The 113,097-nt window shown below is 68.1% G+C and carries 96 protein-coding genes and 4 pseudogenes (1 of these 100 only partly in view); 50 read left to right on the top strand and 50 right to left on the bottom strand.

Features of this window, described 5'->3' with window-relative positions; translation table 11 throughout:
• The 8 genes from ACWPN3_RS11065 to ACWPN3_RS11100 all read left to right on the top strand — a co-directional run.
• Positions 1–439: the end of an AbrB family transcriptional regulator gene (locus tag ACWPN3_RS11065; protein ID WP_492242814.1), read on the top strand. It extends 647 nt beyond the left edge of the window; the window shows 439 of its 1,086 coding nt (coding positions 648–1,086); the start codon falls outside the window, past its left edge; the stop codon is at positions 437–439.
• Positions 440–527: 88 nt separating this feature from the next.
• Positions 528–1,673 carry a trans-sulfuration enzyme family protein gene (locus tag ACWPN3_RS11070; protein WP_492242815.1) on the top strand — a complete coding sequence of 382 codons (1,146 nt, stop codon included), beginning with the start codon at positions 528–530 and terminating at the stop codon, positions 1,671–1,673.
• Between the two features lie 191 nt (positions 1,674–1,864).
• Positions 1,865–3,139 carry an imelysin family protein gene (locus tag ACWPN3_RS11075; protein WP_492242816.1) on the top strand — a complete coding sequence of 425 codons (1,275 nt, stop codon included), beginning with the start codon at positions 1,865–1,867 and terminating at the stop codon, positions 3,137–3,139.
• Positions 3,140–3,281: 142 nt separating this feature from the next.
• A complete protein-coding gene (locus tag ACWPN3_RS11080; protein WP_492242817.1) occupies positions 3,282–4,766 on the top strand; it encodes a multicopper oxidase family protein in 1,485 nt (494 codons plus the stop codon).
• Positions 4,759–6,045, top strand: coding sequence for a di-heme oxidoredictase family protein (locus ACWPN3_RS11085; protein ID WP_492242818.1), 1,287 nt, complete (start codon positions 4,759–4,761; stop codon positions 6,043–6,045). Before ACWPN3_RS11080 ends, ACWPN3_RS11085 begins: the two co-directional genes overlap by 8 nt.
• A 50-nt stretch (positions 6,046–6,095) precedes the next feature.
• Positions 6,096–7,211, top strand: coding sequence for an imelysin family protein (locus ACWPN3_RS11090; RefSeq protein WP_492242819.1), 1,116 nt, complete (start codon positions 6,096–6,098; stop codon positions 7,209–7,211).
• Positions 7,212–7,213: 2 nt separating this feature from the next.
• A complete protein-coding gene (locus ACWPN3_RS11095; RefSeq protein ID WP_492261374.1) occupies positions 7,214–7,687 on the top strand; it encodes a hypothetical protein in 474 nt (157 codons plus the stop codon).
• Positions 7,569–8,363 (top strand): DUF1513 domain-containing protein, encoded by a 795-nt coding sequence (locus ACWPN3_RS11100; protein ID WP_492261428.1) that lies wholly within the window; start codon positions 7,569–7,571, stop codon positions 8,361–8,363. Before ACWPN3_RS11095 ends, ACWPN3_RS11100 begins: the two co-directional genes overlap by 119 nt.
• Positions 8,364–8,414: 51 nt before the next feature.
• Here ACWPN3_RS11100 and fghA read toward each other — a convergent pair whose 3' ends face one another.
• Both fghA and ACWPN3_RS11110 read right to left on the bottom strand, forming a co-directional pair.
• Positions 8,415–9,266 (bottom strand): S-formylglutathione hydrolase, encoded by an 852-nt coding sequence (gene fghA / locus ACWPN3_RS11105; protein ID WP_492242821.1) that lies wholly within the window; start codon positions 9,264–9,266, stop codon positions 8,415–8,417.
• An 84-nt stretch (positions 9,267–9,350) separates the two neighbouring features.
• On the bottom strand, positions 9,351–10,469 hold the full coding sequence (locus tag ACWPN3_RS11110; protein WP_098738560.1) for an S-(hydroxymethyl)glutathione dehydrogenase/class III alcohol dehydrogenase: 1,119 nt from the start codon (positions 10,467–10,469) through the stop codon (positions 9,351–9,353).
• 186 nt (positions 10,470–10,655) lie between these two features.
• On the opposite strand from ACWPN3_RS11110, the gene ACWPN3_RS11115 reads away from it, so the two are divergent.
• On the top strand, positions 10,656–11,555 hold the full coding sequence (locus tag ACWPN3_RS11115) for a LysR substrate-binding domain-containing protein (protein WP_492242823.1): 900 nt from the start codon (positions 10,656–10,658) through the stop codon (positions 11,553–11,555).
• A gap of 15 nt (positions 11,556–11,570) precedes the next feature.
• On the opposite strand, the gene ACWPN3_RS11120 is transcribed toward ACWPN3_RS11115, so the two are convergent.
• From ACWPN3_RS11120 to ptsP, 5 genes are all read right to left on the bottom strand, one after another.
• A complete protein-coding gene (locus tag ACWPN3_RS11120) occupies positions 11,571–11,888 on the bottom strand; it encodes a hypothetical protein (protein ID WP_492242824.1) in 318 nt (105 codons plus the stop codon).
• Between the two features lie 156 nt (positions 11,889–12,044).
• Positions 12,045–13,637, bottom strand: coding sequence for a PTS fructose transporter subunit IIC (locus ACWPN3_RS11125; RefSeq protein ID WP_492261375.1), 1,593 nt, complete (start codon positions 13,635–13,637; stop codon positions 12,045–12,047).
• Between the two features lie 7 nt (positions 13,638–13,644).
• Positions 13,645–13,818: a hypothetical protein gene (locus ACWPN3_RS11130; RefSeq protein WP_492261376.1), complete on the bottom strand. Its 174-nt coding sequence runs from the start codon at positions 13,816–13,818 to the stop codon at positions 13,645–13,647.
• A gap of 70 nt (positions 13,819–13,888) precedes the next feature.
• Positions 13,889–14,863, bottom strand: coding sequence for a 1-phosphofructokinase (gene pfkB, locus ACWPN3_RS11135; RefSeq protein WP_492242826.1), 975 nt, complete (start codon positions 14,861–14,863; stop codon positions 13,889–13,891).
• Entirely contained in the window at positions 14,860–17,403 is a 2,544-nt protein-coding gene (gene ptsP, locus ACWPN3_RS11140; protein ID WP_492242827.1) for a phosphoenolpyruvate--protein phosphotransferase, read from the bottom strand. Before ptsP ends, pfkB begins: the two co-directional genes overlap by 4 nt.
• Before the next feature lie 258 nt (positions 17,404–17,661).
• On the opposite strand from ptsP, the gene ACWPN3_RS11145 reads away from it, so the two are divergent.
• The 12 genes and pseudogenes from ACWPN3_RS11145 to ACWPN3_RS11200 all read left to right on the top strand — a co-directional run bounded on the left by ACWPN3_RS11145 (position 17,662) and on the right by ACWPN3_RS11200 (position 34,875).
• Positions 17,662–18,675 (top strand): LacI family DNA-binding transcriptional regulator, encoded by a 1,014-nt coding sequence (locus tag ACWPN3_RS11145; protein WP_492242828.1) that lies wholly within the window; start codon positions 17,662–17,664, stop codon positions 18,673–18,675.
• A gap of 518 nt (positions 18,676–19,193) precedes the next feature.
• A complete protein-coding gene (locus ACWPN3_RS11150) occupies positions 19,194–20,579 on the top strand; it encodes an oligosaccharide flippase family protein (protein WP_492261377.1) in 1,386 nt (461 codons plus the stop codon).
• Positions 20,580–20,620: 41 nt separating this feature from the next.
• On the top strand, positions 20,621–22,468 hold the full coding sequence (locus ACWPN3_RS11155) for a glycosyltransferase (protein WP_492242830.1): 1,848 nt from the start codon (positions 20,621–20,623) through the stop codon (positions 22,466–22,468).
• Positions 22,465–24,669, top strand: coding sequence for a hypothetical protein (locus ACWPN3_RS11160; protein WP_492261378.1), 2,205 nt, complete (start codon positions 22,465–22,467; stop codon positions 24,667–24,669). Before ACWPN3_RS11155 ends, ACWPN3_RS11160 begins: the two co-directional genes overlap by 4 nt.
• 127 nt (positions 24,670–24,796) lie before the next feature.
• Positions 24,797–24,982 (top strand): annotated as a pseudogene (locus ACWPN3_RS11165) (Wzz/FepE/Etk N-terminal domain-containing protein); the annotation flags it as partial.
• A 298-nt stretch (positions 24,983–25,280) separates the two neighbouring features.
• Positions 25,281–27,014: a GumC family protein gene (locus ACWPN3_RS11170; protein ID WP_492242832.1), complete on the top strand. Its 1,734-nt coding sequence runs from the start codon at positions 25,281–25,283 to the stop codon at positions 27,012–27,014.
• A gap of 52 nt (positions 27,015–27,066) precedes the next feature.
• Positions 27,067–28,239: a glycosyltransferase gene (locus ACWPN3_RS11175; protein WP_492242833.1), complete on the top strand. Its 1,173-nt coding sequence runs from the start codon at positions 27,067–27,069 to the stop codon at positions 28,237–28,239.
• Entirely contained in the window at positions 28,236–29,246 is a 1,011-nt protein-coding gene (locus ACWPN3_RS11180) for a glycosyltransferase family 2 protein (RefSeq protein WP_492242834.1), read from the top strand. Before ACWPN3_RS11175 ends, ACWPN3_RS11180 begins: the two co-directional genes overlap by 4 nt.
• A complete protein-coding gene (locus ACWPN3_RS11185) occupies positions 29,243–30,745 on the top strand; it encodes an O-antigen ligase family protein (RefSeq protein ID WP_492242835.1) in 1,503 nt (500 codons plus the stop codon). The genes ACWPN3_RS11180 and ACWPN3_RS11185 overlap by 4 nt, the downstream gene beginning before the upstream one ends.
• On the top strand, positions 30,730–31,917 hold the full coding sequence (locus tag ACWPN3_RS11190; RefSeq protein WP_492242836.1) for a glycosyltransferase family 4 protein: 1,188 nt from the start codon (positions 30,730–30,732) through the stop codon (positions 31,915–31,917). Before ACWPN3_RS11185 ends, ACWPN3_RS11190 begins: the two co-directional genes overlap by 16 nt.
• 10 nt (positions 31,918–31,927) lie before the next feature.
• The gene (locus tag ACWPN3_RS11195) at positions 31,928–33,175 is read left to right on the top strand and encodes a glycosyltransferase family 4 protein (protein WP_492242837.1); all 1,248 of its coding nucleotides are present in this window, start codon (positions 31,928–31,930) and stop codon (positions 33,173–33,175) included.
• Positions 33,172–34,875 (top strand): DUF2190 family protein, encoded by a 1,704-nt coding sequence (locus ACWPN3_RS11200; protein ID WP_492242838.1) that lies wholly within the window; start codon positions 33,172–33,174, stop codon positions 34,873–34,875. Before ACWPN3_RS11195 ends, ACWPN3_RS11200 begins: the two co-directional genes overlap by 4 nt.
• A gap of 10 nt (positions 34,876–34,885) precedes the next feature.
• Here ACWPN3_RS11200 and ACWPN3_RS11205 read toward each other — a convergent pair whose 3' ends face one another.
• Positions 34,886–36,088: a glycosyltransferase family 4 protein gene (locus ACWPN3_RS11205; protein ID WP_492242839.1), complete on the bottom strand. Its 1,203-nt coding sequence runs from the start codon at positions 36,086–36,088 to the stop codon at positions 34,886–34,888.
• A gap of 342 nt (positions 36,089–36,430) precedes the next feature.
• Between ACWPN3_RS11205 and ACWPN3_RS11210 the strand changes: the two genes are divergently transcribed.
• On the top strand, positions 36,431–39,199 hold the full coding sequence (locus tag ACWPN3_RS11210) for a carbohydrate-binding domain-containing protein (protein WP_492242840.1): 2,769 nt from the start codon (positions 36,431–36,433) through the stop codon (positions 39,197–39,199).
• A gap of 721 nt (positions 39,200–39,920) precedes the next feature.
• The gene (locus tag ACWPN3_RS11215) at positions 39,921–40,730 is read left to right on the top strand and encodes a LuxR C-terminal-related transcriptional regulator (RefSeq protein ID WP_492242841.1); all 810 of its coding nucleotides are present in this window, start codon (positions 39,921–39,923) and stop codon (positions 40,728–40,730) included.
• A gap of 41 nt (positions 40,731–40,771) precedes the next feature.
• Here the strand turns inward: ACWPN3_RS11215 and ACWPN3_RS11220 are convergent, their stop codons facing one another.
• Entirely contained in the window at positions 40,772–42,829 is a 2,058-nt protein-coding gene (locus ACWPN3_RS11220; protein WP_492261379.1) for a sensor domain-containing protein, read from the bottom strand.
• A gap of 662 nt (positions 42,830–43,491) precedes the next feature.
• On the opposite strand from ACWPN3_RS11220, the gene ACWPN3_RS11225 reads away from it, so the two are divergent.
• Positions 43,492–44,328 carry a formate/nitrite transporter family protein gene (locus ACWPN3_RS11225; RefSeq protein WP_492242842.1) on the top strand — a complete coding sequence of 279 codons (837 nt, stop codon included), beginning with the start codon at positions 43,492–43,494 and terminating at the stop codon, positions 44,326–44,328.
• A 65-nt stretch (positions 44,329–44,393) separates the two neighbouring features.
• Entirely contained in the window at positions 44,394–46,235 is a 1,842-nt protein-coding gene (locus ACWPN3_RS11230) for a bifunctional protein-serine/threonine kinase/phosphatase (RefSeq protein WP_492261380.1), read from the top strand.
• On the opposite strand, the gene ACWPN3_RS11235 is transcribed toward ACWPN3_RS11230, so the two are convergent.
• A complete protein-coding gene (locus ACWPN3_RS11235) occupies positions 46,178–46,357 on the bottom strand; it encodes a zinc-finger domain-containing protein (protein WP_412504566.1) in 180 nt (59 codons plus the stop codon). The genes ACWPN3_RS11230 and ACWPN3_RS11235 overlap by 58 nt on opposite strands.
• A 188-nt stretch (positions 46,358–46,545) precedes the next feature.
• On the opposite strand from ACWPN3_RS11235, the gene ACWPN3_RS11240 reads away from it, so the two are divergent.
• The 4 genes from ACWPN3_RS11240 (at position 46,546) to ACWPN3_RS11255 (ending at position 49,182) form a co-directional block, all read left to right on the top strand.
• The gene (locus ACWPN3_RS11240) at positions 46,546–47,544 is read left to right on the top strand and encodes an ABC transporter ATP-binding protein (RefSeq protein WP_492242844.1); all 999 of its coding nucleotides are present in this window, start codon (positions 46,546–46,548) and stop codon (positions 47,542–47,544) included.
• A 64-nt stretch (positions 47,545–47,608) separates the two neighbouring features.
• Complete coding sequence (locus ACWPN3_RS11245) at positions 47,609–48,526, top strand: alpha/beta hydrolase (RefSeq protein ID WP_492261381.1); 918 nt, start codon at positions 47,609–47,611, stop codon at positions 48,524–48,526.
• Between the two features lie 98 nt (positions 48,527–48,624).
• Positions 48,625–48,804 (top strand): hypothetical protein, encoded by a 180-nt coding sequence (locus ACWPN3_RS11250; RefSeq protein ID WP_492242846.1) that lies wholly within the window; start codon positions 48,625–48,627, stop codon positions 48,802–48,804.
• A gap of 138 nt (positions 48,805–48,942) precedes the next feature.
• Entirely contained in the window at positions 48,943–49,182 is a 240-nt protein-coding gene (locus tag ACWPN3_RS11255) for a hypothetical protein (protein ID WP_492242847.1), read from the top strand.
• Between the two features lie 116 nt (positions 49,183–49,298).
• Here ACWPN3_RS11255 and ACWPN3_RS11260 read toward each other — a convergent pair.
• Positions 49,299–52,620, bottom strand: a pseudogene (locus ACWPN3_RS11260) (maltotransferase domain-containing protein).
• 217 nt (positions 52,621–52,837) lie between these two features.
• On the opposite strand from ACWPN3_RS11260, the gene ACWPN3_RS11265 reads away from it, so the two are divergent.
• Positions 52,838–53,653, top strand: coding sequence for a polyphosphate kinase 2 family protein (locus tag ACWPN3_RS11265; protein WP_109096669.1), 816 nt, complete (start codon positions 52,838–52,840; stop codon positions 53,651–53,653).
• A 1-nt stretch (position 53,654) separates the two neighbouring features.
• On the opposite strand, the gene leuD is transcribed toward ACWPN3_RS11265, so the two are convergent.
• The 13 genes from leuD to ACWPN3_RS11330 all read right to left on the bottom strand — a co-directional run bounded on the left by leuD (position 53,655) and on the right by ACWPN3_RS11330 (position 68,025).
• Complete coding sequence (leuD, locus tag ACWPN3_RS11270) at positions 53,655–54,254, bottom strand: 3-isopropylmalate dehydratase small subunit (protein WP_492242849.1); 600 nt, start codon at positions 54,252–54,254, stop codon at positions 53,655–53,657.
• 2 nt (positions 54,255–54,256) lie between these two features.
• Positions 54,257–55,663, bottom strand: a complete 1,407-nt coding sequence (gene leuC / locus ACWPN3_RS11275; protein WP_492242850.1) for a 3-isopropylmalate dehydratase large subunit — start codon at positions 55,661–55,663, stop codon at positions 54,257–54,259.
• Positions 55,660–57,069, bottom strand: a complete 1,410-nt coding sequence (locus ACWPN3_RS11280) for an FAD-dependent oxidoreductase (protein ID WP_492261382.1) — start codon at positions 57,067–57,069, stop codon at positions 55,660–55,662. Before ACWPN3_RS11280 ends, leuC begins: the two co-directional genes overlap by 4 nt.
• A complete protein-coding gene (locus ACWPN3_RS11285) occupies positions 57,066–57,680 on the bottom strand; it encodes a cysteine hydrolase family protein (RefSeq protein WP_492242852.1) in 615 nt (204 codons plus the stop codon). The genes ACWPN3_RS11280 and ACWPN3_RS11285 overlap by 4 nt, the downstream gene beginning before the upstream one ends.
• Positions 57,677–59,749, bottom strand: coding sequence for a hydantoinase/oxoprolinase family protein (locus tag ACWPN3_RS11290; protein WP_492242853.1), 2,073 nt, complete (start codon positions 59,747–59,749; stop codon positions 57,677–57,679). The genes ACWPN3_RS11285 and ACWPN3_RS11290 overlap by 4 nt, the downstream gene beginning before the upstream one ends.
• A 20-nt stretch (positions 59,750–59,769) precedes the next feature.
• The gene (locus ACWPN3_RS11295) at positions 59,770–61,515 is read right to left on the bottom strand and encodes a hydantoinase B/oxoprolinase family protein (RefSeq protein WP_492242854.1); all 1,746 of its coding nucleotides are present in this window, start codon (positions 61,513–61,515) and stop codon (positions 59,770–59,772) included.
• Complete coding sequence (locus tag ACWPN3_RS11300) at positions 61,512–62,414, bottom strand: isocitrate lyase/PEP mutase family protein (protein ID WP_492242855.1); 903 nt, start codon at positions 62,412–62,414, stop codon at positions 61,512–61,514. The genes ACWPN3_RS11295 and ACWPN3_RS11300 overlap by 4 nt, the downstream gene beginning before the upstream one ends.
• Before the next feature lie 94 nt (positions 62,415–62,508).
• Positions 62,509–63,222, bottom strand: a complete 714-nt coding sequence (locus ACWPN3_RS11305; protein WP_492242856.1) for an ABC transporter ATP-binding protein — start codon at positions 63,220–63,222, stop codon at positions 62,509–62,511.
• Complete coding sequence (locus ACWPN3_RS11310; protein WP_109096677.1) at positions 63,215–63,961, bottom strand: ABC transporter ATP-binding protein; 747 nt, start codon at positions 63,959–63,961, stop codon at positions 63,215–63,217. The genes ACWPN3_RS11305 and ACWPN3_RS11310 overlap by 8 nt, the downstream gene beginning before the upstream one ends.
• Positions 63,948–64,946: a branched-chain amino acid ABC transporter permease gene (locus ACWPN3_RS11315; protein ID WP_492242857.1), complete on the bottom strand. Its 999-nt coding sequence runs from the start codon at positions 64,944–64,946 to the stop codon at positions 63,948–63,950. Before ACWPN3_RS11315 ends, ACWPN3_RS11310 begins: the two co-directional genes overlap by 14 nt.
• Positions 64,943–65,815 (bottom strand): branched-chain amino acid ABC transporter permease, encoded by an 873-nt coding sequence (locus ACWPN3_RS11320; protein ID WP_109096679.1) that lies wholly within the window; start codon positions 65,813–65,815, stop codon positions 64,943–64,945. The genes ACWPN3_RS11315 and ACWPN3_RS11320 overlap by 4 nt, the downstream gene beginning before the upstream one ends.
• A 105-nt stretch (positions 65,816–65,920) precedes the next feature.
• Entirely contained in the window at positions 65,921–67,165 is a 1,245-nt protein-coding gene (locus tag ACWPN3_RS11325; protein ID WP_492242858.1) for an ABC transporter substrate-binding protein, read from the bottom strand.
• 5 nt (positions 67,166–67,170) lie between these two features.
• A complete protein-coding gene (locus ACWPN3_RS11330) occupies positions 67,171–68,025 on the bottom strand; it encodes a GntR family transcriptional regulator (protein ID WP_492242859.1) in 855 nt (284 codons plus the stop codon).
• 545 nt (positions 68,026–68,570) lie between these two features.
• Here ACWPN3_RS11330 and ACWPN3_RS11335 point away from each other — a divergent pair.
• Positions 68,571–68,879: a putative quinol monooxygenase gene (locus tag ACWPN3_RS11335; RefSeq protein ID WP_492242860.1), complete on the top strand. Its 309-nt coding sequence runs from the start codon at positions 68,571–68,573 to the stop codon at positions 68,877–68,879.
• A 29-nt stretch (positions 68,880–68,908) separates the two neighbouring features.
• Here ACWPN3_RS11335 and ACWPN3_RS11340 read toward each other — a convergent pair whose 3' ends face one another.
• Positions 68,909–69,505, bottom strand: coding sequence for a TetR/AcrR family transcriptional regulator (locus ACWPN3_RS11340; RefSeq protein WP_109096683.1), 597 nt, complete (start codon positions 69,503–69,505; stop codon positions 68,909–68,911).
• 154 nt (positions 69,506–69,659) lie between these two features.
• Between ACWPN3_RS11340 and ACWPN3_RS11345 the strand changes: the two genes are divergently transcribed.
• Complete coding sequence (locus ACWPN3_RS11345) at positions 69,660–70,859, top strand: acetyl-CoA C-acyltransferase (protein ID WP_492242861.1); 1,200 nt, start codon at positions 69,660–69,662, stop codon at positions 70,857–70,859.
• Positions 70,860–70,881: 22 nt separating this feature from the next.
• Here ACWPN3_RS11345 and ACWPN3_RS11350 read toward each other — a convergent pair whose 3' ends face one another.
• Positions 70,882–71,778 (bottom strand): LysR family transcriptional regulator, encoded by an 897-nt coding sequence (locus ACWPN3_RS11350; protein WP_492261383.1) that lies wholly within the window; start codon positions 71,776–71,778, stop codon positions 70,882–70,884.
• 113 nt (positions 71,779–71,891) lie between these two features.
• On the opposite strand from ACWPN3_RS11350, the gene ACWPN3_RS11355 reads away from it, so the two are divergent.
• The 5 genes from ACWPN3_RS11355 to ACWPN3_RS11375 all read left to right on the top strand — a co-directional run bounded on the left by ACWPN3_RS11355 (position 71,892) and on the right by ACWPN3_RS11375 (position 75,335).
• Positions 71,892–72,608 (top strand): SDR family oxidoreductase, encoded by a 717-nt coding sequence (locus ACWPN3_RS11355; RefSeq protein WP_492242863.1) that lies wholly within the window; start codon positions 71,892–71,894, stop codon positions 72,606–72,608.
• A 167-nt stretch (positions 72,609–72,775) separates the two neighbouring features.
• Positions 72,776–73,171 (top strand): (R)-mandelonitrile lyase, encoded by a 396-nt coding sequence (locus ACWPN3_RS11360; protein ID WP_109049118.1) that lies wholly within the window; start codon positions 72,776–72,778, stop codon positions 73,169–73,171.
• A 48-nt stretch (positions 73,172–73,219) separates the two neighbouring features.
• Positions 73,220–74,269: an NAD(P)-dependent alcohol dehydrogenase gene (locus ACWPN3_RS11365; protein ID WP_492242864.1), complete on the top strand. Its 1,050-nt coding sequence runs from the start codon at positions 73,220–73,222 to the stop codon at positions 74,267–74,269.
• Between the two features lie 173 nt (positions 74,270–74,442).
• Entirely contained in the window at positions 74,443–74,946 is a 504-nt protein-coding gene (locus tag ACWPN3_RS11370) for a LysR family transcriptional regulator (protein ID WP_492261384.1), read from the top strand.
• Positions 74,943–75,335: a LysR substrate-binding domain-containing protein gene (locus tag ACWPN3_RS11375; RefSeq protein ID WP_492261385.1), complete on the top strand. Its 393-nt coding sequence runs from the start codon at positions 74,943–74,945 to the stop codon at positions 75,333–75,335. Before ACWPN3_RS11370 ends, ACWPN3_RS11375 begins: the two co-directional genes overlap by 4 nt.
• A gap of 30 nt (positions 75,336–75,365) precedes the next feature.
• Here the strand turns inward: ACWPN3_RS11375 and ACWPN3_RS11380 are convergent, their stop codons facing one another.
• Entirely contained in the window at positions 75,366–76,787 is a 1,422-nt protein-coding gene (locus tag ACWPN3_RS11380) for an amidase (RefSeq protein ID WP_492242865.1), read from the bottom strand.
• A gap of 204 nt (positions 76,788–76,991) precedes the next feature.
• On the opposite strand from ACWPN3_RS11380, the gene ACWPN3_RS11385 reads away from it, so the two are divergent.
• Genes ACWPN3_RS11385 through ACWPN3_RS11400 form a run of 4 tightly spaced genes read left to right on the top strand, consistent with a single transcriptional unit; the run spans position 76,992 to position 80,947 of the window.
• Positions 76,992–78,110, top strand: coding sequence for an ABC transporter ATP-binding protein (locus tag ACWPN3_RS11385; RefSeq protein WP_492242866.1), 1,119 nt, complete (start codon positions 76,992–76,994; stop codon positions 78,108–78,110).
• 45 nt (positions 78,111–78,155) lie between these two features.
• Positions 78,156–79,202 carry an ABC transporter substrate-binding protein gene (locus ACWPN3_RS11390; protein WP_109096691.1) on the top strand — a complete coding sequence of 349 codons (1,047 nt, stop codon included), beginning with the start codon at positions 78,156–78,158 and terminating at the stop codon, positions 79,200–79,202.
• A gap of 35 nt (positions 79,203–79,237) precedes the next feature.
• Positions 79,238–80,095, top strand: a complete 858-nt coding sequence (locus ACWPN3_RS11395) for an ABC transporter permease (protein ID WP_492242867.1) — start codon at positions 79,238–79,240, stop codon at positions 80,093–80,095.
• A 15-nt stretch (positions 80,096–80,110) separates the two neighbouring features.
• Positions 80,111–80,947 (top strand): ABC transporter permease, encoded by an 837-nt coding sequence (locus tag ACWPN3_RS11400; protein ID WP_492242868.1) that lies wholly within the window; start codon positions 80,111–80,113, stop codon positions 80,945–80,947.
• A 6-nt stretch (positions 80,948–80,953) separates the two neighbouring features.
• Here the strand turns inward: ACWPN3_RS11400 and ACWPN3_RS11405 are convergent, their stop codons facing one another.
• Positions 80,954–81,307 carry a hydroxyisourate hydrolase gene (locus tag ACWPN3_RS11405; RefSeq protein WP_492242869.1) on the bottom strand — a complete coding sequence of 118 codons (354 nt, stop codon included), beginning with the start codon at positions 81,305–81,307 and terminating at the stop codon, positions 80,954–80,956.
• 26 nt (positions 81,308–81,333) lie between these two features.
• Here ACWPN3_RS11405 and ACWPN3_RS11410 point away from each other — a divergent pair, with 26 nt between their 5' ends.
• Genes ACWPN3_RS11410 through ACWPN3_RS11420 form a run of 3 tightly spaced genes read left to right on the top strand, consistent with a single transcriptional unit; the run spans position 81,334 to position 84,688 of the window.
• On the top strand, positions 81,334–82,530 hold the full coding sequence (locus ACWPN3_RS11410; RefSeq protein WP_492242870.1) for an MFS transporter: 1,197 nt from the start codon (positions 81,334–81,336) through the stop codon (positions 82,528–82,530).
• Positions 82,527–83,933, top strand: a complete 1,407-nt coding sequence (locus ACWPN3_RS11415) for an amidase (protein WP_492242871.1) — start codon at positions 82,527–82,529, stop codon at positions 83,931–83,933. Before ACWPN3_RS11410 ends, ACWPN3_RS11415 begins: the two co-directional genes overlap by 4 nt.
• Positions 83,930–84,688 carry a GntR family transcriptional regulator gene (locus tag ACWPN3_RS11420; RefSeq protein WP_492242872.1) on the top strand — a complete coding sequence of 253 codons (759 nt, stop codon included), beginning with the start codon at positions 83,930–83,932 and terminating at the stop codon, positions 84,686–84,688. The genes ACWPN3_RS11415 and ACWPN3_RS11420 overlap by 4 nt, the downstream gene beginning before the upstream one ends.
• On the opposite strand, the gene ACWPN3_RS11425 is transcribed toward ACWPN3_RS11420, so the two are convergent.
• The 7 genes and pseudogenes from ACWPN3_RS11425 to ACWPN3_RS11455 form a co-directional block, all read right to left on the bottom strand.
• Positions 84,663–85,543, bottom strand: a protein-coding gene (locus ACWPN3_RS11425) for an IS5 family transposase (RefSeq protein WP_492241211.1) whose coding sequence is annotated in 2 segments (ribosomal slippage) — positions 84,663–85,166 and positions 85,169–85,543 — 879 coding nt in all. Because the reading frame shifts where the segments join, the coding sequence is not laid out codon by codon here. The two genes, ACWPN3_RS11420 and ACWPN3_RS11425, sit on opposite strands and share 26 nt — an antisense overlap.
• Positions 85,544–85,692: 149 nt before the next feature.
• The gene (gene hydA / locus ACWPN3_RS11430; RefSeq protein ID WP_492242873.1) at positions 85,693–87,129 is read right to left on the bottom strand and encodes a dihydropyrimidinase; all 1,437 of its coding nucleotides are present in this window, start codon (positions 87,127–87,129) and stop codon (positions 85,693–85,695) included.
• Between the two features lie 23 nt (positions 87,130–87,152).
• Entirely contained in the window at positions 87,153–87,899 is a 747-nt protein-coding gene (locus ACWPN3_RS11435) for a maleate cis-trans isomerase family protein (protein WP_492242874.1), read from the bottom strand.
• 50 nt (positions 87,900–87,949) lie between these two features.
• Positions 87,950–89,289, bottom strand: a pseudogene (locus tag ACWPN3_RS11440) (amidohydrolase family protein).
• Positions 89,286–90,104 carry an ABC transporter ATP-binding protein gene (locus tag ACWPN3_RS11445; RefSeq protein ID WP_492261386.1) on the bottom strand — a complete coding sequence of 273 codons (819 nt, stop codon included), beginning with the start codon at positions 90,102–90,104 and terminating at the stop codon, positions 89,286–89,288. The pseudogene ACWPN3_RS11440 and the gene ACWPN3_RS11445 overlap by 4 nt, the downstream one beginning before the upstream one ends.
• A gap of 4 nt (positions 90,105–90,108) precedes the next feature.
• Positions 90,109–90,930, bottom strand: coding sequence for an ABC transporter permease (locus ACWPN3_RS11450; protein ID WP_492242877.1), 822 nt, complete (start codon positions 90,928–90,930; stop codon positions 90,109–90,111).
• Between the two features lie 52 nt (positions 90,931–90,982).
• The gene (locus tag ACWPN3_RS11455) at positions 90,983–91,684 is read right to left on the bottom strand and encodes an ABC transporter substrate-binding protein (RefSeq protein ID WP_492261387.1); all 702 of its coding nucleotides are present in this window, start codon (positions 91,682–91,684) and stop codon (positions 90,983–90,985) included.
• Positions 91,685–91,749: 65 nt separating this feature from the next.
• On the opposite strand from ACWPN3_RS11455, the gene ACWPN3_RS11460 reads away from it, so the two are divergent.
• Positions 91,750–92,016 (top strand): hypothetical protein, encoded by a 267-nt coding sequence (locus tag ACWPN3_RS11460; RefSeq protein ID WP_492261388.1) that lies wholly within the window; start codon positions 91,750–91,752, stop codon positions 92,014–92,016.
• A 207-nt stretch (positions 92,017–92,223) separates the two neighbouring features.
• Entirely contained in the window at positions 92,224–92,925 is a 702-nt protein-coding gene (locus ACWPN3_RS11465) for a GntR family transcriptional regulator (protein ID WP_492261389.1), read from the top strand.
• 29 nt (positions 92,926–92,954) lie between these two features.
• Here the strand turns inward: ACWPN3_RS11465 and mnhG are convergent, their stop codons facing one another.
• From mnhG to ACWPN3_RS11505, 8 genes and pseudogenes are all read right to left on the bottom strand, one after another.
• Positions 92,955–93,371, bottom strand: coding sequence for a monovalent cation/H(+) antiporter subunit G (mnhG, locus tag ACWPN3_RS11470; protein ID WP_492242880.1), 417 nt, complete (start codon positions 93,369–93,371; stop codon positions 92,955–92,957).
• Positions 93,368–93,649 carry a K+/H+ antiporter subunit F gene (locus tag ACWPN3_RS11475; RefSeq protein WP_174469222.1) on the bottom strand — a complete coding sequence of 94 codons (282 nt, stop codon included), beginning with the start codon at positions 93,647–93,649 and terminating at the stop codon, positions 93,368–93,370. The genes mnhG and ACWPN3_RS11475 overlap by 4 nt, the downstream gene beginning before the upstream one ends.
• A complete protein-coding gene (locus ACWPN3_RS11480) occupies positions 93,646–94,146 on the bottom strand; it encodes a Na+/H+ antiporter subunit E (protein ID WP_492261390.1) in 501 nt (166 codons plus the stop codon). The genes ACWPN3_RS11475 and ACWPN3_RS11480 overlap by 4 nt, the downstream gene beginning before the upstream one ends.
• Positions 94,143–95,759 carry a monovalent cation/H+ antiporter subunit D gene (locus ACWPN3_RS11485; protein ID WP_492261429.1) on the bottom strand — a complete coding sequence of 539 codons (1,617 nt, stop codon included), beginning with the start codon at positions 95,757–95,759 and terminating at the stop codon, positions 94,143–94,145. Before ACWPN3_RS11485 ends, ACWPN3_RS11480 begins: the two co-directional genes overlap by 4 nt.
• Positions 95,760–95,767: 8 nt before the next feature.
• Complete coding sequence (locus tag ACWPN3_RS11490) at positions 95,768–96,112, bottom strand: Na+/H+ antiporter subunit C (RefSeq protein WP_098738499.1); 345 nt, start codon at positions 96,110–96,112, stop codon at positions 95,768–95,770.
• 136 nt (positions 96,113–96,248) lie between these two features.
• Positions 96,249–99,077 (bottom strand): annotated as a pseudogene (locus tag ACWPN3_RS11495) (monovalent cation/H+ antiporter subunit A); the annotation flags it as partial.
• Between the two features lie 62 nt (positions 99,078–99,139).
• Positions 99,140–99,595: a PTS sugar transporter subunit IIA gene (locus ACWPN3_RS11500; protein WP_492261391.1), complete on the bottom strand. Its 456-nt coding sequence runs from the start codon at positions 99,593–99,595 to the stop codon at positions 99,140–99,142.
• A 64-nt stretch (positions 99,596–99,659) separates the two neighbouring features.
• Positions 99,660–100,541 (bottom strand): universal stress protein, encoded by an 882-nt coding sequence (locus ACWPN3_RS11505; RefSeq protein WP_492242884.1) that lies wholly within the window; start codon positions 100,539–100,541, stop codon positions 99,660–99,662.
• A 235-nt stretch (positions 100,542–100,776) separates the two neighbouring features.
• On the opposite strand from ACWPN3_RS11505, the gene ACWPN3_RS11510 reads away from it, so the two are divergent.
• The 3 genes from ACWPN3_RS11510 to ACWPN3_RS11520 are packed head-to-tail and all read left to right on the top strand — an operon-like array spanning position 100,777 to position 103,074.
• Positions 100,777–101,736 (top strand): MASE1 domain-containing protein, encoded by a 960-nt coding sequence (locus ACWPN3_RS11510; protein WP_492261392.1) that lies wholly within the window; start codon positions 100,777–100,779, stop codon positions 101,734–101,736.
• The gene (locus ACWPN3_RS11515; RefSeq protein WP_492261393.1) at positions 101,663–102,439 is read left to right on the top strand and encodes a sensor histidine kinase; all 777 of its coding nucleotides are present in this window, start codon (positions 101,663–101,665) and stop codon (positions 102,437–102,439) included. The genes ACWPN3_RS11510 and ACWPN3_RS11515 overlap by 74 nt, the downstream gene beginning before the upstream one ends.
• On the top strand, positions 102,436–103,074 hold the full coding sequence (locus ACWPN3_RS11520; protein WP_492242886.1) for a response regulator transcription factor: 639 nt from the start codon (positions 102,436–102,438) through the stop codon (positions 103,072–103,074). Before ACWPN3_RS11515 ends, ACWPN3_RS11520 begins: the two co-directional genes overlap by 4 nt.
• Positions 103,075–103,084: 10 nt before the next feature.
• Here the strand turns inward: ACWPN3_RS11520 and ACWPN3_RS11525 are convergent, their stop codons facing one another.
• The 7 genes from ACWPN3_RS11525 to ACWPN3_RS11555 all read right to left on the bottom strand — a co-directional run bounded on the left by ACWPN3_RS11525 (position 103,085) and on the right by ACWPN3_RS11555 (position 111,796).
• Entirely contained in the window at positions 103,085–103,834 is a 750-nt protein-coding gene (locus ACWPN3_RS11525) for a hypothetical protein (protein WP_492242887.1), read from the bottom strand.
• 55 nt (positions 103,835–103,889) lie between these two features.
• The gene (locus ACWPN3_RS11530; protein WP_492242888.1) at positions 103,890–105,272 is read right to left on the bottom strand and encodes an L-serine ammonia-lyase; all 1,383 of its coding nucleotides are present in this window, start codon (positions 105,270–105,272) and stop codon (positions 103,890–103,892) included.
• A gap of 63 nt (positions 105,273–105,335) precedes the next feature.
• The gene (glyA, locus tag ACWPN3_RS11535; RefSeq protein ID WP_492242889.1) at positions 105,336–106,610 is read right to left on the bottom strand and encodes a serine hydroxymethyltransferase; all 1,275 of its coding nucleotides are present in this window, start codon (positions 106,608–106,610) and stop codon (positions 105,336–105,338) included.
• Between the two features lie 15 nt (positions 106,611–106,625).
• Positions 106,626–107,180 carry a sarcosine oxidase subunit gamma gene (locus ACWPN3_RS11540; RefSeq protein ID WP_492242890.1) on the bottom strand — a complete coding sequence of 185 codons (555 nt, stop codon included), beginning with the start codon at positions 107,178–107,180 and terminating at the stop codon, positions 106,626–106,628.
• An 11-nt stretch (positions 107,181–107,191) separates the two neighbouring features.
• The gene (locus ACWPN3_RS11545) at positions 107,192–110,191 is read right to left on the bottom strand and encodes a sarcosine oxidase subunit alpha (RefSeq protein WP_492242891.1); all 3,000 of its coding nucleotides are present in this window, start codon (positions 110,189–110,191) and stop codon (positions 107,192–107,194) included.
• Positions 110,188–110,532 (bottom strand): sarcosine oxidase subunit delta, encoded by a 345-nt coding sequence (locus tag ACWPN3_RS11550; RefSeq protein WP_492242892.1) that lies wholly within the window; start codon positions 110,530–110,532, stop codon positions 110,188–110,190. Before ACWPN3_RS11550 ends, ACWPN3_RS11545 begins: the two co-directional genes overlap by 4 nt.
• Positions 110,533–110,542: 10 nt before the next feature.
• A complete protein-coding gene (locus ACWPN3_RS11555; RefSeq protein ID WP_492261394.1) occupies positions 110,543–111,796 on the bottom strand; it encodes a sarcosine oxidase subunit beta family protein in 1,254 nt (417 codons plus the stop codon).
• A 114-nt stretch (positions 111,797–111,910) separates the two neighbouring features.
• On the opposite strand from ACWPN3_RS11555, the gene ACWPN3_RS11560 reads away from it, so the two are divergent.
• Complete coding sequence (locus ACWPN3_RS11560) at positions 111,911–112,924, top strand: GlxA family transcriptional regulator (protein ID WP_492261395.1); 1,014 nt, start codon at positions 111,911–111,913, stop codon at positions 112,922–112,924.
• Positions 112,925–113,097: the final 173 nt, after the last annotated feature.

Raw genomic sequence — 113,097 nt, forward strand, 5'->3', positions numbered from 1 at the left:
CCGCTTCCGCATTCCCTCCGGTGCCCTTCTGGTGCCGATGGTGCTGGGCGCACTGGTCCAGACCGGTGCGGGCGTGACCCTGCAACTGCCGCACGCGCTGCTGACCATCACCTACACCGTCATCGGCTGGAGCATCGGCCTGCGCTTCACCCGCGAGGTGCTGAGCCACGCCCTGCGTGCCGTGCCGCAGATGCTGCTGTCGACCGGGCTCATGATCGCCCTGTGCAGCCTGTCGGCCTGGGTGCTGGTCACGCTGCTGCCGACCGACCCGCTGACCGCCTTCCTCGCCACCAGCCCTGGAGGACTCGATTCGGTGGTGGTGATCGCGCTGGGCAGCGGGGTTGATTTGCCACTCGTGCTGGCCCTGCAAACCCTGCGGCTTTTCGTGGTGGTGCTGTCCGGGCCGCCGCTCGCCCGCCTGATCGCACGCTACGCCTGACGGTTGCGCGGCGCCATTGCGTCCCGGTGTCGGGCAGACGTATCCTTGATACCCCCCCTTTCATGACCGATCCCGGAGTGCCCCGGCAATGACCGACCGTCCCCACCGTCCCGAAACCATCGCCGCCGGCGCCCTGGGCTTTGAGGATGCGGCCAGTGGCGCGGTCATCCCGCCGATCCACCCGTCCACCACCTATGTCCGGGATGCCGACAACGGCTATGGCCGCGGCCGGGTCTATGCCCGTGCCGACAACCCCACCTTCGATATTCCGGCAAGGACCATCACCGAGCTGGAAAAGGGCGTCGACACGCTGCTGTTCGCCTCCGGCATGGCGGCTGCGACCGCCGTGTTCCAGGCGCTGGACCCCGGCGACCATGTGATTGTGCCCGACGTGATGTACTGGGCCTTCCGCAACTGGGTGCACGGTCCGGCCACCCGCTGGGGGCTGAAGGTCGAGGGCGTCGACACCAGCGACACCGACGCAGTGCGCGCCGCACTCCGCCCCGGCCAGACGCGGCTGGTGTGGGTGGAAACCCCGGCCAACCCGCTGTGGACCGTCACCGACATCGCCGCCGTCGCCGAACTGGCGCACGAGGCGGGGGCCTGGCTGGCGGTGGACAGCACGGTCGCCACCCCGGTGCTGACCCGTCCGCTGGAACTGGGCGCCGACATCGTCATGCATTCGGCGACCAAGTATCTCAACGGCCATTCCGACGTCGTCGCCGGCACCCTGACCGCCGCCCGCAAGGACGAGTTCTGGGCCCGGATCAAGGCGGTGCAGACCCAGCAGGGCGGCATCCTCGGCAGCTTCGAGGCTTGGCTGCTGCAGCGCGGCCTGCGCACCCTGTTCGCCCGCGTCCGCTGGCAGAGCGACGCCGCCATGGCCCTGGCCGAGCGGCTGTCCGCCCATCCGCGGGTGGCCGAGGTGCTCTATCCCGGCCTGCCGGGCTTCCCCGGCCACGGCATCGCATCGCGCCAGATGAGCGGCGGCTATGGCGGCATGCTGTCCGTCCGCGTGAAGGGCGGCACCCAGGCGGCCATCGACACCGCCGCCCGTGTCGAGATCTGGCGCCGCGCCACCTCGCTCGGCGGGGTGGAAAGCCTGATCGAACATCGGGCCAGCATCGAAGGGCCAAGCTCTCCGGTGCCGGGCGACCTGCTGCGCCTGTCGGTCGGGCTGGAGTCGCCGGACGACCTTTATGAGGATTTGTCGCAGGCGCTCGGACAGGGCTGAGGACCGTCCACCTCCCGCCGCCCGTGGGACGGGTCGGCGGGACATATCGACGCGGCATGGCGGAGCCTGCGCATTTCCGAGTACCCCCAACGCGGATAGGGCTTGACAGTGAGAATGATTCGCGACGTTATTCGCTGAGAATAAGTCGCACTTGCTGTCATTACCGACCACCGACGTTCGAGGAGACCTCCATGTCGAAGCGCGCTGCCGGCTTCGCCGCCGTAGCCGTCGTTGCCCTGCTGCCGTACGGTGCCCAGGCTGCCGGTCCGGCCTACAAGGACGTGGCGAAGAACTACGCCGACATCGCCCATGCCGCCTATGAGGACGCCACCAACGGCGCCAAGGCGCTGAAGAAGGCGGTGGACGCCCTGGTCGCCAACCCGACCGAGGACAATCTGGCGAAGGCGCGCGACGCCTGGAAGGCCGCCCGCGTTCCGTACATGCAGACGGAAGCCTTCCGCTTCGGCAATCCGATCGTCGACGAATGGGAAGGCAAGGTGAATGCCTGGCCGCTGGACGAGGGCCTGATCGACTATGTCGACGACGGCTATGCCGGCGGCGAGAGCAACCCCTACGCCAAGGCGAACGTCATCGCCAACCCGAAGATCACGGCCGGCGGCAAGACCATCAACGCCTCCAAGATCACCAAGGACCTGCTGACCGACAAGCTGCACGGCGCCGGCAAGGTCGAGGCGAACGTCGCCACCGGCTACCACGCCATCGAATTCCTGCTGTGGGGCCAGGATCTGCACGGCACCGGTCCGGGGGCCGGTGAGCGCAAGGCCACCGACTATGGCAAGGGCAAGGACTGCACCAACGGCCATTGCGACCGCCGGGTCCAGTATCTGAAGGTCGCCACCCAGATGCTGGTCGACGACCTGTCGGAAATGACTGCCGATTGGGCCGCCAAGGGCAAGGCGCGCGCCTCCATTGCCAAGGCTCCGGAGAGCGAAGGCGTCGGCCGCATGCTGACCGGCCTGGGTTCGCTGAGCTATGGCGAACTGGCGGGCGAGCGCATGAAGCTCGGCCTCATGCTGCACGATCCGGAAGAGGAGCATGACTGCTTCTCCGACAACACCCACAACTCGCACTATTACGACGAAGTCGGCATGGTGAACGTCTACAACGGCAGCTACAAGCGCACCGACGGCAAGACCGTCTCGGGCGCCTCGCTGTCGCAGCTGGTCGCCGCCAAGTCCGCCGACGCCGACGCTGCGGTCAAGACCGCCCTGGCCAACACCATGAAGGCGATGCAGGCGATCAAGGACACCGCCGACAGCGGCAAGATGGCCTACGACCAGATGATCGCCGCCGACAACGACGAGGGCAACAAGCTGGTGTCCGCCGGCATCGACGGCCTCGTCGCCCAGAAGAAGGCGCTGGAAGGCGCCGTCGCCGCGTTGGGCGTCTCGGTCGATGTCAAGGGCTCCGACAGCCTCGACGACCCGTCGAAGGTCGGTAAGTAAGCACGGCCTGCCCGGCTCCGGTCCCGCGCCCTCCCGCGCAGGACAGTTTCCCCCGAGCTTCCCTTCCGGGCCGACCCGGCGGGGGATGGCAAAGGGACCGGAGCCGGTCTTTATCCTGCCTGAAGTTTTTTGGACCGCCGTCATGCCGCATCGCCCCGCCCCCACCCTGTCCCGTCGCACCCTCCTGCGCGCCGGGGGCGCCGCCGTCGCGGCGACGGCGCTGGGCGGAACCGGCCTTGCCGCCCCCGATGCCGGCGCGCTGAAGGCCAGTCTCGCCGGCCCGACACCTGTCACCGCCGCCGGCGAGCTGGTCGAGGTCGAGTTGGTCGCCCGGCAGCGGATGCTGCGCATCCTGCCGGAACCGGCCGGGCTGTCGCCGCTGATCACCTATGCCGACAGCTTTCCCGGCCCGATCATCCGCATGCGCAAGGGCCAGCGGTTGCGCGCCACCCTGGTGAACGGGCTGGACGAGCACACCTCGGTCCACTGGCACGGCATCCGCCTGCCGAACCTGGAAGACGGCGTGCCCTATCTGACCCAGCCGCCGACCAAACCGGGCGAGCGCCACGTCTATGAATTCACCCCGCCCGATTCCGGGTCCTTCTTCTTCCATCCCCATTGCAACACGGTGGAACTGCTGGGCCGCGGCCTTGCCGGCGTCCTGATCGTCGAGGAGCCGGACGCGCCGAAGGTCGATGCCGACGTCGTCTGCCTGGTCAAGGACTGGCAGTTGGACAAGACCGGCACGTTCGGCACGTTCATGACCGACCGCGGCGCCTCGCGCGCCGGCACCTTCGGCAGCGTCTCGACCGTCAACGGCGCCATCGAGCCGGTGATCGAGGTTCCCGCCAATGGCGACATCCGCGCCCGTCTCTACAACATCGACAGCACCCGCGTGGTCGATCTGCGGGTTGAGGGGGCCGAGGCCTGGATCATCGCGGTCGACGGCAATCCGCTGCCGCCCCGCCCGCTGGATGGCTGGCCGATGGGGCCGGCAATGCGCATCGACGTGCTGTTCCGTGCACCCGCCAAGGCCGGCCAAACCCTGCGGCTGACCAATGTCTATTCGGCCGAACCCCGGCCGCTCGCCACCTTCCGCGCCGTCGGACCCGCCCGGCCCAACAAGCGGTTCAAGCCGCGCGCCCTGCCCGCCTCAGCCATTCCGGAGCCGGATTTGAAGGACGCGCCGATCATCCCGATGGCCTTCTCCGCCACTGCGGTGGCGCAGAGCTTCGACGCGGCGGCTCTGCCCGGCCTGCCCTATGCCGACGCGCTGTGCCTGTCGGCGAAGACCTTCTGGGCGATCAACCAGCAGAGCTGGCCGGAGGGCGGGCATGAACGCCTGCCGCCGCCGCTGATCACGCTGGAGAAGGGCCGGAGCTACATCTTCGAGCTGGCCAACCTGACGCCGCACCTTCACCCGATCCACATCCACGGCTACACCTTCAAGGTGCTGTCCTCCGATGCCCGCAAGGTGGTGCCCCACCATGCCGACACGGTGCTGCTGGAGCCGAAGGAGCGGCTGCGCGTCGCCATCAAGGCCGACAATCCCGGCGACTGGATGTTCCACTGCCACATCATCGAACATCAGGACACCGGCATGATGGGATACATCCGCGTTGCCTGATTTTATCAATTTCCGCAGCGTTTTCACCGCTGCGCTGCTTCTCGCAGCTCAGGCCACCCCTGTCACCGCCCAGGCCGCCGACAGCCTCGACAACCGCATCGGCGAGGCGCTGTTCCGCCGCATGTGGGTGGCGGCGCCCACCGCGACGCAGGCGGCGGACGGGCTCGGTCCGCTCTACAACGCCCGCTCCTGCGCCACCTGCCATCCGCGTGGCGCCGGCGGCCGGCCGCCCGATCCGGCGGTGAAGGACGACCAGGGCGTCGGCTATGCGATCAAGCTGAACGCCGATCCGGTCTATGGCCGGCAGATCCAGTCCAACGCCATTCCGGGCCAACTGGTCGAAGGCCGTCCCCGCGTCACCTACCGCGAGGAGACGGTCCGCTTCCCCGACGGCGAAACCGTCCGGCTGCGCCACCCGACGCCGGTGGTCGAGGATCTCGGCTATGGCCCGCTGGCCGAAACGACGGTGATGTCCGCCCGCGTGCCGCCGCGCGTTCACGGCATGGGCCTGCTCGACCGCATTCCGGCCGAGGCCATCGAAGCCGAAGCCGCCAAGCAGGCCGCCTCCGGCGGTCCGGTCGCCGGGCGGGTGAATTATGTGACGGTGGACGGCAAGCGGCAGGTCGGCCGCTTCGGCTGGAAGGCGATGCACCCCACCCTGGACCATCAGGATGCGGAGGCCTTCAGCCTGGATATTGGCATGTCGACCCCGGCCTTCCCGGAGCCCTGGGGCGACTGTACCCCGGCACAGACCGCCTGCCGCAACGCTCCCCACGGCGATTCCAAGCAGTTCGAGGGGCTCGAGATCCCCAGCACCGTCATCGGCCTGATCGACGGCTACCTGCGTGACCTGCCGCCCGACGGCAGCCTGGAGATGCCGAAGGACAAGGCCGGCACCGCGCTGTTCGCCGACACCGGCTGTGCCGCCTGCCACCGCCCGACCTGGCGCACGGGAGAGGATGCCGAGCATCCGTCGCTGTCCAACCGCGACATCTTCCCGCACAGCGACATGCTTCTCCACGACCTGGGCCCCGGGCTGGGCGACCGGCTGCCGATGGGCGAGGCTAACGGGTCGGACTGGCGCACCACGCCGCTGTGGGGCTTGAACCGGCTCGCGGCCAAGGATGGGCAGCTGTCGCTTCTGCATGACGGGCGCGCCCGCAGCGTCACCGAAGCGATCCTGTGGCATGGCGGCGAGGCGGAAACGGCGAAGGACCGCTTCAAGTCTCTGCCGGGCGAGGACCGGAAACGTCTGGTGCGTTACGTGCTGGGTTTGTAAAGGAAGGGCGGGGGGTTCGCTCCACGTTAAAGGCAGAAGGGATTGATCGTATGCGACGCCGCATAGTGCTGGGACTGATGTCGGCCGCCGCTGCCGTGGCGGCCCTGCTGCCGCGGACGCCGGCCTTCGCCGCCCGCCAGTCGGACAAGGATGCCGCCTTCCTGGGCGGCATGGTCCGCACCCATGCCCTGCCCCGCTTCGATGCGCTGGTGACGGCAGCCACCGCCTATGCCGATACGCTCGACCGTTTTGCCGCCGGCCCCACCGCCGCCGGGCTCGATGAGGCGCGCGCCGCCCATTTCAAGGTCACCGACGGTTGGGCCGCCGTGCAGCATCTGCGCCCCGGCCCGCTGACCATGAATCTGCGGGCCGACCGCATGTCGTTCTGGCCGGAGCGGCCGGGCGTGGTCCAGCGCCAGATCGGCCAGATCCTGCGCGACCATGATCCCAAGCTGCTGGAGCCCGGCGCGCTCGCCCGCCAGAGTGCCGCCGTCCAGGGGCTGACCGTGCTGGAGCGGCTGCTGTTCGACGAGGGCGTCACCGCCGACGGCTTCACCGGCAGCGATGCCAAGCAGTACCGCGCCAGGCTCGCCGCGGCCGCCGCCCGCAACATCGCCGCCATCGCCACCGATGCGCGCGACGGGTGGAAGGAGCTGGAGGCGCCCCTCGCCGCCGGACAGTCGACCGTTCTCGGCCCCAATGCTTCGGAAGCGGTGAACACGCTCTACGCCTCAGCCATCACCGCGATGCAGGTGGTGATCGACCAGAAACTGATCGCCCCGCTCGGCACGAGCATCGAGGATGCCAAGCCGACGGTGGTGGAGGCGCTGCGCAGCGGCCGGTCGCTGCGCAATGTCGTGCTGAACCTGGAGGGGCTGCGCGCCCTGCTGATGGGCGAGCATGGTGGTCCGGGTTTCGTCTCGCTGCTGCCCGCCAACGACGACGGCGCCACCGCCAAGCAAGCCATCGATGAAAGTTTCGCCTCCGCCATCAGCGCTGTCGAGGCGGTCCCCGGCCCGCTTAACAAGGCGGTCACCGATCCCGCCGCCCGCAAGAAGACCGAGAGCGCGCTGCGGTTGGTCAAGGCGGCGCGGGTGGAGATGCTGGGCACGCTGGCGCCGCTGCTGGACATCACTCTCGGCTTCAACGAATTGGACGGAGACTGACGATGGCGGTCGACCGCAGGAACATCCTGAGTCTGCTGGCCGGGAGGGTTTTCGGTGGGCGCGTGCTGTCAGGCGCCGGCCTGTCGGGTGGGCTGCTGGCGGTGCTGACGGGCAAGGCCCATGCCGCCGACGCCGACACGCTCTACCTCAACGCCTATGCCACCGCCGGGGCGGAGCCGAGCTTCGGCGTCGCCGCACTCGACCGCACCGGCAAGGTGCTGTTCACCACCGCCACCCCCGGCCGCGCCCATGGCATCATGCCCCGGCCCGGCATGGCGGAGGCCGCCGTCTTCGCCCGCCGGCCCGGCCGCTGGTTCCAGAACGCTGTCGCTGGCGGACGGCACCCCCGGCCCGGTGGTGCGGGCGCCGGACGACCGCCGCTTCACCGGCCATGGCGACTATTCGGCCGACGGTCGCACCCTCTTCGTTGCCGAGGACGATGTGCCGCGCGAAGAGGGCGCCATCGGCATCTATGACGCCACCGACAATTACCGCCGCATCGGCGCCATCCCCACCCATGGGCTGGGGCCGCACGAGTTGATCCTGATGCGCGACGGCACGACGCTGGCGGTCGCCAACGGCGGCGTCATCACCCACCCCGATACCGGCCGGGCCAAGCTGAACCTCGACAGCATGGACAGCTCGCTGACCTATGTCGACGCAACCACCGGCAAGCTGCTCGACAAGGTCCGGCTGCCGGAAGAGCACGCCAACCTCGGTATGCGCCACATCGCCCTGCTCGAGGATGGCGGGATCGCCTTCGGCGTGCAGGACGAGCGGCCCATCGGCATGCTCCAGCCGCTGACCGGCGCCCACCGTCCCGGTGGCGGCGCCATCCGCCTGTTCGACACCCCGGAGGATGTGCTGTCGCGCATGCAGGGCTATATCGGCAGCGTGGCGTCGGACGGCAGAACCGTGGCGGCCAGCTCGCCGATGGGCGGGATCATCGGGCTGTGGGATGCGGCGAGCGGGGCTTGGCTGGGCTCCACCGCGCTGGCCGACGGTTGCGGTCTGGCGCCGAACGGCGACGGTTATCTGGCAACCAGCGGGCTCGGCGTGATCGAGCCGGTCTCGGTGAGCGCCGAGGCGGGACCGGAGCGCAAGGCGCCGGCCTTCCGCTGGGACAACCACCTGACGCGGCGCGTGGCCTGACGGAAGGCCTCGAGGCAGGGGGCGAGTTTTGCCCCCTGCCCGTTCGGCATCTCATGCCAGCAGCGCCGCCGCATGGTGGCGCAGATGGTCCTCGATGAAGGTGCTGATGAAGAAGTAGCTGTGGTCGTAGCCCGGCTGCATCCGCAGCGTCACCAAGTGACCGACCGCCTCCGCCGCGGCGACCAGCGTCTCCGGCTTCAGCTGCGCCTCTAGAAAGCCGTCGCGGTCACCCTGGTCGATCAGGATCGGCAGCCGCTCGGCGGCAGTCTCGATCAGCGCACAGGCGTCCCACTCCAGCCAGCGGTCGCGGTCGGGGCCGAGATAACGGCCAAAGGCCTTCTCGCCCCAGGGCACCGCGGCCGGGTTGACGATGGGGGCGAAGGCCGACACCGCCTTGTAGAAGCCCGGATGTTTCAGCGCGCAGACCAGCGCGCCATGCCCGCCCATCGAATGGCCTGCGACCGACCGCTTGTCGGTGACCGGATAATTTGCCTCGACCAGCGCCGGCAATTCCCGCGTCACATAGTCGTGCATCCGGTAATGGCGCGCCCAGGGCTGTTCGGTCGCATCGACATAGAACCCGGCGCCGAGCCCGAAATCCCAGGAATTGTCGGGGTCGCCGGGCACCCCCTCGCCGCGCGGGCTGGTGTCGGGAGCGACGATGGCGAGACCAAGCTCCGCCGCGACGCGGAAGGCACCGGCCTTCTGGGTGAAGTTCTCGTCGGTGCAGGTCAGTCCCGACAGCCAGTAGAAGACCGGCACCGTGGCGCCGGATTCCACTTGCGGCGGCAGAAAGATCGCGAAGGTCATCTCGCAATCCACCGCCGCGGACTGGTGCCGCACCCGCTTCAACCGGCCGCCGAAGACGCGGGTTTCCGACAGGGTGGTCAGGGGATCGGTCATGGAAGCGCCTTTTGAAAAACGATGGCCGGAAGGCTCCCTCCCCCGGTCCAGATAGAGGGAGCGAGGGAAAGAGCCAGCGTCACCTCACTGGTTGTACAGGATGACCGAGCGGATGCTCTTGCCCTCATGCATCAGGTCGAAGGCATGGTTGATGTCCTCCAGGCCCATGGTGTGGGTGATGAAGGTGTCCAGCTCGAATTCGCCGCGCAGATAACGCTCCACATACTCCGGTAGCTCCGACCGGCCCTTGACGCCACCGAAGGCGGAGCCGCGCCAGACGCGGCCGGTGACCAGCTGGAACGGACGGGTGGCGATCTCCTCGCCAGCGCCGGCGACGCCGATGATGACCGACTCGCCCCATCCCTTGTGGCAGCATTCCAGGGCGGCCCGCATCACCTTGACGTTGCCGATGCACTCGAAGCTGTAATCGACGCCGCCGTCGGTCATCTCGACCAGGACTTCCTGGATCGGGCGGTCGAAGTCCATCGGGTTGACGACGTCGGTGGCGCCGAGCTGCTTGGCGATCTCGAACTTCGACGGGTTGACGTCGATGCCGATGATGCGGCTGGCCTTCGCCATGGTGGCGCCGATGATGGCCGACAGGCCGATGCCGCCCAGCCCAAAGATGGCGACGGTCGAGCCCGGCTCCACCTTCGCGGTGTTCATCACCGCACCCATGCCGGTGGTGACGCCGCAGCCCAGCAGGCAGACCTTCTCAAGCGGCGCCGCCTTGTTGATCTTGGCGAGCGCGATCTCCGGCAGGACCGTGTATTCGGAGAAGGTCGAGGTGCCCATATAGTGGGCGATCTCCTTGCCCTTCAGTGAGAAACGGCTGGTGCCATCGGGCATCAGGCCCTTGCCTTGGGTGGCGCGGATCGCCTGGCACAGGTTGGTCTTGCCGGACAGGCAGAATTTGCACTTGCCGCATTCCGGCGTGTAGAGCGGGATGACGTGGTCGCCCACCGCCACCGACGTGACGCCCGGGCCGACCTCCACCACCACGCCGCCGCCCTCATGGCCGAGGATGCAGGGGAAGACGCCTTCGGAATCCTTGCCGGACAGGGTGTAGGCATCGGTGTGGCAGACACCGGTGGCGACGATGCGAACCATCACCTCGCCGGCCTTGGGGGCCGCGACCTCGACCTCTTCGATCTCCAGCGGACGGTTGGCTTCCCAGGCGACGGCGGCGCGCGACAGAACCATGTGGGTTTCCTTCCCCAAGTCGGATTGGTCCCGAGAACGGGTTTGCCCCGAAAGCGGGTTTGCCAATGAGGATTGGCATTTGATTTCCGCAGTGTAGACCGCGACCGGTCATTGCCAGAACGGCGATTTCGGGAATAGATTTTTGCCGTATGGGGATAATGGCCCGATGGCCCTGGGAGAATGTCCATGAGCGGCTGGGACGGCATCGACGAATTCATGGCGGTGGCCGAAACCGGCAGCTTCTCCCGGGCAGCGGAGCGGCTGCGCGTCTCCTCCTCCCATGTCAGCCGCAGCGTGGCGCGGCTGGAGGACCGGCTCCAGGCCCGGCTGTTCTACCGCACCACCCGCAAGGTCAGCCTGACCGAGAGCGGGCGCGCCTTCCTCGCCCGCTGCCGGCGGCTGGCGGAGCAGCGCGACGACGCCTTCCTGGCGGTGGGCGCCTTGCAGGGCGGCAGCGACAGCGATGTGAAGGGGGTGCTGCGCATGACCTGCGCCACCGCCTATGGCGAGCAGTTCGTCATGCCGCTGATCAACGACCTCATGGAGCGCCACCCGCAGCTGAGCATCGAGGTGGAACTGACCAACCGGCAGCTCGATCTGGTGCAGGAAGGCTACGATCTGGCGATCCGGCTTGGCCGCCTCAGCGAATCGAGCCTCGTGGCGACGCGCATCGCCCCGCGCGTGATGCATCTGTGCGCCGCCCCGTCCTATCTGGAACGCCACGGCAGCCCGGACAACCTGACCAGCCTCGGCTCCCACCAGTGTTTGGTCGGCACCTCCGACCACTGGCTGTTCGACGACAACGGCCAGGACTGGCTGTTCCGGCCGCGGGGCCGCTGGCGCTGCAACAGCGGCTTCTCGGTGCTGGACGCGGCTTTGCGCGGGTTTGGGCTCTGTCAGCTGCCGGATTATTATGTGCGCGGCCCGGTGGCCGAGGGACGGCTGGTTTCCCTGCTGGACCGCCACCGGCCGCCCAATACGGCGGTGTGGGCGGTCTATCCGCAGAAGCGGCATGTTCCGGCGAAAGTGCATGCGGCGATCCGGCACCTGAAGGACGGGCTGGCGCGGCGGCAGGAGTACCGGTGACGATAACGGGTCCGCTCAGCCGTGATGGCGCAGATAAGCGCGCGGGTTGCACTCCTCCCCCAGCGCCATGGCGCGGGCGCGGTGGATGTGCTGCATCAGCACGTCGCGGAATTCCTGCGCCGTCAGGTCGCTCCATTCCGGCGTCTCGTTGGCGAAGGTCATCTGCGCGGCGGTCGCCTCGAACAGGCGCAGCCATTCATCCGCCTTGCCGGCCGGATTCTCGTCCTTGCGGAACATCTCCGCCATCATCTTGGTCATCAGCGTGCCAAGGGCCAACAGGTTTACATGCAGAAGCATGTTGCCCAGCATCACATCAGGCTTTTCGTCGAGCATGGATCGGTCACTCCGGGCGATGTCATGACCGATCCCACGGGCGGAGCCGCAAAAGCTGGCGCGGATTCTTCGGGTGGAGAGAAAAAGAAAGCCCCTCCCCACGGAAGCGGAGAGGGGCCAGTTTCGGGAGGACGCCCGAGAGGAAAGGAATAGGGATCAGGCGTGCGCGCCGGCCTGCTGGACCACCGGCTTCGGCGCTGCGGCGGCGGCGACCGGCTTCTTCAGGATGCGCAGGGCGACGGCAGTCACCACCGTGCCGACCACCAGAGCCACCACATAGCCGAGCAGATGCGTCACTGCATTGGGGATCGGCAGGACGAAGACGCCGCCATGCGGCACCTTCAGCTCGGCACCAACGGCCATCGACATCGCACCGGTCAGCGCGCCGCCGATCATCAGCGCCGGGATGACGCGCAGCGGATCGCGGGCGGCGAAGGGAATGGCGCCCTCTGTGATGAAGGCGATGCCCAGGACCGCGGCGGCGTTGCCGGCCTCGCGCTCCTCTGCGGTGAAGCGGTCGGCGAACAGCTTGGTGGCGAGCGCCAGACCCAGCGGCGGCACCATGCCGGCGGCCATGGCGGCGGCCATCGGGGTGTAGACCTGGGAGGCGATCAGGCCGGTGGAGAAGGCGTAGGCCGCCTTGTTGACTGGACCGCCCATGTCGAAGGCCATCATCGCCCCGATCAGCAGGCCGAGCAGGATGGCGCTGCTGCCCTGCATGCCTTTCAGCCAGGCGCTCATCCAGGCCAGTGCCTCGGCGACCGGGGTGCCGACGACATAGATCATCAGCAGGCCGGTCAGCAGCGAGCCCAGCAGCGGCAGGATCAGGACCGGCTTCAGCCCTTCCAAATTGCGGTGCAGCTTGATGTGACGGTTGAGGAAGGCGGTGCCGTAGCCGGCGATGAATCCGGCGACGATGCCGCCCAGAAAGCCGGCACCGATGCTGCCGGCCAGCATGCCGCCGACCATGCCGGGGGCGATGCCGGGACGGTCGGCGATGGAGTAGGCGATGTAGCCGGCCAGCGCCGGCACCATCAGGGCGAAGGCACCCTTGGCGCCGATCTGGAACAGGGCATAGCCCAGCGTGCCGGCGTTGGATTCCTCGTAGACGTAGATGCCGCCCAGCGCGAAGGCCAGCGCGATCAGCAAGCCGCCCGTCACCACGAAGGGCAGCATGAAGGACACGCCGGTCATCAGGTGCTTGTAGGGGCCGGTGCGCTGGGCCGAGCGCTCGGCCTTGCCGGCGGCGACGGCATCGGCCAGCGGGACCGCGCCGCCAGCGGCGCCATGGGTCTTGGCCTCGGCAAGGGCACGGTTGACCAGGGCCTTGCCGTCGTTGATGGCGGGCTTGGTGCCGCTGAGGAACACGCGCTTGCCGGCAAAGCGAGACAGGTCGATCTGGGTGTCGGCGGCGATCAGAACGACGTCCGCCTCGCGGATCTCGTCGTCGGTCAGGGTGTCGCGCGCACCGACGGAGCCCTGGGTTTCCACCCGGACCTTGTGGCCGAGCGCGGTCGCCGCCTGCTGGATGCCCTCGGCCGCCATGAAGGTGTGGGCGATGCCCGTCGGGCAGGAGGTGATGGCGACGATCCGGCGTGGACCGGCTGCCGCATTTGCAGACGCGGAGGATGTGGACAACGCCTTTTCCAGCACGGCGGCGGGATTGCCCAGCACCTCGTCGAGCGAGGCGGTGCTGCGCTTCAGCGCGGCGAAGCGTCCGTCGTCGAAGTCGCCGCTGCCGACCAGCATCAGCCCGTCAGCCGCGGACAGTGCGGCGGCGTCGAGCGGAGACTGGATGCCGAGGCTGGTGCGAAGTCTCCACCTGGATGCGGTGGCCGGCCTTTGCCGCCGCCTTGCGCAGGGCCTCGGCCGCCAGAACGGCCTGGGTGGTAAGATCGCCCGCTGCGATCACGGCCAACAGGGTCGCCATTGTTTCCTCCTGGCGGGTTCGAGCCCGCGCCTGTCACTGCGTTGATTTCAGTCCGATGGTGCCGGAAATCTCAATCGATCGGGGTCAGGGACACCTGGGCGGCCAGCGACCGCACCGTCGACGGATCGGGCAGGTTGGGGCCGAAACAGCCGAGCTTGGCGGCGGCGAAGGCCACCGAGAGCCGGGCGACATCCTCCAGTCCACCATCCTGCTGGAAGGCCGCGATCAGTCCGGCGACCATCGCGTCGCCTGCGCCGACGGTGCTGAGCGCCTGGACCGGCGGCAGCCGGCCGTGCAGGGCGCGGGCGCCATCCCCATCGCTACCGACGAACAGCGCACCGTCCGCCCCCAGCGACACCACCACCACCGACACGCCGCGGCGATGCAGATCGCGGGCCGCATCGAGCAGGTCGGCGTTCGTCGGCAGCGGCCGGCCGGCCCAATCCTCCAGCTCGTGCCGGTTTGGTTTGATGCAGTGGGGCAGCGCACCGGTGGAAGCCAGCGCCGCCGCCAACGGCGCCCCGCTGCTGTCCAGCACGACGCGGGCGCCGGCTGCCGCCAGATCGGCGGTTAGGGCGGCGTAGGTTTTGGCGGGCAAGCCTTCCGGCAGGCTGCCGGCAAGAAGCACCGGCGTGCCCGGCTCCACCAGCCCCAGCACGGTCTCGCGGACGCGGTCGACGGCGGCCGCATCGGCACTCAGGCCCGGCAGGTTGATGTCGGTCGTATCGTTGGCCGCGAGGTCGGCGATCTTGATGTTGACGCGCGTCTCTCCCGGCAACCGCAGGAAAGCGTCGGCGATGCCCTTGGCCTGGAACAGCGCCTCGAAAGGCGCGGCATTGCCGGTGCCGAGCAGGCCCGTCGCGGCCACCGGCGTACCCCAATCGGCGAGGCAGCTGGCGACGTTCACGCCCTTGCCGCCGGCATTGTGGCGAACCGCCTTGGCGCGATGGACACTGCCGGGCTTCAGCGCCTCGACCATGATGGTCTGGTCGATGGCCGGATTCAGCGTGACGGTGACGACTGACTTCAAGCCGGATTTCGTCATGACGCTTCCCCTTCCAGCGCCCGCACCTCATCTGACGATTCGCAATCCAGCGCCCGCTGGGCCAGCGCCCGCAGGCCGGCGAGGTCGCTGTCGCGCAGCTTGTCCTTGACGCCGGGGATGTCGCGCGGGGTCATCGACAGCTCGCGCACACCCAGCCCGGCCAACAAGGCGGCACCGAACGGATCGCCGGCGATGCCGCCGCAGACGCCGACCCAACGGCCGTGCTTCTCCGCCCCTTCCACCGTCAGGCGGATCAGGCGCAGCACCGACGGGTGCAAGCTGTCGGCCTCCGCCGCCAGTTCGGGGTGCTGGCGGTCGATGGCCAGCGCGTATTGCGTCAGGTCGTTGGTGCCGATGGAGAAGAAATCGACATGGCGGGCCAGCACGTCGGCCTGGATGGCGGCGGCCGGCACCTCGACCATGATGCCCAGCGGCACCGCCGGGGCGTCCAGTTCGGCCCGTATGCGGTCGCAGACGGCGCGCAGCGTCTCGATCTCGCGCAGCGTGGTGATCATCGGGAACATGATCAGCAGGGCGCCCGGCTTCGCTCCCTTGGCGGCGCGGTAGAGCGCGCGCAGCTGCGGCTCCAGCAGTTCGGGATGGCGCAGCAGCAGGCGGGCGCCGCGCACGCCGAGGAAGGGATTCTCCTCATGCGGCAATTGCAGATGCGGCACCTGCTTGTCGCCGCCGATGTCGAGCGCGCGCACGATCAGCGGGCGGCCGTCCAGCGCCTCCAGCATGGCGCGGTAGGTCTCATACTGCTCCTCTTCGCTGGGCGCATCGCCGCGCTCGAGGAACAGGAACTCGGTGCGCATCAGGCCGACGCCCTCGCCGCCCTGCGACAGGGCCATCGCCACCTGATCGGGACGGTTGACGTTGGCGCCGATCTCCACCGTGTGGCCGTCGCGGGTGCGGGCAGGCAGGCTGCGCCGCTCCTCCTGCTGGGCCTTTTTGACACGCTGCTCGTCGATCCAGCCATGGGCGGCGGCGATGTCGGTGTCGGAGGGGTCCAGATAGAGGCGGCCGGACTGGCCGTCGAGGATGGCGGTGGTGCCGTTGGCGAGCCCGGTCAGTGCCGCACCGCCTGCGACCATCGCCGGCAGGCCCAGCGTGCGCGCCAGGATGGCGGTGTGGGAGGTCGGGCCGCCCTGCGCCGTCGCCAGACCGATGACGCGGCCCATGTCGAGGGCTGCGGTGTCGGATGGCGACAGGTCGTCGGCGACCAGGATGCAGGGGGTGTCCGGCAGGTCGCGGATGGAGCCGCCCCGGAGGTCCGGATCGATGCGGGTCAGCACCCGGCGGCCAACATCGCGCAGGTCGGCAGCGCGGCCGGCCAGCACCGGGTTCGGGTTGGCGGCGAGCTTGGCGGCACTGCGCTCCACCGCCTCGTTCCACGACCAGCCGGGACCGTGCCCTTCGACCATCAACTGGCAGGCCAGCGTGATGACGTCGGTGTCGTTCAGAAGCTCCGCCTGGGCAGCGAAGATGCCGGCCTCGGCCGGTCCAAGCCGGCGGGCGGTGTCGTCGGCCAGCGCCTTCAGCTGCTGGCGCGTCAGGTTCAGCGCCTCATGCAGGCGGTTGCCGCCCTCCAGCAGCGGGGCCGGACGGTCGGGAACGGTCAGGTCGGCCTTCGGCATCACGTGGACCGGGCCGATGGTCAGGCCCGGGCTGGCGCCGATGCCGACAACCACGGGCATCTCGCGGCCGCCATTCGTGCCGCCGGCGGCCGGCGGGGTCCAGCCTTGCACCACGGCCTTCGCCTTGCGCGCCGCGGCGGCGGCGTCCGCCTTTTCCCGTGCGCTGAGGCCGGTGATGGTGGCGCGCAGCCGGTTCAGCACCGCGCGGGCGTCGGGCCCGTCAGTGGACACGGTGATGCGGTCGCCCGGACGCAGGCCCAGCTGCAGCAGCGCCACCAGCGTCTTGCCGTCGGCGCTCTCCCCGCCATGGCGGACGCGGACCCGGCCGGACGCGGCCCGGGCGCTCTCGACCCAGGCGGCAGCGGGGCGGGCATGCAGGCCGGTCGGATAATCGACCACCCACTCGAAGCTCTCGGCAAGGTCGCCGGCATCGGCGGTGGAGGGGGCCGGCGATGCGGTCTCGTCGGACAGCGCGGCGACGAGATCGGCGGGGTTGCCGGTGGTGAACAGGGCGGTCAGCCGCGCCTCGTCCTGCATCAGGCGGGTCAGGCGGCGCAGGATGGCGATGTGGGCGTCCGACTGGGCGGCGATGGCGACGACGAGACGGGCGGTCTGCCCGTCGTTCCACACCACGCCGTCCGGCACCTGCAGAATCGCGATGCCGTTGCGGCGGACCAGATTGCGGTCGTCCACCATGCCGTGTGGGATGGCGACGCCATGTCCGAGGAAGGTGTTCGCCACCGTTTCGCGCCGGATCATGCTGTCGGCATAGGCGGGGTCGATGCAGCCCGCGGCGATCAGCAGCTGCGCCGCCTCGCGGATCGCCGCCTCCTTGCCCGCCGGAGCGGCGCCGAGGCGGATCAGATCGGGGGGAAGGCTCAAGGGGTGCGTGTCGGTGAGCATGGCGACCGTCTCCTCCGCGGGCTTTTGTTTGTGCTGTTGAACCAAGTGAAAACGATTACAGTTCGGTTGTCAACGCTTGTTGCGTTGCAACATATGGGTTTTCCTGGATGAATGGCTTGTCAGTCGGACAAAAATGAAGGATGGTTTGCCGAGGCTACTGGAAACGTTTTCAGAAAATACCCCGCCCTGGTCATCTTCGGCCCATGCGGCTAAGGTCGCCTCCCCAATCGGGCACCCTTCCACACGATCGGTCTGGACATGAGCGTCTCGGGAAAAACCGTCGGCATCAAGGACGTGGCCCTGGCCGCCGGCGTGTCGGTCGCCACCGTGTCACGCGTGCTGAGCAACGGTCCGGTCAGCGACGCCCTGCGCAGGCGGGTGGAAGATGCGGTGCGCGCCACCGGCTACCGCCCCAACCTGTCGGCGCGGCGGCTGCGCTCGCAGCATTCGCAGACCATCGGGCTGGTGGTGTCCGACATCCGCAACCCCTTCTTCACCGCCGTCAGCCGCGCGGTGGAGGATGCGGCCTACCGCGCCGGGATGCGCGTTATCCTGTGCAACAGCGATGAGAATCCCGAACGGGAGGAGTTGTACCTGCGCCTGATGCAGGAGGAGCGGATCACCGGCCTGATCTTCGCCCCCACCCGGGCGACGCTCGACCGGCTGGACGGGCTGGATCTCGATTTCCCCGTCGTGCTGATCGACCGCAATGCGCCGACCGGCCGTCACGATGCCGTGGTCCTCGACAACCCGCGTGCCGCGGCGATGCTGGTGGAGCATCTGCATGGCCAGGGCTATCGCCGCATCGCCGGGCTGTTCGGCAACACCAGCACCACCGGCCAGGAGCGCCATGAGGGCTACCGCGCCGCCATGACCGCCCGCGGCCTCGCCCCGGCGGCCCGCTTTCTCGCCCCCCATGCCGATGCGGCGGAAGAGGCGGTGGTGGCGTGGATGTCGGAGCGCGAGCGGCCGGAGGCCTTCATTGTCAGCAACAGCCTGTTCCTGATGGGCGTGGTCAAGGCAGCCCGCCGGCTCCATCTGCCGATTCCCGACGGTCTGGCGGTCGCCGGCTTCGACAATGAACCCTGGACGGAGCTGGTCGGTCCCGGCCTGACCGTCATCGAACAGCCGGTGCAGGACATTGGCCAGTCCGCAATGGCCCTTCTGTTCGAACGGCTGGAGGCGCCGGACCGTCCCAGCCGCCGCCTCATTCTCGGCGGCACCTGCATCGTGCGCGGCTCCACCGCCGCACGGATGGCCGCGGCCGACTGAAGACGCCCATCAATGGCGTCAGGCGGCGATCCGACGACGCCATGCGGCGGGGCGCAACGGCGCCTCCCCCTCCCCTCCCGTGTGCGACCGGCCCAGCAACGGGCTAATCCCGATGCCGGAAAATGGGCGTCGCCGATAACCGCTGCCCGAAAGATACGCTAGGTCAGACAGTCCTCGCCAACGGATGTTCAAAGAAAAATACTCCCCTGGTGTGTGGGAAGAACAGTTCCGAAAGCGGCGTTGACCCTGGACCAACACCCCACTACCGTCCTGTTTGCAACGCACAACAAAAATGCGCGTCGGATCAAATAACGGCCGCATTTTACGATTGTTCCTCTTCCCGATAACTTTTGAATTTGTCGAACAATGTTGGTGATGCGAACTATTTTTCGCCGGCAAAAGTAGGCAAGTGAAAGCCGCTTCAAATCGGGAGTGGGGCTGCAATCAAAACAGGAGTTCCAGAACGACAGGTTACGCAGTGCGCGGGATTCAGGGCCATCAACGGGGGTGACGGCGCGATGCTGAAGGATTTGACCGGACGGAAGGCGGCGGCAAAGCAGAACAGCTTCGCCCGGCATGGCGTGGCGACGGTGCTCGTCACCGCCACGACGATGGCGCTGGGGCTGCTGACCGGGATCCTGGTCGCCCGCACCATCGGTCCGGACGGCCGGGGAGCGCTGACCGCGGTGCTGACCACCGTGCAACTGCTGGGCTGGCTGTTCGGCATGGGCTGCGGCAAGGCGGTCACCTATGCGCTGTCGCGTGACCATGCCGCCGGCGGCCGCCTGCTTAGCACCTGGACCCTGATCCTGCTGCCGGTTGCGGCGGTGGCGATCGGCGTCGGCTATCTGCTGCTGCCGACGCTGCTGGCGGCACAGCCGGCGGAAACGCTGGCGCTGGCGCGGCTCTACCTGCCGATGATCGCCATGGCCCTGCTGTCCGAACTGATGCTGGGCCTGATCCTCGGCGATCAGGATTTCCGCAGCTTCAACGCACTGAATTTCCTTCAACCGGCCGGCGTTGCCATCGTCTATGCCGCGCTGTGGGCCACCGGCCAATTCACGGTGGAGGCCGCCGTCATCGTCCAGGCGGCGATGAGCACGCTGGTGCTGGTGGTGGCGACCGGGCTGCTGGTCCGCCGCCACGGCATCGGCCGCCCCGACCCGGCGCTCGGCCGGCAGACCGTCTGGTATGCCCTGCGCACCCACGGCGACGTGGTGGGCGGCGTCATCACGCAACGGCTGGACCTGCTGATCATCCCGGCCTTCCTGTCGGCGACGCAGGTCGGGCTCTATGCGCTGGCGACCAGCCTGTCCTGGCTGATCGTCAGCCTGTCCGGCGCGCTCGCCACCGTCGTCATGCCTGCCGCCACCCGGCGGGGACAGTCGGGGCGCGAGTTGGTGCTGAACAGCCTTCAGGCGACCTTCGCCATCGGCGGTCTCCTGGGCGGCGGGCTCTTCGTCTTCGCCGACATCGCCATCGGGCTGGTCTATGGCCCGTCCTTCGCCGACAGCGCGCTGCCGCTGCGGCTGCTGCTGCCGGGCGCCATCCTCTATGCCGCCGCGTCGATCCTGCTGAACGGGCTCTATGCGGAGAACCGGCCCTTCACCGCCACCCTGGCCAATCTGCTGGGAATGGTGGTCACGCTGGCCGGGCTGCTGCTGTTCCTGCGCGGCGGCGGAATCCTGGCGGCGGCCATCGTTTCCACCGTCGCCTACACGCTGGTGTTCGCTACCGCGGCGACGCTCTACCGCCGTGCGACCGGACTGCCCTGGCGCGTCTTCCTTCCCGACCCGGCGATGCTTGCAGCCTTGCCGCGGCGCCTGTTCGACAAGCCGGCCCCGGTGACAGCCGCTCCGGCCCTTACTCCGGATGCCACCCCGGCCGGCCGCGTGGCCAAGTGACCGAACCCACCGGACATTCTTTAGGAATCGAGGAAACCGCAATGCGACTGTCGCTCTTGACGCCCGAATACCCACCCGGCGAAAAGCTCGGCGGTATCGCCACGCACACCCATACGATGGCCCGCGCACTGGCGCGGCTGGGCCATACCGTCCAGGTGGTGACTCCATGGAAGGCCGGCGGCCTGCCGGCCGGCACCTCCATCGAGGACGGCGTGACGGTGCAGCGCGTCGATCCGGGTCCGCACAGGCATGCGGTGGTCGACCGCTTCCGGACCAACCGCCGGCTGGCCGATGCCGTCCGCGCCTTCCGTCCCGACGTGGTCCATGCGGCGGAGTTCGACGCCGACGCCTGGTGGCTGACCCGCTTCAGCACCATCCCGGTGGTGACGCGGCTGGCGACCCCGACCGGGCTGGTGATGGACACCAACAGCCAACCCTGGGTTCCGCACACCCATCTGCTGAACGCACTGGAGCGCGACCAGACCCGGCGCAGCACCGCGATCTACGCCTCCACCCGCGCCATTGCCCGGCGGGTGGCCGATTACTGGCGCATCGCGCCGGAGCTGATCCAGGTCATCCCCAACAGCATCGACATCGCCGCGGTGGCGGCGAACCGGACGGCCGAACCGCCGATCCCGCTGCCGAAACGCTTCATCGCCTTCTTCGGCCGGCTGGAGGGACGCAAGGGCATCGCCACGCTGGGCCGCGCTATCCCGGGCGTCCTGGCCGCCAACCCCGACCTGCACCTGATGATGATCGGCGGCGAAGATTCGGCGAGCGCCGCCGTCATCGACCAGTTCCGCCGCGACGTCGCCCCAGTCGCCGACCGAGTCCATTTCACCGGCGCCCTGCCGCGCAACGACGCGCTGGCCGTGGTAGCGCGGGCCGAGATGGCGGTCGTCCCTTCCCTGTGGGAAAGCTTCGGCTTCGTGGTGGTGGAGGCGATGGCGCTGGGCGTGCCGGTGGTCGCCAGCGACTGCGGCGGCTTCCCCGAAATCATCGAGCACGGCCGCACCGGCTGGCTGGTACCACCGGGGGAAGCCGAACCGCTGCGCGACATGCTGATCGCCCGGCTGGCCGACCGCGAGGGGCTGAAGGCGGTCGCCGCGGCCGGTCTGGAGCATGCGAAGACGTTCGACGTCGACACGGTCGCCGCCCAGGTCGCCGTCCTGCTGGAGAATGCCAAGGCGGAACGCACCCAGGCCGCCGGCTCCGGCATCTACAACAACGGTTACCGCCGCCATTTCCGCCCCGACCACCCCACCACCCCCTTCTACCGCATCTATGACGAGAAGCGGCGCGCGGTGGCGGCGGAGCTGGAACGACTGCCGCGGATGCGCATCCTCGACGTCGGCGGCGGCTATGGCCGCATCACCGGCCCCTTCGCCGGCCGTCACGACGTGACGCTGGTCGACATCTCGCACGAGATGCTGGCGGAGGCAAAGGAGCGCTTCCCCGCCCTGACCGTCCAGCAGGCCGACGCCCGCAAGCTTCCCTTCCCCGACGACAGCTTCGACCTCGTCATCGCCATGGACCTGCTCTGCCACCTGCCGGATCTGGAAGCCGGCGTGCGCGAGTTGCAGCGGGTGGTCAAGCCCGGCGGCCGGATCGTCTGCGACACCACCAACGCCAACCCTCTGTGGGTGATCGCCTATCCCCGCTACTACCGCTGGCGGCCCGACCGGCTGCTGGCGACCATGCGCTGCCATGGCGTGCTGCCGGAATGGAAGGCGCTGGTCCGCCACCATTGGGCACCAGAGATGCGCAAGGCCATCGCCGCCACCGGCCTGACCCTGCAGAAGACCGATCACTTCGGCCCGCCGGGGGTGGCGAAATGGCACCTGTGGTGGTGCCGGCGCGGCGGCGGGACGGAGGGCCGCGCATCGTGACCAAACCGCCCCTTCTCCTCTTCCTCGCCCATGGCGGCGATCCGCACCGCGTCGCCATGGCGCCGGTGCTGGCCGCCGCGGCGGAACGCGCCGGATGGACCTTCGACCTCTATTATGACGGACGCCGCAGCGGCCGGCATTTCGGCGGTTGGGAGGACGGCAACCGCACCGAGGCGACCGGCACCGGCAGCCTGATGGCCGGCGGCCGGCATCTGGACCATGCGCTGTGGCTGACGACCTGCTTCCGCGTCGTGGCGCTGGGCGACCCGGCCTCTCCGCTTTGGCCGGTGGTGGAGGCGGGCGGCGAATGCGCCCTGCGCAGCACCGATCCGGCCGCCCTGTATGACGCCGCCTTCCGCCTGCTGGGGCAGCCGCTCCCGCAGGAGGTCGCGGTGCTGGACATGGCGCCGCAGACCCTGCTCGGCATCGTCGCGGCACCGTTCCTCTATCCGCAGCTGATGGCGGAGCCCTGCCTGGGCATCGACGCCAGTGCCGATGCCGGGCTGCGGGAACGGCTGGAGACGCTGGGCGCCCGGCGCTTCACCGGCCACTGCGTCGACCCGGTGCGCGCCCGCACCTTTCCCGGCGGTCTGGACACCGTCGAGGGCAAGGTGGCGGGGGAGAGCTATGCCAGCTTCAGCGTGGCATTGGCCCGCCGTCACGCCGCATGGGGACGCGGCACCTTGCTGGGCGACCCTGACCTGATCGCGGCGCAACTGCCGCTGGCTGCGAGCAAAAGGCTTCTGCCGCTCTATGGGCGGCCGCAGACCGACGTGATCGAGCGAGCCGCCGACCTGATCCAGGCCGGGGCGGACCCGGTCTATGGCCGGCAGTTCGACGATCACGACTTCTTCGCGCTCGGCCGTCTGGGCCGCGGCTTGCAGATCGTCGATCCCGATCCGCCCTTCGCCAGCACCGCCGCGGTGCCGCTGCGCATCGCCGCGCCGCCGCGCCCCTTCACCGACTTCGAGCCCGACGACGCCACCCTGCGCCGCTGGGCGGCGGAGGGACGGGTGCTGACCACGCTGGTCCTGTGGTCCGGCATGATCCGCGAGCTGCACTGCATCCCGCGCATTCTCGATCTGGTGGCGGCGACCGGCCTGCGCTGCGGGCTGGTGGTCACCGTCGACAGCCTGACCCAGTCCAGCCCCGCCGACCTCGCCCTGCTGGCGGTGCCGGAGGAGCGCGGCGGCGTGCTGGGCCGGGTGGAGCTTCTGCTGGGCAGCACCGGCCGCGGCGTCTGCGCCGAGGGAGAGATGCCGGGCCTCGAAAATCAGGGCGGTGAGCTGACCCGCCTGCTGGCCGATGCCCGTGCGGAGATCGCCACCATGCTGCCGCCAGGGCTGATGCCGCGCGGCTGGTGGCCGCTGGTCAACTCCCCTCTGGTGCCCGGACACACCCCGCGCCTGCATTGGGAGGAGGGCCGCCCCGTCCTGCGCATCTCCCCGCGCGCGCGCCCATCGGAAATTCCGGCAGCCAGCGTCGAGGCGGCCCCGAAAGACACGCCGCGCACGGCAAAGCGGAGCGGCGCGCCGGCGATGGACGCCCGGCGCCTGATCGGGAACGCGCTGCGCCGCTACCGGCTCGACCGCTTCTACGAGGCGTGGCGGCCCTACGACAGCGCCCGCCCCGGTCCGCTGCGGCCGGAGGTCGCCGCCGCCGTCCGCTCCGCAGGCTTCGATTACATGTGGACCAAGTCTGGTTTCGGTGCCGCCGAGGCGGTGGTGACGGACGGCGGATTTGTCGCGCTCCCCTTCACCGCCGGCGATTGGGACGGCTGGTCGCCCTTCTACACCATCCGCAACACCGCGCAGGTCCGGTCGGCGGAACGCCGCCTGACGCGCAGCGGGAAGCCGGGATGGCTGGCCTCCAACATCGATTCCATCCTGTGGATGCTGCCCGGAGAGGTTTTGGAAAAGGGACGCGCGCTGTTCCAGGTCGCCCAACTCGTCGCCAATGGCGGCGGGAACTGGGACGCTGGTCAACGTCACCCCCAACACCGTTGCCCGCTATGCCCGCATCCTGGCCGAGGCCAAGGCCGGACACGGCGCCACCGCGCCTCCCGCGCGCCCGCCGGAGGTCGGCGGCAAACGGGCACCGGAGGCAGCGCCGGAAACCCGCCAGCCCACCCGCGACCCGGCAGAGGTCGCCTGAGCCGCCCAGCCGCATCAGCAAAACCCTGCACCGTTCGCCCGCTATGAAGGAGTTGAGCCCATGGACGCACCGGAACACCGATTGCCGTCAGGCACGGCCGGTCTCGCCGCCGGCTTTGTCGCGCCGCCGGTCGGAACGGGCGCCGACAAGGTCGACGTCAGCCGGCTGGTGCAGATGCTGTGGCGCCAGAAATGGCTGATCCTCGGGTTGACCGCGGTGCTGTGGCTGCCGGCGGTGTTGCTGATCAACGCCATGACCCCGCTCTACAGCTCCTCCACCGTCGTGGTGATCGACCCGCATCCGAACCGCGTCATCAACATCCCCTCCGTTTCCGAGCCGATGGGGATCTATCTCGACACCGTCAACACCGAGGTCGAAATCCTGCGCTCCCGCGATCTCGCCGCCCGCGTGGTCGAGGCGCTGAACCTGGGGCAGGAACCCGAATACGCCGCCCCCACCAACAAGCCGGGCCTGTTCAGCCCGCTGATGGAGGAAGGCCGCACCCTGGTGACCGAGGTGGCGGCGATGCTGCCTGAAGTCTCTGGCCGCCCTGCTGACGCCGCCGCCGCGCCCGGCCGCCCCGACCGGCAACGCACAGGACAGGGAAGCCGACCGCCTGACCGAGGCGTTCCAGAAGAATCTGCGCATCAGCCCGGGCGTGCAGTCCCGCGCGATCCGCATCACGGTGGAGGCGAAGGACCCGCAGCTTGCGGCCCGCGCCGCCACCGCCGTCGCCGACGCCTATCTCGCCATCCAGGTGGAAGCGAAGCGCAAGGCCACCCAGAACGCCAGCGAATGGCTGCAAAGCCGCCTGGACGAGCTGCGCCAGGACATGACGACCACCGGCCGCGCCGCGGTCGAGGCGATGCGGTCCGAGACCGGCATGGTGAAGGGCCGCGACGCCCCGCTGGTGAACGAGGAGATGTCGGCCCTGAACGGGCAGCTGGCGGAGGCGCGCACCGCCCATGCCAATGCCCAGGCCCGGCTGCGCCAGTTGCAGTCGGTCAGGCCCGGCAACCCGGAATCGCTGACCGGCACCGACATCGGCGGCGATCCGCTGATCACCACCCTGCGCCAGCGCCAGGCGGCGCTGAACGCCCAGCTGGCGGAATTGCGGGCCCAGTACGGCGACCGCCACCCGGCGCTGAACCGGCCGACCGCGGAACTGCGCGAGCTGAACGCCACCCTCGCCACCGAAATCGACCGCGTGGTCCGCAGCCTGCGGGGCGAGGTGGAACAGCAGGTCGCCAAGATCCAGGATCTGTCCCGCAGGCTGGAGGGCCTGAGGGCGGAATCCTTCGACACGCTTCAGGCCGACGTGCGGCTGCGCGATCTTCAGCGGCAGGCAGATGCGTCGGACGACAACTACCGCCGCGCCGTCACCCGCCTGAAGGAGACGCAGGTGCTCCAGGCGTTGGAGATGACGCCGGACGTGCGCATCGTCTCGGCAGCCGCCGTTCCGGGCGGCCCGGTCGGGCCGGGCAAGGCGGTGCTCGCCGGGCTGGCCGCGGTCGTCTGCGGTGCCATCGCCACCGGCGTCGCCCTGGTGCGGACCATGCGGCAGCGCGGCGTCTACAGCTCCCATCAGGTCGAAGCGCTGCTGGGCCTGCCTGCCGTCGGCATCGTGCCGCTGCTGGGCCGGGCCAAGCGGTCCACCCAGCGGAGGGGCGGTGCCGACGACGATCCTTATTCCAACACCGGCGGCGGCGATTTCGCCGAGGCGGTCTGGCGGCTCTGCGCCCGGCTGCATCTCGTGCGCACCGGGGCCGAGCCCGCCAGCGTCAAGGGCGGCGAGGTGGTGATGCTGACCTCGTCGGTGGCGGGAGAGGGCAAGACGACGCTGGCCGTGGCACTCTCTGCCTTCCTTTCCGACACCGGCCGGCGCGTCGTCATCGTCGATTGCGACACCCGCCGTCCGGCCGTTCACCGGCTTCTCGGCGGCGTCCGCCCGCCCAAGGGGCTGACCGACCTGCTGGAAGGCGACGCGACGCTCGATCAGGTTCTGCACATCGACGACCGCCGCCGGGTGTCGGTGATCGCTGCCGGCCGGCCGGTCGACCGCCCGCAGATCCTGCTCGGCTCCAAGGCCATGCTGTCGCTGCTGGTCGAGCTGGCCGAACGCTACGACGTCGTCGTCCTCGACACGCCGCCGGTGCTGTCGGTGTCGGACGCGCTGATCCTGGCGCCGCTGGCCGACCGTGTCCTCTACGTCGTGCGCTGGGCGCGCACCGCCTCCAGCCTCGCCAGTGCCGGCATCAAGCAGGTGCGGCAGGTCGGCGGGCGGATCGGCGGGGCGGTGCTGTCGATGGTCAACGCCCGCGAACACGCGAATCTCGAATATGGCGCCCGCCCGCCCAGCGGCCGCTCCTATCGCCTGCGCCGCATCGCCTGAGACCGAACCCTTGGCCTCAGGCAAGCGCCGGTCCCTTTCTGGAGAACCCACCATGAAAGTCGCGATCGTCCATTACTGGCTCGTTGGGATGCGCGGGGGCGAGAAGGTCGTCGAAGCCCTGTGCGAGCTGTATCCGGAGGCGGACATCTTCACCCATGTCTACCGGCCGGAACGCATGTCGCCGATCATCCGCAGCCATCGGGTAACCACGACCTTCATCGACCGGCTGCCGATGGCCCACCGGATGTACCAGAAATACCTGCCGCTGATGCCGCTGGCGCTGGAGCAACTGGACCTCAGCGCCTACGATCTGGTCATCAGCAGCGAATCCGGACCGGCCAAGGGTGTGCTGACGCGGCCCGACGCGCTGCATGTCTGCTACTGCCACACGCCGATGCGCTATGTGTGGAGCGGCTATCACGATTACCTGCACTCGGCCGGCCCGATCGTCCGGCCGCTGATGCCCTATGCCATCCACCGCCTGCGGCAATGGGATCTGGCGACGGCGGCACGGGTCGACCGCTTCATCGCCAATTCGCACACGGTGGCGCAGCGCATCTGGCGGGTCTATCGCCGCGACGCCACCGTCATCCATCCGCCGGTGGAAACACAGCGCTTCGCCACCGTCACCTGCCCCGGCGGCGGCGGCGGGAGCGACCATTACCTGTTCGTCAGCCAGCTCGTCTCCTACAAGCGCGCCGACATCGCCATCGAAGCGTTCAACCGCATGGGCCGCAAGCTGGTGGTCGTCGGCGAGGGAGAGGAGTTCCGGCGCCTGAAGCAGATGGCCGGACCGACAGTGGAGCTGGTCGGCCATTGTTCCCCGGCCGACCTCGACCGCCACTATGCGTCCTGCCGGGCGCTGATCTTCACCGCCAACGAGGATTTCGGCATCGTTCCGGTGGAGGCGATGGCCGCCGGGCGGCCGGTGATCGCTCTGAACCGCGGCGGCGCCACCGAGACGGTGCGCGACGGCCTGTCCGGCCTGTTCTTCGACCAGCAGACGCCAGAGGGGCTGATCGAGGCGGTGGAGCGGTTCGAAGCGCAGGAGTCACGCTTCAACCCTGCCGCCATCCGCGCCCATGCCGCCCGCTTCGACCGCGACGTGTTCAAGGCGCGCCTGCGCGAGACCATCGACAGCTGGATGAACGGCGAGGAGGCTTCCCTGGCGCCCGAACGCTCCACGGCGATCAGCCACCGCGGACGGGAGCTGGCACCGGCATGAGCGGCGGCACCACTCCTTCCATGGCGGCCCGTCCGATCTCGCTGGTGCCGGTGGATCCCGCCGCCACGGAGCGGCTGGGCGTCACCGTGATCGTCCCCACCTACCGCCGGCCGGACCAGCTGGCCGGTTGCCTGGACGGGCTGGTTCGCCAGACCCTGGCGCCGGTCCAGGTGGTCGTCACCGTGCGCGACAGCGATCCGGAGTCCGCCGAGGTCGCCCGCCGCTACCGCCCCGCCCTTCCCGTCGAGGTCGTCGGCATCGACGTGCCGGGACAGGTCGCCGCCATCAACCGTGGCATGGACCATGCCGTCGGGGACATCGTCGCCATCACCGACGACGACGCCGTTCCGCATCCCGACTGGGTGGAGCGGATCGAAGCCTGGTATCGCACCGACACCCGCATCGGCGGGGTCGGCGGACGCGACCATGTCTTTCACGGCACCGTGCCGGAAACCGGGGAGGCGGAGATCGTCGGCCGGCTGCAATGGTTCGGCCGCGTCATCGGCAACCACCATCTGGGCGTCGGTCCGGCGCAGGACGTCGACGTTCTGAAAGGGGCCAACTGGAGCTTCCGCCGAACGGCCATCGCCGGCCAGCGGCTGAACACGAGGTTGCGCGGCAGCGGCGCCCAGGTCCGCAACGAGGTGGATTTCTGCCTGCGCCTGTCCCGTCAGGGCTGGCGGCTGGTCTACGATCCGCTGGTCGCGGTCGACCATTTTCCGGCCGTCCGTTTCGACATCGACCAGCGTGGCAGCGACCATTTCCATCCGTTGGCGCAGGAGAACGCGACCTTCAACGACACGCTGGCGCTGATGGCCCATTTCGGCCCGGCCAACCGCGCCGCCTTCGCCGCCTGGGCGATGCTGGTGGGAACCTGCGAGTTTCCCGGGCTGGCGCAATGGGCGAGGCTGCGGCTGCGCGGTGACCGGCATGCCGGGGCGAAGCTGCGCGCCACGCTGCGCGGCCGGCTGGCGGGAATGCGGGACTGGCGGGAGACGGTGGCATGACCTTCGCCACAGCCGGCCAGGACCAGAGTCAACTGTCCCATACCCATCACGGCGCTGGCGGCCTGCCGTCCCTGGGCAAGCTGGCAGCCCCGGTCTTCTGGTTCCTGGTCCTGATGCCGGTGCTGGTCGGCAAGGCTGGCCTGCTGGAGATCATCTTCCCGGTGGGGGCGCTGGCCGTCGGCGCGCTGCTGGTGACGCGCGACCCGGCCCGTTTCGCCGCCTTCACCTGGTGGCTGTGGTTCCTGACACCGGAGGTGCGCCGGCTGGTCGACTACCAGGCTGGCTGGAGCGTCATCAGCCCGGTCATGGTGACGCCCTTCGCCGTCGGCGCCATGACTTGGGCCGTGATCGCGCAATATCTGCCGATGCTGCGCTACCGCGCCTATTTCGGCTTCGTGCCGGTGATGCTGGGCATCTTCTACGCCTACCTCAACGGCATCACCCAGGCCGGTGTGGCGGCGGCGACCTTCGCGCTTCTCAACTGGCTGGTGCCGGTGACGCTGGGGCTCTATGTCGCCCTGCATTGGCCGCTCTACCCGCAGATCCGCGACGCGGTGCTGCGCGCCTTCGTTCTGGGGCTGGCGCTGGTCGGCGGTTATGGACTGATCCAGTATTTCTTCATGCCGGCCTGGGATGCCCGCTGGCTGATCAATGTCGGCATGACCAACCAGGGCATGCCGCTGCCGATGCAGGTGCGGGTGTTCAGCACGTTGAACTCCTCCGGCCCGCTGGCTTTCCTGCTGGTGACCGGGCTGGCGGTGCTGCCGGCGGCACGCGGCATCCTCGTGCCGATCGCCGGCGCGCTGGCGCTGGGGTCGCTGCTGCTCAGTCTGGTGCGGGCGGCGTGGCTGGCCGGGCTGTTCACCTTCGCCTGGCTGCTGCTGACCATGCCCGGCCGGCACCGGCTGAGGCTGGTCGCGGTCGGCGTCGGTCTGGTGCTCTGCTCCCTGCCGCTCCTCAGCGTGCCGTTGGTCAACCAGGCCATCGTCTGCCGCTTCGACACGCTGAATTCGATGGAGAACGACCGCAGCTATCAGGAGCGGCAGGAATTCTACGGCCGCTTCCTCATCCAGGCGCTGACCGAAGTGCGCGGCGCCGGTCTCGGCACCATCGACACCGCGACCAAGCTGACCAACGAGGACGGCCAGCTGGGTGCCATGGCCTTCTTCGACAGCGGCATCCTGCGCGTGCCTTACGAGCTGGGCTGGCCTGGCACGTTGGGCTATGTCGCCGGGATCATCGCGCTGACGGTGGGCATGCTGCGCCGCGGCGGGGCGCCGCCCGACCCCTTTGCCCGCTGTGCCGAAACGGCGGCGCTGACGATCCTCATCTGCATGGTGTTCGAGCACACGCTGGTGAAGGTCACGGGCGTCGGATTCTGGTTCTTCCTGGGCATGGCGATGGCCGCCAAGAACCATGGGCTCGCCACCCAGCAAGCCGCCGTCCAGCAACCCGCGGCAAGCCAATTCCAAGAGGACAAGCAATGGACGGAAGCCTGATCCTGCCCGGCACCCTGCCGGAAGAGATGCGGGAGGCCAGTGTGCTCCAGCTTGGGCTGGGCTGGTTTCCGGAAACCCATGGCGGGGCGGAGAATATGTTCTACCACCTCGCCCGCCATCTGCCGCAGCAGGGCATCGCCGTCTCCGGGCTGGTGCTGGGCACCGTCTCCGAAACGCTGGACAATGGCGCCCGCATCGCCAGCTTTGCGCCTCCCTCGGCCTCGCTGCCGCGCCGGATGGTGGCGGCCCGGGCCGCCATCGCGGAGGCGCTGCGCCGGCAGGCGCCGGACCTCGTCGCCTCGCATTTCGCGCTGAACACGGTGGGGGCCCTGCCGGCTCTGCGCAATCGCCCGATGGTCGTCCATTTCCATGGCCCCTGGGCGCTGGAAAGTGCGGCGGAGGGGGCCAGCCCGCTGGCGGTCCGACTGAAATTCATGGTGGAGCGGCTGGTCTATCACCGCGCCACCCGCTTCGTCGTGCTGTCCCGGTCCTTCGCCACCATCCTGGCCGAGCGTTATGGCGTGCCGCCGGAGCGCATCCACCGGGTGCCGGGCGGCGTCGATGCCGACCGCCACGACCTTCCCGACAGCCGGCAGCGGGCGCGCGCCCGGCTCGGCTGGCCTCTGGGGCGCCCCACGGTGCTGACGGTGCGGCGGCTGGTGAAGCGCATGGGGCTGACGGCGCTGGTCGATTCCATGGTGGAGCTGCGCCGCCGGGTGCCGGACGTGCTGCTGGTCGTCGCCGGACGCGGGCCGGAGGCAGCAGCCCTTCAGGATCGCATCGGCGCGCTGGGGCTGGAGGAGCATGTGCGGCTGCTGGGCTTCGTACCCGATGCGCATCTTCCGCTGGCCTACCGCGCCGCCGATTTGTGCGTGATGCCGTCCCAGGCGCTGGAGGGGTTCGGCCTGACCGCGCTGGAATCGCTGGCGGCCGGCACCCCGGTGATGGTCACTCCGGTCGGTGGCCTGCCGGAGGTGGTGGAGGGGCTGGACGGCGACCTCGTGCTCGCCGGGACCGACGCACGCTCCATCGGCATCGGCCTTGCGGAGGCGCTGACCGGCGTCCGCCGCCTGCCGGATGCGGACGCTTGCCGAGCCCTGGTCCGCAGCCGCTTCGACTGGCCGGTGATCGCCGCCCGCACAGCCGCGGTCTACCGCGGCGCCCTGCAATGAGCAGCCCGCGATGAGCACGGTTGTCATCCTCTGCGATCATGCCCACCCCAGCGGCGGGCTGGCGAAGGTCGCCATAGCGAGTGCGGTCGGGTTGGCCGGGCGCGGCCATCGGGTCCATTTCTTCACCGCCGTGCCGCCGATCGATCCGGCCCTGCTGACCGACGGCATCTCCGTCCATTGCCTGGAACAGGCCGACCTGAAGGGCAATGCCGACCGTGTGCAGGCAGCTCTGCGGGGTCTCTGGAACCGCGAAGCGGCGCGTGCCCTGGAAAGCCTGCTTGCCCGCTGCCCGGCCAACGACACGGTGATCCACGTCCATGGCTGGGCCAAGGCACTGTCGCCCAGCGTCTTCCCGGTCTGCCGCAAATCTGGCCTACCGGTGCTTCTGACCCTTCACGATTATTTCCCGCTCTGCCCCAACGGCGCCTTCTTCGTCTTTCCGGAAGGCATCAACTGTCCGCACCGGGCGCTGTCCGCCGGCTGCCTCGCCACCGACTGCGACGCCCGCGCCCTGCATCACAAATGGTGGCGGGCGGCCCGCCATGCGGCGGGGGCGCTGGCAGGCGGCTTCACCGGGGGCATGGCGTTGGTGACGCTCAGCGACCGGCAACGCGCGGTGATCGCCCCCCACCTTCCGCCCGGCACCATGACCTTGCCAATCCCGAACCCGGTGGAAGTGGAAGACCTCGGTCCGGCTCCGGTCGCCGACAACCGCCACATGCTGTTCGTCGGTCGCCTGTCGCGCGAGAAGGGCGCTGCCCTGCTGGCGGAAGCGGCGGCCGAGGCCGATTGCCCGGTGCGCTTCGTCGGCGACGGCGACGAGAGGGAGACCATCCGCCGGCTGAACCCGGAGGCGGAGCTTGCCGGCTGGCTCCCATCCGACGGAGTGCTGGAGGAGGTGCGGCGGGCGCGTGCCCTGGTGGTCCCGTCGCTGTGGTATGAGACCTTCGGCCTCGCCGCCTATGAAGCGCTGGCAAATGGCGTCCCTGTCATCGTCAGCGACAATTGCGCGGCGGCGGAGGCGGTCCTGTCCGGCGAGAACGGCTTCCTGTTCCGCAGCGGCGACGCCGCCGACCTCGCCCGCTGCCTGAAGCTGTTCTCCCACGATGCGGAGGTGAAGCGGACGGGCCGCAACGCCTATGACCGCTATTGGCAAGCCCCCTTTACCCTGGACCGCCATCTCGACCGGGTGGAGGAGGTCTATCGCACCGCCCTCAGCGGCGGGCTCCAGCGACCGGCACGGGTTCGCGCACCATGAATGGCCGAACCGGCAACCGCATCGGCAGGCGTAAGCTGCTGGCCGCGGCCCTGGCACTGCCGGTAGCCGGATCCGCCACCGTCACCGCCGAGGCGGCCCCAGACAAGCCATCGCGCCCGTCCCCCAGCCCATCGCCAAGCCCCCAGCCCACCCCGTCGCCGCGGAACGGCCCGGCCCTGTCGATCCGCGACCGCGGCGCCGTCGGTGACGGGCGCAGCCACCCCCTGTCGGAACGCTACAAGACCCTGGAGGCGGCGCGGCGCGTCCATCCGCATGCCCGCTCCCTGGACCAGGAATGCGATTGGGCAGCCCTGCAAGGCGCTGTCCTGGAGCTGTCGCGCAGCGGCCAGGGCGGGACGGTGCTGGTGCCGCCGGGCCAGTACCGGCTGGACGGCGAGATCGTCCTGCCCAACCTCGACCGCTACGACGATGCCTTCAACGAGGTCGAGATCGTCGGCGCCGGCATGCGGGCCTCGCTGCTGTCCTGGCCGGAGGATCTTGGGCCGGGCCGCTTCGCCATCCGGGCCGCCAGCCGGCAGGCCGCCCGCGACGACAACAAGGGCTATCAGCGCAGCCGCATCGCCCATCTCAGCCTGCGCGGACCGAAGCCCGGCAACCGGCCGGGCGATGCGCCGCCGGGCATGGGCGGGGTGGCCCTGACCTCCCGCTTTCTGCTGGAGCGGGTCGGGGTCTACGGTTTCCGCGCCGGGGTGGATGTCTGGCGCGATCACTCCTCGCTGATCTCATGCCAATTGACCAAGAACCACATCGGTGCCTACTGGTCGGCGGGAACCGACAGCTTCGGCGATCATCTGTTCCTCGACACCGACCTCGCCGGCAACACGCTGGCCTCCATCGCCGTGGCGCCGGAGAACGGCATCGACCATGCCAGCTTCATCTCCTGCCATCTCGGTTTCTCGCCCTACGCCATCCTCGCGGAAGACGGGGCACCGAAGCGGACCTTCCTGTCCAACAACAAGTTCCTCGACTGCGCCTTCGAGGCTTGCGGCAACGGCTGGATCCAGGGGCCGATGGCGGAGATGTACGGCAATGTCCTGATCGGCTGCAGCGGCTCGCTGCTGCCCGACTATCGTCTGGCCGGGCGTCCGGTCACCGGCTTGATCGTGGTGCGGTCTCTGGAGCGCAACAGCTTCACCGGCGGCAGCGCCAGCTTCGGCGACGGCACCAACGACCGCGCCGCCGACATCGAGACCGCGGCCGTGGTCGCATCCTCGGCCGTCGGCAACCGTTTCGAGGATGCGGAACGGCTGATCCGCCTCGGCCGTGACGGGTTCGTGGCGGCGCTTAGCATCTCCGGCGCCTGCCGCGCCAACCGGTTCGAGGCGGTGGACTGCGCCGGCGAATTCCGCAAGGTGGGCTCCGGCGGCGTCGATGCCGGCAATCTGGTGCAGCGCGATTATGACCGGGTGCGGCGGTTGGAGCAGGACCGCCCGGCCGACGGCGTCGCCCTGACCTCCGCCCCTGCCGGCGGCGTCGTGCCGGTCGCCACCAGCGGCACCGCGCCGGTCGGCAAAACCCGTGCGGCCATCCGCATGGGCAGCCTCCTGCGCCCCGCCGTCGGCGTTCCCCAGAGGGTCGATTCCACTGCCGGCGCCGCAGCTGCGGTGGGCGTGGCGGTGGCGGACGCCCCGGCGGGAAGCGACAGCGTGACGATGGATTTGCGGCTGGGAGTGCGCTGACGGCACCCGGTCAGGAAGCCGATCCGGCCAACAGCCCCCGCCTCTCGACTGCCCGACCCGAGGATTCCGGTTCCTCCAGCAGGTCGGCATACCGCCCGGCCGTCACCGACCAGTCCTGGCTCTCGGCGATGCGTCGGCCGGCTTCGCCCATGCGGCGGCGGAGCGCCGGGTCGGCCGCCAGACTGCGCATCGCCTGCATCAGTTCGGCATGGGCGTCCGGGCGATCCAGCACGATGGCCGCGCCGTCTTCCAGCAGCCGGCCGGCACCGGCCAAGCGCGTGGTGACGACCGGCAGGCCGCTCGCCGCCGCTTCGAGCAGGACAAGGCCGAAGGGCTCGTAACGGGTCGGGAACACGAACAGGTCGGCCGCCCGCATCAGAGCCGCCACGTCGCGGCGGTGGCCGAGGAAGCGGACCCGTTCCTCCACCCCCAACGCCCGCGCCATCGCCGGGAATGGGCCGCCCCGCTCGTCGCCGGCCACCGCCAACGACAGATCCGGCACTTCGGCCAGCGCGCGCAGCACGCCGTCCAGATTCTTGCGGTCGCTGCGGGCATCGCCGACGAACAGCGCCACCGGCCGACCGGGCGGCAGGCCGAACAGCGCCGGGTCCGGCGTTCCCGGGCGGAACTCTTCGACGTCGACGCCATTGTCGATCACGCTCAGCCGCCCAGGCGCGATGCCGTCCCGGTGCAACTCGTCCGCCACGGTGCGCGAGACCGCCACCAGCCGGCCGGCACGGCGGAAGCTCCAGCGCTCGAACCCGACATTCAGCAACGTGTAGAGCGCCCGGTAGAGCGACAGGGGCGAGACGCCCTTGCGGATCGGGTGGGTGGGGGAGCGCATCCAGGCGGAATGGACGAAATGCACCGCATTCACGTCCGACCGCGCCCAGCTGACGAAGCCGTTCACCACCACCCTGTCCAGTCCCGGTCGGTCTCTCCCCCGGCGCTTTTCCCGTGCCAGCGCCTGGCTGGCCCGCCATGCGAATAGCTGGTCCTTCGCCAATTGCGTCGGCACCCCTCCCCCGTCGATGCGGACCCAGCGCAGGCGCGGATGACACGCCAGCTCGTCCGCCAGGTCCGAGGCGATGGCGACGACCTCGTGCCCGCGGCGGAGCAGTTCGTCGACCACGACCGCGTTCACGCGGCCCTGGCCGTCATGGCGGACGATCTTCTGCGTAACGACGGCGATGCGCAGGGATTCGGTGCGCATGTGGAGGCCTCCTGCCCTGCCTGATCTGCGGTACCGGCGGCGGTTCGTGCCGCAGTGGACCATGGAGGTGGAGCGAACGCCAAACAAACGAAAGATACGATCTCCACACAACAGGCTTAAGACTGCCGATGTCGGATTCAGTCTTTCAGCGTCTAAAGCATTCACGGACTCGAAATCGATTTTTTTGGAAGAGTCAAAGATGAGTCAGAGTCATGTCCCAAGATTGACTCTCTCAATTACATAAACTTTCGTGCGACTACTCCCAACGAGAAGGGTAATCCGACCGATACGGGTAATCCCGTTTTGGAAGATCTTAATATCCGATTAATAGGAGTCGTGCCGATGTCGTCCACCGGGTCCAATCTCATCGATGTCACCTTTGCGATAGATGCTTGGGGACAGGCTGCCGGCGGCATCTGGCCGCATCTGGCGCTCAAGCTCGATGGTGCGACCATCGGTCAGGCGACGGTGAACAGCAGCACCGCCGGCCGTTACACGATCACCGCCAAGGTCGCCGCCGGCAGTGCGCACAACCTTCAGCTTGTCTATGACAATGACGGAGTGGTCGGCGGCGCCGACCGCAACCTGTTCGTCCGCGCCGTGGCGGTGAACGGCACCTCGATTGCCGTCACCGACCCGTCGGTCACCTATGACAAGGGCGCGGTCGACGGAAAGGACGTGGTGAAGGGGCAGGAGGGGCTCTATTGGGGCGGCGCCCTGAACATGCCACTGCCCGCCTCGCTGTTCCCCGTCCCCACCTCGACCGATGCCGCCGAGGCGGTGGTCGCGACCCCGGCGGCGACCAAGTCCTTCAGCGTGGTCGTCAATGCCTGGGGCACCAGTGCCGGCGGCGTGCCGCCGCATTTCAAGCTTCTGGTCGACGGCAAGATGGTGGGCGATGCCAAGGTGGCCGCCACCAGCCAGACCGCCTACAAGTTCACGGTCGATCTCGATCCGGCCCTGGCGCACAAGGTCCAGGTCCAGTACGACAACGACGCCGTCGTCAACGGCCAGGACCGCAGCCTCTATGTCGGCTCCGTCGTGGTGAACGGCCACAGCGTCGCCTCGACCGCCGCCGGCGTCACCTATGACCGCGGCGCGCTGGACGGCAAGGATGTGGTTGCCGGCCAGCAGGGCCTGTGGTGGAACGGCACGCTCAGCATTCCCGTCAGCAAGGACATGCTGGCCAGCGGCACGACGACCACCCCCACGGCGCCGACCACGCCCACCACACCGACGGCGCCCGTCGCCACCCTGCCGAAGAACGACCACAGCGCGAGCGCCGGGGTCAGCAGCGAGCGTCCGCCGCTGATGTCGGACGTGTCGACCATCTCGTGGGGTGCCGACCGCGGGCTGGCGCCGCAGCACCTGTTCTGGGAATCGGTGCCCGATTACGCCAACGCCGCCCATCTGAAGGAAACCCGCGACGTTGCAGCCGGCCATCTGGCCGACGGGGTGATGCCGCTGATCGGCTTGCAGCTGTGGGAGGACACATTCGAGTTCTCGCAGAACGGCGGCGAGTTCGCCACTCTGGGCGGCCACAAGGCGTGGGTGTCGTGGGTCAAGGCCCATCCGCAGTATCTGGGACGTGACGGCGACGGCAATGTCCTGAACTCCGACAGCAGCAATCCCTATGGCTGGGGCTATGTCAGCCCGCTGATGCCGCTGGACGCCAAGGATGCACCGGCCGGCTGGACCGGCGGCACCGCCCATTATGCCGACTGGATGGCCGACAAGCTCGGGCGCCTGTCCGCCCTGACCGGCACACGCGGGTACGAGCTGGCCGATTTCTTCGACGGCAGCCCGCATTCCGGCGTGATGGACTTCTTCAACTCCCGCATGATCGCGGAGTTCAGCAGCAAGACCGGCATCAAGGTGGCCGGCAGCACGCTGGCGCAGCAGGCGCAGGACATCGTCGACAACCACCCGACCCAGTGGCTGGACTATTTCGTCGACGGCTGGGCCTATGGCTGGAAGGCGCTGGACGACGCCATCGTGAAGAACACCGGCAAGGCCGCCTGGCTGACCACCCAGGTGTCCTTCACCCCGGCGGCGATGCGCGAATTCGCCGGCGTCGATGCCCGCGTGATCGCCGACAAAATGAACGAGAAGGACATCCTGTTCAACGTGCAGACACTCGAACGCTTCGAGATGCAGCACAAGCAGGCCCCGGCCTCCTACGAGCAGGCGATGCTGGGCATCCATGCCGCCCGCGCGCCGGATGCCCATTTCGGCCACATGATGTCCTCGTCGGAGGACGATTACTGGGGCGCGGTGAACAGCCTCTACTCCGGCGTCACCGGCACGGTCCGCGACGAGCTGGGCTGGGGCCGGCTGGAACAGACCTGGCTGCAGAGCGGCTGGACCATGATCGCCGACGACCAGGGCGGCGTCCGCCGCGCGGCGGAACAGTGGTCGCGCAGCTATCACGACTGGGGCGAGGTGAAGCAGCCCTGGCTGGACATGCTGCGCGACATCGTGCCGACCCGTCCCTTCGGCCCGGCGCTCTATTACAGCGCCAACGCCGAAAAGGCGATGAATGCGCTGGAGCCGGCCGGCAACTCCATCGGCAATGCCTATCTCGGCGAATTGCTGGAGCCGATCACCAAGCTGCACGACGCCGGTGTGCCCTTCGGCTATTACGTCAGCGACGCCGCCCTGCAATCGATGACCAAGGCCAGCGCGCCCAGCGCCTTCATCATCCCGCAGGCCACATACGAGGGACACAACCTGTTCAGCGATGCCGAGATCGCCGCCCTGAAGGCCAAGGCCCCGGTCCTGATCGGCGACGAGGCGCTGAACTACCACCACCCCTTGACCTTCACCGACAAGGATCCGGATGCCCAGATCACCGGATACGGCTTCTACGATCAGAAGGACCGGCTGATCGTCGTCGCCTCCGACCGCGTCGATTTCAACGACACCGCGGCGCGCAAGGCGGTGGCCACCCACGTGGAATTGCAGCTCGCCAACGGCCACTACACGGTCCAGGACCTGATGCACAACACCACCCAGGGTTTCGACGTGGTGAACGGCGTCGGCGGCTTCGACACCACCATCGCCCGCTGGGACACCGGCGTCTATGCCATCACCCACGACGTGGCGGCATAAGGCGGCGGCCAAGACGCAGCTAGCCGGAACGAAAATGGAGCCCCGTCCAGGCGGGGCTCCATTTTCGTTTCCATGGTCAACGAAGATTCTCCTGGCAACCGCTGTTTAAGAGTCTATATTATCGATGGTGAACTGGCGCAGATCGGACAGATCACAAGTCATTCCATCTAACATAAGTTGCTTTATCCCGACGTTTCTCTTCTTAGTATGGAAAAATCGTTTGGATCCCTTCCCTTCGGACCCGCCACGATTGGCGATATACCTTGGAGCCCCTACTGTCTTTGTCGGGTAATCATCTCTATCCCGGTACACGAGGATGGTTTATTATTGCTGTCCGTCTGACAAGGGACTCCGCCCTGACAGGGTGAGTCTCTCCCCCACTGAGCCTGGAACAATTCCAAAAGTGCAGCAGACAATGCCGTGAGTGCCGGATCATAGTTTGATCTAAATTCGAACGGGCGAGCACGACACCAGCGATACAACGTGCATCGTCCATCGGAATTGCGGCATTGCGCGGCCAAGCGCGGCGGCATCGGAGACTGCGGAGGCAACGGTCCGAACGGGGGGCCGAAGGTCGGACGCCGGGCATAAGAATCCGGCTAACCTGAATTGCCACGCACCGGTAACGCCGACGTCCAAGCACAGCGTCCAGGGGGGAAAAGCCTGCCTTCCGGCCGCGCAATGCCGTCCACCAATTCGTCTATTCCTGGGGGAGACGGACATGTCCGATCGCATTCGTGTGATTGTTCACAACCAAAGCCGATTGCTGCGCGAATCCATCCTGAACATTCTGGATGACTGCTTCGAGGTCATCGACCCACAAAGCCGGCTTGCAACTGGACTTTCACCCAAGACGATGTGGAACGGCAGAACCAACGGCGCCGCCGACCGCTATTCCGACGGGTTCTCCGCCAGGGGGGCTGTGGCCACGCTGGAGGCGCCGCCTGGAAACGGCTCTGGAAACGGCAATCCCGACCGATCCGCCGACATCGTGCTGTTCGACCTCGCCTCGCTGAAGACCGACGCCTGGAACTTCCGCAGCTGGTACGGCGAGCAGGCCAAGCTTGCGATGATCGCCGACGAATTTTCCGCCCACCACATGCGGATGGCCCTGCGGTTCGGCGTGCGCGGCTATCTCCTGAACCGGATGGCGCCGGCCGCCTTCGTGCTGTCCCTGCGTCTGATCCATGCCGGCGAGCCGGTGGTGCCGGAGGAATGCTTCGATTACTTCTCTCCCACCGCACTGCGCCGCGGTGGCGAGGATGGGGCGATGGCCCAGCATGAAACCGAATTGCTGGGTTATCCCGGGCTCTATCCGCGTCATGCCCGCATCCTGAAACTGATCATGGACGGATGCAGCAACAAGGAAATCGCGCGCGAGATGCTGATGACCGAAGATCTCGTGAAGCTTCATGTCCGCCACATCATGCAGACCATCAACGTCCGCAACCGCACCCAGGCCGCCCTCTGGGCCGCCCAGAGCGGCATCATCCAGGAGATGGAATATTTCCTGGAACGGACGGCGCCGTAAGCTGGGGTGTCCCCTCTCCCGGCGGGAGAGGGGGACAGCGGTCAGGCCGGAACCACGCTGTTGCCGAGGAAGGCTTCAAACTGGTCGATCGGCAGCGGCCGGCTGATCAGATAGCCCTGGATGCGGGTGCAGCGCTGCTGGCGCAGCATGTCGGCCTGCTCCTGCGTCTCCACCCCCTCGGCGATGGTGTCGAAGCCCAGGCTCTCGGCAAGATTGACGATGGTGCCGACGATGGCCGGGTCGGTGGTCGACTTCACGATGTCGCGGACGAAGCTGCGGTCGATCTTCAGCGTGTCGATGGGGAAGCGCTTCAGATAGGCCAGCGAGGAATAGCCGGTGCCGAAATCGTCGATGGACAGGCGGACGCCGATGTCCTTCAGTCCGTTGAGGATCGTCACCGCCTTCTCGATGTCGCCGATCATCGCACCTTCGGTCAGTTCCAGTTCCAGCCGGTCGGCCGGTATGCCGGCCAATTCCACAACGCTGCGCACAAAACCGACGAGGCGGGCATCCTGGAACTGGCGCGGCGACAGGTTCACCGACACCGAGGGGATCGGCAGGTCGCGCCGGATCCAGTCGGCCAGCCGTCGGCAGGATTCGATCAGGGTCCAGGCGCCGATTTCCCAGATCAGGCCGGTTTCCTCGGCAAGCGGGATGAACTCCGCCGGGCTGACCACGCCGCGGACCGGGTGACGCCAGCGGATCAACGCTTCCGCCCCGATGGTGCGGTTGCCGACCAGATCGATCTTGGGCTGGAAGTGCAGTTCGAACTCATCGCCGCCGCTGGCGCGGCGCAGGTCGCTCTCCAGCCCCAGCGTGAAGCCCGACCGCTCGCGCATCCCGCTGTCATAGAAGACATATTTGTGCTCGGGATTGCGCTTGGCATGGTACATCGCCAGATCGGCGTTGCGCAGAAGCTGGTCCGCCGTCTCGCCGTCGTCGGGATAGAAGGCGATGCCGATGGATGCGCCGCAGAAAAGCTCCTGATTGTGGACGCTGAAAGGCTCCGACATCGAATAGAGCACCTTCTCGACCAGCCGGGCTCCGGCGGAGCGGTCGGCGGCGTCGGGTGCAACGATCAGGAACTCGTCCCCGCCCAGCCGGCCGACGGTGTCGGTCATGCGGGTGCAGTTGCGCAGACGCCGGGCAACCAGCTTCAGCAGCTCGTCGCCGGCATGGTGGCCCAGCGTGTCGTTCACCTGCTTGAAGCGGTTGAGGTCGAGGAAGGCGACGGCCACCTTGCTCTTGGTCCGCTGGGCGCGGACGATGGCCTCCTCCAGCCTTTCGCAGACCAGCCAGCGGTTGGGCAGGTCGGTCAGCCGGTCAAAGCTGGCCTGATAGCGGATCTGGTGTTCCTGCGACTTGCGCTGGCTGATGTCGGCGATCGTCAGGACGTAATGTTCAAGCACGCCGTTCGGCGCACGGACCGACGTCACCGACAGGGCGGCGGCGAAGGCGTCGCCGGAATGGCGGAAGCTGGTGACCTCCCCCTGCCAGCGGCCGGCCTGCCGCGCCGTGGTCCAGATGGCGTCGACGAATTCCCGCTCGTGAGAGCCGGGGGCGAAGAGCACCAAAGGCTTGCGGAGCAGTTCCTCCCGCTGGAAGCCGGTCATGATTTCGTAGGCCGGGTTGATCGCCTGGACGGTCAGTTCGGGATCGACGATCAGGATGCCGTCGGCCACGCTGTCGAACACGGTGGCGAGCAGCCGGATCTTCTCCTCATGCTGCTTGCGCTCGGTGATGTCCTGGACGGTGCCTTCGTAATAGCGGATGCGGCCGGCGGCGTCGCGCACGCAACGTGCACTTTCCGAAATCCAGATGATGGTGCCGTCGCGGCGGAAGACGCGCGCCTCGAAGCTGAGGACGCGGTCCTGGCGGGCCATCAGGTCGGCGAAGGCCTCGCGCTTGCCGGGATCGACATAGAGCTGGCAGGCGATGTCGGTGAGGTTGGCGATCAGGTCTTCGGGCGAAGCATAGCCGTAGATGTCGGCAAGCGCCGGATTGACCCGCAGGTAACGGCCGTCGACGGTGGTCTGATAGATGCCTTCGACAGCATTCTCGAAGATGCTGCGATACTGTTCTTCAGTGTCGTAACTCATAGTACGCGCCTCATCCGACGCCGATCCCGAACCGCCTGGAAACAACATAGGCCTGCAACTCAAACAACGATTGTGGAACTGCCATCTTTCCGCAATGCGGCAAAGTAGACGCCGGTTCGATGAGGCCCGTCAAGCACCATCGCCTGTACTGTCTCATAGTACGAAGGGAAAATATAACAAAAAGGTAACCGTTCCTGACCATTACCGGCACATACGATCCGAAACATTGATCAGAGCATTGATTCACAACGATAGTCTGATGAGTTACGGTTAAAATTCTGAAAGATTTCTCCGTCATGGCCCGCTCTGTAACGGCTGCTCCCTTATCCGGTCCCACAAACGCTCTTGTACAAATGACTGATTTTTATCCAGCACTGCCCGCTCTTTGAGCAACGGCGGTTCCTCTTTGCGTTGCAAACTCGTCGCGACAGTCGAAATGTCGCTGCTTTGCTGTATTCCGGCGTTTGGCACATCCTGTGCAAAGTGCCTCCTGTTCAAGCCAACGGCGGTTTGACCAGCGCGGACCCAAAGACTGCGGCCCGCACCCAAATCACACGCAACGCGTCCTCCCCCCGCCCCGCCCCGCACCGGACCGGTGCCGCGCGGATCTCACCGGACGCTGCCGTGCCGTTTCTTCAGCGCTTGTTCCAAGGGGACTTGTCATGTCGTATCTCGTGCCCTCCGAGTTCGTCACCAAAATGGTGGACGCCGGCGAATCCAAGATTTTCATGTCCACCCGCGACACGGTCATCCGCGCCTTCATGGCCGGGGCGATCCTGGCGCTGGCGGCGGTCTTCGCCGTCACGGTCACGGTTCAGACAGGGTTCCCGATCATCGGTGCCATCCTGTTCCCCGTCGGCTTCTGCATGCTGTATCTGCTGGGCTTCGACCTGCTGACAGGCGTGTTCGTGCTCACCCCGCTGGCGCTGATCGACAAGCGGCCGGGCGTCACCATCAGTGGCGTGCTGCGCAACTGGGGGCTGGTGTTCATCGGCAATTTCCTAGGCGCGCTGACTGTGGCGGTGATGATGGCCGTGGTCTTCACCTATGGCTTCTCCACCCCACCGGACAAGGTCGGCACCGTCATATCCCACATCGGCGAGAACCGGACGCTGGGCTACGCCCAGTATGGCGCGGCAGGAATGCTGACCATCTTCCTGCGCGGCATGCTGTGCAACTGGATGGTCTCCACCGGGGTCGTCGGCGCCATGATCTCCACCTCGGTCAGCGGCAAGGTGATCGCGATGTGGATGCCGATTATGCTGTTCTTCGGCATGACCTTCGAGCATTCGGTGGTGAACATGTTCCTGTTCCCGTCGGCGATGCTGATGGGCGGCAACTTCTCGGTCATGGACTACATGATCTGGAACGAGCTGCCGACGGTGCTGGGCAACCTGATCGGCGGCCTCGCCTTCACCGGCCTGACGCTCTATGCCACCCATGTCCGCACGGCACCCAAGCGCCGCTTGCCGCAGCCCCACCTGCAGCCGGCCGAATAAAGCCACCCTGCCCGTCCGTCCGCTCTCCCCGGTCCGCCCTGGACCCGGGGAGAGCGGAGTTTTCCTTGAGCGGGGCCGGCATCGTGAAAGAGCTGCGGATTTCCATCGGCCAGTGGTCCGACAAGGGGCGTAAGGAGACCAATCAGGATTTCCATGGAGCGCTGATCCCGATCGCACCGTTGCTGGCCATGAAAGGCATCGCGGTGGCGCTGGCCGACGGCATCAGCACCAGCCGGGTCAGCCACATCGCCAGCGAATCCGTGGTGAAGAGCTTCCTGACCGACTATTATTGCACACCGGAAAGCTGGTCGGTCAGGATGTCGGCGCAGCGGGTTCTGGCGGCGACCAATTCCTGGCTACACGCCCAGAACCGGCGCAGCGAATACCGCTACGACCAGGACCGCGGCTATGCCTGCACGCTGAGCGCGCTGGTGTTGAAATCGGCCACCGCGCATTTGTTCCATGTCGGCAATTCCCGAATCTACCGCCTCGCCGGCCGGTCGCTGGAGCAGCTGACCGACGACCACCGCGTGGTGGTATCGTCCGAGGTCAGCTATCTCGGCCGCGCGATGGGCGTGGTGCCGCATGTCGAGATCGACTGCCGTGAGCTGCCGGTGGAACCCGGAGACGTCTTTCTGCTGGCGACCGACGGCGTCTATGAGCATGTCGATGCCGAATTTTTAATCAACACAATCGACAGGCATCCGGACGACCTCGACCGCGCAGCCCGATGCGCGGTCGAAGAGGCGCTGCGACGCGGCAGCGCCGACAACCTGACTCTCCAGATCGTCCGAATCGATGCGGTTCCTGACGCCGATGCCGGGGACCTGTTCCACCGGCTGTCCGATCTGCCCGTGCCGCCCCTGCTGGAGCCGAGGATGGAGTTCGAGGGCTACCGCATCCTCCGGGAATTGCACGCCAGCAGCCGCAGCCATGTCTATCTGGCCCAGGACGGTGCAGGCGGTTCAGCGGTAGCCCCGGCGGTGGCGCTGAAGGTGCCGGCCATCGACCGCCGTGACGACCGCGCCCACCTCCGCCGCTTCCTGATGGAGGAGTGGATCGCCCGCCGGCTCAACAGCCCCCATGTGCTGAAGCCGCCGCCGCAATGCCGGCCGCGCCGCCACCTCTATGTCGTCACCGAGTATATCGAGGGGCAGACGCTGACCCAGTGGATGCGCGACCACCCCGACCCCGACCTGCCGACGGTGCGCACCATCGTCGAGCAGATCGGCAAGGGATTGCAGGCCTTCCACCGGCTGGAGATGCTGCACCAGGATCTGCGGCCCGACAATGTGATGATCGACGGCACCGGAACGGTGAAGATCGTCGATTTCGGATCGGTTCTGGTCCCCGGCATCCTGGAAACCATGCCTGACGCCGACCGCGGCGAGATTCTGGGCACCCTTCAATACACCGCGCCCGAATATCTGTTGGGGGAGGGCGGAACGCCGGCGTCGGATCTTCTATGCGCTGGGGGTCATCGCCTATCAGATGCTCACCGGCCGCCTGCCCTACGGCGCCGATGCGGCGACGGCCACCACGCGGGCGCGCCAGCGCAAGCTGGCCTACCGCACCGCCCTGGACGACCGGCGGGCGGTTCCCGCCTGGATCGACGGGGTGCTGCGCAAGGCGGTCCACCCGGACCCGGCCAAGCGCTATCGGGAAATGTCGGAGTTCCTGTACGACCTGCGCCATCCGCGCAAGCAGGCGACCGGCATGCGGCGCCGGCCGCTGATCGACCGCAACCCGCTGGCCTTCTGGCAGGGGCTGTCGGCACTGCTGGCATTGGCCGTGCTGATCCTGCTGGCCGGCCGGGTCTGACCGGCCCGCCAGCAGGAGGACCGGGCGGTCAGTGCCCGTGGGCGACCTTCGCACCTTCCTTCAGCTTGAACAGGCGCGAGCAGTAGGGGCATTCGACTTGGCCCTCGCGATCCAGCGTCAGGTAGACCAGCGGATGGCCCAGCGCGCCGCCGCCGCCGTCGCACCCGACGGTCGAGGTTTCAACAAGGATCGTCTCGGTCGGCTGCATAGCAGTCATCCTCTGTTTTGACAGGCGCGCCGGTTCACGCCATCGTGGACACGCCCGCTGTCCGGGCCCCCGATCAGGGTTCCGCGCGCGCGGGCCGGATGATACCCATCGCGCGCCGCGGATCAACGGGGGAAACCACCGGACACCGGGGCTTTTTCGCAAACCGCAAACATCATGGTTCAGGATCAATGGCCGCGCCAACCGATACCCCCACGCCCGTCTCGCTCCCGGCCAACGCGGTGGAGCTGCGCGGCCTGACCAAGATCTACCAGCCGACCGGAAAAGCCGGGCCGAAGCACGCGCTGAAGGGCATCGACCTCGCCATTCCGCGCGGATCGCTGTTCGGGCTGCTCGGACCCAACGGCGCCGGCAAATCGACGATGATCAACATCCTCGCCGGGCTGGTGAACAAGACCGGCGGCACTGCCACCATCTGGGGGCATGAGGTGGCCGACCATCCGCGCCGCGCCCGCGCCTCCATCGGCGTGGTGCCGCAGGAACTCAACATGGACCCCTTCTTCACCCCGCGCGAGATGCTGGAGCTTCAGGCCGGCCTCTACGGCGTGCCGAAGAAGGAGCGCCGGACGGACGAACTGCTCGACGCCGTCGGGCTGGCCGACAAGGCCGATGCCCACGCCCGCTCGCTGTCGGGCGGCATGAAGCGCCGGCTGATGGTGGCAAAGGCGATGGTCCATACGCCGCCGGTGCTGATCCTGGACGAGCCGACCGCCGGCGTCGATGTCGAGCTGCGCCGCCAGCTGTGGGACTATGTGCGCACGCTGAACAAGTCCGGCACCACCGTCCTGCTGACCACCCATTACCTGCAGGAGGCGGAGGAGCTGTGCGACACCATCGCCATCATCAACCACGGGCAGGTGGTGGCGTGCGAGCCGAAGACGACGCTGCTGCGCCGGGTCGACAACAAGGCGCTGTGCCTGACCCTGGAGCGTGACCTGACCGCCGCCCCGCCCGCGCTGGATGGCTACACGGTGGAGATGCCGGAACCGCGGCGGATGGTCGTCCGCTACCACCCGAGCCGCCAGCGTGCCGGCGCCATCCTGTCCGCTCTGGCGGCTTCCGGAATTGGGATCGTCGATGTCACGACCGAAGAGTCGGATCTTGAAGATATATTCCTCCAACTGACGGGTGGTGCTCACAGCGACACAGGGGTAATCCATGCGGCATAGCGGAATGGCGGCTGTTCTCGGGTTAGGGCTTCTGCTTGGCGGCTGTGCCGCGGATTTCCAACCGATGGGGATGGCCGTCGTCCAGCCGCAGCTGAACGACAAGGTGCTGATCGCCGCCGACGGTTTCGAGCTGCCCATGCGCTCCTGGCTGCCGGCCGACGGCAAGGTGCGGGCCGCGGTGGTGGCCCTGCACGGCTACAACGACTATTCCAACGCCTTCGACGGCGCTGGCCGCGACTTCGCCACGGCCGGCATCGCCACCTACGCCTATGACCAGCGCGGTTTCGGCGCCACTCGCGAACGTGGCGTGTGGGCCGGTACCCCCACGCTGGTCAGCGACGCCCGCACCGCGGTGGAGATGGTGCACAAGCGCCATCCCGGCGTGCCGGTCTATCTGATGGGCGAAAGCATGGGCGGCGCCGTCGTGCTGAGCGCGATGACCGGCCCCAACCCGCCCAAGGTCGACGGCACCATCCTGGTCGCCCCCGCCGTCTGGGGGCGGCAGGCGATGGGGTTCTTCCCGCGTGCCGCGCTGTGGATCACCTACAATCTGGTTCCCGGGATGGTGGTGCATCCGCCGAAGGATCTGGACATCCGCCCGTCCGACAACATCGAGATGCTGCGGGCTCTCGGCCGCGATCCCCTGGTCATCAAGGGCTCCCGCGTCGATGCGCTGGAAGGGCTGACCGACCTGATGGGGTCGGCACTCGACGCCTGCCAGCATCTCCAAACGCCATCGCTGGTGCTTTACGGCGCCCATGAGGAGGTTCTGCCGCCGCTGCCGGTCGAGCGTGCCCTGAAGGATTTTAAATCCGGCGGGCGGCATGTCGTCGCCGTCTATCCCGACGGCTATCACATGCTGCTGCGCGACCTGAAGGGCAAGCTGGTGGTCAACGACGTCATCGCCTGGATCGGGAATCCCAAGGTGCCGCTGGCCAGCGGGGCCGACCGGGCACCACGGGCATTGCTGGCCGCCAAGTAAAGACCGGCCATTTTTTGTCACAAACGCCTGCGCGATTGCCGGTCCGACGGATTGTTCTTCATCCATCGTAACCTTTGGCAATGGTGGAGGACTGCCCGGTGAGCAACAATCCCGCTTCCGATTTGCGTCTGTCGCCGGAGGAAGTCCGGGAGATGGCCGCCGAATACAAGCTTTCACCCCTGTGGGTGCGGCTGGCCCTGATGCTGCGCCCGGCCAACCGCGCGGCGCTGGTTGCTTTCCTGGGATGGGCCAGCGGATTGCCGCAGCCACCTGCCTGAAAGGAGCGGCCTAGGGCATGGGACCTTTGCAGCCAAAGGTATAGTACCCGTTAGCACCAAAGCCACTCTGCCCCTTCCAGCGGTTGAGAGCTAAGGTACCGCATAAGCGGACACCTTATGTCCCCGTTGGGAGGAACCATGCACAGCGTCGAATCTCAGGTTACCCCGTCCAGCGCCACCCGCGCCGCGGCGACCGCCCAGACGACCATGTCCTCTACCATGGATGTTCAGACCATTGCCGACCGCTACGGTTGGACCACCCCGATGGCCCGCTGGTGGATGTCGTTCGCCGCCTCGTCGGTCGGGCCGAAGCCTGACACCATGATCGATTTTCTGGATAAGACCGTCGGCGGCGTGACGATGATCCGCCGGCGCTGATCGGCGCATAGACGGAATTTAAAAAGCGGCCCTCAAGGGCCGCTTTTTTATTGGGGAGTTTCTTCGGCGGCAGGGTTCTTCGGCGGCAGAGTGTATCTGCCGCCGACGTCACGTACTCACACCCCGGGCGGCACGATCCGCCAGATTGCGGCCGGGTTGCGGTGCGGAATCCAGCCAGACATGCTGGAACTTGCCGATCCAGGTGAAGCGGTGGCCGCTGAACAGGTCCTCCACCTGGACATGGGCACCGTCGGGCAGGCCCAGCTCCCACAGCGGCACCTCGATGGTCCCGCCATGACCGTTGTGCGGATCCAGGTTCACCGCGATCAGGATCACGTTGTCCTTCGCCGCCGTCATCTTTCCATACAGCAGGATGTTGTCGTCGAAGGCGTTGTAGAATTTCAGGTTGGTGAACTGCTGCAGTGCCGGATTCTCGGCACGGATGCGGTTGATGGCGGTCACATAGTCGCGGATGTTGCCAGGCCTGTTCCAGTCCCAGTGCCGGACCTCGTACTTCTCCGAGTGGTTGAATTCCTGCTTGCCGGGATAGGCCTCCGCCTCGCACAGCAGATACGGACCATAAAGCCCATAGACGCCGGCCAGCGTCGCCGACAGAACCGCCCGCATCATGTGCGCCGGCCGGCCGCCATTTGTCAGGATCGGCGGCAGGATGTCAGGCGTGCTGGCGAAGAAGTTCGGCCGCATATACTCCCGCGATTCACTCTCAGTCAGTTCCGTCAGATATTCGGTCAGTTCCGCCTTGGTGTTGCGCCAAGTGAAATAGCTGTAGGACTGGGTGAAGCCGACCTTGGCCAGACGCTTCATCAGCTTCGGACGGGTGAAGGCCTCGGCCAGGAACAGGGCGTCGGGGTAGCGGTCCTGCACCTCGCGGATCATCCATTCCCAGAAGGGGAAAGGCTTGGTGTGCGGGTTGTCGACGCGGAAGATGCGCACCCCCTCTTTGCACCACATCAGCACCACGTCGCGCAGCGCGTACCACAGGTCCGGATAGGACTGGCGGTAGAAGCTGACATTGACGATGTCCTGGTATTTCTTCGGCGGATTCTCGGCATAGCGGATGGTGCCGTCGGGCCGCCAGTAGAACCAGTGCGGATGTTCCTTCACCCAGGGATGATCGGGCGAGCACTGAACGGCGAAGTCCAGCGCGATCTCGATTCCATGACGCTTGGCCTCGCGCACCAGCCGGCGGAAGCTGTCGAAATCGCCGATCATCGGGTCGATGGCGTCGTGCCCGCCCTCCTCCGCACCGATGGCATAGGGCACGCCGGGGTCGTCCGGCCCAGGATTGAGCGTGTTGTTCTTACCCTTGCGGAAGGCGCGGCCGATAGGATGGATCGGCGGGAAATACAGCACGTCGAAGCCCATGTCGCGCACCATGGGCAGCAGATTGACCACGTCGTCGAAAGTACCGGGACGCGATGGATCGGGCGAGGCGGAACGCGGGAAGATCTCGAACCATGCCGAATAGGCGCCGGCGGTGCGGTCGACATAGACCTCCAACTCACGCACGTAACGTGACTTGTACTGCCGCTCGCCATACTGCGTCATGACGCGGCGCGGCTCGTCCGACAGGGCATAGTCGATGGCTTCGCGACCCGACAGCGCCTGCATCCGCTCGATCACCGCCTGGAGCGCCCCGCGCCCGTCCCCATGGTTCAGTTCCAGCGCCTGCTCGACGAAGCGGCGCCCTTCCACCAGTTCCAGATCGACGACCATGCCGGCATCGACCTTCTTCTTGAAGTCGGCGCGCCAGCTTTCCCAAACGTCGCGCCAGGCTTCGATGCTGTAGGTGTAACGGGCGTTGCGGGTCAGTGGCACGCGGCCGACCCAACGGTCATTCTCGTGGAAGCGCATCGGCGCTTCGCTCCACGCCTCGTCGCCGTCCGCCCTGTACATGACGGATGCCGCGAGCACGAAGGTGCCGTCGGTGTAGATGTCGGCCCACACCTCCATCACATCGCCGACCGCCCGCTTGATCGCGAACCGTCCGCCGTCCAGTTCCGGATAGACATTCTCGATGGTCATGCGGCCAGCGGCGATGGAGTCCATCCATTCCCGCTCTTCCACATCGTGCAGTTCGATGGCGTGGCTGCGGGCGGCGCGGGCGCGGAAGACGCGCAGTTCCATCGGGCGCAACGTCATCGGCGCGCCAGGCTCCATCGGCAGCGGCTCGGCCTCCGGCGTCACATCCTCGAACGCCTCGTAGGTGCCGCCGGTGGCCGCCAGGATCGGGCCGACATCCAGCGTGTGCGTCCGGTTCTCGTCCGGGTTCAGCACCAGGATGGCGCAGCCGTCGGGCTGGTCGAGCGCGGCGCCGTCCACCTGCCGGATCAGTCCCAGCACCGGGCTATGCGGAGAGGTCACGCGGCGCTGCGGCCCTTCGACATTCAGGGCCGGGGTGGCCGCCTTCATGGCGTTGACGGCGCCGATGAAGCCGGTCAGGTCCAGCTTCGGCTCTTCCCAGTCGGCAGGGCCGGTGCGCACGACGTCCAGCTTGCGGGTGAAGCCATACTCGTAGCCGACCGGCATCATCACGCCGGTGGAGAAGCTGGCCGCGAACAGGTAGTGCATCTTCAGCTGCGCGGCGAGCCGCACGGCGTCCTGGCTGCCGACCTCCGCGGCCAGCCGGTCGGTGTCGTGGCTTTCCGGGAAGGCGATGGACGGCGCGATCCAGCGGAATTCCTCATATTGGTCGAGCAGCCAGTCGGCCTTGAAGTCCCACCATTTGGCGCTGTTGAACAGGAAGTCGAAGCCGGCGCCGCACAGCTCGCGCACCTGCTCAACGGAGCAGCCCAGCGTCTCGGCAAAGAACTTCACCTCCGGATTTACGGCGTGGGCGGCGTCGATCAGGCTCTTCCACACCTCCGCCGGCACCTGATAGGCGGCGTCGCAGCGGAAGCCCTTTACGCCAAGACCGATGTAATGGCGCAGATAGTCGGACCAGTAGCCGACCAGCCCGGCGCGCGAGTCCGCCCGGTCATAGTCGAGGGAGGCGAGGTCGCCCCAAACCGTGACATGGGTGGTGTTGTTGGGATCGACGGCGCCCGGACGGTGCAGGTCGCCGTCGGCGCCGCGCTTGTACCAGTCGGGGTGGCGCTCGACCAGCAGCGCATCGCGCGAGGTGTGGTTGATGACGAAGTCCATCATCACCGACTGGCCGTGAGCGGCGGCCTCCGCCGTGAAGCGGCGCAGAAGCTCGTCGTCGCTGTCGTGCGACCCGCTGCGGAGCGCATCGTGAAGCCGGTAGGGGTCCTTGACGGCATAGAGGCTGCCGGAGAATCCGGGCTGGTGGATCGGGTTCAGGAATATCCAGTCGAAACCCATCCCCTGGATCCGCGGCAGGTGCCCGGCCCAATCGCGCACGGGACCGACCAGGGTCGGAAACAGGTTGTAGATGCGCGGTCCGACGATGCTCATGGAACCCCCTTCCTTGGCCCTGCTTCTCCGTTGACAGCCTGCCGCTCCCCGTTGTGGGATCGACCAGACGGCATCGGTGCTTTTCCCCTCACGGGTGTGCCGGCGCCGACGCAGATGCCGACACCGTGCCCCCGCCGGACAACCCGCAGGGGCGGTGAAGGTTCCGCCCGCCCTGTCGGCAAGCCGCAACCGACCCCACCAGCACAGGATACAACGCATGGCCGAGAAGCCCGGCAAGGTCTCGAAAATCCGCCTCGGTAAACTGGACCAGGAGCAGGCGCGGATCGACACGGCGGAGGAATACGACCGCCGACTCGGCAAGCTGCAGAAGGAGCTTCTGCACATCCAGCAGACCTACTGGCATGAGAAACGCCGCGCCATCGTGGTGTTCGAAGGCTGGGATGCGGCCGGCAAGGGCGGGGCCATTCGTCGCATGACCGAGCCGCTCGACCCCCGCGGCTTCCATGTCTGGCCGATCTCCGCCCCCACCGCGGATGAGCAGGGAAAGCATTACCTGTACCGCTTCTGGACCAAGCTGCCGGCGCCCGGCACCTTCGCAATCTTCGACCGGTCCTGGTACGGCCGCGTCATGGTGGAGCGGGTTGAGAAGTTCGCCACCAAGGACCAGTGGAAGCGCGCCTATGACGAGATCAACGAGTTCGAACGGCTGCTGACCGACGACGGCGTGCGCATCGTCAAGCTGTTCCTGCACATCACCCCGGAAGAGCAGCTGGAGCGCTTCCGCGAGCGGATGAAGAACCCCTACAAGCGCTGGAAGCTGACCGAGGAGGACCTGCGCAACCGCGCCAAATGGGACGATTACGTCAAGGCGGCGGAGACGATGTTCGACCGCACCTCCACCGCCAACGCGCCCTGGCATGCGGTGGAGGCGAACTCCAAATGGCATGCCCGCACCAAGGTGCTGGAGATCGTCACCGCCGCGCTGAAGGAGGGTGTCAACATCGCCCCGCCCCCCATCAACGGCAACGTCGCGAGAATCGCCGCCGAGGTTCTGGGGATAGAGGCGGAGTAGGTTACCCCCTGCCCGGCACCACCCAGGGCCGCCGCTCCGCATCCGTCCGGTCGAAGGCGTCGATGGCGTCCTGGTGGCGCAGGGTCAGGGCCACGTCGTCCAACCCTTCGACCAGACAGTCCTTCTTGAAGGGATCGATGGCGAAGGACAGCGCCCGGCCGTCCGGACCGGTCAGGCTCTGGGCCGGCAGGTCCACGGTGACGGTGGCACCGGGCGTCGCCTGCAACTGGCGGCGCAGCGATGCCACCACATCCTCCGGCAGGGTGACGGTCAGCAGGCCGTTCTTGGCGGCGTTGGCGGCGAAGATGTCGCCGAAGCTGGGGGCGACGACGCAGCGGAAGCCACCGTCCACCAGCGCATAGACCGCGCCCTCGCGCGAGGATCCGCAGCCGAAATTGCGGTCGCTCACCAGAATGCGGGCGCCGGCATAGGCCGGGTCGTCCAGCGGGAAACCCGGCTTTCGCTCGTCATGGAACAGGAAGTTGCCGTAGCCGGCGCTGCGCGGCTTCTTCAGGAAACGGGCGGGCAGAAGCTGGTCGGTGTCGATGTTGGCGATGTCGAGCGGCACCGCCGGCGCGGTCAGCGTGACGAAGGGCTCCATCCTCAGGAAACTCCCAGCTTGCGGACATCGGTGAGTTTGCCAGTCGCAGCGGCGGCGGCGGCCATCGCCGGGCTCATCAGGTGGGTGCGGGCGTTCGGCCCTTGGCGGCCGGGGAAATTGCGGTTGGTGGTGGAGGCACAGCGCTCCCCCGCCGGAACGAGGTCGCCGTTGATGCCGACGCACATCGAGCAGCCGGGCTCGCCCCATTCCAGCCCGGCGTCGATGAAGACGCGGTGCAGCCCTTCCGCCTCCGCCAGCATGCGCACCGGGACCGAGCCCGGAACCACCAGCCCCGGCACCACGGCGCGACGGCCGCGCAGCACCGCGGCGGCGGCGCGCAAATCCTCCAGACGGGCATTGGTGCAGGAGCCGATGAAGACGCGGTCGATGGCCACCTCTTTCAGCGCCATGCCGGGGGCAAGGCCCATATAGTCCAGCATCTTGCGCATCTGGCCGGCGCGCACCGGGTCGGCCTCCGCACCGGGGTCGGGAACAGCCGCCGTCACCGGAACCGCAGTTTCCGGGCTGGTGCCCCAGGTCACCGCCGGGGCGATGTCGGCGGCATCCAGCGTCACCTCGCGGTCGAAGACGGCACCCGCTTCGCTGGGCAGGGTGCGCCAATGCTCGACAGCGCGGTCGAACATACCCCCCTTCGGGGCGAAGGGCCGGCCCTCGATCCAGGAGAAGGCGGTGTCGTCGGGGGCGATCATGCCGGCCCGCGCCCCGGCCTCGATCGACATGTTGCAGACGGTCAGGCGGCCCTCCATCGACAGGGCGCGGATGGCGCTGCCCGCATATTCGATGACATGGCCGGCGGCCCCGTCGGCACCGATGGCGGCGATCACCGCCAGGATCAGGTCCTTGGCCGTCACATGCGGCCCCAGCACCCCGTCCACCGTGATGCGCATCGTCTTGGGACGACGCTGCCACAGGGTCTGGGTCGCCAGCACATGCGACACCTCGGTGGCGCCGATGCCGAAGGCCAGCGCGCCGAAAGCCCCGTGGGTCGAGGTGTGGCTGTCGCCGCAGACGATGGTCAGGCCGGGCAGCGTCAGCCCCTGTTCCGGCGCCAGCACATGGACGATGCCCTGTGCCGGATCGTGAAGGCCGAAATGGCGCAGGCCGTGGCGGCCGGCATTCGCCTCCAGCATCGTCACCATGTTGGCGATCTCGGGATCGGCAATCGGCCTGGACCGGCTGTGCGAGGGAACGTAATGGTCGGCGACGGCGAAGGTCAGCTCCGGCCGGCGCACTTCGCGGCCGGCATGGTCGATCATGCCGAAGGCGTGGAAGGACCCCTCGTGCAGGAAATGACGGTCGATGGCGAGCAGGGCCTGACCGTCCGGCCGGGTCGCCACGACATGGGCGTCCCAGACCTTCTCGAACAGGCTGCGTGGCTGCGAGGTCATCGGTTGGTTTCCTCCTTTACGGCGCCCGCGGCGGCCACCCCGGCGATGCGCCCCAGCGCCACCGCGGTCAGCAGGCCGTTGCCGGACAAATAGCCCGACGCCTTGGACCCCGATACGCCGCAGGCGGCCCCGCCGGCGGCGTAGAGGTTGGGCAGCGGCGTCCCCCGCCCGTCCAGAACGCGGGCCTCGTCATCGACGACCAGCCCGCCCTGGGTGTGGAACAGGGCGCCGGTGACCCGGACGGCGCGGTAGGGAGCACCCAGCGGGGCCGAGCCGGCGAAATCGCGGCCGAACCCGTCGGCTCCACCCTCCGCCTTCAGCCGATCGATGTCGGCCAGCGTGGCGGCGAGGGCATCCGCGTCGATCTTCATCAGCCGGGCCAGTTCGGCCGGCGTGTCGGCGCTCAGCACCGCACCCATCGCCTCGGCCTGCCGGAAATCCTCGAACTGGCGGGCGATGCCGGCGATGCGCTCGTCGAAGACGGTCCAGGCGATGCCGCCCGGCTGGCGCAGCACCACCGCCGCCTGCTCCGAATAGCCCTGCGCCTCGTTGGAGAAGCGCCGGCCCTCCGTGTTCACCTGCACGCCGCCCTCGGTGATCGTCGCCCAGGTGACGAGGATGCCCGCGGGGTGTGCCACGGAGCCATGGCCCTGATGACCCGACAAGTGCCGGGTTGCCGCCCCCAGCACCTCGCCCCACAGCAGCGCATCTCCCTGGTTGCCGGGATGGCCGAAATAGAGCGCGTCGGCCAGTTCCGGCACATGCTGCCCGACCAGCGCCCTGTTGCCGCCATAGCCGTTGCAGGCCAGGACCAGCGCACCGCAGCCGACCCGCTCGACGCTGCCGTCGGGACGTGTGATCTCGACACCGCGAATCCGTGCGCCATCGGCATGGAGCGCGGTGACATGCGCCTCGCACAGCACGTCGATGCCGGCTGTTTCCACGGCGCCGCGCAGCCGGTCGATCAGCTCCGCTCCCGACCGGCTGGGCAGTCCATGCATGCGCCGGGCGCTGTGACCCGGATAGCTGAAATTGTCCACCACCGAAAACGGCAGGCCGTAACGGTCGGCCAGCCACTCCAGGGCAGGCCCAACCGCCTGGGCGACGCGGTCGACCTCGGCCCGGTCGGGTTCGCCCTTCGCCTTGGCGAGGATGTCGGCGGCGAATCGCTCCGGGCTGTCCTCGATCCCGGCGTCGCGCTGCCAACGGGTGCCCGGCGCCGGGATCAGCCCGGCCGAGAGGGCGGTGGACCCTTGCGGCAGGGCATCGCGCTCCAGCACCAGCACGCCGGCACCCTGCTCATGGGCGGACAGCGCCGCGACCATTCCGGCCGCTCCGCCGCCGATCACGACGACGGGGACGGTGAACTCGAACTCGACGCCATCGGCAGGCAGGATACGGCTCATGAATTCGCCACCTCCTCCAGCATGGTCCCGACCGTTGCCACCCGGCAGACCGGACGCAGTGCTGCGACGGAAACCTCATGCACCTCCGGGCTGAAGGCGGCGCAACCGTCCTCCAGCAGGATCGTCTCGAAATCGCGGACATGGGCGTCGCGCACGGTCGACGCGACGCCGCCATTGGTGACGATGCCGCAGACCAGCAGCCGTTCCACCCCGCATTTCGCCAGCACCCATTCCAACCGCGACATGTAGAAGGCGGAATAGGCGACCTTCTCCACCTCGACATCGACGGGCTGGAGCACATCCACCGTGCGATGTCCCCAGCCTCCGGGCTGAAAATCGCCCTTGGCCAGGAAAGGACGCAGCGATTTCAGATGCGGCGAGATCATCGGCTCGCCGCCGCGGCCCGGCACCAGGGTGAAGTTGGTGGAGATCACCCAGCCGCCGCGCGAGCGCAGCAGGTCGGCCAGCGGCTTCACCCGCTCCGGCAGCGCTACGATCTCGGGCGCCGTCTGTCCGGCGCGGCCATAGGCGCCATCGGGATGGAGGAAGTCATTTTGCAGATCGCAGACCAGCAGGGCGGTGCGCTCGATGGGAATGGCGGTGCCGCTCATCGGGTGCTCCTTTCCACGATGACGTTGCCGAAGCCGTCGACACGGGCGCTGAGGTCGGGGTCGATGACGGTGGTGGCGTCCGGCTGCTCCAGGATCGCCGGCCCCTGGATCATCGCGCCGGCCGGCAGATCGAGGCGGTTGTAGACGGCGGTCTCGTGCCAGGCCCCATCGAACCACACCGGCCGCGACCCGGCATGGGCGCCCTCCACCGTCGTTCCGGCGGCCGGAGCCAAAGCGGAGAGGTCGAAATGCGGACGGCGGCCGATGGCGGCGGTGCGCAGATTGACGATCTTGGCGCCGACACCCGGCAGCAGGCGGCTGAAGGAGGCCTGATAGGCACGCTCGAAGGCGGAGCGGATGGTCGCCTCGTCGATCCCCGTGCTGCCGTTCTCGACCGACACCGGCAACGGCACGGCGACCGTGTGGGTCTGGCCGATGTAATGCATATCGAGTTCGAAGACGAGGTCGATGCGCTCGACGCTGAGACCGGCGGACTCCACCACGGCGCGGGCGGCGGTCGCCTCCTCCACCATGCGGCGGTCGAGCGAGCGAGCGTCGATGCCCGCCAGCGGCAGATTGACCGTCTGCACCTGATCGTGGCGGATATCGGCGATGACACAGCCGAGAGCCGAGGTCACACCGGGGAAGCGCGGCACCAGCGCCGCCTTCAGCCCGACCTCCTTGATCAGCGCGCCGACATGCAGCGCCCCGCCGCCGCCGAAGGGCACGGCGGCGAACTTGGCCGGGTCATGGCCGCGCTCGATGGAGACGAGGCGGATGGCGCCGGCCATCTTGCTGTTGGCGATGCGCACCACGGCTTCCGCCGCCGCCATGACTTCAAGGCCGAGCGGCTCGGCGACATGGGTGGCGATGGCGGTGCGGGCGGCATCGACGTCCAGCCGCGCCAGCTTGCCGCCGATGGGGCGCTCGGCATTGATGCGGCCGAGCAGGACATTGGCGTCGGTCAGGGTCGGACGGGTGTTGCCCTGGCCGTAGCAGACCGGCCCCGGCCTGGAACCGGCACTCTCAGGCCCGACCTGGAGCATGCCGCCGGGATCGACCCCGGCGATGGAGCCGCCGCCGGCGCCGATGGTGGTGATCTCGATCATCGGGGTGCGGACGACCAGACCGAAATCGATGGTGGTCTGGGCGGCGAGCATGGTCTGCCCCTCCACCACCAGCGACACGTCGAAGCTGGTGCCGCCAAGGTCGCCGGTGATGACGTTGGGGAAGCCCGCCGCCTTGGAGATCGCCGCCGCGGCGATGACGCCGGCCGCCGGCCCCGACAGGGCGGTGCGCACCGGCAGCCGCCGCGCCGTGTCGGTGGACATCACGCCGCCGTTCGACTGCACGATATGGAAGCGTCCGCCGAACCCTTCGCCGGCCAGCGCGTTGTCGAGCTTGGCGAGATAGCTGCCGACCACCGGCTGGAGATAGGCGTTGAGCGCGGTGGTCGAGGTGCGCTCGAACTCGCGGATTTCCGGCAGGATGCGGGACGAGCATTCGAGGTTGGCATTCGGCCACACCTCGCGCGCCGCCTCCAGCGCCGCCAGCTCGTTGGCCGGGTTGGCGTAGGCGTTGATGAAGACGATGGCGAGCGCCTCCGCCCCCTGGTCGGCGAGTTTGCGGGCGGCGGTGCGCACCTCCTCCGGGTCGATGGCGCTGCGGATGGTGCCGTCGGCCAGCGTGCGCTCCGCCACCTCCAGCCGCATGTCGCGGTCGACGACGGGAACGAAATCGCCCCACAGGCCCCAGGTTTGGCGGCGGTCGCGGCGGCGCATCTCCAACACGTCGCGGAAGCCGGCGGTGGTGATCAGCCCGACCTTGGCGCCCTTGCGCTCCAGCAGGGCATTGGTACCGACGGTGGTGCCGTGGACGATGGAGCCCAGTTCGGCGACGGGGCCGAAGCTCTGCAGGCCGGCGAGAAAGCCGACCGCCTCGTCGCCGCGGTTGGAGGGAACCTTGGCGGTGCGGAAGCTGCCGCGCGCCTCGTCGTAATGGAACAGGTCGGTGAAGGTGCCGCCGACATCGACGCCGACGATGGCGCCCTTGGAAATACCGTTGCTCATGGTCTTGGATCCCGGAATCGTCAGGCGACGGAGGATTCGCGCAAGGTCGCGGTGGCGGCGATGTCGAGCGCGCCGTCGTCGGTCAGCGCCACGCCATAGGCGCTGTGCGCCGCGTCACGGCCGAGATAGCCGAGCCGCACGTCGCGGGCGACAGCCTCGGCATCGCGCCGCTTCGGGTCGCCCCAGCCGCCGCCGCCCGGCGTCTCCAGCCGCACGCGCTGACCGTCGCGGATCTTCACGTCGGTGACCTTGGAGGCGAGCGGCGGCGACTTCTCGCCCTCGTCGCTCTGCCAGCTGAAACGGTTCAGCGCCGCAGGAGTGCCGCCCGCCACGCCGAAGGGCGAGAAGACGCCGCGCTCGCCCAGCAGGAAGACATCGGCGTCGGTCAGCGCCTCGATCTCATAGACCGCACCCAGCCCGCCGCGATGCAGGCCGGCACCGGCGGAGTCCGGCCGCAGAGCCCATTGGGTGAACATCACCGGATAGGCGGCCTCCAGGATTTCCACCGGCGGGATGGTGGCGGTGGAGATCGGGTTGTTGGCGTGGTTCAGCCCGTCCGTCTCCGGATTGCCGCCCAGGCCCCCGCCGAAGAAGGAGAACATGACCCAGCGCGAGCCGTCCTTGCGGTGGCCGGCCAGCGACAGCGCGTTGATGGTGCCGAAGGGGGCGGCGGTGGCGCGGGTCGGATCGGCGAGCGCCAGCGCACCGAACACCACGCCGATCACGCGCAGGATCGTCTCGGTATAGCCGCCGACCGGCTTGGGCGGCTTGACCGCCAGCAGGGTGCTTTCCGGGATGACGAAGGTGATCGGGTTGAGGCAGCCGGCATTGGCGGGCACGTCGGTGAAGACATGCTTCAGCGCGACATAGCAGCAGGCCACCGCGGTGGAATAGGCGATGTTCAGCGGCCCGGCGCAGGGAGCCGATGAGCGCGAGAAATCCAGCGTCATCCGCTCGCCGTCGATGGTCAGGTCCAACGCGATGAGCAGCCGGTCCGCCGTGATGCCGTCATTGTCGAGATAATCCTCGAAGCTGTAGGTGCCGTCCGGCAGCTTCGACACGGCGCTGCGCATCAGCGCGTCGGCCCGCGCGGTGAAGGCATCGAAGGCGGCGGAGACCGTCTCCTCGCCATGCTCGTCCAGCAGTTCGGTCAGGCGGCGCACCCCCAGGTCCAGCGCGTTAAGCTGCCCGTTCAAATCGCCGTAGTTCGACACCGGCACACGGGAATTGGCGGCGAGGATCGCCAGCAAATCGTGGTTCATCACGCCCGCCTTGACCAACTTCACCGGCGGGAAGCGCACGCCCTCCTGGAAGCTGTCGGTGGCGCGGGCGTTGAAATTGCCCGGCACGTTGCCACCGATGTCGAGCCAGTGGCCGACCGACGCCATCCAGCAGAACAGCCGCCCCTGACGGAAGATCGGCCGCACCAGACGGAAATCGTTCAGGTGGGTGCCGCCGTCATAGGGGTCGTTGAACAGGAAGATGTCTTCCGCATGAAGGTCGCCCTCCTTCGCCACCTTGTCGATCACCGCCTTGACCGCGAAGGCCATGGCGCCGACGAAGATCGGCAGGCCGTTGGTGCCCTGCACCAGCGTTGCCCCGGTCTCGGCATGGTAGAGGCCGTGGCAGGCGTCGCGCGCCTCGGCGATGATCGGGTTGAAGGCGGAGCGGTAGAGCGTCGCGTCCATCTCGTCGGCGATCTGCTCCAGCCGGCCCTTCAGGACGGCCAGCGTGACGGGGTCGATGGCGGTGGTTCTGGTGGTCATGCTGCGTCCTCCCGCTTGGCGGGGCCAAAGTCCTTATAAGTCTCGCCGAGCGCCAACATCTCCGGCGTGCCGATCAGGTCGTTCAACGCGTTGAAGTCGAACATGCGGTCGCGGAAGGGCTGGGTGGTGCCGTGCTGCGCCAGCGAGCCGTAATAGTCCTGCGCTTGCCGAGCGAGCGCTCGCACGATTCCGCCGGGGAAGATCACCAGCCGGTAACCCAGCTCGCCCAGCTCGGCGGCGGAACTGATCGGCGTCTGCCCACCCTCGACCATGTTGGCGAGCAGCGGGCGGATGCCGCCCAGGTCGGTGGCGATGGCGGACAGCTGCTCGCGGCTTTTCGGTGCCTCGACGAACAGCACGTCGGCCCCTGCCTCGACATAGAGGCGGGCGCGGTCAAGGGCTGCCGAAACGCCTTCCACCGCCACCGCATCGGTACGGGCGACGATCAGCGTGCCGTCGCTAGCGCGGGCATCGACCGCCGCCTTGATCTTGCCGGCCATCTCACCGGCCGGGATCACCGCCTTGTCGGTCAGGTGGCCGCAGCGCTTGGGAAAGCTCTGGTCCTCCAGCTGCAAGGCGGTGGCGCCGGCCCGCTCGAACATGCGCACGGTGCGCTGCACGTTCAGTGCATTGCCATAGCCGGTGTCGGCATCGACGATCAGCGGCGTCGGCACGCGGTCGCGCACCAGGGCGATGGTGTCGGCCACCTCGCTGACCGAGACCAGCCCGATGTCGGGCCGGCCCAGCCGGGTGTAGGCGATGGCGGCGCCCGACAGGTACAGCGCCTCGAACCCGGCGGCGGTGGCCACCGAAGCGGTGAAGGCGTCATAGACGCCGGGCGCCAGGACGACGTGGTCCTGAGCCAGTCGGTCCCGGAAACTCATGCTGGGGACGGTCATGTCAAGCGCTCCCCCGGTGTCGGTCCACAAAGCGGTCGCGGCGGCACCGGGTCAGGGTTGGGAAATGTCGGGAGAGGGCCGGAGCGCGCATCGCTCACAACCCGAGATAGGTGCGTTTCAGTTCGGGGTCGCGCGCCATCTCGTCGGACGGTCCCGACAGCGCGAACACGCCGTTCTCGAGGATGTAGGCCCGGCGGGCGACCTCCAGCGACTGGACGACGTTCTGCTCCACCAGCAGGATCGCCAGCCCGTCCTCATTAAGCTTGCGGATCAGCCCGAACATCTCCTCCACCACCAGCGGCGAGAGGCCGAGCGACGGCTCGTCGAGGATCAGCAGCAGCGGTTCCGCCATCATGCCGCGGCCGATGGCCAGCATCTGCTGTTCGCCGCCGGAGAGCGTGCCGGCGAACTGGCCCTCGCGCTCCTTCAGACGGGGAAAGGTCGCGAAGATGCGCTCCAGGTTCCGTGCCCGGTTCGGCTTGCCGCGCCGGTAGCTGCCGAGTTCCAGATTCTCGCGGATCGACAGGTTGGGGAAAATCTTGCGGCCCTCCGGCACCTGGATCAGCCCCTCCTCGACGATGCGGGCGGCGGATTTGCCGTCGATGCGGGTGCCGCCGAAGCGGATCTCACCGGTCCAGGCCGGCAGTACGCCCGACATCACCTTGTTCAGCGTCGTCTTGCCGACGCCGTTGGAGCCCAGCACCGTGACGATCTCGCCGGCATGGACGGCCATGTCGATGCCGCGCAGCACCTCGGTGGCGCCATAGCCGGTCTTCAGCCCGCGGATTTCCAAAAGCTGTTCAGCCATGTACCGCCCCCTCCGCCTTCAGCCGGGCGGCGGCGCCGTGGCCGAGATAGGCCTCGATCACGCGGGTATCGGCGCAGACGACGGCGGGAGGCCCCTCGGCAATCATGCGGCCCTGGGCCAGCACATAGACGCGCTCGCACAGGTTCATCACCGCCTGCATGACGTGTTCGATCATCAGGATCGTCACCCCTTCGTCGCGGATGCCCCGGATCACCGGGATGATGTCGCGGATCTCCGACGGGTTGAGCCCGGCCAGCACCTCGTCCAGCAGCAGCAGCTTCGGTTCGGTGGCGAGCGCGCGGGCCAGTTCGAGCCGCTTGCGCCCAGCCACCGTCAGTCCGCCCGCCGGCCGGTCCAGCTCGCTCCCCAGCCCGACGCGGCGCGCCACGTCGCGCGCCTTGGCGGTGGCGTCGGCGCGCTTGGCATGGCGCAGATAGGCGCCGACCGCGATGTTCTCGCACACCGTCAGCCCGGCGAAGGGCTGGACGATCTGGAAGGTGCGGCCGATGCCGCGTTCCGCCCGGCGGTGCGGTTCCTCTGCGGTGATGTCGGTGCCCTCGAAGCGGATGCGCCCGTCGGTGGGGGCGACGAAGCCGGAGATCATCGAGAACAGCGTGGTCTTGCCGGCGCCGTTCGGGCCGATCAACCCGACGATGCCGCCGGGTTGCAGCGCCAGCGTCGCGCCGTCCACCGCCATCAGCCCGCCGAACCGCTTGGAAACGCCGTCAACGGCCAGCATGGGAAACCTCCTTGGGTCCGCGCGTGACCATCCCGCGGCCGCGGTCGCGCAGCCGTTCCAGCAGGCCGAGGATGCCGCCGCGGGCAAAGGCGACGGCCAGCACCAGCACGCCGCCGAAGACGATCAGGTCGATGCCGGGGATGCGGCCGGCGAACTGCTTGGCGACCTCGCCCAGCCCGTGCAGGGTCAGCGCCCCGACCACCGGGCCAAAGACGGTGCCGACGCCGCCGATGATCGGGGCCAGCAGAAGCTCAACCGAAATCCAGCTGCCATAGGCGATGTTGGCGTCAATGTAGAGGAAGTACTGGGCATAAAGGCAGCCGGACAGCGCCGTCACCCCGCCCGACAGGGCGATGGCACGCAGCTTCACCGTCAGTGCATTGACGCCCAACGCCTTGGCGGCGTCCTCGTTCTCCCGCACCGCCACCAGCTGCGCCCCGAAGCGGGAGCGCTGGATCCAGCGCGTCAGCAGCAGAACCGAGACGACGAAGGCCAGCACCAGCCAGTAGAAGACGGCGCGGTCGTCGAATTGCAGGTTGGCGGCGCGGACATCCAGCTTGATCAGCAAGCCCGCCGCACCGCCGGTGAACGACGCGGCGTTGGCGAGGATGCGGAACACCTCGGCGAAGGCCAGCGTCACCAGCGCGAAGTAGGAGCCGCGCAGTCCCGACCGGAAGCTGAGGAAGCCGATGACCCAGCCGACCGCCGCACCGGCCGCCACCGCCAGCATCAGACCAGCCCAGGCGTTGACGCCGTAGCGCAGTTGCAGGATCGCCGTCACATAGGCGCCGGTGCCGAAGAAGGCGGCATGGCCGAAGCTGAACTGGCCGCCGAAGCCGCCCAGGATGTTCCAGCCCTGCGCGCCCAGCGCCACGATCAGCATGAAGACCAGGAAATTCAGCACCGGGCTGGAGGTCACCACCAGCGGCAGCAGCGCCGCCAGGACGGTGAGGACGGCGATCGGGATCAGGTCGCGCGCGGTCATGCCTTGGCTCCGAACAGTCCGGTCGGCCGCACCAGCAGCACGGCGATGAAGATCAGGAAGATGCCGATCTGGCCCAGGCTGTCGCCCAGGAACAGGCCGCACAGGCTCTCCACCACCCCGATGAACAGCCCGCCCAGCAGCGCGCCGGGCAGCGAGCCCATGCCGCCCAGCACCACCACGGTGAAGGCGACCAGCACGAAGGCGCCGCCGATGCGCGGGTTGACGTAGAAGGTTGGCATCAGCAGCCCCGCCGCGACGGCAAGACAGGCGCAGCCCAGGCCGAAGGTGACGGCATAGACATGCGGCACGTCGATGCCGACCAGATTGGCGCCGAGCTTTTCCTTGGCGACCGCGCGGATCGCCTTGCCGGTGTCGGTGCGGTTCAGCACCAGCCACAACAGGCCGGTCACCACCACGGCGACGCCCAGCCCGATCAGCCGCGGGTAGCTGAGCAGCAGCGGCCCCAAGGCCACGACCTGGAAGGAATAATCGGTGTCGAGTGTGCGGGTGTCGGACTGGAACACGGCCAGCAGCACATTCTCCAACACGATGGACAGGCCGAGCGTGACCAGCAGGATGTTGCCGTCGTCGCCATGGCTGGCCGGCCCGATGACGAAGCGCTGCAGGCCGTAGCCGAGCACGAACATCAGCGGCACCAGCGGCAGGATGGCGAGATAGGGGTCCATGCCCAACCATGCCCAGGCGACCCAGACCGCGAACATCGCGCAGGTCAGGAGCGCGCCGTGGGCGAAGTTGATGATGTGGAGCACGCCGTAGATCAGCGTCAGGCCAAGTGCAATCAGGGCATAGACCGCACCGGTCATCAGACCGTTCAGCGCCGCTTCCAGAATGATCTGAGGTGAATACATGGCAGCCCGCGCATGAGGGGAACGGTCCCTTCATCCGTCCGCGAAGCCGGCTCTCGGCGACCCGGACGGATGGGGGAATGCGGAGGTGCGACGGCGAAAAACGGATCAGGCCGCCGGGAAGTTGGCCTTCGCCTCGGCGAATGCGTCGGGGAAGATCACCTTGATGTCCTCACCCTGGATCTGGGTGTTGATCGGGCTGGCGCCCTCGTTCTGGCCGTTGACGAACTTGGTCGGGCCATAGGGCATGATGTGGCCGGCGAAGGTGGAGGCGTTCAGCGCCTCGATGATCTTCTTACGGTCGGTAGAGGCCGCGCGCTCGATGGCGTCGGCCAGCAGCAGGACGTTCGAATAGTTCAGCGAGACATTGTAGGCGAAGGACTTGCCCTGCCCTTCCACCGCCTTGCGGAGCGCCAGCGCCTTCGGGTTCTTCGGATCGTGCCAGTGGTTGCAGTCGATGACGTTCTGGGCCGCCTGGGGGAATTCCTTGACGAAGCGGCCATTCGACGCCGCACCGCCCAGGATCGCATAGATGCCCTTCGGCTTGATGCGCTGCTGCTGCATGGTGCGGGCGAGCAGCACGAACTCGCCATAATAATTGGACGGGATCACCAGATCGGGGTTCAGCGAACGGATGCGGAGCGCCACGTTGGACATGTCGCGCGCCGGCGTCGGATGGGCGATGGTTTCCAGAATCTCGAAGCCGCGCTTGGGCAGTTCGGTTTGCAGAAGCTTGGCGAGGCCGGAGCCGAACAGCCCGTCCTCATGCACCAGCACCACGGTCTTTGCCGGCTTGCCCGCCTTGTCGTTGATGGCGGTCAAATTGTCGAGCGCCACCTGCGTGACCTTGCCGAAGCCGGGGCTGAAGCGGAAGGTGTTGGTCAGGCCGCGCGCCATGATCTGGTCCGACACGCCGACATCGACCAGGTAAGGCAGGTCGTAGCGCGCCGCCGCCTGCGACGCGGCGAGGCAGATCGGGCTGGCGAAGCCACCGACGATGGCGGACACGCCTTCGGCCTGCATCCGCTCAACCTCCTGCGTGCCGGCTTCGGGGGTCGAGCGAGCGTCGCCGAACAGCATGTCCAGCTTGGCGCCACCCAGCGACTTGATGCCGCCGGCCGCGTTGATCTCGTTGATCGCCATCTCCGCACCGGCCCGGCCGAGGTCGCCGTCATGGGCCAGCGCGCCGGTCACTGGCTGAAGGATGCCGATCTTCACCACCGGAGTTTGTGCCCGCAGGACCGAGGGGGCGGCAAACGGCAGCGCGGTGACGGCGGCCGCCGCCGCACCGGCCTTCAGAACCGTGCGGCGGGAAATGCCGATGAGGGTGGAGTCCTGAACCGAACGTCCCATAACGCTCAACTCCTCTGTTTGATGACCCGCGGGGTGCGGGTGGGCTTTTCGCCCGCTTTGCTTTTCTCTGATTTGCTTTTGTCCGTGGTGCGCGGCCAGCCGAGCGCGGGGCTCCACCGCCTCTCGCCGTCGTTGCCGGTGCGCACCAGATCCATGTGGAAGCTGTAGCGGTCAGGGCGGTAGAGCGCGTGGAGATGTTCCACGCCGCGGCCCGACGGCTCGTAGACGATGCGGGTCAGGGTCAGCAGCGGCGAGCCGATCTCCAGATCGAGCGCCGCCGCCGCCTCCGGTCCGGCCAGCGTGGCGTTGATCGCCTGGGTGGCGCGCTCCGTCGTCACGCCCGACCGTTCGATCAGTTCCAGCAGCGGGCGCGCCGCCAGTTCCGCCTCCGAATAGGTCAGGCCGATCCATTCCGGCACATGGGTGGTCAGGTAGGAGAAGGGTTCTCCGTCGATCAGGCGCACGCGCACCGACCGCTGCGCCCGCTCGCCGGGCTTCAGGCCCAGGCTTTCAGCAATCGATTCAGGCGGCACGCCATAGCCAAAGGACAGCAGCCTCACGTCGGTGCTGCGGCCCATGTCGATCAGGTGCGACAGCACATTCGACAGATCGGCGACGATCGGCCGGACGGCGCGCGTGTCGTGGACGAAAGTGCCGGAGCCGGCCTTGCGCTGCACCAGCCCTTCCTTGTCCAGAAGGTCAAGCGCCCGGCGCACGGTGACGCGCGACACGGCGTGTTCGGCGGCCAGAGCTGGTTCGCCCGGCAGGCGTGCGCCCGGCGGCAGCTCGCCGGCGACGATGCGGTCGCGCAGTAGCAAATAGATCCTGCGGGCCTTCAGGGGTTCGACCGCCGACTTCACAGCACTCCGCCTCCCCTTCCGTCGGAAACCGTAGCTGTCTATTCACCAGACAGGAACCTGTATGATGGATAATACAGCTTTGGTCAACAGCGTTGTTGGCGCCGCGAACCATCACCGCTTGGCCCCAAGCAAAACTTCCTGGGCCCGGTCAGAGGATTCGACAGGAGCATCGCTGCCGTGGCGGTGTCGTCAGCGGCGACTGCGCGACGGCGGCCCCTGCCGCGGCGAGGATCGAAACAGCAGTGGAAAGGAGGCAGAGCAGGAGAATGACGGCATGATGCCCCGTTAGGCGGCGGTCAGCCGGCGTTGGCGCGCTGCGTTCGGCAAAACCCATAGACAAGCGGCTTGGGATCGATGGGATTTGCTTCTGTCTGAAATCGCAACTCCGCATTTCCGATTTCGATTTTCCCGGTCTATCCCTTGGTCACAGGCCGAGGGGCCGGGTTGCCAGCCGCCGTCCCGCGGGCGAGGATCGGTCGGTCTCCGGTTTTGCAAAGTCCAAGCTTGAACTCCGAGTCCCAACCATTCATCAGGGAAAGACCACCATGACCATTCCGCCGAGCGAACAGGTGCAACTCGTCGCCTATCTGGTCGCCAAGCCCGGCCAGGAGCAGGCGCTGGCCGACGCCATCACCGCCATCGTTCCGGACGTGCTGAAGGAGCCGGGCTGCCTCGCCTACTCCGCCCATGTCAGCCGCGAAAAGCCCGGTACCGTCGTGATGTACGAGATCTGGCAGGATCAGGCGGCACTCGACACCCATGCGAAGGCTGCGGCCTTCACCGGCCTTGCCGCGCAGTTCGATACGCTGCTGGGCGAACCGCTGCGGATCGACCTGCTGCGCCGCATCGCCTGACCGGCATAGCCTGATCGACGCAACGGCGCTCAGGCATCGCCGGCTTCCTGTTTGCCGGGAGGCCGGCCGAGGCTCGTGCGCGCCGCCTCCAGGATCTCTTCCGACAAGGCGGGATCGTCGACGGCACGCGCAAGGATCAGGGCGCCGACCATCTCCGAAAGGGTGGTCAGCGCCGCCTTCCGCTTCGCCTCCGCCGAGCGGCCCGGAACGAGGCGGCTCAAGCCGTCGAGGAAGGGCCGCAGTCCGCGGGTGAAGGCACTGCGCGCCACCCCGCCCTGACGGGCCACATCGATGCCGAGTGCCGCAATGGGGCAACCGGCGGCACTGCGGTCGCGGTGGCGCGGAGACAAATAGCTGTCCAGCAGCGCCGCCAGAGCCTCGTCCCCCTTCGTCTCCGCCGACACGCGCCAGCGCTCCGCCGCAACCTCCATCGCATGGGCGCAGGCCTCCGCCGCCAGATCCTCCTTCGAGGCGAACTGGCCGTAGAAGCCGCCATGGGTCAGGCCGGCCTCCTTCATCAGGTCCGCGACGCCGATCCCATTGAACCCGCGCTCGCGGAACAGCGCGCTCGCCACCTCGACGACGCGGCGCCGGTTCTCCGCCGCCTGCTCCTTGCTCACCCGCATGTTCCACCTTCCCTGACCCGACCCTGAGAAGCGTCCCCGCGAAGCGATGGGAGGCCCGTTGACAAATTATATGACGATCATCATCATTTATGCAAACATGATGGCCATAATTTAAATCTCGCCCCAGCCGGGCCACCGATCCGGAGACCGCAACATGCACACCGCTTCACCCAAGGATCCCGTCGTCATCGTGTCCGCCGTCCGCACCCCGGTGGGCCGCTTCCAGGGTGAGTTGGCAGCGCTGCCGGCCCCGGCTCTCGGCGCCCGCGCCATTGCCGCGGCGGTGGAGCGTGCCGGCTTGCCGCCAGCCAGCATCGACGAGCTGCTGTTCGGCTGCGTTCTTCCCGCCGGGCAAGGGCAGGCGCCGGCCCGGCAGGCCGCCCGCGGTGCCGGGCTGCCCGATGCGACCGGAGCGACCACGATCAACAAGGTCTGCGGCTCGGGCATGAAGGCGACCATGCTGGCCCATGACCTGATCCGCGCCGGGTCGGCCGACATCGTCGTTGCCGGCGGCATGGAGTCGATGACCAATGCTCCCTACCTGCTGGCGAAGGCCCGCGGCGGATACCGCATCGGCCATGACCGGCTGCTGGACCACATGATGCTGGACGGGCTGGAGGATGCTTATGAGGGTGGCCGCGCCATGGGCGATTTCGGCGAAGCGACGGCCGAGGCCTACGGCTTCACCCGCGCCGAACAGGACGCCTACGCCGCCCGGACGCTGACCCGCGCCCGTGCGGCGGTCGAAAGCGGCGCCTTCGCGGCGGAGATCGTGCCGGTCACGGTTCCTGCCAAGGGTGGCGAGCGGGTGGTCGCGCAGGACGAGAACCCGCTGAAGGTTTCCCCCGACAGGATCCCTGCGCTGAAGCCCGCCTTCCGCCGCGACGGGACGATCACGGCTGCCAGCTCGTCGGCCAATGCGGACGGCGCTGCGGCGCTGGTGCTGACGCGGCGTTCGGTGGCCGAGGCCGCCGGCCTGCCGATCCTGGCGGAGATCCGCGGCCACGCCACCCACAGCCAGGATCCGGCCTGGTTCACCACCGCTCCGATCCCGGCAATCCGCAAACTGCTGGACAAGGTCGGCTGGTCGGTGGGCGAGGTCGATCTGTTCGAGATCAACGAGGCCTTTGCCGTCGTCGCCATGGCGGCGCAGCGCGACCTGGGGATCGATCCCGAGCGGTTGAACGTCAATGGCGGGGCCTGCGCGCTCGGCCACCCCATCGGCGCAACCGGGGCGCGGCTGATCGTGACGCTGCTGCACGCGCTGGCGGCGCGCGGACTGACGCGGGGCGTGGCCTCCCTGTGCATCGGCGGCGGAGAGGCCACCGCCATCGCCATCGAGCGGGTCGGCTGAGACACCGGAAGCGGCGTTCCTATCACCTTGCCTCCTCCCGGTTCAGCCGGCGCGCCATGGCGTCGAGGAACAGGCGCACGCGCGTCGGCAGCTGCCGTTGCGAGGGGAACAGCGCACAGACCGGTGCGGAGTCGCCATGCCAGTCCGGCAGCACCCGCACCAGTCTGCCGGCGGCAAGGTCGTCCTGAACGTCGATCTGTGACTTCCACATGAGGCCGCAGCCGGCAAGCGCCCAATCCTGGGCGACGTCGCCATTGTTGCAGCGCAGGCGGGATGCGGTGTCCAGTTCGACCACCGCACCGCCGGATCCCAGCAGGCGCCAGCGCCCGCCGGTGCCGCGATACTGGATGCACTCGTGGCTCTCCAAATCCTCTGGCGAGGCGGGCCAGCCTCGACGCTCCAGATAGGCCGGCGCACCGACCAGGATCCGGTGGTTGTCGGCCAGCCTGCGCATGACCAGCGCCGAATCCCTGGGCGCCCCGATCCGTACCGCCACGTCCAGCCCCTCGTCGATCAGATCGACCATGCGATCGGTCAGGCGCAGGTCGACCGAAATCCGCGGATAAGCCTCGACAAGCTCGCGGCAGACCGGGCCGACATGCATGCGGCCCAAGGCCGCCGGCGCTCCCACCCGCAGAATGCCCTGCGGCTCGACGCGGCCATGGCTGAGAGCCTCCTCGGCCTCAGCGACCTCGGCGAGGATGCGCTGGGCATGCCGGTACAGCCGTTGCCCCTCCTCCGTCAGGGCGAGGCGCCGGGTGCTGCGGGCCACCAACCGTGTGTCGGTTCGCCGCTCCAGCGATGCCAGCCGCTTGCTGACCGCACTCAGCGCCAGATTCATCTCCCGGCCGGCGGCGGACAGGCTGCCCGCGGCGACGATGCGGACGAAGGTGCGCAGCTCATCGAGGTCGCCCAGCATACCCGTCTCATTCTTTCCATTTGGTGGAGAGTATATCGATCAGGTCGAGGATACTGCGCAATTCGGAGAGGTTCTAGACTTCCTTCCAACCCACCCCCTGAAGGAAATGCACCATGTCAGACAGCTTGAAGAACACGCGCGTGCTGGTGGTCGGCGGCAGCTCCGGCATCGGTCTGGCGACTGCGACGGCAGCTGCCGAAGCAGGCGCTTCGGTCACCATCGCCTCGCGGTCGCGCGACAAGCTCGACGCCGCGGTCGCCGCAATCGGCGGCGACGCACGCGCCGTCGTGCTCGACACCCGCGACCGGGAGGCGGTTGAACGCTTCTTCGCGGAAGAGCCGGCCTGGGACCATGTCGTCGTCTCCGCGGCGCAGACGCCCGGCGGGCCGGTGCGCGGTCTTGCCGTCGCCGACGCCCGGACCGCGATGGACAGCAAATTCTGGGGCGCCTACCACGTCGCCCGTGCCGCAAAAATCAGCGAGACCGGATCGCTGACCTTCGTGTCGGGCTTTCTCAGCGTCAGGCCCTCCGCGACCTCCGTTCTGCAGGGCGCCATCAACGCAGCGCTGGAAGCGCTGGCCCGCGGGCTTGCTCTGGAACTCGCCCCTGTCCGCGTCAATGCCGTTTCGCCAGGCCTGATCGCGACACCGCTGTGGTCCGGCCTGCCAGCGGAGAAGCGGGAGGCGATGTTCTCCGGCGCCGCCCAACGCCTGCCCGCCCGCCGGGTCGGCCAAGCCAAGGATATCGCCAACGCCGTGCTGTTCCTCGCCACCACTCCCTTCGCCACTGGCTCCACCGTGCGCGTGGATGGCGGCGGCGCCATCGCCTGACCGGCCGGTGAACGGACATCGAAACCGCGACACGTCACGGGTATTGATGAGGTTCATTCATAAGTCCATGCATCTTTGGGGGACTAATCGCAGACAGTCCCATGGATTAGCTTCTCTGGCACCCCCACCGCCGCACCGCGGCGGGCAACGACCGGAGGATCGAGGCCATGGACATCACACGCGTCGGCTCGCAGCCATCCACCAGGGGACCGGCGGACTGGTTCACGGGTACGGTCCGCATCGACCCGCTGTTCCAGCCGCATCCGCCGGCCCGCACGACCGCCGCCAGCGTCACCTTCGAGCCCGGTGCCCGCACGGCATGGCATACCCATCCGCTGGGGCAGACGCTGATCGTCACCGCCGGCTGCGGCCGAGTCCAGCGCGAGGGCGGCCCCATCGAGGAGATTCGCCCCGGTGACGTGGTGTGGTTCGCGCCGGGCGAACGGCACTGGCACGGCGCCTCGCCCACCATGGCGATGACGCACATCGCCATCCAGGAACAGCTGGACGGCAAGGCGGTCGACTGGATGGACAAGGTGACGGACGAGCAATACGGCGCCTGACGCCGACCGTCCCGGATAAGAAGCCGAGAGAAGCGAGGAGTTTTCCCCATGACTGTGAAAGCCTATGGCGCCCATGCCGCCGACAGGCCGCTGGAGCCGATGGACATCGCCCGCCGGGCTCCCGGTCCGCATGACGTGCAGATCGAGATCGCCTATTGCGGTGTCTGCCATTCGGACCTGCATCAGGTGCGGGCGGAATGGGCCGGCACGCTGTGGCCATGCGTTCCCGGACACGAGATCGTCGGCCGGGTTTCCGCCGTCGGCGGCCATGTGAAAGGTTTCCGCGACGGCGATCTGGTCGGCGTCGGCTGCATGGTCGACAGCTGCCGGAATTGCGACGACTGCGAGGCCGGGCTGGAGAATTACTGCGACGGCATGGTCGGCACCTACAACGGACCGACCGACGATCCGCCCGGCCACACGCTGGGCGGCTATTCACAGCGGATCGTCGTCCACGAACGCTATGTTCTGCGCGTCAGGCACCCGGAGGAGCAGCTTGCGGCGGTGGCGCCGCTGCTTTGCGCCGGCATCACCACCTATTCCCCCCTGCGCCACTGGCAGGCGGGGCCGGGCAAGAAGGTCGGCGTCGTCGGAATCGGCGGCCTCGGCCATATGGGCATCAAGCTGGCTCACGCGATGGGCGCCCATGTGGTGGCCTTCACCACGTCCGAATCCAAGCGCGAGGATGCGAAGGCGCTGGGGGCGGACGAGGTCGTCGTTTCCCGCAACGAGGACGAGATGGCCACCCATGCCAAGAGCTTCGACCTCATCCTGAACACGGTGGCGGCTCCGCACGATCTCGATGCCTTTCTCGTGCTTCTGAAGCGCGACGGAACGATGACGCTTGTCGGTGCGCCGGCCACGCCGCATCCCTCGCCCACCGTGTTCAACCTGATCACCAAGCGGCGGTCCATCGCCGGCTCGATGATCGGCGGTATCCCAGAGACGCAGGAGATGCTGGATTTCTGTGCCGAACACGGTATCACCGCCGACATCGAACTGATCCGCGCCAGGGAGATCAACGCGGCCTATGAACGGATGCTGAAGGGCGACGTCAAATACCGCTTCGTGATCGACAGCGCCTCCCTGTCCGCCTGATCCCGGCCTTCGCCTCCCTATTTAAAATGCGAGCACCCCCGAACCGGCGCGCCCGCCAGCGTCCCGCCGGACGGGGGTTTGCTGCCCTCGATGGCGCCGGAGCGTCGAGCAAGTCATTCCTGAAATCGGCTCCGGCGCTATACTGTGCGGAGCGACATGAAGGGAAGTCATGAATGCCGCGTGAGAGCGTCGACGATCTGCTGGCCTTCATCGCGGTGGCCCGTGAACGGAGCTTCACCAGGGCGGCGGCGCAGTTCGGCCTGTCGCAGTCGGCCCTCAGCCACACCATCCGCCAGCTCGAAGCCCGGCTCGGCATCCGGCTTCTGACCCGCACGACGCGGGCGGTGTCGCTGACCGATGCCGGCGAGCGCCTGTTCAACGGAATCCGTCCGCATTTCGAGGAGATCGGCGCGCAGATCGATGCACTCAGCGAGTTGCGCGAGAAACCGGCCGGCAACATCCGCATTTCGGCTTCCGACCATGCGGTCGCCCATGTGCTCTGGCCCAAGCTGCGCGACATCCTGCCGAAATACCCCGACATTAAGGTCGAGCTGGTTCTCGACAACGCGCTGATCGACATCGTCGCCATGCGGTGCGATGCCGGAGTCAGGATGGGCGAGCTGCTTGCCAAGGACATGATCTCGGCCAGGATCAGCCCCCGGTCCGCTTCGCCGTGATCGGCACCCCCGCCTATTTCAACGGCAATCCGATCCCCGCCAGCCCGCAGGAGCTCGTTAACCACAGCTGCATCAATCTGCGCCTGCCGACCTACGGCGGCCTGTGGGCATGGGAGTTCGAGCGCGAGGGGCAGACGGTCAACATCCGCGTCGATGGGCAGGTGGCCTTCAACAACATCCACAATGTTCTGGAGGCGGCCCTGGATGGCTTCGGGCTTGCCTATGTTCCGGAGGACATCGCCACCCCCCACATCGCGCAGGGACGGTTGAGACGCGTCCTCGAAGACTGGTCGCCTTACTGGGAAAGCTATCACCTGTATTATCCGAGCCGGCGGCAGTCCTCGCCGGCCTTCATCGCGCTGGTCGAGGCGCTGCGCCATCGCGACTGACGGGACGGGCAATGCCGCAGCGCCGGCTCTTCAGTCAGGCGATACCGGGTCCGGCACCCAGCGATGGACGAAGCCGGCGTCGCGCTCCAACCGGTGGCCCAAACCGATCAGGCGGCGCTCCTCGCCTGGGCGCGCGATCAGTTGGATACCGAAGGGCAGCCCATCGGCATCGCCGGCCGGCAGCGTCAGCACCGGAAAGCCGATCAGCGTCACGATGGCGGTGACGCCGAGATAATCGAGGATCGTCTCCGTCGGACTGCCGTCGATGGCGGTCACCTCGCCATCCGCGTTCGGCCAGGGCATCACGCCGCAAGCCGGGGCCACCAGAACATCGATGTCCCGGAACAGTGCCGTGAAGCGGCGGTACAGCGCGGTTCGTGCCGCCTGCGCCTCCAGATAGGCCTGGGCGGTGATGCCGTTGCCCGCTTCGATGTTCCACCGCACAGTGTCGGTCAACCGGTCGCCATGCCTGTCCAGCAGCGGGCCGTAGGCGTGGCGGATCTGTGCAGCGCGCAGCGTGCGGAAGGTCGGCATGGCGTCGCCGCACTCCGGATGACGGTAGAGAACCGGCCCTGCGACACCCTCCAGCCGGGCAATGGCGGCAGCGAAGCGCTCCCTGACCGCATGCGACACGGTTGCGGCACCGAAATCGGCCGTGGCACCCAGCCGTGAGCCCACCCCTTCGCCGACACCGTCGGGGAACAGAGCCAGAAACGATGTCGGATCGTCGGGATCCATGCCGGCCATCGCCGCGAGCAGCAATGCGCAGTCAGCGGTATCGCGCGCGATCACCCCATGCGTCGCCAGCGTATCCCAGCCCAGTGGCCGCTTCGGTGCCGGGATCAGGCCGGGCGTCGGCCGGATCGAGGCGACGCCGCAGAACCCCGCCGGCACCCGCACCGACCCGCCGAAGTCGGTGCCATGGGCCAGCGGCGCCATGCCGGCGGCGACGGCGGCCGCAGCGCCGCCGCTCGATCCGCCGGACGTCAACCGGGGATCGAACGGGTTGCGCGTCGGCCCCGCCAGACGGTTGCCGCAGATGGCGCCGAAGCCGAATTCCGGCGTGTTGGTCTTGCCGATGACGATACCGCCAGCCGCTTCGATCCGCTCCACCGCGATGTCGTTCGTCGCCGGCACATGGTCGGCGTAAAGCTCCGACCCATAGGTCGTGCGGATGCCGGCGGTGTCGGTCAGGTCCTTGATGGCCACCGGCACGCCGTGCAGCGGACCGGCCGGCCGGCCGGTCTTCGCAAAGGCGGCATCGAGCATCCCGGCCCGCGCCAGCGCCTTGTCCGCGGCGACGGTGAGGAAGGCGCAGAGCGCGGGATCGGCAGCCGCGATCCGGTCCAGATGCACCTCCGTGACCGCGCGGGCTGAAAGTTCCCCATTGGCGAGACGCGCTGCCAGCGCCGCCGCGCTGTCCCGCCACAAGACATCACTCTGCACAGACATCGATCAATCTCCCGGCAATGGCGTCAAAAGCGGCATATGCATCCGGCCTGCGCACAAGATGGCGGCAATTCGGGTTCCGCAAAGACCGCTGGCTATCAGAAAACAATGCTATCATATTGCTAAATAACGCAAAATACAAAAACGGCATGCCGTTTGCTAAAGAGAAAGGCAATCGAACGGCAATGCGAAAGGGTTGGTGCAGCCATGGTCAGCGCTTCGCCCAACGGCCCGGCTTCCCCGCGCGGGCAGACGCTTCTTCTCGACGGGATCACCCAACGCTACGGCACATCGCTCGCCGTGAACGAGGTCACGCTCGACATCCGCGGCGGAGAACTCGTGGCCCTGCTCGGCCCGTCGGGCTGCGGAAAAACCACCCTGCTGCGGATCATCGCCGGTTTCCTTGCCCAGACGAAGGGGCATGTGATGGTCGGCGGCAAAAGCGTGGACGGACTGCCGCCCAACCGCCGCTCGGTCGGCATCGTCTTCCAGAACTACGCGCTGTTCCCGCACATGACGGTGGCGGAGAATGTCGCCTACGGGCTGGATGCCCGCGGCGTCGACCGCGCCACCCAGCGCAGCGAGGCGCAGCGCATGCTCGATCTGGTCAAGCTCGGCCATCTCGGCGACCGCACCCCGCGCCAGCTGTCTGGCGGCCAGCAGCAGCGCGTGGCGCTTGCCCGCGCGCTGGCGGTCAACCCGTCGATCCTGCTGCTGGACGAACCCTTTGCCGCGCTGGACAAGAATCTGCGCCTGGACATGCAGATCGAGGTCAAGCGCATCCAGCGCCTGTCCGGCATCACCACCATCCTCGTCACCCACGACCAGGAGGAGGCGCTGTCGATGGCCGACCGCGTCGCGGTGCTGAGCCAGGGCCGGCTGGAGCAATTCTCCCCGCCGACGGAGATCTACGACGCGCCCGACAGCCTGTTCGTCAACACCTTCGTCGGCTCGGCCAATTTGCTGGGCGGCGTGCTGGTCGACAGCGACCGCAGCGCCGGCCGGGTGCGGCTGGACGCCGGCGGACTGATCGAGACCCGCGCGCCCAAGGGCGATCTGCAGCCCGGCTCCCGCGTCACGGTCTGCCTGCGCCCCGAACATCTGAGCGTCGATCCTGCCGGGGACGATGCCGAGACGCTGAACGGCGTGGTCGAGATGGGGCTGCCGCTGGGCGCCACCGTCGTCCACGAAATCCGCGTCGGCGACGGCACCGCCGTCAAGGTGTCCGAACCGCGCATCCAGCGCACCGACCTGCTGGCGCCCGGCACCCCGGTGCGGCTGGCGCCGGTCGCCCCCCGCCTCGCCTCGGTCTTCGCCGCGGCCTGAATACCCCTCCGATCTCCCCTCTCCTCTCACCTTCTGGAGTGAACGATGCTGCTGACCCGCCGCAATCTGATGCAGACGGCGCTGACGCTGGGTGCCATGCATGCCTTCCCCGGCCTGACCTGGGCGCAGGCGCGCCCGCTGGTCTTCGCGACCTTCACCGGCAGCTGGGAGGAAGCCCACAAGGCCGTGCTCGTCCCCGCCTTCCGCAAGGCGGCGGGCAATGCCAACATCGTGCTGGACCCGATGCTGTCGGTCGACCAGATCGCCAAGGTCAACGCCGCCAAGTCCAACCCGCCCATCGACGTCATGCTGCACGATCCAGGCCCCGCGCTCCAGGCCATCGCGCAGGATCTGGTCGAACCCTATCCGGTCGAACAGAGCGCCTATTACAAGGACCTGATCCCGGCGGCGCAGGTCCCGATGGGGCCGGCACCCTTCTTCCAGGTGGTCGGCATCACCTACAACCCGGAAACGGTGAAGACGCCGCCGACCTCCTGGGCCGACCTGTGGAAGCCGGAATTCAAGGGCCGTGTCGGCATCACCAACCTGAACTCGACGCTCGGCACCGGCTTCATGGTGGAACTCGCCAAAATGCATGGCGGGTCGGAGGCCAACATCGACCCGGCCTTCAAGGCGCTCGAGGCGCTGCGCCCGAGCCTTGCCGCCGTCGCAGCCAATCCCGGCCAACTCGCCACCCTGTTCCAGCAGGGCCAGATCGACATCTCCCCTGGCAACTTCAACGCCATCCAGATCCTGAAGGCGCGCGGCGTACCCGTCGAGTTCGTCATTCCGAAGGAGGGCGCCATCGCCTTCAAGACGACCATCCACATCGTCAAGAACTCCCCCAACAAGGAGCTGGCCTTCAAGCTGATCGAAGCCGCCCTGTCGCCGGAGGTGCAGGCCACGCTGATGGAGGAGCCCTACCTGATCGTGCCGACCAACACGAAGGTCGCGATCAAGGGCGAACTGGCCAAGACGCTGGCCAAGGACCATGCGGAGATCGCCAAGAAGTTCGTGTTCCAGGATTGGGGCAAGATCAACGAGCAGCGTGCCGCCTGGATCGAGCGGTTCAACCGCGAAATCCGCGTCTGACCGCTCAATGGCCCGCCAGCCGGAGGAGGCGCCCCATGGCCGCGACGTTGCGCGACGTCACCACCTACGACCTGAAGCTCGCGGCTCCGCTGGCGGTGGGCTTCGTCCTGTTCTTCGTCACGCCGCTGGTGATCCTGCTGGCGCTGAGTTTCCAGACCGACCCGCAGGGCGGCCATTACGGGCTGACCCAATATGTCAATTTCCTGGGCGACAGCTTCAGCCTGGGGGTTCTGGGTTCCACCCTGTGGCTGGGGGTGAAGGTGACGGTGCTGACCCTGCTGCTGGGCTATCCGGTGGCATGGCTGCACCAGCGCTCCCCCGGCTGGGCCAGGGGCCTGATCATGCTGCTGGTGCTGCTGCCGCTGCTGACCAGCGTGGTGGTGCGCACCTTCGCCTGGGTGGTGATCCTGGGCCGCCAGGGGATCGTCAACGCCACGCTGGCCTGGATCGGGCTGATCGACACACCGCTGAAGCTGCTCTACACCGAGGGCGGGGTGGTCGTGGCGCTGGCGCAGGTACAGATGCCGCTGATGGTGCTGCCGATCATCACGGCGCTGAGCCGCATCGACCCGAATTTCGCCGACGCCTCGTCGGTGCTGGGGGCCGGGCACTGGCGGACCTTCCGCAAGGTGATCCTGCCGCTGTCGCTGCCGGGCATCGTCGCCGGCTGCCTGCTGACCTACGCCGCGGCGATCACCGCCTTCATCACGCAGAGCCTGATCGGCGGCGGCCAGATGCTGTTCATGCCGATGTACATCTACCAGCAGGCCTCGACCCTGCAGAACTGGCCCTTCGCCGCGGCGATCTCCATCGTCTTCCTGGTGTCGGTGCTGGTGGTTGTGTCGATCTTCAACGCTCTCGGCCGCCTGTCGCGCGGCTATGCCAACGCCTGATCCGGGGAGGCAGCGATGTCCGACTATGCAAAACCGGTTTCCGTCAGCAGCCGCATCGATTTCGACGCGCTCAGCTTCCGCATCGCCATGACCGGCATCGCGCTGATGGCGCTGGTCCTGCTGGTCGCCCCGACGGTGGTGGTGATCTGGGTGTCCTTCACCAGCGGCTATTCCCTGAAATTCCCGCCGCCCGGCTATTCGCTGCGCTGGTACGCCGAGCTGTGGAACGCCTGGCAGCTTCAGTTCGCGATGATGAACAGCCTGACGGTTGCGGCCTGGGCGACCGGCCTGTCGATCCTGCTCGGCGTTTCCGCCTCGCTCGGCATCGCGCGCTCACCGACGCTGACGGCGAAGGTGCTGGACAGCCTGTTCCTGTCGCCGCTGGTGCTGCCGGCGCTGGCCTTCGGCCTGTCGTCGCTGATGTTCTTCTCGATGATCGGGGTACCGGTGTCACCGCTGACGCTCATCATCGGCCACACGGTCGTCTCGGTGCCCCTCGTGGTGCGCAACACGGTGGCGTCGCTCGCCCAGATGAACCCGTCGCTGCTGGAGGCATCCTCCAGTCTGGGGGCGGGGCGCTGGTACGGCTTCCGCCGCGTCACCCTGCCGTTGATCCGGCCCGGCATCATGGCGGGCGGCTTCATCGCCTTCATGGCGTCCTTCGACAACGTCCCCGTCTCGCTGTTCCTGCGCGACGCCGCCACCGACATGCTGCCGATCCGCATGTGGCAGGATCTGGAAGGCCGGCTGGACGTCACCGTCGCGGCGCTGTCGGGCGTGCTGATCGTCGTCACCATCGGCCTGATGCTGGTGATGGAACGTGTCGCCGGTCTCTCCAAAAGGTTGACCTGACCCCCGTCACACACCGAGAAAGAGGGAAACCCCGTAGGGGGTGAACTTGAAGGGCAGATGCAGATGGCGGTCGAGGTCGGTGACGACGAAGCGGAACGGAACGATGTCGAGGAAGCGGGCCTGCTCCTCGGCATAGCCCGCCGCCCGCAGCCAGTCGCCAACATGGAACAGCACCTCGTGCGGGCCGGCTTCGATGCCGTCGCCGCGCACGGTCGGGTGGTCGAGCTGGCCGTTGGTGCCAAGCTCGCCCGCCGCCAGCAGCCGGCGTTCCGGGGTCAGCGCGTGAAGCTCCACACGCATGCCCTGGGCGGCGACGCCGCGCGCCACATCCACGCCATGGATCGAAATTCCGCCAACCATGCTGCCTCCGTCCTCGGTTCGCCGAAATGGTAGCCGAGACGGCGGCGGCAACGCCAGCGCCGCTGCTCCCCCCGCTCCTGCCGGCACTGGTCGGCATGACCGGTTTGCAGGCTTTGGTCGCGCTGGCCCTTTTCGCGCCGGGGGTGCTGGCACCGCGATTGGGGATCGACCCGGCGGGGCTGGGCCTGTTCACCACCACCGGCTTCGCGGTCGGAATGGCGGCGTCGCTGTATGGCGGCGTGCTGGCCGGGCGTCTCGGGCCGTTCCGGATCGCCAGCCTCTGCGCGGTGGCGGTCGCCGCCGCCATGCTCTGCGCGATGACGGGTGGGAGCGCCGCCGGGCTGCTGGCAGCAGGAATCGCCATCGGCCTTGCCTGCGGCCCCGAAACGCCGGCCAGCGCCGCGATCCTCGGCCGGCTGGTCCGGGAAGCCGACCGGCCGATGGTGTTTTCCGTCCGCCAGACCGGCAACCAGATCGGCGCCATCGCCGGATCGCTGGCACTGCCGCTCCTGGCCGTCGCCCTGGATCCCCGCGCCGGCTACGCGGTCATCGCCATGCTGGCGCTTGCCTGCATTCCGGTCTTCGAACGGCTGCGGCCCGTCTATGACCCATTGACCCGCAATGCCGCCTCCAGCTTCGGACTGGGTACGGCAGTGCAACTGCTGCGCGGCGACCCGGCGCTGCGGCGGATGGCGCTGGCGGCCTTCCCCTATTCTGCGAGCCAACTGACGCTGAACGGCTTTTTCGTGGTCTTCGCAGTGACCGAGCTGGGACTGGAGCATGTGTCGGCCGGGGTGGCACTGGCCGCCGGGCAGGCGGGCGGGCTGGTGGGACGGCTCGGCTGGGGTGTGGTGGCGTCGCGCTGGATGGCGCCACGCCGGCTGGTCGGGCTGCTGGGGCTGGGCATGGCCGCGGCGTCGATCCTGGTGGGATGGGCCGGCGCCGCCCTGCCCTTCCCGGTGCTGACCCTTGCGACCTTCCTGTTCGGACTGACCGCCAGCGGCTGGAACGGCGTGTTCGTGGCCGAGGTCGCGCGGCTGGCCCCCGCCGGCCGCATCGGCGAGGCGACCGGCGCGGTGATGGTCGGCGGTTTCGCCGGGCTGATCGCCGGACCGATCCTGCTGGTCGCCGCCGCCGCGGTCGGCGACCTCGCCACCGGCTACATCGCCGTCGGCCTGCTGGCGGCGCTTGCCGGCCTCAGCCTTCTGAAGGACAAGCGATGACCAATCCCCTAGGCGCTGCCACCCCACGCGCCACCGCCATTGCCGAAGCCGTGCGCACCGGACGCAGCAGCGCCCGTGCCGCAACGGAAGCGGCGTTGGCCCGCATCGCCGCCGGCAATCCGGCGCTGAATGCCTTCGTCTCCGTCGACGAGGCCGACGCGCTGGCCGAAGCGGATGCGGTCGACCGCAGGCTGGCTGCCGGGGAAACGCCGCTGCTGGCCGGGGTTCCGGTCGCGGTCAAGGACACCATCTGGGTCGCCGGCCGGCGCGTCACCCAGGGATCGCGCCTGTTCGCCGACTTCCGCGCTCCGGCCGACGCAATCGCGGTGGAACGGTTGCGCGCCGCCGGTGCCGTCATCGTCGGCATGACCAACAGCTCCGAATTCGCCTGCAAGGGCGTCACCACCAACCCGCTGTTCGGACCGACGCGCCACCCGCAGGACCCGAGCCTGACCCCCGGCGGGTCGAGCGGCGGACCGGCCGTGGCGGTGGCGGCGGGGCTGGTGCCTCTGGCACTCGGCACCGATGCCGGCGGTTCGAGCCGCCGTCCGCCCGCCCATGTCGGCGCGGTCGGGTTCAAGCCGTCCTTCGGCGCCATCCCCTACGGACCGGGCTTCGCCGAGCCCTTCACCGGCATTGCCGTGATGGCTCCCATCACCGCCGACGTCGCCGATGCGACGCTGATGTTCGAGGCGCTCAGCGGCCCCGATCCGCGCGATCCTGAGTCCATCGCCGTCGCTCCGGCGGACAGCCGGTCACCAAGTAGCCTGACCGTCGCCTACAGCCCCCGCCTCGGCCTGGACGCCCCGATCGACGAGGATGTGCGGCAGGCGGTCGAACATGCGATGGAGGTGCTCGAACGGGCGGGAGTCCGCGTCGTCCGGCGCGATCCGAACTGGCCGGCGGGGGTGACGGAAACGGCGCTGATGCCCTTGCAGCATGCCGGGCTGGCCGCCCTCTACGGCGACGCCTTCCGACGCGATCCTGCCCAATTCGATCCCGACATCGCCGTGCAGATCGAGCGGGGACTGACCCTGACGGGACCGGAGGTCGCGGCGGCGCAGTTGCTTGGCGTCGAGGTCGCACGCGCGCTTGCCGCCTTCTTCACCGACACGGACCTGCTGGTCGGGCCGACGACGCCCTGCGTCGCATGGCCGCTCGACCGGCTGGGTCCGGAGACCATTGGCGGACAGGCGGTGCCGCCACGCGCGCATGCCGTCTTCACCCCGTTGTTCAACCACGCCAAGGTTCCCGCCCTCAGCCTGCCCTGCGGCACCGGCCGTGCCGGTCTGCCGGTCGGGTTGCAAATCGTCGCCCAGCGCGGGCAGGACCGGAGGGTGCTGCGCTTCGCCGCCTTCATCGAAAATCTGCTCGCCGGTGGCGGGCGAGGACTGGCCGGATGACCATGGACAACAACGCTCCGGGCGACGTTTCCGAAGCCGCCCCCCGGCGGCGCCGGATGGTGCCGCCGCCGCCACTGGCAGAAATGGCGGTGGAGCGCCTGCGCTCCATGATCATCTACGGCGAACTGCCACCCTCGGCTCGGCTGATCGAGCCGGAACTGAGCGAAAAGCTCGGCATCTCCCGCACCCCCTTGCGCGAGGCGCTGAAGCTGCTGGCGGCCGACGGGCTGGTGATGCTGCGCCCCAACCGCAACGCCATCGTCGCTCCGCTCGACGCCGACGAGCTGATCCATTTGTTCGAGGCCGAAGGCTGCATCGAGAGCTTCGCGGCGAAGCTCGCCGCCGAACGGATGACCGCCGCCGACCTGCGCCGCCTGCGCGGCTTCCAGGACAGGATCGAGGCTTTGCAGGGAGCCGGCGCGCTGGAGGAGTATTTCTCCATCAACCAGAAGATCCACCGGCTGATCGTGTCGGGCGCCAAGAATCCGGCTCTGGTGGACGCGCATGACCGGCTGCTCGGCCGGCTGGCGCGGGCGCGCTATTTCGCGCTGGGCGCCCAGGGCCGCTGGAAGGAATCGGTGCTGGAGCACCGCGAGATCCTGGCGGCGATGGAGGCCCGCGACGGCGAGACCGCCCAGCGCCTGTTCATGCACCATGTCGGCCGTACCGGCGAGGTGGTGGCTGCAGCCTGCGCGTCGCCCAGAAATCCCCTCTCCCCCGGGGAGAGGGTTAGGTCCTGTCTGACGGCCTACTGACGCGCAGGCATCGCTGGATCATGGCGAGCCTGATGAAGGTCATGTAGTTGACGGCAAGCTTGTCATGTCGCGTGGCAACGGATCGGCATCCTTTGAGCCATCCGATGCCACGCTCGACGACGTTTCGTCGCCGGTATGCCTCCCGATCGAACCGAGGCGGCCTGCCGCGGTGGGTTCGCCTGCGTTCGTCCTTGCGCATGGCAATGACCGGTTCGATGTGGCGGCGTCGCAGGTACTGACGAAAGCGATTGGCGCTGTAGCCCTTGTCGCCAGCCAGCTTTCGAGGCTTGGTGCGTCGGCGCCCTCGGCGGGTGGGCAAGCTGACCGCCTCCAAGGCGGCGACGGCGAAGGAGATTTCCTGAAGCTGACCTGCGCTCAGCACGGCGGCCAGCGGCAGGCCGTTGCCATCGGTCACCAAATGGATTTTGGTCCCGAAGCCCCCGCGGGAGCGGCCGAGTGCGTGGTCGGCCGGCTCGTCCGAGCCCCCCTTTTTCCGCCCCCAGCCGCCGAGCGACTGGCCCGGATGCTGGTGCCGTCGATGCACCAGAGGTCCACATCGATCCGACCATCCGCATCAAGCTGCAAGCGCAGCCGGTCGAGGATCCGCTCGAACAGCCCGTCGCAACGCCATCGCACAAAGCGTTCGTAGATCGTCTGCCAGGGGCCGTAGCGTTCGGGAATGTCCCGCCATTGGGCGCCGGTGTTCAGCTTCCACATCAGCCCATCAACCACTTGACGGTGATCCCGCCACACACCGCCACCTCGCGGATTCGACCGCGGCATCAAATCCGCGATCCGATCCCACTGCGCATCGCTCAGTTCGTAGCGTCGCAGCCCTGTCGCATCGTAAGCCATCAAACTGACCTTGGGCTCTAAACCACAACGTCAATAGGCTCGTCAGACAGGACCTAGGGTGAGGGGGTTTCGCGGCGGCCCTTTACCGGGAATCGATCCCGTGCATCCCCCTCACCCCGCCCCTCTCCCCAGGGGGGAGAGGGAGTAAATCAGAACGGCAGGACCGGCGCCGGGGCGCTCTTGGGACGGGCGGGCGCCGGCAGAGCACAGGGCAGGAACAGGCCGCGGCCAGGCTCGGCCAGAAGCGCGCCGTCGCGGCACACCACCGCCCCGCGCGAGATCGTCGCCACCGGCCAGCCGGTGACCTCCATCCCCTCATAGGGGGTGTAGTCCACATTGTGGTGCAGCATGGCGTTCGTGACCGTGACCCGGCGGTTCGGATCCCACAAGGCGATGTCGGCGTCGGCCCCCACCGCGATGGTGCCCTTGCGCGGATGCAGCCCATACATGCGGGCAGGATTGGTGGCGGTCAGCTCCACGAACTTGGTCAGTTCCATCCGCCCGGTCATCACGCCTGCGGAGAACAGCAGCGGCAGGCGGGTCTCCACCCCCGGGATGCCGTTGGGCACGCAACGGAAGGGCGCCTGTTCGCCATGGACCTTCTTGCCGCCCGGCCCGTCGAAATGGAACGGCGCATGGTCCGACGAAAAGACCTGGAAGGTCCCGCCGGTCAGCCCATCCCAGATGACGGCCTGATTGGCGGCATCGCGCGGCGGCGGGGAACAGATGCACTTCGCCCCCTCGAACCCCTCCCCGCCCAGATCGTCACCGGTCAGGAACAGATATTGCGGACAGGTCTCGGCATAGATCCGCAGGCCGCGCCCCTGTGCCCAGCGGATCTGCTCCACCGCGTCGGCACCCGAGACATGCACGATCAGGATCGGCACATCGACCAGTTCGGCGAGCGAGATGGCCCGGTGGGTGGCCTCGCGCTCCGCCACGCGCGGGCGGGAGACGCCGTGGAAGAAGGGCGCCGTCTGCCCGGCGCGCTCCAGCTTCTCGGTCAGCCAGGCGATGCAGTCGGCGTTCTCCGCATGCATCATCACCATGGCGCCCTCGCTGCGGGCGATGTCCAGAACCTCCAGGATCTGGCGGTCGTTAAGCTTCAGCGCGTCATAGGTCATGTAGATCTTGAAGGACGTGTAGCCCTCGCGGATCAGCGCCGGCAGTTCGTGGCCCAGCACCTGCTCGGTCGGATCGGTGACGATCAGGTGGAAGGCATAGTCGATGACCGGCTTGCCGGCGGCCCGCCGGTGATAATCGTCCACCGCCTCGCGCAGCGACCGGCCCTTTTCCTGGCAGGCGAAGGGCAGCACCGTGGTGGTGCCGCCGAAGGCGGCGGAACGTGTGCCGGTCAGGAAATCGTCGGCCATCACCGACCCGTCGCCGGTCGGCTGGTCGAAATGGACATGCCCGTCGACGCCGCCGGGCAGGACCAGCAGCCCGGCGGCGTCGATCTCCTCGGCTCCGGAGGCGAGACCGGCGCCCAGCGCGGCGATGGTCCCGCCGCGCACGCCGACATCGGCCTTGAACACATCGGACGCAGTGGCGACCGTGCCGTTGCGGATGACCAGATCGAACTCCATGCTCCCCTCCCCCGTTTCAGCCATCAGCCGTGCAATTCCCGGAACAGGCTGCCCCAGCCCTCGACCGGGCGGGTGTCGACGCCGGTCATGCGCAGCGCCTTCCACACCACGGTGGACACGGTGTCGTAGACGGGGATGCCCAGCGCCTTCTCCACCCGTTCCGCCACCGGGGCGCCGCGCATGTTGGTGCAGATGATGGCGATGGCGTCGGGCTTGGCCTCCGCCACCTCGGCGCACATGCGCTCGATCCGCTCCTCGGTGATCTCGGAGAAGGAAAAGTTGCCGCGGTCGTTCAGATGCCGCTCCGCCACCACCTCGAAGCCGGCAGCGTTGTAGTTGGCGACCATCCGCTCCTGGATTTCGTCGAGATAGGGGCTGACGATGGCGAAGCGCTTGCGCCCGGTCGTTTCCAGAATCTCGTTCAGCGCCAGCATGGAGGTGCAGGCCGGGATGCCGGTCTCGGCCGCGATGGTGCTGCATAGCCGGTCGTCGGCATCGAAGCCGAGCCAGCCCGCCGAGGTGCCGTTCCAGCCGATCACGTTCAGCTTGGCGTCGGCCAGCAGCCGGGCGGCGTCGAGGAAGGGCGCATCGGTGAACTGGTCGAGCGCTGCGGCGCGCAGCGAGATCTCCTTGACGGTGAAACGGCCGAAATGGGCCGACACCTCCGGCAGGCCGCTCAGCATGGCGGAGGTCACCGGCTCAAGGACCGTGTTGGACGACGGGGTCAGCATCCCCAGAAGGACGCGCTTGGTCAGATCGGGCGTGCTCATGTTCGGTCCTTATCGCTTCAGGCGTTTCTTGTTTTCGGGGTTTTTGGGGTTCAGGCCCGCGCCCACAGCGCGCGGGCGGCCTCGTCGGCCTCGACGCAGATCCGCTCCAGATCGGTGCGCAGCAGGCGGCCGTCCTCGACCAGGATTTCGCCTTCCACCATCACCATCTCCACGTCGCGACCCTGGCCGGTGTGGACCAGCGTGCCGAGCGGGTTGGTCTGCGGCCGCAGATGCGGACGTCGACTGTCGAACACCACCAGATCGGCGCATTTGCCAACGGTGAGCGTGCCGATGCTGTCAGCCATGCCGACCGCCTCCGCCCCGCCCAGCGTCGCCATCCGGAAGACGTCGGCCGGCTGCCAGTCGGCGGTGACGCCGCCCTGGCCGATGCGGCCGGTGGCGAGCGCCCAGCGCATCGTCTCCACCATGTCGCCATGCTGGGTGTCGGTGCACAGCGCCAGATTGACCCCCGCCGCCTTCAGGGCCGGGGTCGGCGCCAGCCTGCCCGAAGCGGCGTTGCATTTGGGCACATGCACCGCATGAGCACCGGCACGGGCCAGCTGTGCGATGTCGTCGTCATCGACATAGAGGCAGTGGGTGGCGAGAAGCCGGTCGTTCAGCATCCCGGTCTCCTCCAGCAGGGCCGCGGGAGAGAGGCCGGTGGAGGCACGGACGCGCTCCACCTCAACCCGGCTCTGCGCCAGATGGGTGTTCACGCGCATCCCGCGGGCCGATGCCTCGGCCGCCAGCGTCCGCAGGAAGCCGGGGAACAGGTGTCCGGTGCATGGGCAGCCATCTGCACCGCGATGCGCCCATCCAGCGCCCCGTGCCAGCGGTCGTGCAGGTCGAGCGTCCGGCGCAGCAGATCCTCGCCGATGCCGGCATCGAAGCGCCAGTCCCCCTGCGGCACGCGGGCGAAATCCACGTCGTGCACCCGCCAGCCGGCATGGACCCGCAGCCCCAGCTCGGCCACCGCCTCCAGCGTCGCCTCGGCATGGACGAAATGGTCGCAGACCAGGGTGGAGCCGGACAGCAGCGCCTCCGCCACGCCGAGCCGGGCCAGCGCCCGCGCTTCCTCCGGCGTCGCGTCGGTGCCCTTGGGAACGCCGGGGGTGTAGGACGGGGCGAAGCCGAGATCGGCGGCAACGCCGCGGACCATGACCAGCACTGCATGCAGGTGGGCGTTGACGAAGCCCGGCGTCACCAGCCGGCCGGGACGGTGCAGCGTGCGCTTCGCCGTCGGCAGCCCGGCAGAGACCGGAGCCAGGTGGGCGATCCGGCCGTCGCGGATGCCGATGGCGGCATCTTCGACGATGCCCAGCGCCGGATCGCCGGTAATGGCGGTGACGCCGGTCAGCAGCAGGTCCAAGGGGTGATGGGCCGTGGTCATGCCGCAGCACCCTGTCGGCTCGCCGCTACAGAGTCCGGCTTTGTGTCCTTACGCTGCTGCATCCCTTCCTCGCGGATCAGGTTCAGGATGTGGCGCTTGTGGTCGTTGAACTGCTGGCTGGTGATGTCGCGCGGGCGCGGCAGGTCGAGGTCGATCAGTTCGCGCACCCGTCCAGGCCGGCTGGTAAGGACGGCGACCTGGGTGCCCAGCACCAGCGCCTCATCGACGCTGTGTGTGACGAAGACGATGGTGCAGCGCTGCTTCTGCCAAATGGCGACCAGTTCCTCCTGCATGTCCATTTTGGTCTGGGCATCCAGCGCCGCGAACGGCTCGTCCATCAGGATGACCTGCGGGTTCAGCAGCAGGGCGCGGGCAATGCCGACGCGCTGGCTCATGCCGCCCGACAGTTCGGCCGGGAAATGGTTCTCGAAACCGCGCAAGCCCACCATGTCGATGTATTCCTGCGCCGCGGCCCGGCGGTCGGCCTTGCGCCAGCCCTTCAGCCGCAGGTGGAAGGCGACATTCTCCCACACCGGCAGCCAGGGCATCAGGTTGGCCTGCTGGAAGACCATGCCGCGGTCGGCGCCCGGGCCGTCCACCGGCTTGCCGCCGACCGTCACGCTGCCGCCGGTCGGCTTCTCGAAGCCGGCGATCATGTTGAGCAGCGTGGACTTGCCGCAGCCCGACGAGCCCAGCAGGCACAGGAACTGGTTGGGTTCCACCGACAGGCTGACGTCGTCGATGGCCAGCAGGTCGCGCTTGCGCTTGGCATCGCGGAAGATCTTGGTGATGTTCTTCAGCTCGATGGAGGCCATGGCGTCAGCCCTCCCGGCTTTGCAGGGTGGATCCGTGCTGCCAGTGCAGCGCCACGGACATCAGGAGCTTGATGAGGCCGTCGGTCGCGTAGCCGAGCAGGCCGATGCTGGCCATGGCGGCGAGCACGAGGTCGTAGCGCAGGAAATAGTAACTGTCCCACAGCACGTACCCGAGCCCGCTCTTGACCGCGACCATCTCGGCGGTGACGGTCAGCATCCAGGCGGCGCCGATGCCGATGCGCAGGCCGGCGAAGATGCTGGGCAGGGCCGCCGGGAACACCACATGGCGCAGAAGCTGCTGTTCGGTGGCGCCCATCATCGCGGCGGCGCGGATCAGGTTGCGGTCGGCCGTCTTCACCCCGTGGATGGTGTTCATCAGGATGGGGAAGAAGGCGCCGAGGAAGACCAGGAAGATGGCCGGCTTGTTGGCAATGCCGAACCAGATGATCGCCACCGGAATCCACGACACCGGTGGAACCGGGCGCAGCATCTGGATCGTCGGCTCCACCGTCCGCTCGACCCAGCGCCACCAGCCGATGGCGATGCCCAGCAGGATGCCGCTGGCCGCCGCGATGGCATAGCCGGCGGCAACCCGCATGGCGCTGGACAGCGCATCGGCGAACCAGCGCCCGCTGTTGGCCTGTGCGGTCTCGTCGAAGCCGAAGACCCAGTCGCCCCACGCATGCAGGACCACCGTCGGCGGCGGCAGCAGCGCCGCGGGCAGAAGGCCGGACCGCGACACGGCCTCCCAGACCACGAGGATGACGAGGGGAACGACCGCCCTTTCCCAGGCGAACCGCTCCCAGATTTTTCCTATCGCCGTCATGAACCGGACTCCTGTCCCATGAAATACCTGACCGGGTGCAACCGGCCGCCGATCAGAAGCCCAGCTCGGTCTTCGGCTTGGCCGTGACGGTTTCCAGGAAGCTGTAATCGAGGTTCTTCTCGGCCGCGGCGGAGACGTCGTGGCGTATGTATTTCAGGTCACGCATCATCGCGGCGATGGCGAGCGTGCTGTCCTTGTGCATGGCATAGTCGGGCGAGGCATTCTTCAGCGCCTCCGCGGCGACGGTCTTGTCCATGCCGGTGTATTTGTTGATGGTGTCGACCCAGGCACCCCGGTCCGCCTTCAGCTTGTCGACCAGCGCCACGACGGACGCGACGGTGGCCTCGACCGCCTTGGGATGCTCCTTGATCACGTCGGAGCGGGTGACGATCAGGTTGGTCAGGTTGCCGGCGGCCTGGTCGTAGGGGAGCGTGAAGTGCCGGCCGGTCCCGCTGCTGCGGATTTGCGAGGCGAAGGGCTCCACCGTGCAGATCACGTCGACCTCGCCACGCTGGAGGGCGGCGGCATGGTCGGACGGGTTCGGGATGTTGACGAACTGCACGTCCTTGTTGGCGTCGATCCCGTTCTTCAGGAAGGCGCCGCGCATGTGGATGTCCTGCGCATTCCCGCGCGAGGCGGCGACGCGCAGCGGCTCGCCCTTCGCCTTGCGGTCGGCGATCAGCGCCTTCAGCCCGGCCCAGTCGTCCGGCTTCAGCTCGATCCCCTTGGCGGTCAGGATTCCAGATTCCGCCATTCACCTGGCCGGAGATCGCCACCACGTCGAACCCCTTGTCGAGGGCGGTGATGTAGTGGAGGTAGGTGACCTGCGCCACGTCGATGCTCTTGGACACCAAAGCCGTCAGCACGTCGTTGCCGGAATTGAAGTTGATGGCCTCGATCTTCACGCCCTTCGCCAGATCGGGCGTCAGCGCCATCGGCAGGCAATGGGCGCATTTGGCGAAGCCCAGCTTCACCGCGTCGATGTCGGCGGCCTGGGCGGTCGCAGCCGCCGCGGACAGGGCGAGGACCACGCCGGTGACAGCGCCAAGCGTGAAGGATCGAAGCGACATGGGCAGGATTCCCTGATGCGATTGCGATATCCCATCAGTCGCAAGCATCGTGCCAGATTGTATACAATATGGCGATTTCAGATTTATCTATTAATATCAATGATATATGAGTTTTTGTAAATCAGAAGCGCTCCGCGACTTTCTTGCCTTATTTTTAAGCGCATGGCATCGTTTGCGCATACATGCACAATCATTCAGCACCAAGGGCATCGCCGGATCGACCATGGACACCGTGAAAACCGTCAAGCCCTCCGCCGGGCCGATCCGCCGGGAAACGCTGCATCACGGCGCCGTCGCGGAGCTGCGGGCGATGATCCTGTCCGGCGAATTGCGGCCGGGCAGCCGCGTGCCGGAGGTCCAGCTGTGCGAACAGCTCGGGGTCTCCCGAACGCCTTTGCGGGAGGCGTTGCGCGTCCTGGCGGCGGAGGGGCTGGTGGAGCTTCGCCCGCACCGTGGCGCCGTGGTGACGCCGATCGACCCCAAGGAGATTGCCGCCGTTTTCGAGGTGATGGAGGCGCTGGAGGCGCTTGCGGGCGACCTTGCCTGCCGGCGGGGCACGGTCGAGGAATTCGCCGAACTCGACCGGCTCCACAACCAGCTTCACGCCCAGTTCGATGCCGGCGACCGGCTGGCCTATTCCCTGACCAACCGGCAAATCCACGCCCGGATCGTCGCGATGGCGCGCAACCCGTCCTTGGACGCCACCTATGCCGGTTTCGCTTCCAAGATTTTCCGGGCACGGTCGCTGGCCAATTACGATGAGGAGCGCTGGCGAGACTCGCTGAACGAACATGAGGGAGTCATGGCCGCATTCCGGCAGCGCGACGCAGCGGTTGCCGGCAGCCTCCTGGCCGCCCACAGCCGGCAAACCGCAGAGGCCGTCCTCGCCGCACTGAACGGCTGCGACGCAGAACTGCAAACCTGATCAGTGCGATGCGGTCCCCGCAGGCGGCCTCACACAGCCTGCCCGCCATCCGGACCCGACTGGGACTGCGGTGTGCCGGAAGCGCGCGCGTCCTGGCCCGAGGGCGGCGGCGGCACCTCGTCGCTTCCCTCGCTGCGGTCGCGGTAGAGGGCGGCGCGGGCCAACAGCATCAGGGTGATCGGGGTGGTGACCACCATCAGGGCGGTGATCAGCACCTCGTGCAGGATCGCCCTAAATTCCAGGACGGAGAAGACCAGCATCGAGGCCAGAAGGATGCAGCCGATGCCCAGGGTCGAGCCCAGCGTCGGCGCATGGACCCGCTGGTAGAAGCTGCCGAAGCGCAGCAGCCCGACGGTTCCGATCAGGGTCAGTAAGGCGCCGGCCAGCAGCAGCAGCGCGGCGGGAATGGCAGCCCAGGCGGGGAGATCGGCCAGATGGTTGTTCATTCGATGACCTCGCCGCGCATCAGGAACTTCGCCAGCGCCGCCGTCGACACGAAGCCGAGCAGGGCGATGATCAGAGCGGCCTCGAAATAGAGGATGCTGCCGTTGCGGATGCCGAAGGTCAGCAGCAGCATGGTCGCCGTGACGTAGAGGGTGTCCAGACCCAGAACCCGGTCCTGTGCCCGCGGTCCCCGCAGCACCCGGAAGGTCGCAAAGGCCATGGCGACCACCAGCATGATCTGGGTGAGGAAGATCGTTCCCATCAGCAGGGTCAGGATCATTCGAACAGCTCCATCAACCGTGTCTCGTAGCGGCCCTTGATGGTGTCGATCCACTCCTGCTCGTCCACCAGATCGAGGATGTGCAGGAGGATGGTGTTCCGCCGCCGGTCATAGGCGACCCACACCGTGCCGGGGGTGGCGGTGACGATGCAGGCGAGCGTCGCCAGCCCGTAGGGTGCCCTCAGGTCGAGTGGGATGCGCAGGAAGCCGGACACCCGGCCGCCGCCGCCCGGCCGCAGGATGATCTTGGCGACCGCCCAGTTGGAGCGCAGGATATCGACCAGCACGACACCCAGCAGCGACAGCGCGGCCTGCGGACGGCGGAAGCGTCCGCCCGGCAGGTCGAGCACGCACAGCGTCGCGGCCGTCGCCACCGAGAGTACGCCGCCCAGAATGACGGTGCCCGGGGCCACGCTCTCGGTCAGCAGCAGCCACACCCCCAGCAGCGTCGCCGTCATCATGGGATAGGGCAGCAACCGCCTCATCAGCCGTCTCATCGGGCACCTCCGGCCGTCGGGCCTGCCGTTGGAATACCGGACAGCACGGCACCGTTGTAGTTCTGCGGAGCATGGAGCGCGCGCGCGGTGTCCTCCATGTAGCGCATGGCCGGTCCGGCCTGGATGGTCAGCGCCAGATCGAGGGCGAGCAGCAGCAGGACGGGCGCGATCTCGGCCACCCGCACCCGCGGCACCTCGGCGGCCGGCGAGGCCCAGAAGGCATCGATGCCCACCCGGGTCATCGCCACCACCGTCGCCAGTCCCGACAGCACCAGTGCCGCCAGCAGAATCCATGTGGTGACGGGAACCACCGGCCCGGCCGCCAGCAGCGGCGAGAGGATGGCGAACTTGGCGAGGAATCCCGACAGCGGCGGCAGGCCGGCCAGCAAAAGCGCGCTGGACATGAAGCCGATGCCGAGGATCGCCATCGTTGCCGGAATGGGGACGCCGGCCCCGCCGCCACCCGCGCCGTCGTCGGCATCCTCGTCGTCGCCCTCGCCGAAGGCCTCGCGGGTCACCGCCAGCACGTCGGCGCCGACGCCCCGGCCGCGCTCCACCAGTTCGATCAGCAGGAAGAAGCCGGCGACCGCCATCACGGAACTGGTCAGATAGAACAGGACCCCGCCGGTGACCGCCATCTGGCCGGCGCCGATGGCGGCCAGCAGGGTGCCGGACGACACCAGCACGGTGGCGCCGGCAAGCCGCGCCATGTTCTGCGTCGCCAGCACGGCGATGCAGCCGAAGCCGATGGTCAGCAAGCCGCCGATCAGCAGGACCGTGCCGCCGAAGCCGCTCGACGCCCCTGCCCCGTCGCCGAACACCAGCAGCCACAGCCGCAGCACGGCATAGATGCCGACCTTGCTGAGGATCGAGACGATGGCGGCCGACGCCGAGCCCAGGGTGGAATAGGTGTTGGGCAGCCAGAAGCCCAGCGGCCACATCCCCGCCTTGATCAGGAAGGCGAGCCCCAGGATCGCCGCACCGGCTTCCAGCAGCCCGCGGTCCTCGGAGGCCAAGCTGGCGACGCGGCCGGCGAGGTCTGCCATGTTGAGGGTGCCGGAAACGCCGTAGATCATGCTGACGCCGATCAGGAACAGCAGCGACGCCGACAGGTTGATCGCGACGTAATGCAGCCCCGCCCGCACCCGCGCCAGCCCGGAGCCATGCAGGGCAAGGCCGTAGGAGGCTGCCAGCATGATCTCGAAGAAGACGAACAGGTTGAACAGGTCGCCGGTCAGGAAGGCGCCGTTCAGCCCCATCAGCTGGAATTGGAACAGCGGGTGGAAATGCGCCCCCGCCTTCTGCCAGCGCGGCAGCGAGAAGGTCAGGGCGGCGACGCCCAGAATCCCGGTCAGCACCAGCATCAGGGCGGCGAAGCGGTCCAGCACCAGCACGATGCCGAAACTCGCCGGCCAGTCGCCCAGGCGGTAGACGCGGACGACGCCGGTCCCCGAATCGGCGACGGTCAGGGCCAGGATCGCCAGGCCCAGCAGCGTCAACGCCGACGCCATGCCGATCACCGCCTTCAGCGTGCGCTGCCGCTCGTCGATCAGCATCATCACCGCCCCCGCCAGCAGGGGCACGACGATGGGGGCAATCGTCAGATGGTCCATCCAGCCGCTCACCGGCCGCTCTCCTTTCCGTCGACATGGTCGGTGCCGGTCAGGCCGCGGGCGGCGAGCAGCACGACGAGGAACAGGGCGGTGGTGGCGAAGCCGATGACGATGGCGGTCAGCACCAGCGCCTGCGGCACCGGGTCGGCATGCATGGCGAGCGTTCCGGCCCGGCCGCCCTCCAGGATCGGCGCAGCGCCCGTGCGCAGGCCGCCGGTGGAGAAGATGAAGAGGTTGACGGCATAGGAGAGCAGCGACAGGCCGACGATCACCTGGAAGGTTCGGGGCCGCAGCAGCAGCCACACGCCGGAGCCGGTCAGCACGCCGATGCCGAGCGAAAGGATCAGTTCCATCAGTCGTCTCCCACGGCAGTCTGTCCCACGGCGGTGGCAGCCGGTTCGGGCACCGCCGGAACCTCCGGCGGACGGGGGCGGCGGCGCGGTGGCCGCGCAGCGATTGGCGGGCCAGCGCGATCAGAATCAGGATGGTGGCGCCGACAACCAGGGCGAAGACGCCGATGTCGAACAGCAGGGCGCTCGCCACCGGGACCTTGCCCAGCACCGGAATCTGCGAATAGGCGAAGTAGCTGGTCAGGAACGGCCGGTCGAACATCCAGGCGCCGAACCCGGTGCCGGCGGCCAGCAGCAGGCCGATGCCCATCCAGCGCATCGGCAGCACGCGCAGCCTCGCCTCGACCCACTGGGTGCCGCCGAACATGTATTGCAGGATCATGGCGATGGCGACGGTCAGGCCGGCGGCGAAACCGCCTCCCGGCAGGTCATGGCCGCGCAGCAGCAGGAACAGCGCCACCAGCAGGATCACCGGGAACAGCAGCCGGGCGATCAGCGACGGGATGAACAGCCAGTCGGCCACGGTGTCGCCGTCCTTGCGGTCGGGCCGCGAGGCGTCGAAGGCGCTCTGGTCGCGCTGCTGCTCGGGAACGTCGACGCTGTCCGACGCCGGGCGGAAGCGGCGCAGCAGGGCATAGGCGGTCATCGCCACCACCCCCAGCACGGCGATCTCGCCCATGGTGTCGAAGCCGCGGAAATCGACGAGGATGACGTTGACGACGTTGGTGCCGCCGCCCTCGCTGTAGGCCAGCTCCAGGAAATGGCGGGCCAGCAGTTCGGGAGGGAAGCGCGTCATCACCCCGAAGGCCAGCCCGGCCATGCCGGCCCCGGCGGCGGTGGCGATGCCGAGGTCGCGCAGGCGGCGGGTCAGCGTGACCGCCTCCGACCCGCGGCTGCCGGGGATGTCCATCCGCTTGGGCAGCCAGCGCAGGCCCAACAGAAGCAGGATGGTGGTGACCACCTCCACCAGCAGCTGGGTCAAAGCGAGGTCGGGGGCCGAGAACCAGACGAAGGTGACGCAGACGACCAGCCCGGTGCCGCCGAGCAGGATCAGCGCCGCCAGCCGGTGGAACTTCGCCTGCCAGGCCGCACCCAGGGCGCAGGCGGCCCCCAGCAGCCAGATCAGCGCCAGCACCGGGTCGATGCCCGACGGCACCAGATTGCCCGGCCCCACCCCGCGGGTCCACACGGTCCAGCCGGCGGCAAGCACCGCGGCGATGACCACCAGCCGCAGCTGCGGCTGAAGGCGGCGGGTGCCGAGCACGCCCTCGGCGGTGCGGGCCAGCCGCCAGGACAGGAAGACCATCGTCCGCTCGAACATGCGCCGCCCTTCCAGGCTGCGGATCAGCGGCGGCCCCTCGATCCCCTTGGCGAGATGGCTTTGCAGCAGCCGGTAGAGAATCAGCCCGGCGGCGAAGGCGGCCATGCTCATCACCAGCGGCAGGTTGAAGCCATGCCAAACCGCGAGGCTGTATTCCGGCGTCGCAGCACCCAGGGCGGCGCGGGCGGCCATGTCGAGATAGGGGCCGACGGTGGCGGCCGGCAGGATGCCGATGACGATGCAGGCCAGCACCAGCACCTCGACCGGGAAGCGCATCCAGGCCGGCGGCTCGTGCGGCTTGTGCGGCAGGTCGACCGGGTCCGGCCCGAAGAAGGTGCCGTGGATGAAGCGCAGCGAATAGGCGACGCTGAAGGCGCTGGCCACCATCGCCGCGACCGGCAGCACGTCGAAGAAGATCGGCAGCGGGTCCTTGGCGGACAGCGCCTCGGCGAAGAACATCTCCTTGGACAGGAAGCCGTTCAGCAGCGGCACGCCCGCCATCGCGCCGGCGGCGATCAGGGCGAGGCGGGCGGTGAAGGGCATGAATCGATTCAGCCCCGACAGGCGCCGGATGTCGCGCGTTCCCGTCTCGTGGTCGATGATGCCGGCGGCCATGAACAGCGAGGCCTTGAAGGTCGCGTGGTTGATGACGTGGAAGATCGCCGCCACCATCGCCAGTTCGCTGTTCAGGCCGAGCAGCAGGGTGATCAGGCCGAGATGGCTGATCGTCGAATAGGCCAGCAGTCCCTTCAGGTCATGCTGGAAGATGGCGACATAGGCGCCGAGCAGCAGGGTGGCGAGGCCGGCGGAGCCAACGATCCAGAACCACGCCTCGGTCCCCGCCAGAACCGGCCACAGCCTCGCCATCAGGAAGATGCCCGCCTTCACCAGCGTCGCCGAATGCAGGTAGGCCGACACCGGGGTCGGCGCCGCCATGGCGTGCGGCAGCCAGAAATGGAAGGGGAACTGCGCGCTCTTGGTCAGGGCGCCGAGCAGGATCAGCACCAGGGCCGGCAGGTAGAGCGGATGGGCGCGGATGAGGTCGCCGGCCGCCAGCACGGCATCGAGTTCATAGCTGCCGACGATGTGGCCGAGGATCAGCACGCCCGCGAACAGGCAGAGGCCGCCGGTCGCCGTGACCGTCAGCGCCATGCGCGCGCCGTCGCGCGCCGCGGCGGTGTGATGCCAGTAGCCGATCAGCAGGAAGGAGAAGAGGCTGGTCAGTTCCCAGAAGAAGGCGAGCTGGATCAGGTTGCCCGACAGCACCACCCCCGTCATCGATCCCATGAAGGCGAGCAGGAAGGCGAAGAACCGCGGCACCGGATCCTCGGCCGCCATGTAATAGCGGGCGTAGACCACCACCAGCACGCCGACCCCGAACACCAGCCCGGCGAAAAGCCAGGCGAAGCCGTCCATCCGCAGGGAGAAGTCGAGGCCCAGCGACGGCATCCATCCGGCGGTGAAGCGGAGCACGCCGCCGGCCGAAACCGTCGGGTAGGCCGCCCACACCATCGCCAGCCCAAGCAGCGCCACGCCGCCGGCCAGCCACGCCGCGGCGTTGCGCGCATGGGTGGGCAGCAGTCCGGCGGCAACCGCGCCGGCGAAGGGCAAGGCGATGGCGATCAGGAGCGGAAGTGCGTCGGGCATGAAATCCTACGGCAGACTGGCGGCAGACTGGAGGCACACTGGAGCGGCGGCGATGGATGGAGTCAGAAGCCAGGCGTTCCGTCGTCGCAATCCCGGTCGTCCTCATCCTGGGCAACGGCCTGGATGACGATCTGGGCCGCGTCGTCGGCGGTCTTGGCACCGCGCAGACGGCGCAGCGACTGCGGATCGCGCAGCGCCCCGCAGATTTCCGCCATGGCCGCCAGCAGCCCCTTGCGGTTCGATGCAGGCCAAAGCGCGAGGAAGACCAGATCGACCGGCTCGTCGTCGCGCGCATCGAAATCGACCGCGCGCTGGAGACGGGCGAACAGGACGACCGGGGCCGCGAGATCGGCAAGCTCCGTGTGGGGAAGCGCCACACCCCTGCCGAGCGCGGTGGAGCCGATCTTCTCCCGCGCCTGCAAGGCCTCCAGGATCTCGGGCGCCGGGACGCCCGCTGCGGCTGGCAGCCTCCGCCGCCAACTGGTCGAGCAGCGCCGCCTTGTTGCCGGGCGCGGCATCGAGGATCACGCTGGACACGGAAAAATGGTCAGTGATGGTCATCCGGTTCTCCATTCAGGCCCATCAGGGGCAATGTGTGGGTGCGGGCGCCGGGGACCAGCCGGAGCCCGCACCCATATCCACGCCACCGATCAGCACGTCGCAGGGCAGGGCGTCGATCACCTCGGACGCCGTGCTGCCCAACAGGGCACGGGCAACGCCGCTGCGCCGGGCCGAGCCCATTGCAACCAGATCGTACCGCCCCTGCCGGGCCAGACCGACGATCCGCTGTCCGGGAGAGCCGGTCAACAGGATCGTCTCCACCTCCATCCCACCCGGCGGCCCAACCGGCGGCCCTTCCCCCCGGGAGCCGAGCACGGTCCGGAAATCGTGCTCGACCTGTGCCTTGTCCAGTGCCGACGCGTCCGGCAGGTCGGCGACATGCAGCAGGTGGATGCATCCCTCCTCCATCAGCATGCGCACCGACTCCACCGATGAGCGCGACCGTTCGGAAAAATCGACCGGCACCAGCGCCCGCAGATAGGGCTGGAGCGGCTTGTCGCGCACGATCAGCATCGGCGTTCCGTCGGCAATCGCAATGCGCTCGACAGTGGAGGCCAGGAACAGGTCCGCCACACGGTCGCGCTGGTGCAGGCCGACCACCAGAAGGTCGGGTCGCCACAGGCCGGCATAGCCGGCGACCCGGTGCTCCACCGCGTCGCCGCGCACCGCGACCGCCTGTGCCCGGATGCCGGCCCCGCCGCTCGCGGCCAGGATGTGGCGCTGCAACTCCCCTTCAACATGGTGCAGCGGCAGGCAGCCATAACGGCCGCCGCTGCCGTCGACAACATGCAGCGCCGTCAGTTCCGCATCGAACCGCTGGGCGAGCTGAACGGCGCGCTCCAGGGCGCGGTCCGATTTCGGTTCCAGGTCGGTTGCCAGCAGAATGCGCTTGAGGCTTGCCATCGTGACGGTTCCGGTTGCTTGGGGTCTCCGGTCCTTTTGTTCCGGTGCGGTCCGTTGCCTGGCGGAAATCGCTCCGCAGGAAACAACTCAATGATCGGAAGTCGGCGGCAGTCTGTCCATGCCGGGAAATACGGACCCGAAGGGGCCGCACCCGATACTGTAGGATGTCCGTAGTAATACGGGCCCGGCGATTTCGCCTGATGCAGTCGGAGCGGGTTGGCGTTACCATCGCCCTATGTCGCAGATTGCCCGCCGCAAATGGATGCTCGTTCCGGCCTATCTGGCCGCCCACCTGTTCCTGGATTGGATCAGCTTCATCCATGCGGTCTCGTCCATCAACATCACGCCGTGGAACCCGCCGGCCGGGCTGATGATGGGGGTGTCCGTGCTGTTCGGCGTCCGCGCCGTGCCCCTGGTCTGGCTGGCGCTGACCGCCGCCGACCTCGTCGTCCGCGATCTGCCCATAACGCTCATGCCCATGACGCTGTGGGCCCCGTTCTTGGCCAACGGCGTCGTCGCCGCGGGCTATGGGATCGCAGGATGGCTGCTGGGCCGCGCGATCGATCCGGGGCTGTCCCGGCTGCGCGACATCGTCCTGCTGCTGGGCGGCAGCGCCGCGGCGGTGCTGGGCATCGGCCTGTGCTTCATCGCCATCCACACCGCGGCCGGGCTGTTCGAGTGGACGAACTTTCCGGAGGTGCTGCTGCGCTATTGGACGGGCGAAGTCATCGGCATCGCCGTTCTGACACCGCTGGTGCTGATCGGCCGGCGGATGCCGGCCCTGCGCTGGTCCTGGAGCGGGGCGGCGGAGACGCTGGCGCAGGGGACGCTGATCGGCTTCACCCTTTGGCTCGATTTCGGCCCGCTGGCTTCCTCGCAATACGAGCATTTCTATCTGCTGTTCCTGCCCGCCATCGGAATCGCCGTGCGGCATGGGCTGGCCGGCGCTGTGGTCGCCTCGGTCGCCACGCAGGCCGGGCTGATCGCGGCCATCCAGGCGACCGGCGTCGACACCGACCGCATGGCTCATTTCCAGCTGTTGATGCTCGACTCTGGCCGTCACCATCCTGCTGCTGGGCGCCGTGGTCAGCGAGCGCCGGCGGGCGGAGGATCGGCTGCGGGTGCGGCAGTCCGACCTCGCCCACGCCTCCCGCCTGATCGAGGCGGGCGAGATGACGGCGGCACTGGCCCATGAGTTGAACCAGCCGCTGGCGGCGACCATGGGCTATGCCCGCGCCGCCCGCAAGGTGGCGCGGATCGAAGGGGCCTCTCCCCGCCTGACCGAGATCCTCGACAAGACCGTCACCCAGGCGGAGCGGGCGGACCGGGTCATCCGCAGCCTGCGCGATTTCGTGCGCAAGGGCGCCAGCGACCGCACCCCGCTGCCGGTCGCCACGCTGATCGCCGACTGCCTGACGCTGGCCGGCCCGCTGGCCAGCCGCCATGCGGTGGAGATCGTCGCTGAGGTCGACCCTGCCCTCCCCGCCATCGGCGGCGACGCGGTCCAATTGCAGCAGGCGATTCTCAACCTCGTCCGCAATGCCGCGGAAGCGATGGGCGATGGTCCGGACGGCGGGCCGTCCGCCCAGGCCTATCCGGCCCGGCGCCGCATCGTGATCTTCGCCTCCCCCGCTGCGCAGCCCGGCTTCGTCGCCATCGGCGTGCGCGACACCGGACCCGGCCTTGCCGAGGTGGTGGAGCGCAACCTGTTCGCCCCCTTCGTCACCACCAAGCCGACCGGCATGGGGCTTGGGCTGTCCATCGTCCGCACCATCGTCGAGAACCATGGCGGCACCCTGACCGCAAGAAGCGGAGCGTATGGCGGCTCCATTGACGGTACCGTGTTCCAGTTCACCATTCCCGCCCATGGCGCGGGCAAAGACGGAGAGCCCGCATGACGACCGAGACGCCCGCCGCCGGAGCCACACCGGTGGCTTTCGTGGTGGACGACGACGAGGCCGTTCGCGATGCCCTGGCACTCCATCTCGATCTGGCCGGCCTGACCGTACGCTGCTGCGCGTCGGCTGCCGAATTCCTGGAGACGGCGTCCCCCGACCAGCCGGGTTGCGCCATTCTCGACATCCGCATGCCGGGCATGGACGGGCTGGATTTGCAGCAGGAGATGATCCGACGCAGGCTGACGCTGCCGGTGATCGTCATCACCGGCCATGGCGACGTCACCGCCGCGGTGCGCGCCTTCCGGGCCGGGGCGGTGGATTTCCTGCAAAAGCCGTTCGACGAGGATCTGCTGATCGAGCGGGTGCAGGAGGCGTTCGCGCGCGACCTCGCCGCGCGCAGCGCCGATGCGGAGGTCGGCGACATCCGCCGCCGCCTCGCCCTGCTCAGCCCGCGCGAATTGGAGGTGATGGAAATGGTCGCCCAGGGCCTGCCCAACAAGACCATCGCCAGCCGCCTCGCCATCGGCATCCGCACGGTCGAAACCCACCGCGCCCGCGTGCTGGAAAAGATGGAGGCCCGCAATGCCCCGGAACTGGCGCTGATGCGGATGAAGCTGGGTGAGCGGTTGGAGTGACGCTTCGCGTTCAAAGAGCGAACAGCACGGCTCCAGGCGTATGATCGAGCAGAGCGGCCAGCCGCCACTCGAAGGCGATCTTACCCCACAAGCGGACCGGACGCTCCACCACCAGAAGGTCGTCTCCGGCGGCGAGGCTGGCGGCGCTCCGCGCATCGGCGGTCGGCCGCACCGTCGAATGCCGGACCGGACACCGGCAGTCCAGCCACCGCAGCCACTCGTCCGTCCGAGCCGGACCGGTGCGCTCGTCGAGGATCAGGTGAATTGACGCGATGGCCGGAAAGAGCCGCCGGACGATGCCAAAGGTTTTCAGCGCGCGTGGCGGCCCGTCCGCCAGGATGGCGATGCTCCGGCCCAGGCGGGACGGTGTCTCGCGCGGCGCCACCAGAACCGCGCCGAACCGCCGCGCATCGGCTGTCCAACAGGATGCTTTGCCGGACTGCGACCTGCCGACAACCAGCAGATCGAACCTCCCGAGCGGCGGATCGTGGCTCAGGTCGAGCGCTCCCTCACCGGGGAACAGGGCCGCAAGGCGGCGTGTCCGGAGAGCGGCGGCCCGCAACAGCGCGTCGCTGCCGTGGTCCTGCCTGAGGACATGAAGATCCATGAAGCCGCGTGCACACAGTCCGGCGCCCGGTCCGCGATCCGGAGGGCCGGCCGTGACGGTCACGCCCCGATTCATCGACAGCAGCCAGCCGCAGGCCAGCACCGGCTCCAACTCGCCATCCAATGCCGCAAATATCCGGATGCCGTTGCCCATGGGATCGACCTCGGCTGAAGGCTGAGAGGCTGGCGGCAAGGGGAAGCGCAGGGCGTCAGCACTCCGGCAGGTTCACAGCGAGCCCGCCCAGGCTGGTCTCCTTGAACTTGGTGCTCATTTCCTCGCCGGTCTGCCGCATCGCCTGGATGCAGTTGTCGAGCGGCATGAAGTGCTGGCCGTCGCCGCGCAGCGCCAGGGACGCCGCGGCCACCGCCTTGGTGGCGCCGATGGCGTTGCGCTCGATGCAGGGCACTTGGACCAGACCGCCAACCGGGTCGCAGGTCATGCCGAGGTGATGCTCCAGCGCGATTTCCGCGGCATTCTCCACCTGCTCCGGTGTTCCACCCAGCACGGCGCACAGCCCCGCCGCAGCCATGGCGGCGGCCGACCCGACCTCGCCCTGGCAGCCGGCCTCCGCCCCGGAGATCGACGCATTGTGCTTGATCAGGCCGCCGATGGCTGCGGCGGTCAGCAGGAAATCGGCGACCTTCGCCGGCTCCGCGCCGGCGCAATGGTCGAGGTAATAGCGGATCACCGCCGGCACGACGCCGGCCGCCCCGTTGGTCGGCGCGGTCACCACCCTGCCGCCGGCCGCATTCTCCTCGTTGACCGCCATCGCATAGATGGCGAGCCAGTCGGACGCGACGTGGGGCAAACTCGAATTGGCTCCGCGCTCGCGCAGAAGCTGCTGGTGGATGGCCTTGGCCCGCCGCTTGACCTTGAGACTGCCGGGCAACTGGCCATCCAGGCTGAGGCCGCGCTCGATGCAGCCGTTCATCGCCGCCCAGACGGCGCCGAGCTTCTCGCCCACCTCGGCGGGGGAGCGGACGACGATCTCGTTGGCGCGCTTCATCTCAGCGATGGACGCACCGCTCTCCCGCGCCATCCGCAGCATCGCCGCCGCGTTGTGGAAGGGATAGGGCCAGCCGACGCACTCGGTCTCGAACGCCGCCGGCGGAGCTTCCCGCTCCGCCGCCGTGACGACGAAGCCGCCGCCGATGGAGTAGAAGATTTCCGACAGCGTCACCTTGCCTGCACCGTCCAACGCCTGGAAAACCAGCCCGTTGGCATGGCCCGGCAGCGGCGGCCCGAAGTCGAAGACCAGATCGGTTTCCGGATCGAAGTCCAGCGCCGGCAGGCCGGCGGGGTGCAGCCTCCGGGTCCGCCACAATTCGGCGATCCGCTCCTCGGCTTCATCGACATCGAGACTGTCCGGCCGGTAATCGAGAAGCCCGAGCAGCACCGCCCGGTCCGTCGCATGGCCCTTGCCGGTGAAGGCGAGCGAACCGTGCAGCCGCACCCTGATCGCCGCGGGTGCGGCATCCGCCGACGCCCGCAGCATGTCGAGGAACCGCACCGCCGCCGTCATCGGCCCCATCGTGTGCGACGAGGACGGGCCGATGCCGATCTTGAACACATCGAAAACGCTGAGAAACATCGCGCGCCTCGTCAGGTCAAACAGTTGGCCTTAAGCAGGATTTCCCAGCGGCACGAGGCCCGGTCAACCGTAGATCGGGAAGCGCTCGCACAACTCGCGGACCTCGCCGTGGACGCGCTTCTCGACCTCGGCATTGCCCTCCGGTCCGGCGGCGGCAAGGGCGTCGACGACGGTCAGGATCAGCTCGCCGATGCGGGCGAACTCCGCCTCGCCGAAGCCGCGGGTGGTGCCCGCCGCGGTGCCGAGCCGGACGCCGGAGGTCACCGCCGGCTTTTCCGGGTCGAACGGGATGGCGTTCTTGTTGCAGGTCAGGCCGGCCCGCTCCAGCGCGCGCTCCGCGTCGCGGCCCTTCACGCCCTTCGGCCGCAGATCGACCAGCACCATGTGGCAGTCGGTGCCGCCGGACACGATGTCCAGCCCGCCCTTGACCAGCGTGTCGGACAGCACCTTGGCGTTGGCGACCACCTGCGCGGCATAGGCCTTGAATTCCGGGGTCAGCGCCTCGCCGAAGGCGACCGCCTTGGCGGCAATGACATGCATCAGCGGACCGCCCTGGTTGCCTGGGAACACCGCGGAGTTGAACTTCTTGGCCAGCGCCTCGTCGTTGGTCAGGATCATGCCGCCGCGAGGGCCTCGCAGGGTCTTGTGCGTGGTGGTGGTCACGACATGGGCATGCGGCAGCGGGTCTGGATACTGGCCGGTGGCGACCAGCCCGGCGTAATGGGCCATGTCCACCATCAGATAGGCGCCGACCTCGTCGGCGATGCGGCGGAACGCGGCGAAATCGATCACCCGTGGATAGGCCGAGGCGCCCGCTACGATCAGCTTCGGCTTCGTCTCCAGCGCCTTGGCGCGCAGGGCGTCATAGTCGATCAACTGGTCGCTCTCGCGCACCTCGTAGCTGACGATGTCGAACCACTTGCCCGACATGGTCACCGGCGAACCGTGGGTCAGATGGCCGCCATGGGCCAGCGACATGCCCATCACCCGGTCGCCCGGCTGGAGAAGCGCCAGGAACACCGCCTGGTTGGCCTGGGCACCGGAATGCGGCTGGACATTGACGAAGCCGGCGCCGAACAGCTGCTTGGCGCGGTCGATGGCGATGGTCTCCACCTCGTCCACGAACTCGCACCCGCCGTAATAGCGGCGGCCCGGATAGCCTTCGGCGTATTTGTTGGTGAGGATCGATCCCTGGGCGGCCAGCACGTCCGCCGAGACGATGTTTTCCGACGCGATCAGCTCGATCTCGTATTTCTGGCGGTTCAGTTCGCGCCCGATGGCCGCCGCAATCGCAGCGTCGGCGAGATCGGATTTCGGCAGGGACTGATGACGGGTCATGTGCGGTTCTCTCGATCAGAGGCCGAGCGCGATTTCGCGGCTGACGGCGTGCAGGATTCCCCAGACATGGTCGGCGAAGGAGCGCCAGACCTCGATCCGGAAACGGTTCTTGTCCTCGCGGATCAGGACGATCTGCGCCTTGTCGAACAGGGTCCGGCAGCCGGTGCCGACCGCCATCGCCTCGACGTCGAAGGCGATGGCCGAGCGCAGGGCGAGTGCTGCGGCCTCGCCCTCCAGCAGGATGCCGACCTCGCGATGGCCGATATCGACGAGGCTATGCGTCTCCCCAAGGGCGGCGAAGGCGTCGGCGATTGCGTCGCTTTCGGCGACCGGCGCCGTCAGCACCCACTCGTCGGGGCCGAGCTGAAGCGCCATCCGGCCGCCGGCCTCCACCACCCCGCCGATGCGGGTGGGGAGCGGCGTACCGAAGGCGGCCCCGGCCGCCTGCACGGCGGCGGGATCGATGCGCAGGCTGAAGCGGGCGACATCCTCGGCGGCACGGATGGTCAGCTTGCTTGCGGTGTCGCCGGTGATCGTCTTGCCCAGCAACGGGTGATTGGCCAGAAGCATGGGGGAGCCTCCTATGCGCTGAGACGGGTGTTCTCGGGATCGACGAACACCATGCCGGTGATGGTCGCGGAATGGACCTTGTCCGGCATCGGCACATGCACGGTCTTGCCCTGCAGGGACCGGCCGCCCTGGATCACCGCAAAGGCGATGGACCGCCCCAGCTCGGCACTCCAGTAGGACGAGGTCACATGACCGACCATGTCCATCGGCACCGGCTGGTTCGGGTCGAGGACGATCTGCGCCCCTTCCTCCAGAACGGTCTTCGGATCGCTGGTCAGCAGGCCGACCAGCTGCTTGCGGTTCGACGCCAGCATGTCCGGCCGGGACAGCGAGCGCTTGCCCACAAAGTCCGGCTTGGTCTTGCCGACGGCCCAGGACAGGCCGGCATCGTCCGGCGTCAGCGTGCCGTCCGTGTCCTGCCCGACGATGATGTAGCCCTTCTCGGCGCGCAGGACGTGCATCGTCTCGGTGCCGTAGGGGGTGATGCCGAAGCGCTGCCCGGCCTCGAACAGTTTCTCCCACACCGCGCGGCCGTAACGGGCCGGGACGTTGATCTCGAAACCGAGTTCGCCGGTGAAGGAGACGCGGAACAGCCGGGTCGGCACGCCGCAGATCTTCCCGGTTGCCACCGCCATGTGCGGGAAGGCGCCTTCCGAAAGGTCGATGCCCTCGACGAACGGTTCGATCAGCTTGCGGGCGTTCGGACCTTGCAGCGCGATCACCGACCATTGTTCGGTGGTGGAGGTCAGCCAAACCTTCAGGTCTGGCCATTCGGTCTGGAGGTAATCCTCCATCATGCCCAGCACGCGCGCCGCACCGCCGGTGGTGGTGGTGACGTGGAAGCGATCCTGGGCCAGACGCCCGATCACGCCGTCGTCGCGGATGAAGCCGTCCTCGCCCAGCAGCAGGCCGTAGCGGCAACGGCCGGGAGCCAGCTTGGTCCAGGCATTGGTGTACATGCGGTTCATGAACTCGGCGGCGTCGGGACCGACGATCTCGATCTTGCCGAGGGTGGAGGCGTCGAACATGCCCACCGAGGTGCGCACCGCCTTGCATTCGCGCGCCACCGCCGCATGCATGTCCTCGCCGACCTGCGGGAAGTACCAGGCGCGGCGCCACAGCGACACCGGCTCGTACACCGCGCCATTCTCCTCGGCCCAACCGTCGATCGGCGTCTTGCGCGTCACCTCGAACAGCGCGCCCTTGTTGTAGCCGGCGAAGGTGCCGAAGCTGGTCGGGGTATAGGGCGGGCGGAAGGTGGTCAGGCCCACGGCGGGGATCGGCCGCTTCAAGGCATCGGACGCGACGGCCAGACCGTTGATGTTGGACAGCTTGCCCTGGTCGGTCGCCATGCCGTTGGTGGTGTAGCGCTTGATGTGCTCGATGGACTTGAAGCCTTCGCGCACCGCCAGCCGGATGTCCTTGGCCATCACGTCGTTCTGGAAATCGACGAACGCCTTGGCATGGCCCGGATCGCGGTCGGTCGGCAGCTCGCGGCCGGTCACGCCGGTGAAGGACAGCTCGCCCTCTACATGGTAGGCGGCCGGCTGGGCGGCGAAGCCGGCATCCGCCGCGGCGGCGGAACCGGCGGCGGCGCCATCCTCGAAGGCGGCCTTCAGCCCGAAGCGGCCCTTGCCGGCGCCGGCCAGACGGCACTCCTCCTTGCCGCGGCCGGGCAGGAACATCTGGCCGTCCTCGTTCCAGGTCAGCGACCCCTGGGTGTGCGAGAACAGATGGATGCTGGGGGTCCAGCCGCCCGACATCAGCAGGGCGTCGCAGGCGATGGTCTCGGCGCCGCCGACCTTGCCGCCGGGGCCGACCGGATTGACCCGGACTGACGAGACGCGCAGCCGGCCCTTGGTGCCGGTGACGGTCCAGCCGATCAGCGTCCTGATGCGCAGCGCATCCGCCGCCGCCACCAGCTGGGTCGGCACGGTCCCGCGGACATCGACGATGGCCGCGACCTCCACCCCCGCCTTGGCCAGATCGAAGGCGGCATGCCAGGCGCTGTCATGGCTGGTGACCGCGACGACCCGGTTGCCGACCTTGACGCCATAGCGATTCAGGTAGGTGCGGGCGGCACCGGCCAGCATCACGCCCGGCCGGTCGTTGCCGGCGAACACCAGCGGCTTCTCGATGGCGCCCTGGGCCAGCACCACCTGCTTGGCCCGCACCTTCCACATCCGCTCGCGCGGGGCGCCGTCCGGCACGATGCGCAGATGGTCGGTCAACCGCTGGCAGAGGCCGACGAAATTCTGGTGGTAATAGCCGATGGCCGTGGTGCGCGGCAGCACGGTGACGTTCGGCATCGCCGCCAGCGCGGCGTTGGTGTCCTCCAGCCAGTCCCAGGCCAGTTGCCCGTTGATCTCGGCCGTCGGCTCCGCCAGCAGCGAGCCGCCGATTTCCGACTGCTCGTCGCACAGGATGACCGACGCGCCGCTGCGACCCGCTTCCAGCGCGGCGGCAAGACCGGCCGCGCCGCCGCCGACGACCAGCACGTCGCAATGGGCGAAGCGGCTGGCATAGGTGTCGGGATCGGGGGCGGTCGGCGCCTTGCCCAGGCCGGCGGCGTTGCGGATGACCGGCTCGTAGACCTTGTCCCAGAAGCTCTTCGGCCACATGAAGGTCTTGTAATAGAAGCCAGCCGAGAACAGCATGTAGAGCGCGTCGTTGACCGTGCCGATGTCGCGGGTCAGCGACGGCCAGCGGTTCTGGCTCTCGGTCTTCAGCCCCTCGAAGACCTCCAGCACCGTCGCCCGCGTGTTCGGTTCGAACCGCCCGTTGCCGCGGTTGCTGCCGACCAGCGCGTTCGGCTCCTCCGACCCGGCGGTCAGGATGCCGCGCGGGCGGTGGTACTTGAAAGACCGCCCGACGAGATGGACGCCGTTCGCGAGAAGAGCGGACGCCAGCGTGTCGCCTTCATATCCGGTATAGTCCACGCCGTCGAAGCTGAAGCGCAGCTGTCGGCTGCGGTTGACCCTGCCCTTGCCGGCAATGCGGAAATTGCTCATGGACGTGCATCCTTGACGCTGGCAGCGGAGTCGGCGGTGGCGCTTGAGGCAAGCGCGATCTCCTCATCGCTCGGGCACGGAGCCCCGGCCTTGTAGGTCATGGAGAATTTGTCGGTCACGGTGTCGCGCACCGCGTTGAAGAAGCGTCCGCAGCCGTGCATGTGGCGCCAGCGCTCGAAATGCCGGCCGCGCGGGTTGGTGCGGATGAACAGAAAGTCGCGCCATTCGTCGTCGGACAGGGCGGAGGGGTCCGCCGGGCGGGCGATGTGCGCCTCGCCGGCATAGGTGAACTCCACCTCCGGGCGCTCTGCTTCGCAATAGGGGCAGCGGATGAGCAGCATGGTCGTCTCCTCAATGCGCGACGGCGGCGGCGGCGGCCTCGTCGATCAGCCGGCCGGTTCTGAAGCGCTCCAGCGTGAAGGGCGCGTTGATCGGGTGCGGCTCGTCGCGGGCGATGGTGTGGGCGAAGACGTTGGCCGACCCCGGCGTCGCCTTGAAGCCGCCGGTCCCCCAACCGCAATTGACATAGAGACCGGGCACCGGCGTCTTGGCGATGATCGGCGAGCGGTCGGGCGTGACGTCGACGATGCCGCCCCATTTGCGCAGCATGCGCATGCGGTTGAAGATCGGGAACACCTCGCAGATGGCGGCGACAGTGTGCTCGATCAGCGGCAGTCCGCCGCGCTGGCTGTAGGAGGTGTATTGGTCGGTGCCGGAGCCGATGACCAGTTCGCCCTTGTCGGACTGGCTGATGTAGGCGTGCACCGTGTTGGACATTACCACGCAGGGGAAGGCCGGCTTGATCGGTTCCGACACCAGCGCCTGCAACGGATAGCTTTCCAGCGGCAGCCGGACGCCGGCGGTGTCCATCACCACCGAGGTGTTGCCGGCGGCCGACACCGCGACCTTCTTGGCCTTGATGAAGCCGCGCGCCGTCTCCACGCCGGTGACGCGGCCGGAGGCGTCGCGGCGGATGGCGGTCACCGGGCAGTTCTGGATGATGTCGACCCCACGCGCCGACGCGGCCCGTGCATAGCCCCAGGCAACCGCATCGTGGCGGGCGGTGCCGCCGCGCCGCTGCAATGCCGCACCCATCACCGGATAGCGGGCGTTGGCGGCGATGTTCAGCGGCGGGCAATAGTCCTTGGCCTGCTCCGGTGTCAGCCACTCGTTGTCGATGCCGTTCAGGCGGTTGGAGTGGATGTGGCGCTTGAAGCTCTGGATGTCATGGACCGTGTGCGCCAGCATCATCACGCCGCGCTGCGAGAACATGACGTTGTAGTTCAGCTCCTGGCTCAGCCCTTCCCACAGCTTGACCGCATGCTCGTAGAGCCGGGCACTTTCGTCATACAGATAATTGGAGCGGATGATGGTGGTGTTGCGGCCGGTGTTGCCGCCGCCGAGCCATCCCTTCTCCACCACCGCAACGTTGGTGATGCCGTGTTCCTTGGCGAGATAATAGGCCGCACCCAGACCATGCCCGCCCGCGCCGACGATCACGACGTCATATTCGGATTTCGGTTCCGCATCGGGCCATTGGGGCTGCCAGTTCTTGTTGCCGGTCAGCGCGTTGGTCAACAGCGAGGAGAATGAGAAGCGGGTCATGGCAGCACCGCGAAGTTCAATGTGCTGACAGTATCGGGAGTCGACCCTTCGTTGGACAGAATGGATGCGTCAGTTTAATGTCACCAATGCGACGGTGCGTCCGCCGGAGGTCACATGACAGTCACTGCCAGGACAAACGCCACCAAGCCGGGCCGGCTTCCGGACCGTCCCGCAGCACCGCGCCTGTCCGTCGGCTTCATCCTCGCCCACCGATTTACGCTGTGCGCATTCGCCAACTTCGTCGACGTGCTGCGGCTGGCTGCCGACGAAGGCGACCGCAGCCGGCCGATCCTCTGCGAATGGTCGGTGCTGTCGGACCAGATGCGGCCGGTCGCATCCAGTTGCGGCATGTTGATGCAGCCGACCGAACGGCTGGGTGATCCGGCCAAGTTCGACTACATCGTCGTGATCGGCGGGCTGATCGACGAGATCTCCAACCTCAGCCCCGACTACATCCGCTATCTGCGTCAGGCGGCAGCGGCGAGGATCCCGCTGGTCGGCGTCTGCACCGGCGCCTTCATCCTGCAGCGGGCCGGACTGATGGACGGATACCGCTGCTGCATCAGCTGGTTCCATCATGCCGACTTCCTGGAACAGTTCGACGGCATCACGCCGGTGTCCGACCAGATCTTCATCGTCGACCGCGACCGGCTGACCTGCTCGGGCGGCACCAGTTCGGCCCATCTCGCAGCCCATCTGGTCGAAAAGCATGTCGGGCGGGCGCAGGCGCGCAAGAGCCTGCACATCATGATCATCGACGATGCCCTGCGCGGGGAGAAGCCGCAGCCGGGGATTCCGCTCGACTTCTCCACCAACGACGAGGTGGTGCGGAAGGCGCTTCTGCTGATGCAGCAGAACATCGACGTACCCTTGTCGGTGGCGGAGATGGCCCGCCGCCTGGGCGCCGCCCGGCGCCAGATGGAGCGACATTTCCAGAATGCGCTGGGCATGACGCCGACCGAGGCCTACCGGATCATGCGGCTGGAGCACGCCGAATTCCTGCTGCGCAACACCGAGCAGTCGGTGACGGAGGTCGCCGCGGCCGTCGGCTTCTGCGATTCCTCGCACTTCGTCCGCGCCTTCAAGGAGCGGCGCGGCATGACGCCGTCCGTTTTCCGCAAGGGCTGAGACTCCGCCAGGGACTCTGCCAAGGCCGTTCCATTCAACGCCGGTGACGCACCCGTACAATCGGCGGGTGGATCCTTTCGCCATGCTGCGTCCAACGGAACGGTCGGGGGCGCAACCATCCACGGTGCCCTCGACCCTCACTGCGGCAATCCGACTTCCGTGGCTTGCCGGGC

Source organism: Azospirillum sp. UENF 111221 (assembly GCF_058780625.1).

Bases quoted from the DNA above. Each gene is read 5' to 3' on its own strand.
- ACWPN3_RS11070 (WP_492242815.1), top strand. From the start codon at position 528: ATGACCGACCGTCCCCACCGTCCCGAAACCATCGCCGCCGGCGCCCTG.
- ACWPN3_RS11075 (WP_492242816.1), top strand. From the start codon at position 1,865: ATGTCGAAGCGCGCTGCCGGCTTCGCCGCCGTAGCCGTCGTTGCCCTG.
- ACWPN3_RS11080 (WP_492242817.1), top strand. From the start codon at position 3,282: ATGCCGCATCGCCCCGCCCCCACCCTGTCCCGTCGCACCCTCCTGCGC.
- ACWPN3_RS11090 (WP_492242819.1), top strand. From the start codon at position 6,096: ATGCGACGCCGCATAGTGCTGGGACTGATGTCGGCCGCCGCTGCCGTG.
- ACWPN3_RS11095 (WP_492261374.1), top strand. From the start codon at position 7,214: ATGGCGGTCGACCGCAGGAACATCCTGAGTCTGCTGGCCGGGAGGGTT.
- fghA (WP_492242821.1), bottom strand. From the start codon at position 9,266: ATGACCGATCCCCTGACCACCCTGTCGGAAACCCGCGTCTTCGGCGGC.
- ACWPN3_RS11110 (WP_098738560.1), bottom strand. From the start codon at position 10,469: ATGGTTCTGTCGCGCGCCGCCGTCGCCTGGGAAGCCAACCGTCCGCTG.
- ACWPN3_RS11115 (WP_492242823.1), top strand. From the start codon at position 10,656: ATGAGCGGCTGGGACGGCATCGACGAATTCATGGCGGTGGCCGAAACC.
- ACWPN3_RS11120 (WP_492242824.1), bottom strand. From the start codon at position 11,888: ATGCTCGACGAAAAGCCTGATGTGATGCTGGGCAACATGCTTCTGCAT.
- ACWPN3_RS11125 (WP_492261375.1), bottom strand. From the start codon at position 13,637: ATGCTGGTCGGCAGCGGCGACTTCGACGACGGACGCTTCGCCGCGCTG.
- ACWPN3_RS11130 (WP_492261376.1), bottom strand. From the start codon at position 13,818: ATGGCGACCCTGTTGGCCGTGATCGCAGCGGGCGATCTTACCACCCAG.
- pfkB (WP_492242826.1), bottom strand. From the start codon at position 14,863: ATGACGAAATCCGGCTTGAAGTCAGTCGTCACCGTCACGCTGAATCCG.
- ptsP (WP_492242827.1), bottom strand. From the start codon at position 17,403: ATGCTCACCGACACGCACCCCTTGAGCCTTCCCCCCGATCTGATCCGC.
- ACWPN3_RS11145 (WP_492242828.1), top strand. From the start codon at position 17,662: ATGAGCGTCTCGGGAAAAACCGTCGGCATCAAGGACGTGGCCCTGGCC.
- ACWPN3_RS11150 (WP_492261377.1), top strand. From the start codon at position 19,194: ATGCTGAAGGATTTGACCGGACGGAAGGCGGCGGCAAAGCAGAACAGC.
- ACWPN3_RS11155 (WP_492242830.1), top strand. From the start codon at position 20,621: ATGCGACTGTCGCTCTTGACGCCCGAATACCCACCCGGCGAAAAGCTC.
- ACWPN3_RS11175 (WP_492242833.1), top strand. From the start codon at position 27,067: ATGAAAGTCGCGATCGTCCATTACTGGCTCGTTGGGATGCGCGGGGGC.
- ACWPN3_RS11180 (WP_492242834.1), top strand. From the start codon at position 28,236: ATGAGCGGCGGCACCACTCCTTCCATGGCGGCCCGTCCGATCTCGCTG.
- ACWPN3_RS11185 (WP_492242835.1), top strand. From the start codon at position 29,243: ATGACCTTCGCCACAGCCGGCCAGGACCAGAGTCAACTGTCCCATACC.
- ACWPN3_RS11190 (WP_492242836.1), top strand. From the start codon at position 30,730: ATGGACGGAAGCCTGATCCTGCCCGGCACCCTGCCGGAAGAGATGCGG.
- ACWPN3_RS11195 (WP_492242837.1), top strand. From the start codon at position 31,928: ATGAGCACGGTTGTCATCCTCTGCGATCATGCCCACCCCAGCGGCGGG.
- ACWPN3_RS11200 (WP_492242838.1), top strand. From the start codon at position 33,172: ATGAATGGCCGAACCGGCAACCGCATCGGCAGGCGTAAGCTGCTGGCC.
- ACWPN3_RS11205 (WP_492242839.1), bottom strand. From the start codon at position 36,088: ATGCGCACCGAATCCCTGCGCATCGCCGTCGTTACGCAGAAGATCGTC.
- ACWPN3_RS11210 (WP_492242840.1), top strand. From the start codon at position 36,431: ATGTCGTCCACCGGGTCCAATCTCATCGATGTCACCTTTGCGATAGAT.
- ACWPN3_RS11215 (WP_492242841.1), top strand. From the start codon at position 39,921: ATGTCCGATCGCATTCGTGTGATTGTTCACAACCAAAGCCGATTGCTG.
- ACWPN3_RS11220 (WP_492261379.1), bottom strand. From the start codon at position 42,829: ATGAGTTACGACACTGAAGAACAGTATCGCAGCATCTTCGAGAATGCT.
- ACWPN3_RS11225 (WP_492242842.1), top strand. From the start codon at position 43,492: ATGTCGTATCTCGTGCCCTCCGAGTTCGTCACCAAAATGGTGGACGCC.
- ACWPN3_RS11235 (WP_412504566.1), bottom strand. From the start codon at position 46,357: ATGCAGCCGACCGAGACGATCCTTGTTGAAACCTCGACCGTCGGGTGC.
- ACWPN3_RS11240 (WP_492242844.1), top strand. From the start codon at position 46,546: ATGGCCGCGCCAACCGATACCCCCACGCCCGTCTCGCTCCCGGCCAAC.
- ACWPN3_RS11245 (WP_492261381.1), top strand. From the start codon at position 47,609: ATGGGGATGGCCGTCGTCCAGCCGCAGCTGAACGACAAGGTGCTGATC.
- ACWPN3_RS11255 (WP_492242847.1), top strand. From the start codon at position 48,943: ATGCACAGCGTCGAATCTCAGGTTACCCCGTCCAGCGCCACCCGCGCC.
- ACWPN3_RS11265 (WP_109096669.1), top strand. From the start codon at position 52,838: ATGGCCGAGAAGCCCGGCAAGGTCTCGAAAATCCGCCTCGGTAAACTG.
- leuD (WP_492242849.1), bottom strand. From the start codon at position 54,254: ATGGAGCCCTTCGTCACGCTGACCGCGCCGGCGGTGCCGCTCGACATC.
- leuC (WP_492242850.1), bottom strand. From the start codon at position 55,663: ATGACCTCGCAGCCACGCAGCCTGTTCGAGAAGGTCTGGGACGCCCAT.
- ACWPN3_RS11280 (WP_492261382.1), bottom strand. From the start codon at position 57,069: ATGAGCCGTATCCTGCCTGCCGATGGCGTCGAGTTCGAGTTCACCGTC.
- ACWPN3_RS11285 (WP_492242852.1), bottom strand. From the start codon at position 57,680: ATGAGCGGCACCGCCATTCCCATCGAGCGCACCGCCCTGCTGGTCTGC.
- ACWPN3_RS11290 (WP_492242853.1), bottom strand. From the start codon at position 59,749: ATGAGCAACGGTATTTCCAAGGGCGCCATCGTCGGCGTCGATGTCGGC.
- ACWPN3_RS11295 (WP_492242854.1), bottom strand. From the start codon at position 61,515: ATGACCACCAGAACCACCGCCATCGACCCCGTCACGCTGGCCGTCCTG.
- ACWPN3_RS11300 (WP_492242855.1), bottom strand. From the start codon at position 62,414: ATGACCGTCCCCAGCATGAGTTTCCGGGACCGACTGGCTCAGGACCAC.
- ACWPN3_RS11305 (WP_492242856.1), bottom strand. From the start codon at position 63,222: ATGGCTGAACAGCTTTTGGAAATCCGCGGGCTGAAGACCGGCTATGGC.
- ACWPN3_RS11310 (WP_109096677.1), bottom strand. From the start codon at position 63,961: ATGCTGGCCGTTGACGGCGTTTCCAAGCGGTTCGGCGGGCTGATGGCG.
- ACWPN3_RS11315 (WP_492242857.1), bottom strand. From the start codon at position 64,946: ATGACCGCGCGCGACCTGATCCCGATCGCCGTCCTCACCGTCCTGGCG.
- ACWPN3_RS11320 (WP_109096679.1), bottom strand. From the start codon at position 65,815: ATGTATTCACCTCAGATCATTCTGGAAGCGGCGCTGAACGGTCTGATG.
- ACWPN3_RS11325 (WP_492242858.1), bottom strand. From the start codon at position 67,165: ATGGGACGTTCGGTTCAGGACTCCACCCTCATCGGCATTTCCCGCCGC.
- ACWPN3_RS11335 (WP_492242860.1), top strand. From the start codon at position 68,571: ATGACCATTCCGCCGAGCGAACAGGTGCAACTCGTCGCCTATCTGGTC.
- ACWPN3_RS11340 (WP_109096683.1), bottom strand. From the start codon at position 69,505: ATGCGGGTGAGCAAGGAGCAGGCGGCGGAGAACCGGCGCCGCGTCGTC.
- ACWPN3_RS11345 (WP_492242861.1), top strand. From the start codon at position 69,660: ATGCACACCGCTTCACCCAAGGATCCCGTCGTCATCGTGTCCGCCGTC.
- ACWPN3_RS11350 (WP_492261383.1), bottom strand. From the start codon at position 71,778: ATGCTGGGCGACCTCGATGAGCTGCGCACCTTCGTCCGCATCGTCGCC.
- ACWPN3_RS11355 (WP_492242863.1), top strand. From the start codon at position 71,892: ATGTCAGACAGCTTGAAGAACACGCGCGTGCTGGTGGTCGGCGGCAGC.
- ACWPN3_RS11360 (WP_109049118.1), top strand. From the start codon at position 72,776: ATGGACATCACACGCGTCGGCTCGCAGCCATCCACCAGGGGACCGGCG.
- ACWPN3_RS11365 (WP_492242864.1), top strand. From the start codon at position 73,220: ATGACTGTGAAAGCCTATGGCGCCCATGCCGCCGACAGGCCGCTGGAG.
- ACWPN3_RS11370 (WP_492261384.1), top strand. From the start codon at position 74,443: ATGCCGCGTGAGAGCGTCGACGATCTGCTGGCCTTCATCGCGGTGGCC.
- ACWPN3_RS11380 (WP_492242865.1), bottom strand. From the start codon at position 76,787: ATGTCTGTGCAGAGTGATGTCTTGTGGCGGGACAGCGCGGCGGCGCTG.
- ACWPN3_RS11385 (WP_492242866.1), top strand. From the start codon at position 76,992: ATGGTCAGCGCTTCGCCCAACGGCCCGGCTTCCCCGCGCGGGCAGACG.
- ACWPN3_RS11390 (WP_109096691.1), top strand. From the start codon at position 78,156: ATGCTGCTGACCCGCCGCAATCTGATGCAGACGGCGCTGACGCTGGGT.
- ACWPN3_RS11395 (WP_492242867.1), top strand. From the start codon at position 79,238: ATGGCCGCGACGTTGCGCGACGTCACCACCTACGACCTGAAGCTCGCG.
- ACWPN3_RS11400 (WP_492242868.1), top strand. From the start codon at position 80,111: ATGTCCGACTATGCAAAACCGGTTTCCGTCAGCAGCCGCATCGATTTC.
- ACWPN3_RS11405 (WP_492242869.1), bottom strand. From the start codon at position 81,307: ATGGTTGGCGGAATTTCGATCCATGGCGTGGATGTGGCGCGCGGCGTC.
- ACWPN3_RS11410 (WP_492242870.1), top strand. From the start codon at position 81,334: ATGGTAGCCGAGACGGCGGCGGCAACGCCAGCGCCGCTGCTCCCCCCG.
- ACWPN3_RS11415 (WP_492242871.1), top strand. From the start codon at position 82,527: ATGACCAATCCCCTAGGCGCTGCCACCCCACGCGCCACCGCCATTGCC.
- ACWPN3_RS11420 (WP_492242872.1), top strand. From the start codon at position 83,930: ATGACCATGGACAACAACGCTCCGGGCGACGTTTCCGAAGCCGCCCCC.
- hydA (WP_492242873.1), bottom strand. From the start codon at position 87,129: ATGGAGTTCGATCTGGTCATCCGCAACGGCACGGTCGCCACTGCGTCC.
- ACWPN3_RS11435 (WP_492242874.1), bottom strand. From the start codon at position 87,899: ATGAGCACGCCCGATCTGACCAAGCGCGTCCTTCTGGGGATGCTGACC.
- ACWPN3_RS11445 (WP_492261386.1), bottom strand. From the start codon at position 90,104: ATGGCCTCCATCGAGCTGAAGAACATCACCAAGATCTTCCGCGATGCC.
- ACWPN3_RS11450 (WP_492242877.1), bottom strand. From the start codon at position 90,930: ATGACGGCGATAGGAAAAATCTGGGAGCGGTTCGCCTGGGAAAGGGCG.
- ACWPN3_RS11455 (WP_492261387.1), bottom strand. From the start codon at position 91,684: ATGGCGGAATCTGGAATCCTGACCGCCAAGGGGATCGAGCTGAAGCCG.
- ACWPN3_RS11465 (WP_492261389.1), top strand. From the start codon at position 92,224: ATGGACACCGTGAAAACCGTCAAGCCCTCCGCCGGGCCGATCCGCCGG.
- mnhG (WP_492242880.1), bottom strand. From the start codon at position 93,371: ATGAACAACCATCTGGCCGATCTCCCCGCCTGGGCTGCCATTCCCGCC.
- ACWPN3_RS11475 (WP_174469222.1), bottom strand. From the start codon at position 93,649: ATGATCCTGACCCTGCTGATGGGAACGATCTTCCTCACCCAGATCATG.
- ACWPN3_RS11480 (WP_492261390.1), bottom strand. From the start codon at position 94,146: ATGAGACGGCTGATGAGGCGGTTGCTGCCCTATCCCATGATGACGGCG.
- ACWPN3_RS11485 (WP_492261429.1), bottom strand. From the start codon at position 95,759: ATGGACCATCTGACGATTGCCCCCATCGTCGTGCCCCTGCTGGCGGGG.
- ACWPN3_RS11490 (WP_098738499.1), bottom strand. From the start codon at position 96,112: ATGGAACTGATCCTTTCGCTCGGCATCGGCGTGCTGACCGGCTCCGGC.
- ACWPN3_RS11500 (WP_492261391.1), bottom strand. From the start codon at position 99,595: ATGCCGCGCCCGGCAACAAGGCGGCGCTGCTCGACCAGTTGGCGGCGG.
- ACWPN3_RS11505 (WP_492242884.1), bottom strand. From the start codon at position 100,541: ATGGCAAGCCTCAAGCGCATTCTGCTGGCAACCGACCTGGAACCGAAA.
- ACWPN3_RS11510 (WP_492261392.1), top strand. From the start codon at position 100,777: ATGTCGCAGATTGCCCGCCGCAAATGGATGCTCGTTCCGGCCTATCTG.
- ACWPN3_RS11520 (WP_492242886.1), top strand. From the start codon at position 102,436: ATGACGACCGAGACGCCCGCCGCCGGAGCCACACCGGTGGCTTTCGTG.
- ACWPN3_RS11525 (WP_492242887.1), bottom strand. From the start codon at position 103,834: ATGGGCAACGGCATCCGGATATTTGCGGCATTGGATGGCGAGTTGGAG.
- ACWPN3_RS11530 (WP_492242888.1), bottom strand. From the start codon at position 105,272: ATGTTTCTCAGCGTTTTCGATGTGTTCAAGATCGGCATCGGCCCGTCC.
- glyA (WP_492242889.1), bottom strand. From the start codon at position 106,610: ATGACCCGTCATCAGTCCCTGCCGAAATCCGATCTCGCCGACGCTGCG.
- ACWPN3_RS11540 (WP_492242890.1), bottom strand. From the start codon at position 107,180: ATGCTTCTGGCCAATCACCCGTTGCTGGGCAAGACGATCACCGGCGAC.
- ACWPN3_RS11545 (WP_492242891.1), bottom strand. From the start codon at position 110,191: ATGAGCAATTTCCGCATTGCCGGCAAGGGCAGGGTCAACCGCAGCCGA.
- ACWPN3_RS11550 (WP_492242892.1), bottom strand. From the start codon at position 110,532: ATGCTGCTCATCCGCTGCCCCTATTGCGAAGCAGAGCGCCCGGAGGTG.
- ACWPN3_RS11555 (WP_492261394.1), bottom strand. From the start codon at position 111,796: ATGACCCGCTTCTCATTCTCCTCGCTGTTGACCAACGCGCTGACCGGC.
- ACWPN3_RS11560 (WP_492261395.1), top strand. From the start codon at position 111,911: ATGACAGTCACTGCCAGGACAAACGCCACCAAGCCGGGCCGGCTTCCG.